At 54.5% G+C, this 113,777-nt stretch carries 104 protein-coding genes, 3 tRNA genes and 2 pseudogenes (1 of these 109 cut by a window edge); 56 read left to right on the top strand and 53 right to left on the bottom strand.

Annotation, left to right across the window (positions count from 1 at the left end; translation table 11 throughout):
* From topA to OSC10802_RS0137640, 5 genes are all read right to left on the bottom strand, one after another.
* Positions 1-2,124, bottom strand: the 5' portion of a protein-coding gene (topA, locus tag OSC10802_RS48440) for a type I DNA topoisomerase (protein WP_017721931.1). The gene continues 831 nt to the left of window position 1, outside the view; the window shows 2,124 of its 2,955 coding nt (coding positions 1-2,124); its start codon is at positions 2,122-2,124; its stop codon lies off the left edge, out of view.
* A 431-nt stretch (positions 2,125-2,555) separates the two neighbouring features.
* Positions 2,556-2,885 (bottom strand): hypothetical protein, encoded by a 330-nt coding sequence (locus OSC10802_RS52415; protein ID WP_232731916.1) that lies wholly within the window; start codon positions 2,883-2,885, stop codon positions 2,556-2,558.
* A gap of 100 nt (positions 2,886-2,985) precedes the next feature.
* Complete coding sequence (locus OSC10802_RS0137650) at positions 2,986-3,447, bottom strand: hypothetical protein (protein WP_017721930.1); 462 nt, start codon at positions 3,445-3,447, stop codon at positions 2,986-2,988.
* Entirely contained in the window at positions 3,444-3,632 is a 189-nt protein-coding gene (locus tag OSC10802_RS43635) for a hypothetical protein (protein WP_155969250.1), read from the bottom strand. Before OSC10802_RS43635 ends, OSC10802_RS0137650 begins: the two co-directional genes overlap by 4 nt.
* Positions 3,633-3,815: 183 nt before the next feature.
* Positions 3,816-4,271 carry a hypothetical protein gene (locus OSC10802_RS0137640; protein ID WP_017721928.1) on the bottom strand — a complete coding sequence of 152 codons (456 nt, stop codon included), beginning with the start codon at positions 4,269-4,271 and terminating at the stop codon, positions 3,816-3,818.
* Positions 4,272-4,458: 187 nt separating this feature from the next.
* On the opposite strand from OSC10802_RS0137640, the gene OSC10802_RS0137635 reads away from it, so the two are divergent.
* A complete protein-coding gene (locus tag OSC10802_RS0137635; RefSeq protein WP_155969248.1) occupies positions 4,459-4,800 on the top strand; it encodes a hypothetical protein in 342 nt (113 codons plus the stop codon).
* Between the two features lie 444 nt (positions 4,801-5,244).
* Here OSC10802_RS0137635 and OSC10802_RS45290 read toward each other — a convergent pair whose 3' ends face one another.
* A complete protein-coding gene (locus OSC10802_RS45290) occupies positions 5,245-6,015 on the bottom strand; it encodes a DUF6714 family protein (protein ID WP_071593427.1) in 771 nt (256 codons plus the stop codon).
* A gap of 218 nt (positions 6,016-6,233) precedes the next feature.
* Here OSC10802_RS45290 and OSC10802_RS0137620 point away from each other — a divergent pair, with 218 nt between their 5' ends.
* The 8 genes from OSC10802_RS0137620 to OSC10802_RS0137585 all read left to right on the top strand — a co-directional run bounded on the left by OSC10802_RS0137620 (position 6,234) and on the right by OSC10802_RS0137585 (position 14,408).
* Positions 6,234-8,777, top strand: coding sequence for a U32 family peptidase (locus OSC10802_RS0137620; protein ID WP_017721924.1), 2,544 nt, complete (start codon positions 6,234-6,236; stop codon positions 8,775-8,777).
* Between the two features lie 158 nt (positions 8,778-8,935).
* Positions 8,936-9,715, top strand: coding sequence for an HAD family hydrolase (locus OSC10802_RS0137615; protein WP_017721923.1), 780 nt, complete (start codon positions 8,936-8,938; stop codon positions 9,713-9,715).
* 70 nt (positions 9,716-9,785) lie between these two features.
* Positions 9,786-9,935 carry a hypothetical protein gene (locus OSC10802_RS52410; RefSeq protein ID WP_017721922.1) on the top strand — a complete coding sequence of 50 codons (150 nt, stop codon included), beginning with the start codon at positions 9,786-9,788 and terminating at the stop codon, positions 9,933-9,935.
* Between the two features lie 4 nt (positions 9,936-9,939).
* Positions 9,940-10,080: a hypothetical protein gene (locus OSC10802_RS52405; protein WP_155969246.1), complete on the top strand. Its 141-nt coding sequence runs from the start codon at positions 9,940-9,942 to the stop codon at positions 10,078-10,080.
* 84 nt (positions 10,081-10,164) lie between these two features.
* Positions 10,165-11,607 carry a cytochrome ubiquinol oxidase subunit I gene (locus OSC10802_RS0137600; RefSeq protein WP_026099158.1) on the top strand — a complete coding sequence of 481 codons (1,443 nt, stop codon included), beginning with the start codon at positions 10,165-10,167 and terminating at the stop codon, positions 11,605-11,607.
* A 7-nt stretch (positions 11,608-11,614) separates the two neighbouring features.
* Positions 11,615-12,628 carry a cytochrome d ubiquinol oxidase subunit II gene (locus OSC10802_RS0137595; RefSeq protein ID WP_017721920.1) on the top strand — a complete coding sequence of 338 codons (1,014 nt, stop codon included), beginning with the start codon at positions 11,615-11,617 and terminating at the stop codon, positions 12,626-12,628.
* 262 nt (positions 12,629-12,890) lie between these two features.
* Positions 12,891-13,664, top strand: coding sequence for a 1-(5-phosphoribosyl)-5-[(5-phosphoribosylamino)methylideneamino]imidazole-4-carboxamide isomerase (gene hisA, locus OSC10802_RS0137590; protein WP_017721919.1), 774 nt, complete (start codon positions 12,891-12,893; stop codon positions 13,662-13,664).
* Between the two features lie 36 nt (positions 13,665-13,700).
* A complete protein-coding gene (locus OSC10802_RS0137585) occupies positions 13,701-14,408 on the top strand; it encodes a M15 family metallopeptidase (protein WP_017721918.1) in 708 nt (235 codons plus the stop codon).
* A 256-nt stretch (positions 14,409-14,664) separates the two neighbouring features.
* On the opposite strand, the gene OSC10802_RS0137580 is transcribed toward OSC10802_RS0137585, so the two are convergent.
* Entirely contained in the window at positions 14,665-16,398 is a 1,734-nt protein-coding gene (locus tag OSC10802_RS0137580; RefSeq protein WP_017721917.1) for a hypothetical protein, read from the bottom strand.
* A gap of 33 nt (positions 16,399-16,431) precedes the next feature.
* On the opposite strand from OSC10802_RS0137580, the gene OSC10802_RS53795 reads away from it, so the two are divergent.
* Positions 16,432-16,647 (top strand): hypothetical protein, encoded by a 216-nt coding sequence (locus OSC10802_RS53795; RefSeq protein ID WP_198525385.1) that lies wholly within the window; start codon positions 16,432-16,434, stop codon positions 16,645-16,647.
* A gap of 139 nt (positions 16,648-16,786) precedes the next feature.
* On the opposite strand, the gene OSC10802_RS0137575 is transcribed toward OSC10802_RS53795, so the two are convergent.
* The 7 genes from OSC10802_RS0137575 to OSC10802_RS0137545 all read right to left on the bottom strand — a co-directional run bounded on the left by OSC10802_RS0137575 (position 16,787) and on the right by OSC10802_RS0137545 (position 25,796).
* A complete protein-coding gene (locus tag OSC10802_RS0137575) occupies positions 16,787-17,176 on the bottom strand; it encodes a response regulator transcription factor (RefSeq protein ID WP_017721916.1) in 390 nt (129 codons plus the stop codon).
* On the bottom strand, positions 17,173-18,372 hold the full coding sequence (locus tag OSC10802_RS0137570) for a GAF domain-containing protein (RefSeq protein WP_017721915.1): 1,200 nt from the start codon (positions 18,370-18,372) through the stop codon (positions 17,173-17,175). The genes OSC10802_RS0137575 and OSC10802_RS0137570 overlap by 4 nt, the downstream gene beginning before the upstream one ends.
* Before the next feature lie 217 nt (positions 18,373-18,589).
* Positions 18,590-20,257 (bottom strand): DUF6798 domain-containing protein, encoded by a 1,668-nt coding sequence (locus tag OSC10802_RS0137565; RefSeq protein ID WP_017721914.1) that lies wholly within the window; start codon positions 20,255-20,257, stop codon positions 18,590-18,592.
* Positions 20,258-20,431: 174 nt separating this feature from the next.
* Positions 20,432-21,370 (bottom strand): lysylphosphatidylglycerol synthase transmembrane domain-containing protein, encoded by a 939-nt coding sequence (locus OSC10802_RS0137560; RefSeq protein ID WP_017721913.1) that lies wholly within the window; start codon positions 21,368-21,370, stop codon positions 20,432-20,434.
* A gap of 429 nt (positions 21,371-21,799) precedes the next feature.
* On the bottom strand, positions 21,800-22,657 hold the full coding sequence (locus tag OSC10802_RS0137555; RefSeq protein WP_026099156.1) for a M48 family metallopeptidase: 858 nt from the start codon (positions 22,655-22,657) through the stop codon (positions 21,800-21,802).
* 459 nt (positions 22,658-23,116) lie between these two features.
* Complete coding sequence (locus OSC10802_RS0137550; protein ID WP_017721911.1) at positions 23,117-24,751, bottom strand: hypothetical protein; 1,635 nt, start codon at positions 24,749-24,751, stop codon at positions 23,117-23,119.
* A 97-nt stretch (positions 24,752-24,848) separates the two neighbouring features.
* Positions 24,849-25,796: a glycosyltransferase family 2 protein gene (locus OSC10802_RS0137545; RefSeq protein ID WP_026099155.1), complete on the bottom strand. Its 948-nt coding sequence runs from the start codon at positions 25,794-25,796 to the stop codon at positions 24,849-24,851.
* 284 nt (positions 25,797-26,080) lie between these two features.
* On the opposite strand from OSC10802_RS0137545, the gene OSC10802_RS0137540 reads away from it, so the two are divergent.
* Positions 26,081-26,668, top strand: a complete 588-nt coding sequence (locus tag OSC10802_RS0137540) for a hypothetical protein (RefSeq protein ID WP_017721909.1) — start codon at positions 26,081-26,083, stop codon at positions 26,666-26,668.
* Between the two features lie 135 nt (positions 26,669-26,803).
* On the opposite strand, the gene OSC10802_RS53790 is transcribed toward OSC10802_RS0137540, so the two are convergent.
* A complete protein-coding gene (locus OSC10802_RS53790) occupies positions 26,804-27,997 on the bottom strand; it encodes a hypothetical protein (RefSeq protein WP_198525384.1) in 1,194 nt (397 codons plus the stop codon).
* A 380-nt stretch (positions 27,998-28,377) separates the two neighbouring features.
* Positions 28,378-28,851, bottom strand: coding sequence for a TspO/MBR family protein (locus OSC10802_RS0137530; RefSeq protein ID WP_026099154.1), 474 nt, complete (start codon positions 28,849-28,851; stop codon positions 28,378-28,380).
* Between the two features lie 460 nt (positions 28,852-29,311).
* Here OSC10802_RS0137530 and OSC10802_RS0137525 point away from each other — a divergent pair, with 460 nt between their 5' ends.
* Positions 29,312-29,626, top strand: coding sequence for an FmdB family zinc ribbon protein (locus OSC10802_RS0137525; RefSeq protein WP_017721906.1), 315 nt, complete (start codon positions 29,312-29,314; stop codon positions 29,624-29,626).
* 365 nt (positions 29,627-29,991) lie between these two features.
* Here the strand turns inward: OSC10802_RS0137525 and OSC10802_RS0137520 are convergent, their stop codons facing one another.
* Positions 29,992-30,270 carry a hypothetical protein gene (locus OSC10802_RS0137520; protein ID WP_026099153.1) on the bottom strand — a complete coding sequence of 93 codons (279 nt, stop codon included), beginning with the start codon at positions 30,268-30,270 and terminating at the stop codon, positions 29,992-29,994.
* On the opposite strand from OSC10802_RS0137520, the gene OSC10802_RS0137515 reads away from it, so the two are divergent.
* Complete coding sequence (locus tag OSC10802_RS0137515) at positions 30,262-31,005, top strand: SIMPL domain-containing protein (RefSeq protein WP_026099152.1); 744 nt, start codon at positions 30,262-30,264, stop codon at positions 31,003-31,005. The genes OSC10802_RS0137520 and OSC10802_RS0137515 overlap by 9 nt on opposite strands.
* Before the next feature lie 354 nt (positions 31,006-31,359).
* The gene (locus OSC10802_RS0137510; protein WP_026099151.1) at positions 31,360-32,100 is read left to right on the top strand and encodes an SIMPL domain-containing protein; all 741 of its coding nucleotides are present in this window, start codon (positions 31,360-31,362) and stop codon (positions 32,098-32,100) included.
* Between the two features lie 360 nt (positions 32,101-32,460).
* Here the strand turns inward: OSC10802_RS0137510 and OSC10802_RS0137505 are convergent, their stop codons facing one another.
* From OSC10802_RS0137505 to OSC10802_RS0137445, 11 genes are all read right to left on the bottom strand, one after another.
* Positions 32,461-32,952: a YkvA family protein gene (locus OSC10802_RS0137505; RefSeq protein WP_232731915.1), complete on the bottom strand. Its 492-nt coding sequence runs from the start codon at positions 32,950-32,952 to the stop codon at positions 32,461-32,463.
* Between the two features lie 85 nt (positions 32,953-33,037).
* Positions 33,038-33,505: a DUF4278 domain-containing protein gene (locus tag OSC10802_RS55350; protein WP_017721900.1), complete on the bottom strand. Its 468-nt coding sequence runs from the start codon at positions 33,503-33,505 to the stop codon at positions 33,038-33,040.
* A gap of 428 nt (positions 33,506-33,933) precedes the next feature.
* Entirely contained in the window at positions 33,934-34,119 is a 186-nt protein-coding gene (locus OSC10802_RS52385; protein WP_017721898.1) for a hypothetical protein, read from the bottom strand.
* A gap of 1,037 nt (positions 34,120-35,156) precedes the next feature.
* Positions 35,157-36,401 (bottom strand): methionine adenosyltransferase, encoded by a 1,245-nt coding sequence (gene metK, locus OSC10802_RS0137485; RefSeq protein ID WP_017721896.1) that lies wholly within the window; start codon positions 36,399-36,401, stop codon positions 35,157-35,159.
* Positions 36,402-36,654: 253 nt separating this feature from the next.
* Complete coding sequence (locus OSC10802_RS0137480; RefSeq protein WP_026099149.1) at positions 36,655-37,404, bottom strand: HAD family hydrolase; 750 nt, start codon at positions 37,402-37,404, stop codon at positions 36,655-36,657.
* 110 nt (positions 37,405-37,514) lie between these two features.
* Positions 37,515-38,525, bottom strand: a complete 1,011-nt coding sequence (locus tag OSC10802_RS0137475; RefSeq protein WP_017721893.1) for a 30S ribosomal protein S1 — start codon at positions 38,523-38,525, stop codon at positions 37,515-37,517.
* 361 nt (positions 38,526-38,886) lie between these two features.
* Complete coding sequence (nrdR, locus tag OSC10802_RS0137465) at positions 38,887-39,462, bottom strand: transcriptional regulator NrdR (protein WP_017721891.1); 576 nt, start codon at positions 39,460-39,462, stop codon at positions 38,887-38,889.
* A gap of 130 nt (positions 39,463-39,592) precedes the next feature.
* On the bottom strand, positions 39,593-39,691 hold the full coding sequence (locus tag OSC10802_RS47200; RefSeq protein ID WP_026099147.1) for a photosystem II reaction center protein T: 99 nt from the start codon (positions 39,689-39,691) through the stop codon (positions 39,593-39,595).
* A 130-nt stretch (positions 39,692-39,821) separates the two neighbouring features.
* Positions 39,822-41,351: a photosystem II chlorophyll-binding protein CP47 gene (gene psbB, locus OSC10802_RS0137455; protein ID WP_026099146.1), complete on the bottom strand. Its 1,530-nt coding sequence runs from the start codon at positions 41,349-41,351 to the stop codon at positions 39,822-39,824.
* A gap of 255 nt (positions 41,352-41,606) precedes the next feature.
* Positions 41,607-41,960, bottom strand: a complete 354-nt coding sequence (locus OSC10802_RS0137450) for a hypothetical protein (RefSeq protein ID WP_017721888.1) — start codon at positions 41,958-41,960, stop codon at positions 41,607-41,609.
* Positions 41,961-42,253: 293 nt separating this feature from the next.
* The gene (locus tag OSC10802_RS0137445) at positions 42,254-42,460 is read right to left on the bottom strand and encodes a hypothetical protein (RefSeq protein WP_026099145.1); all 207 of its coding nucleotides are present in this window, start codon (positions 42,458-42,460) and stop codon (positions 42,254-42,256) included.
* Positions 42,461-42,516: 56 nt separating this feature from the next.
* Here OSC10802_RS0137445 and OSC10802_RS0137440 point away from each other — a divergent pair, with 56 nt between their 5' ends.
* The 7 genes from OSC10802_RS0137440 to OSC10802_RS0137415 all read left to right on the top strand — a co-directional run bounded on the left by OSC10802_RS0137440 (position 42,517) and on the right by OSC10802_RS0137415 (position 48,664).
* The gene (locus OSC10802_RS0137440) at positions 42,517-42,990 is read left to right on the top strand and encodes a hypothetical protein (protein ID WP_017721886.1); all 474 of its coding nucleotides are present in this window, start codon (positions 42,517-42,519) and stop codon (positions 42,988-42,990) included.
* Positions 42,944-43,306, top strand: a complete 363-nt coding sequence (locus OSC10802_RS0137435) for a hypothetical protein (protein WP_017721885.1) — start codon at positions 42,944-42,946, stop codon at positions 43,304-43,306. The genes OSC10802_RS0137440 and OSC10802_RS0137435 overlap by 47 nt, the downstream gene beginning before the upstream one ends.
* Positions 43,307-43,466: 160 nt before the next feature.
* A complete protein-coding gene (gene mnmG, locus OSC10802_RS0137430; protein WP_017721884.1) occupies positions 43,467-45,392 on the top strand; it encodes a tRNA uridine-5-carboxymethylaminomethyl(34) synthesis enzyme MnmG in 1,926 nt (641 codons plus the stop codon).
* Positions 45,393-45,589: 197 nt separating this feature from the next.
* Complete coding sequence (locus OSC10802_RS0137425; RefSeq protein ID WP_017721883.1) at positions 45,590-46,759, top strand: hypothetical protein; 1,170 nt, start codon at positions 45,590-45,592, stop codon at positions 46,757-46,759.
* A 212-nt stretch (positions 46,760-46,971) separates the two neighbouring features.
* The gene (locus tag OSC10802_RS0137420) at positions 46,972-47,550 is read left to right on the top strand and encodes a TIGR04376 family protein (protein ID WP_017721882.1); all 579 of its coding nucleotides are present in this window, start codon (positions 46,972-46,974) and stop codon (positions 47,548-47,550) included.
* Between the two features lie 482 nt (positions 47,551-48,032).
* Complete coding sequence (locus OSC10802_RS53785) at positions 48,033-48,179, top strand: YlcI/YnfO family protein (protein ID WP_017721881.1); 147 nt, start codon at positions 48,033-48,035, stop codon at positions 48,177-48,179.
* Between the two features lie 194 nt (positions 48,180-48,373).
* On the top strand, positions 48,374-48,664 hold the full coding sequence (locus OSC10802_RS0137415) for a hypothetical protein (protein WP_017721880.1): 291 nt from the start codon (positions 48,374-48,376) through the stop codon (positions 48,662-48,664).
* Positions 48,665-48,920: 256 nt separating this feature from the next.
* On the opposite strand, the gene OSC10802_RS0137410 is transcribed toward OSC10802_RS0137415, so the two are convergent.
* Entirely contained in the window at positions 48,921-49,862 is a 942-nt protein-coding gene (locus OSC10802_RS0137410) for a DMT family transporter (protein ID WP_017721879.1), read from the bottom strand.
* Positions 49,863-50,061: 199 nt separating this feature from the next.
* Entirely contained in the window at positions 50,062-52,092 is a 2,031-nt protein-coding gene (gene ligA / locus OSC10802_RS0137405) for an NAD-dependent DNA ligase LigA (protein WP_017721878.1), read from the bottom strand.
* Positions 52,093-52,637: 545 nt separating this feature from the next.
* On the opposite strand from ligA, the gene OSC10802_RS0137400 reads away from it, so the two are divergent.
* The 9 genes from OSC10802_RS0137400 (at position 52,638) to OSC10802_RS0137350 (ending at position 61,022) form a co-directional block, all read left to right on the top strand.
* On the top strand, positions 52,638-54,428 hold the full coding sequence (locus OSC10802_RS0137400; protein ID WP_017721877.1) for an alpha/beta hydrolase: 1,791 nt from the start codon (positions 52,638-52,640) through the stop codon (positions 54,426-54,428).
* A gap of 427 nt (positions 54,429-54,855) precedes the next feature.
* Positions 54,856-55,839 carry a tRNA pseudouridine(55) synthase TruB gene (gene truB / locus OSC10802_RS0137390; protein ID WP_017721875.1) on the top strand — a complete coding sequence of 328 codons (984 nt, stop codon included), beginning with the start codon at positions 54,856-54,858 and terminating at the stop codon, positions 55,837-55,839.
* Positions 55,840-55,848: 9 nt separating this feature from the next.
* Positions 55,849-56,295: a hypothetical protein gene (locus OSC10802_RS0137385; protein ID WP_017721874.1), complete on the top strand. Its 447-nt coding sequence runs from the start codon at positions 55,849-55,851 to the stop codon at positions 56,293-56,295.
* Between the two features lie 20 nt (positions 56,296-56,315).
* Complete coding sequence (locus OSC10802_RS0137380) at positions 56,316-58,250, top strand: S9 family peptidase (RefSeq protein ID WP_017721873.1); 1,935 nt, start codon at positions 56,316-56,318, stop codon at positions 58,248-58,250.
* A 359-nt stretch (positions 58,251-58,609) separates the two neighbouring features.
* The gene (locus tag OSC10802_RS0137370) at positions 58,610-58,873 is read left to right on the top strand and encodes a Nif11-like leader peptide family natural product precursor (RefSeq protein WP_044172806.1); all 264 of its coding nucleotides are present in this window, start codon (positions 58,610-58,612) and stop codon (positions 58,871-58,873) included.
* A gap of 27 nt (positions 58,874-58,900) precedes the next feature.
* Positions 58,901-59,755, top strand: coding sequence for a rhomboid family intramembrane serine protease (locus tag OSC10802_RS0137365; RefSeq protein ID WP_369797148.1), 855 nt, complete (start codon positions 58,901-58,903; stop codon positions 59,753-59,755).
* Between the two features lie 48 nt (positions 59,756-59,803).
* Positions 59,804-60,241, top strand: a complete 438-nt coding sequence (locus OSC10802_RS0137360; RefSeq protein ID WP_017721869.1) for a hypothetical protein — start codon at positions 59,804-59,806, stop codon at positions 60,239-60,241.
* Positions 60,242-60,332: 91 nt separating this feature from the next.
* Complete coding sequence (locus OSC10802_RS0137355; protein ID WP_017721868.1) at positions 60,333-60,527, top strand: hypothetical protein; 195 nt, start codon at positions 60,333-60,335, stop codon at positions 60,525-60,527.
* A gap of 246 nt (positions 60,528-60,773) precedes the next feature.
* Positions 60,774-61,022: a TIGR02450 family Trp-rich protein gene (locus OSC10802_RS0137350; protein WP_017721867.1), complete on the top strand. Its 249-nt coding sequence runs from the start codon at positions 60,774-60,776 to the stop codon at positions 61,020-61,022.
* 214 nt (positions 61,023-61,236) lie between these two features.
* Here OSC10802_RS0137350 and OSC10802_RS0137340 read toward each other — a convergent pair whose 3' ends face one another.
* The 5 genes and pseudogenes from OSC10802_RS0137340 to OSC10802_RS55340 form a co-directional block, all read right to left on the bottom strand.
* Positions 61,237-61,632: a toxin-antitoxin system TumE family protein gene (locus OSC10802_RS0137340; RefSeq protein WP_017721865.1), complete on the bottom strand. Its 396-nt coding sequence runs from the start codon at positions 61,630-61,632 to the stop codon at positions 61,237-61,239.
* Positions 61,632-61,949 (bottom strand): hypothetical protein, encoded by a 318-nt coding sequence (locus OSC10802_RS0137335; protein ID WP_017721864.1) that lies wholly within the window; start codon positions 61,947-61,949, stop codon positions 61,632-61,634. Before OSC10802_RS0137335 ends, OSC10802_RS0137340 begins: the two co-directional genes overlap by 1 nt.
* A 4-nt stretch (positions 61,950-61,953) precedes the next feature.
* A complete protein-coding gene (locus OSC10802_RS0137330) occupies positions 61,954-62,181 on the bottom strand; it encodes a hypothetical protein (protein ID WP_017721863.1) in 228 nt (75 codons plus the stop codon).
* Positions 62,182-62,255: 74 nt separating this feature from the next.
* Positions 62,256-65,063 (bottom strand): NACHT and WD repeat domain-containing protein, encoded by a 2,808-nt coding sequence (locus tag OSC10802_RS57125; RefSeq protein WP_445727667.1) that lies wholly within the window; start codon positions 65,061-65,063, stop codon positions 62,256-62,258.
* Positions 65,061-66,194 (bottom strand): annotated as a pseudogene (locus OSC10802_RS55340) (P-loop NTPase fold protein); the annotation flags it as partial. The pseudogene OSC10802_RS55340 and the gene OSC10802_RS57125, both read right to left, overlap by 3 nt.
* Before the next feature lie 453 nt (positions 66,195-66,647).
* On the opposite strand from OSC10802_RS55340, the gene acs reads away from it, so the two are divergent.
* The gene (gene acs / locus OSC10802_RS0137320; protein WP_017721861.1) at positions 66,648-68,615 is read left to right on the top strand and encodes an acetate--CoA ligase; all 1,968 of its coding nucleotides are present in this window, start codon (positions 66,648-66,650) and stop codon (positions 68,613-68,615) included.
* Between the two features lie 353 nt (positions 68,616-68,968).
* Positions 68,969-69,742 carry a tetratricopeptide repeat protein gene (locus tag OSC10802_RS43605; RefSeq protein WP_017721860.1) on the top strand — a complete coding sequence of 258 codons (774 nt, stop codon included), beginning with the start codon at positions 68,969-68,971 and terminating at the stop codon, positions 69,740-69,742.
* Between the two features lie 349 nt (positions 69,743-70,091).
* Here OSC10802_RS43605 and OSC10802_RS0137310 read toward each other — a convergent pair whose 3' ends face one another.
* A complete protein-coding gene (locus OSC10802_RS0137310; protein ID WP_017721859.1) occupies positions 70,092-70,334 on the bottom strand; it encodes a hypothetical protein in 243 nt (80 codons plus the stop codon).
* 25 nt (positions 70,335-70,359) lie between these two features.
* On the opposite strand from OSC10802_RS0137310, the gene OSC10802_RS52370 reads away from it, so the two are divergent.
* The 3 genes from OSC10802_RS52370 (at position 70,360) to OSC10802_RS0137295 (ending at position 72,181) form a co-directional block, all read left to right on the top strand.
* Positions 70,360-70,650, top strand: coding sequence for a hypothetical protein (locus OSC10802_RS52370; RefSeq protein ID WP_155969244.1), 291 nt, complete (start codon positions 70,360-70,362; stop codon positions 70,648-70,650).
* Between the two features lie 106 nt (positions 70,651-70,756).
* Positions 70,757-71,620: a DUF6671 family protein gene (locus OSC10802_RS0137300; protein ID WP_017721857.1), complete on the top strand. Its 864-nt coding sequence runs from the start codon at positions 70,757-70,759 to the stop codon at positions 71,618-71,620.
* 186 nt (positions 71,621-71,806) lie between these two features.
* On the top strand, positions 71,807-72,181 hold the full coding sequence (locus OSC10802_RS0137295; protein WP_017721856.1) for a 4a-hydroxytetrahydrobiopterin dehydratase: 375 nt from the start codon (positions 71,807-71,809) through the stop codon (positions 72,179-72,181).
* 105 nt (positions 72,182-72,286) lie between these two features.
* Here the strand turns inward: OSC10802_RS0137295 and OSC10802_RS0137290 are convergent, their stop codons facing one another.
* Positions 72,287-72,496, bottom strand: coding sequence for a hypothetical protein (locus OSC10802_RS0137290; protein WP_155969242.1), 210 nt, complete (start codon positions 72,494-72,496; stop codon positions 72,287-72,289).
* 1,304 nt (positions 72,497-73,800) lie between these two features.
* Between OSC10802_RS0137290 and OSC10802_RS0137275 the strand changes: the two genes are divergently transcribed.
* From OSC10802_RS0137275 to OSC10802_RS0137225, 11 genes are all read left to right on the top strand, one after another.
* Positions 73,801-75,402 carry a phosphoenolpyruvate carboxykinase gene (locus tag OSC10802_RS0137275; protein WP_017721852.1) on the top strand — a complete coding sequence of 534 codons (1,602 nt, stop codon included), beginning with the start codon at positions 73,801-73,803 and terminating at the stop codon, positions 75,400-75,402.
* 472 nt (positions 75,403-75,874) lie between these two features.
* Positions 75,875-76,963 (top strand): metallophosphoesterase, encoded by a 1,089-nt coding sequence (locus OSC10802_RS0137270; protein ID WP_026099139.1) that lies wholly within the window; start codon positions 75,875-75,877, stop codon positions 76,961-76,963.
* A 600-nt stretch (positions 76,964-77,563) separates the two neighbouring features.
* The gene (locus OSC10802_RS0137265; RefSeq protein ID WP_017721850.1) at positions 77,564-78,232 is read left to right on the top strand and encodes a class I SAM-dependent methyltransferase; all 669 of its coding nucleotides are present in this window, start codon (positions 77,564-77,566) and stop codon (positions 78,230-78,232) included.
* 10 nt (positions 78,233-78,242) lie between these two features.
* Positions 78,243-79,208 carry a glycosyltransferase family 2 protein gene (locus OSC10802_RS0137260; protein WP_017721849.1) on the top strand — a complete coding sequence of 322 codons (966 nt, stop codon included), beginning with the start codon at positions 78,243-78,245 and terminating at the stop codon, positions 79,206-79,208.
* Positions 79,208-81,751, top strand: coding sequence for a hypothetical protein (locus tag OSC10802_RS0137255; RefSeq protein WP_017721848.1), 2,544 nt, complete (start codon positions 79,208-79,210; stop codon positions 81,749-81,751). Before OSC10802_RS0137260 ends, OSC10802_RS0137255 begins: the two co-directional genes overlap by 1 nt.
* Positions 81,752-81,850: 99 nt before the next feature.
* A complete protein-coding gene (locus tag OSC10802_RS0137250; protein WP_017721847.1) occupies positions 81,851-83,350 on the top strand; it encodes a DUF2142 domain-containing protein in 1,500 nt (499 codons plus the stop codon).
* Between the two features lie 154 nt (positions 83,351-83,504).
* Positions 83,505-84,920, top strand: a complete 1,416-nt coding sequence (locus OSC10802_RS0137245) for a DUF2142 domain-containing protein (RefSeq protein ID WP_017721846.1) — start codon at positions 83,505-83,507, stop codon at positions 84,918-84,920.
* Positions 84,921-84,935: 15 nt separating this feature from the next.
* Entirely contained in the window at positions 84,936-85,577 is a 642-nt protein-coding gene (locus OSC10802_RS0137240) for a class I SAM-dependent methyltransferase (RefSeq protein WP_017721845.1), read from the top strand.
* 235 nt (positions 85,578-85,812) lie between these two features.
* Positions 85,813-88,662 carry a two-partner secretion domain-containing protein gene (locus OSC10802_RS0137235; protein ID WP_026099138.1) on the top strand — a complete coding sequence of 950 codons (2,850 nt, stop codon included), beginning with the start codon at positions 85,813-85,815 and terminating at the stop codon, positions 88,660-88,662.
* A gap of 350 nt (positions 88,663-89,012) precedes the next feature.
* Positions 89,013-89,201, top strand: a complete 189-nt coding sequence (locus OSC10802_RS0137230) for a hypothetical protein (RefSeq protein ID WP_017721843.1) — start codon at positions 89,013-89,015, stop codon at positions 89,199-89,201.
* Positions 89,202-89,281: 80 nt separating this feature from the next.
* Positions 89,282-89,494, top strand: a complete 213-nt coding sequence (locus OSC10802_RS0137225) for a hypothetical protein (RefSeq protein WP_017721842.1) — start codon at positions 89,282-89,284, stop codon at positions 89,492-89,494.
* Positions 89,495-89,562: 68 nt separating this feature from the next.
* On the opposite strand, the gene OSC10802_RS0137220 is transcribed toward OSC10802_RS0137225, so the two are convergent.
* Positions 89,563-90,435: a 3'(2'),5'-bisphosphate nucleotidase CysQ family protein gene (locus tag OSC10802_RS0137220; RefSeq protein ID WP_017721841.1), complete on the bottom strand. Its 873-nt coding sequence runs from the start codon at positions 90,433-90,435 to the stop codon at positions 89,563-89,565.
* A 1-nt stretch (position 90,436) separates the two neighbouring features.
* Positions 90,437-90,913, bottom strand: coding sequence for a hypothetical protein (locus OSC10802_RS0137215; RefSeq protein ID WP_017721840.1), 477 nt, complete (start codon positions 90,911-90,913; stop codon positions 90,437-90,439).
* Positions 90,914-90,925: 12 nt separating this feature from the next.
* Here OSC10802_RS0137215 and OSC10802_RS0137210 point away from each other — a divergent pair, with 12 nt between their 5' ends.
* Entirely contained in the window at positions 90,926-91,123 is a 198-nt protein-coding gene (locus tag OSC10802_RS0137210) for a hypothetical protein (RefSeq protein ID WP_017721839.1), read from the top strand.
* Between the two features lie 251 nt (positions 91,124-91,374).
* Here the strand turns inward: OSC10802_RS0137210 and OSC10802_RS0137205 are convergent, their stop codons facing one another.
* The 6 genes from OSC10802_RS0137205 to OSC10802_RS0137180 all read right to left on the bottom strand — a co-directional run bounded on the left by OSC10802_RS0137205 (position 91,375) and on the right by OSC10802_RS0137180 (position 97,113).
* Positions 91,375-91,800: a YidH family protein gene (locus OSC10802_RS0137205; RefSeq protein WP_044172800.1), complete on the bottom strand. Its 426-nt coding sequence runs from the start codon at positions 91,798-91,800 to the stop codon at positions 91,375-91,377.
* Positions 91,801-91,899: 99 nt separating this feature from the next.
* On the bottom strand, positions 91,900-93,084 hold the full coding sequence (locus tag OSC10802_RS0137200; protein ID WP_017721837.1) for a sulfate ABC transporter substrate-binding protein: 1,185 nt from the start codon (positions 93,082-93,084) through the stop codon (positions 91,900-91,902).
* A 94-nt stretch (positions 93,085-93,178) separates the two neighbouring features.
* Positions 93,179-93,988 (bottom strand): phosphate ABC transporter ATP-binding protein PstB, encoded by an 810-nt coding sequence (pstB, locus tag OSC10802_RS0137195; RefSeq protein WP_017721836.1) that lies wholly within the window; start codon positions 93,986-93,988, stop codon positions 93,179-93,181.
* Positions 93,989-94,094: 106 nt separating this feature from the next.
* Positions 94,095-94,997 carry a phosphate ABC transporter permease PstA gene (pstA, locus tag OSC10802_RS0137190; protein WP_017721835.1) on the bottom strand — a complete coding sequence of 301 codons (903 nt, stop codon included), beginning with the start codon at positions 94,995-94,997 and terminating at the stop codon, positions 94,095-94,097.
* Between the two features lie 105 nt (positions 94,998-95,102).
* Positions 95,103-96,059, bottom strand: coding sequence for a phosphate ABC transporter permease subunit PstC (pstC, locus tag OSC10802_RS0137185; RefSeq protein ID WP_026099136.1), 957 nt, complete (start codon positions 96,057-96,059; stop codon positions 95,103-95,105).
* Between the two features lie 67 nt (positions 96,060-96,126).
* Positions 96,127-97,113 (bottom strand): PstS family phosphate ABC transporter substrate-binding protein, encoded by a 987-nt coding sequence (locus OSC10802_RS0137180; RefSeq protein ID WP_017721833.1) that lies wholly within the window; start codon positions 97,111-97,113, stop codon positions 96,127-96,129.
* A 935-nt stretch (positions 97,114-98,048) separates the two neighbouring features.
* Here OSC10802_RS0137180 and OSC10802_RS57120 point away from each other — a divergent pair.
* Positions 98,049-100,339 (top strand): annotated as a pseudogene (locus tag OSC10802_RS57120) (nitric-oxide reductase large subunit).
* A 73-nt stretch (positions 100,340-100,412) separates the two neighbouring features.
* Here OSC10802_RS57120 and OSC10802_RS0137165 read toward each other — a convergent pair.
* Positions 100,413-101,270 (bottom strand): sugar kinase, encoded by an 858-nt coding sequence (locus OSC10802_RS0137165; protein ID WP_026099135.1) that lies wholly within the window; start codon positions 101,268-101,270, stop codon positions 100,413-100,415.
* 206 nt (positions 101,271-101,476) lie between these two features.
* Here OSC10802_RS0137165 and rsmI point away from each other — a divergent pair, with 206 nt between their 5' ends.
* From rsmI to OSC10802_RS43590, 4 genes are all read left to right on the top strand, one after another.
* Entirely contained in the window at positions 101,477-102,355 is an 879-nt protein-coding gene (rsmI, locus tag OSC10802_RS0137160) for a 16S rRNA (cytidine(1402)-2'-O)-methyltransferase (protein WP_017721830.1), read from the top strand.
* Between the two features lie 109 nt (positions 102,356-102,464).
* The gene (locus OSC10802_RS43595; protein WP_017721829.1) at positions 102,465-103,127 is read left to right on the top strand and encodes a hypothetical protein; all 663 of its coding nucleotides are present in this window, start codon (positions 102,465-102,467) and stop codon (positions 103,125-103,127) included.
* A gap of 362 nt (positions 103,128-103,489) precedes the next feature.
* A complete protein-coding gene (locus OSC10802_RS0137150; RefSeq protein ID WP_017721828.1) occupies positions 103,490-104,929 on the top strand; it encodes a phosphoglucomutase/phosphomannomutase family protein in 1,440 nt (479 codons plus the stop codon).
* Between the two features lie 88 nt (positions 104,930-105,017).
* Positions 105,018-105,326, top strand: coding sequence for a LapA family protein (locus tag OSC10802_RS43590; RefSeq protein ID WP_017721827.1), 309 nt, complete (start codon positions 105,018-105,020; stop codon positions 105,324-105,326).
* Positions 105,327-105,331: 5 nt separating this feature from the next.
* Here the strand turns inward: OSC10802_RS43590 and OSC10802_RS0137140 are convergent, their stop codons facing one another.
* The 3 genes from OSC10802_RS0137140 to OSC10802_RS0137130 form a co-directional block, all read right to left on the bottom strand.
* The gene (locus OSC10802_RS0137140; protein WP_017721826.1) at positions 105,332-106,300 is read right to left on the bottom strand and encodes a helix-turn-helix domain-containing protein; all 969 of its coding nucleotides are present in this window, start codon (positions 106,298-106,300) and stop codon (positions 105,332-105,334) included.
* Between the two features lie 112 nt (positions 106,301-106,412).
* Positions 106,413-107,432, bottom strand: a complete 1,020-nt coding sequence (locus tag OSC10802_RS0137135) for a hypothetical protein (RefSeq protein WP_017721825.1) — start codon at positions 107,430-107,432, stop codon at positions 106,413-106,415.
* A gap of 150 nt (positions 107,433-107,582) precedes the next feature.
* Entirely contained in the window at positions 107,583-108,254 is a 672-nt protein-coding gene (locus OSC10802_RS0137130; protein WP_017721824.1) for an Npun_F0813 family protein, read from the bottom strand.
* Between the two features lie 144 nt (positions 108,255-108,398).
* Here OSC10802_RS0137130 and OSC10802_RS52365 point away from each other — a divergent pair, with 144 nt between their 5' ends.
* Entirely contained in the window at positions 108,399-108,557 is a 159-nt protein-coding gene (locus tag OSC10802_RS52365; RefSeq protein WP_155969240.1) for a hypothetical protein, read from the top strand.
* A 128-nt stretch (positions 108,558-108,685) separates the two neighbouring features.
* Here OSC10802_RS52365 and OSC10802_RS52360 read toward each other — a convergent pair whose 3' ends face one another.
* Positions 108,686-108,853, bottom strand: coding sequence for a hypothetical protein (locus OSC10802_RS52360; RefSeq protein WP_017721822.1), 168 nt, complete (start codon positions 108,851-108,853; stop codon positions 108,686-108,688).
* A 456-nt stretch (positions 108,854-109,309) separates the two neighbouring features.
* Here OSC10802_RS52360 and OSC10802_RS0137115 point away from each other — a divergent pair.
* Positions 109,310-109,383: transfer RNA gene (locus OSC10802_RS0137115), tRNA-Arg, on the top strand.
* Positions 109,384-109,871: 488 nt separating this feature from the next.
* Here the strand turns inward: OSC10802_RS0137115 and OSC10802_RS0137105 are convergent.
* From OSC10802_RS0137105 to OSC10802_RS0137095, 3 genes are all read right to left on the bottom strand, one after another.
* A complete protein-coding gene (locus tag OSC10802_RS0137105; RefSeq protein ID WP_017721821.1) occupies positions 109,872-110,075 on the bottom strand; it encodes a hypothetical protein in 204 nt (67 codons plus the stop codon).
* A gap of 132 nt (positions 110,076-110,207) precedes the next feature.
* Positions 110,208-110,279, bottom strand: a tRNA-Thr gene (locus tag OSC10802_RS0137100).
* Between the two features lie 73 nt (positions 110,280-110,352).
* A tRNA-Tyr gene (locus OSC10802_RS0137095) sits at positions 110,353-110,434 on the bottom strand.
* Between the two features lie 1,027 nt (positions 110,435-111,461).
* On the opposite strand from OSC10802_RS0137095, the gene map reads away from it, so the two are divergent.
* Together map and OSC10802_RS53780 are read left to right on the top strand one after the other, a co-directional pair.
* A complete protein-coding gene (gene map / locus OSC10802_RS0137085; RefSeq protein WP_017721819.1) occupies positions 111,462-112,292 on the top strand; it encodes a type I methionyl aminopeptidase in 831 nt (276 codons plus the stop codon).
* A gap of 993 nt (positions 112,293-113,285) precedes the next feature.
* On the top strand, positions 113,286-113,561 hold the full coding sequence (locus OSC10802_RS53780; RefSeq protein WP_017721818.1) for a hypothetical protein: 276 nt from the start codon (positions 113,286-113,288) through the stop codon (positions 113,559-113,561).
* Positions 113,562-113,777 lie beyond the last annotated feature (216 nt).

Genomic DNA, 113,777 nt, shown 5'->3' with positions numbered 1-113,777 from the left:
CCCATTTTGCATTTTATCACAGCTGAGGAAGTGGTCGGCTTTCATTTTCTCTGACTTGGAGAAAACCTTTGTCATCGCATGTCCGCAGTGGGGACATTGGACTCCTGACGGCGCTGCCGGTGGGGTGCCATTTCCCTGACTGGAAGAGGAACTCGCCGGCTTCTTCTTTTTTGTCTTCGCAGCGGTTCCATCGCTTTTACTCCGAGAGGAACTCGCCGGCTTTCTCTTTTTGGTTTTGGTAGCGTTTCCGCTGTCTTCACTGGCAAAAGGATTCACCGGCTTTTCCTTTTTCATTTGCTCCAATCTCGCACTGTCATCGATCGCAAAGGAATTCACCGGCTTGCTCTTTTTCTTTTCCGCAAAGCTGGCAGTCTCTTGCGTCGCAAAGGAACTCACCGGCACGCCTTTTCTGATTTCTGCAACGGCGCGGGCGATTGCCGGTGAGAAATACTCCCGGTTCCAGCCGGTTAAATAGCGCTCCCAGTCCAGCTTGCCGGCGGCTATGGCATCCAATTGCTGCTCCATTTGTGCGGTAAAATCCGCTTGGATCAAGTCTGGAAGCACGCGCTCTAAAACAGCATCCAGCTCCATGCCGAGTGGAGTTGGCTGCAATATGCTTTTCGACAGTTGCACATATTCCCGCTCTTTAAGCGTCTTGATTGTGGGAGAATAAGTGCTGGGCCGGCCTATGCCTTTGCGCTCCATCAGCTGCACGAGTTTTGGCTCGGTATAGCGCGGCGGCGGCTGGGTTTGTTTCTTGTCAGCACCGGCTTTCTTGAGTTTCAGCGTCTGCCCCTGCCGCACGGTGGGGAGTTGGGAATCCCCGCTGATATTATTCCAATAAATAGTATAGCCTGTAAACAGGAGAACTTGCCCTCTGGCTTCCCAAAAAACTGAGCCGGACTGGGTGATAATGCGGGTTTTCCCCAGCTGAGCGGGACAGCACTGAGAGGCGACGGCTCTCCGCCAAATCAAGTCATAGAGTTTGGCTTCGTCAGATGTTAATTGCAGGGATAATTTCTGGGGAGTTTGGAAGACATCGGTGGGGCGAATTGCCTCGTGGGCTTCCTGTGCGCTGTGACTGGAGCGATGTCTTGTTTGGGTGTTGGGAAGATTGCTGGGGTCGTGCTGTTGCAGGTATTTGCGGACAGCGGCGCAAAATTGCTCGGAAAGCGCGACAGAATCGGTGCGCATGTAGGTAATGTGCCCCGCCTCATAAAGAGATTGGGCGACTTTCATGGTGGTTTCTGGCGAGAAGCGCAATTTGGCACCGGCAGCTTGCTGGAGGGTTGAGGTGATGAAGGGTGCCGGTGGGGGTGAGCTGGCGGTTTTGCTTTCGAGTTTGACGACTTGGTGGGGGTGAGTGCGGGCGATTTCCACCAGCCGGTCGGCTTCTGCTTGGCTTAAAACGCGCTCGGATTCTGGTTTGAAGGTTTCGGCAGATTCAGCAGCGTCATCGTGAGAGCCGGTGGGATTTTCTGTTTCGCTCAAACTCCCCCGGTAGAGTGCGCGAAAGCCTTCTGCGTAGTCAACCCAAACGCTCCAGTAATCTTGGGGTTTAAAGGATTGAATTTCTCTCTCGCGCAGGCAAATCAGGTGCAGGGTGGCGCTCTGGACTCGCCCCATTGATTTCGCACCGTTTTTTAGCGCCCAAACCACATGTTTGCTGCCTTTGTAGCCGACAAGTTTGTCGAGGCAATCGCGAGCGCGACCGGCTGCGATTAAGTTGGCGTCGAGGGTTCTGGGATTGGCGATTGCGGCGGTAACAGCCGGTTTGGTAATTTCAGTATAGGTGACGCGCTTGGGTTGCTGCAGGCGCAATTCTTGGGCGAGGTGCCAGCCTATTGTCTCGCCCTCGCGGTCGGGGTCGGTGGCGATGTAGACTTCTGTGGCTTGCTTTACGGCTTGGCGCAGTTCTGCGAGTACCTTCCTGCCGCGATCGCCTCTGGGTTCGTACCGGCAGTGAACGCGATCGCCTTCCAGGTCGAAGCCGAGAGCGTCCTGGCCATCATTTGCTAGCTCGCGGATGTGACCGATGCTGGCTTTGACTGTCCAGCCGGTGCCCAGGATTTGGCTGAGCTTTTTGATTTTGCCGGGGGATTCGATAAGGAGTAGATTGCCCATGATGCCTCCTGCTTTATTTTGAGTTTAGCAACAGGAGTGATATCATGTCCCATAGCATGGGTTGTTATCTTTGTAGGGGCGGGTTCACCCGAAATATTTGCGACACAACGAAAGGGTGAAATAAACCCGCCCCCCTCCTATACAATAACCATGCAACCGGACTTGATATAAGTGGGGGAAGGCGCAAACGAGAAGCCCCCAAGCTCAACACCAGGGGGCTGTCTCATTTGAGCCAAGCCGATTAAGCTGGGCCGATTGCCAATCTGTACTTTAATCATAGCGCCAAAGGTTCGTAGTTGGGCTTTAGCCCAAAAGTTCGTAGTTGGGCTTTAGCCCAAAAGTTCGTAGTTGGGCTTTAGCCCAAAAGTTCGTAGTTGGGCTTTAGCCCAAGGTTCGTAGTTGGGCTTTAGCCCAAGGTTCGTAGTTGGGCTTTAGCCCAAGGTTCGTAGTTGGGCTTGCCTCCCTGGCAATCGACAGTGGACAGCAAGGCAATTGATGTTGCCACCGGCACGAATAAACATACCTGAAATTTGCCTTACGCTTCTATCGCGGGCCACAATAACAAGGGGCCAAGTGCCGGTGGTGGGTGTGCGCAGGCGAGACGCCTGCCGCACTTCGCTGACGTAGGACAGGCGTCTCGCCTGTCCCAAAAATGGGCAGGGGTACAAGAGGATGCCGGTGCTACAACCTGACGTAGGACAGGCGTCTCGCCTGTCCCAAAAATGGGTAGGGGGTGTGCGCAGGCGAGACGCCTGCCGCACTTCGCTGACGAGAAAACCGATTTCTTTGAAAAACCGGCTCGCATCTCACAACTCAAATAGAAACGCGCTTATCGGGAAGCGAGCGCTCTCTTACCGCAACTCAATAGGTCGCAATCTGACAGCTTTGGGGCCGAGTGCTTTGGACAATACTGTCCCGGCGATAAGGCAATCTTTGGGTTGGCATTACATCCATCTCAACTCTCAAAGATGACATCTGGGGATATTTATCGAAAATCAATTGCACGAGCTTTTTATTAACAACCTCCCAGTATTCGTTGACTTTGGGATAGTTGACAAGAAACGTGTCAATATCTTGCCGAACCGGCACAAAATCCGGGTAATCTTCTTGGGCGAGCGCTTCTGGCGCTATGCGGTAGGCTACTTTAATGTTGAGGACAGAGCCTCCCTGAATTTTGGTGCCATAGGTGGGCATTTCAAAGGCCACTATTTCTTCCTGCTGTTCGCAGGTTGGCGCAGTTTGAGCGAGCGTTGGCCCGCTCAATCCGCACAGAAAAATAATCAAGATAGCACAGAACGTCAAAATTTTGCGGGTCAGGGTCATACTTTTTGAGTTGAAGCAAATAATCCCATACTATAATAGCTCAAACAAAGTTCCCCAGCGACAGAGGCTGAAGATGGTATCCTCCGGTTGGTCAGCTTGGCTCTTCCCAGTGCTGGGGGTGCCGGTGCGGCAATCTCGCGGCTGCCGGTGCGGGACAGCCCCTGCAGGCGGTGCCGGAGTGGCATTGACAACCTGGCCAGAGTTTATCAAGCAATGAGTCAATATGATAGAGCGTTTCTCATATTAGTGAGGTACTGAGAAACCCGGTTTCTTAAAGAAACCGGGTTTCTCAGGCGTAGTTCATCCAACTGAGAACCGCTCTACAGCTGAATTGCTATATCGGGAAGCGCTCGCTCTTTTACAGCGACTCAATAGGAAGACATTCGACAGCTTTGGGGCCGAGTGGTTTGGACAATACTGGAACGGCGAAAAGGCCATTTGGGAGTTGGCATTACATCCATTTCAATTCGCAAAGATGACATCTGGGGATATTTCTCCAAAAGAAATTGGACGAGCTTCCGGTTCACAATTTCCCAGTAGTCCTTTTCAGCGGGGTAATTAACAAGAAAATTATCAATATCTTTCCTAATCGGCACGAAATCGGGGTAAGCTTGCTTAGCGATCGCTTCATTCGTTAAGCGGTAGGCCACTTTAATGTTGAGGATAGCTCCTCCCTGAAGGGCAGTTGCATAGGTAGAGAGGTCAAATGTAAATATTTCTTCCTGCTGTTCGCAGTTTGGAGCGGTTTGCGCCAGCGCCGGCAAGGTCAATCCACTGACAGAAAGAATGAAAATACTGGAAATCGTCAACAATTTGCGTGTCATACTTTTTGAATTGCAGCAAATAATCCCGTACTAGAAAAAGTCAAACAGGGTTCCCCAGCCACCGAGGTTGAAGATGGTATTCGCACCGTTTTTGGATGTTTCCGGTTTGGACTTATTGCCCGCAGGAGCCAAGGGGCCTGCCCCTACAGACAGCGAGACAGGGCGATCGTGAAATCCGCACCGGCTTTTGGGCGTGTTTGGACTGCGGCGAGCTTTTGTCCGAGCTATCTCTGGAACCACCGGCACGCGGGCGACCGGCACTTTCGCCTCCCCCCGCAGCGCCGAAGTGCCGGTTGCTCAACCGCGCTATAGGCGCTTGTGCTCCAGCACTCAAAAGTTTCCAGACTCCTGTCAAGGAAACTTGGCAATCCAACTCAACCATGAGGAGTATTATAGGGCAACCGAACTCCTGCAGCGCCGGTGCGCTGCGGGCTACACGCCGCCACATATTCCCAACTGCCAGCAGCTTCTCAACAGATGGCCATTGACTGTGGCCTGCAGGCGGTGCCGGACTGGCAGGCTGTTTTGATTCCTGAAACCCGGTGCTGGAGGTGCCAGTGGGGCGCACTTGCTTGCGCCACGACGGGCGGAGCACCGGCACCCGACCACCGGCACCCGACCACCGGCACCCTCCGGATGACCGGCACCCCCTCACATAAACACATAAAATAGAGTTACAGTCCGTTTGGAACTCGTTAATATGTTCTGGCTCTTCCTAATTTTCTTCGCCCTCCTCGCGATTTCAGCAACTCCGCTGCTGGGATTGTTTGAAGTTCGGTGGTCTTTGGAGATTTTAGTCGCTTTGTTTGTCGCCTTTTTTATTGCGGGCTGGGCGCTCTTCATTTTCTATCCGCAATTTTCCTGAACGAAAGTTATGGCGAGATAGTCGTTTGATAGAATAAAAATGGAACTGCTCCCCGCAATAGCGAAGTTCTCTTGTGTGTCAGCGGGTAGCTGTTTCGCACCGGCATATCTAAGGCGGCGATGGCTCACCCGTTTCCCACCGGCTCCAATATTGATTCAAAGCCCTCCTAGCGGCACCGGCATCTACCCAATCACCGCCATAAGTAGCCATAAATCTCAGGAAGTCACAGACAGCTTTTGACTGCTGCGCACTCAGCAAGCTAAAGCGCTCGTAAGGGTTACTGTCAGGATATTTATAAATCTGTAAAGCATAAATTGTAGCATGTAGAGACATCGATTGAGTCGCCCTATAATTCTTGAGCGACCAAATCATGTAAGCGGGGATATAATATCGGAACCCTTTGGCGTCAAAAAAGCTCAAAACATCAGAAAAATACTCAATCCACTCGTCTGGGACATCCTGCCACCGGCAGTCTGTATCCTTCTTGCGGGCGTCGGCGCGTCCTTCATCGCCTTCATAATCGTCAATAGCTCGGGCTTCGTGAAGGGAAACCCCATCCTCGCGAGTTACTCCCTCAAATGCTTTGGCAATTTGCTCGATAAGAAGCAAACTGGCGGCATCAGCTTTAGCGTCTAGCGGCTGCCAATCAGGCTCTCGCCGGTCGGCACTTGTGGGAGAGCGAACATAACTGAGCCATTCCCGCTCGCAAGCCCCGAAAGCAAGAAAATTTTGCTGAGCCAAACGCAGGGAAATCCCATTAGAACCTCGCTCACTATCTGTTGCCGCATCTTCCCAGCAGCAAATCGGGCAAATCAAGTATGTCCCTGGCGGCTTTTCCGTAAGAGTCAGATAACCGCAACACCGGCATGGATAGAGCATGTCTCTCACGAGCTTTTAAAATATGATATAATGGGTTTACCCCGGCACTGAGTGCGGCTGCGGAGTGAGCGCAGGCGAGACGCCTGTTGCACTCCCACACGCCAGACGTTGGAATTGCGTCCCGCCTGTCCAAAAAATGGCGTAGGACAGGCGTCCCGCCTGTCCCAAAACATGGCTATCATATATACCAAACCTCCCCATTCTCGCCCCCAAACCAGATGAGCGCCGCGCCCACACAACACCCCCAAAACACCCCACCGGCATTCCCGCGCCCCGAACTGCTCGCCCCAGCCGGCAGTATGGACTGCGCCAAAGCCGCCGTGGAAAATGGAGCCGATGCCATCTACTTCGGTTTAGATCGGTTTAACGCCCGAATGCGGGCGCAAAACTTCACGGAAGCAGATTTGCCCCAATTGATGGAATTCCTCCACCGGCGCGGCGTCAAAGGCTACATCACCCTCAACACCCTAATCTTCCCAAAAGAACTCCCAGAAGCCGAACAGTATCTGCGCACAATTATCGCCGCCGGCACAGATGCGGCTATCGTCCAGGATGTCGGAATCTGCCGGCTTATACGCCACCTCTCCCCCGATTTTCCCATTCACGCTTCCACCCAAATGACTGTCACCAGCGCCACAGGGGTGGAATTTGCCAAATCCCTCGGCTGCGAACTGGTTGTCCTCGCCCGCGAGTGCTCCCTCAAAGAAATCAGCAAAATCCAGCAGCAAATTGCGCAGCAAAAATCCGAAATCCCGCTAGAAGTATTTGTGCACGGTGCCCTGTGCGTCGCTTATTCCGGTCAGTGCTTAACCAGCGAAGCCCTCGGAGGGCGATCCGCCAACCGGGGCGAGTGCGCCCAAGCTTGCCGCATGCCTTACGATCTGATTTCTGACGGCGAATTAGTCAATCTCGGCGAACGCAAATACCTCCTCAGCCCCCAAGATTTGTCCGGGCTAGAAGTTCTCCCAGAATTAGTCAAAGCAGGGGTGAGTTCACTCAAAATCGAAGGACGCCTGAAAACCCCAGAATACGTTGCCAACGTCACCCGCGTCTACCGGCAAGCGCTCGATCGGGTGATGGCAGAATTAGAAAAACGTCCCATACCCGGATCGGAAAAAGGCGAGTCAGAACGCTACAATCTGGAAATGGCATTCTCTCGCGGTTTGCACACCGGCTGGTTTGGGGGAATTAACAATCAGCAACTGGTGCACGCCCGCTTCGGCAAAAAGCGCGGCGTTTATCTCGGCGAAGTCACCCGCATCCGCAACGAACAAATAGCAGTGCACCTGCAAGCGCCGGTCAAACCCGGAGATGGCGTAGTCTTTGACAGCGGACACCCCGAAATGCCCGAAGAAGGCGGTCGCGTGTATGCAGTGGAAATGCGGGGTAAAGAAGCGCTGCTCAGTTTCGGGCGGCGCGATTTGAACCTGAAAAAAGTGCGCGTCGGAGATAAACTCTGGAAAACCAGCGATCCGGAACTCGACCGGCAACTGCGCCAGACTTTTACGGGCGATAATCCGCAATTTCAGCGCCCGATTCATCTGGAAATACATGGAGAAGCCGGTCAGCCTCTGACAGCAATTGCTCGCGACGAACTCGGTCATATTGTTCAGGTGGAGTCGGCAATATCGCTGGTGGGAGCGCACACAAAACCCCTGACAGCAGAGCGCTTGCAAGAACAGTTTTGCCGGTTGGGAAACACTCCTTTCTGTTTGCAGTCGCTCACTAATAATATCAGCGGTGACGCCATGCTGCCGGTGAGCGAATTAAACCGGCTGCGGCGCGAAATAGTAGCGCAGTTAGAACAATTGCGATCGCAGCCCCCGCGCTGGCAGTTGCGCCCAGACGCCCGCCTTGCGGATCTGCTTCCCGCGCCAGAACCAGTTACCCCAAATTCCCCCAACCTACCCAATTTAATTGTGCTGGTGCGCAATCTCAAACAGCTGCAAGCAGCCCTTTCTGCGGGAATCGAAACCCTCTACTGCGAATTAGAAGATCCCCGTGCCTACCGGCAAGCGGTGCAGCTCGTGCGCGAAAACAGGGAAAACAAAATCGCCCCCAATCAAACTATCTGGGTAGCGCCGCCCCGGATTGCCAAACCTGGAGAAAACTATATCTTGCAGCAAGTTCGCGCCAGCAACGCCGATGGCTATTTGTTGCGCAACTATGACCACCTGGAATACTTTGCAAAAGACCGATGCGTCGGAGATTTCTCCCTCAACGCTGCCAATCCGCTAACAGCAGACTACTTCAAAAATCGCTTCAATTTAGAGCGGCTGACCGCTTCTTACGACTTGAACATTAACCAACTCCAAGACTTAATTGCCGGTTGCCCGCCCCACTGGTTCGAGATCACAGTACACCAGCACATGCCGATGTTCCACATGGAACACTGCGTTTTTTGCGCCTTTCTATCCGCAGGAACAGATTACACCAACTGCGGGCGTCCCTGCGAGAAACATGAAGTGAAATTGCGCGACAGAGTGGGCGCAGAACACATTCTGCAAGCCGATGCCGGCTGCCGGAACACCGTATTTAACGGCACCGCCCAAACCGGAGCCGAATTTGTCGAGCGCCTGCTACAATTAGGCGTGCGCAACTTTCGCATAGAATTTCTCAACGAAACACCCGAACAAGTCACACAAACCATTCACCGCTACCGGCAACTCCTGCAAGGCCAAATTACCGGCACTCAACTTTGGAAAGAATTAAAACTCCTGCCAAAACTCGGCGTCACACGCGGTTCCCTAGCCACTTCCTGAGCGTCTTCTCTCGTTCCCAGGCTCTGCCTGGGAACGAGGGATAACGAGGGATAGAGATGTAAGCGTGCAAATTCAATGCGCCCTATCTTATCCCAAACACTTGCCACGATCGCCCCAACATTATAAACTGTAAAGCGCTGCGAGTGACACAGGAACCAATGACTGAACTGCGGGCTTTAATTTTTGACGTTGATGGAACCCTAGCCGATACGGAACGCGATGGGCACCGAATAGCATTTAATCGCGCCTTTGCGGAAGCGGGACTGGATTGGAATTGGTCAGTTTCCCTGTATGGCGAACTGCTGGAAGTCGCCGGGGGGAAAGAGCGCATCCGCTTTTACCTGAACAAATACAGCCCGGATTTTCAGCCGCCGGCAGACTGGGACACGTTTCTTGCCGGTATGCACGCCCTGAAAACCAAACATTACCGGGAATTGCTCGCCACCGGCGCGATTCCCTTGCGCCCAGGAGTGAGGCGATTGCTAGAAGAAGCGCGAAAAGAAGGCGTGCGCTTGGCGATTGCAACCACGAGCGCTTTGCCAAATGTCACGGCGCTGTTAAAAGAAAGTCTCGATCCGGAGTGGTTTGAGCTGATTGCTGCCGGTGACATTGTGCCGGCGAAAAAGCCTGCGCCCGATATCTATAACTACGTGCTGGATGGGATGGGGTTAGCCGCTGAGGAGTGCCTGGTTTTTGAGGACTCGCCCCAAGGTCTGCAAGCTGCATCGAAAGCCGGTTTAAAAACGGTTATTACGGTGAATGGCTACACGGAAAAAGAAGATTTTGCCGGGGCGAATTTGGTTGTCAGTCACTTGGGAGAGCCCGATCAATCTTTTAGTGTTATCGCTGGGGATGCCGGCAGTGCGTCGTATGTGGATATGGCGCTGGCGCGCCGCACCCACTCGCTGCCGGTGCGCGAGAGGGCGCTGATCGAATAGCGTGTGGATATAGCTAGGGTCCAGAAACCCGGTTTCTTTAAGAATACGGGTTTCTCAGTACCTCACTAATATGAGGGACGCTATAAGTGCGGTGGGTGACGCGAAGCGCGTCACCGGCACTACCAAGCTTTTAAAGCGTTACAGGGGGTTTCTCTTGCAGTCTGTCAAGTGGGAGCGGATTGCTGAGTGTTATGCCAATGGGCAGGAGCAGCTCAAATAGCTCAATGCCGGTAGGATTTAGCACCTTCTTGGAAGAGCGGGATTTCCGTCTGGGTGGCAGCAGTTTTAGCAGCGGTAACAGGACGCCAAAGCGAAGAGAAATAGGGGGCGTTACCCTGCGGGGGCGCACCTTAAGCTTGATTTAATCTTTGACAAACTGTCGTTTTCCGCAGAGAGTGTGATAGACTAGCTTACGGACGCACCTCCGAACGCAATGAGGAAATGCAATCATGGACGTATTGTCAAATACTGTAGCGCTATCGCGCATGCAATTTGCGCTGACAGCCATATTTCACATGCTGTGGCCAGTTTTGACCACCGGCATGGCAATTTATCTCGTCATCCTCGAAGGGGTGTGGCTGAAAACGCGGAATACTGACTACTACTACCACGCACGCTTTTGGTCAAAGCTGTATATACTCAACTTCGGGATTGGGGTAGCCACCGGCATCCCAATGGAATTTCAGTTCGGGACAAACTGGGCACCGTTTTCCGAGGCAGCAGGCAATTTTTTTGGCAGCGTCATCGGGTTTGAAGCCTCGTGGGCGTTCATGCTGGAGGCGGCTTTTTTGGGGATTATGGTGTTCGGCTGGGAGCGAGTCAACCCCACCATTCACTATCTCTCCACCATTCTGGTTGCCTTCGGAGCCAACCTGTCAACGTTCTGGATTTTAACGGCAAACTCCTGGATGCAAACGCCTGCCGGTGTGAGGCTAGTTGATGGCAAATTTCTGGTAACAGACTACTTTCAGGCGATTTTTAATCCCTTCATGGCGAAAAGTGTACTCCACATGTTCTTTGCCACGTTGGAGACTTCCCTGTTTGTGATTGGCGGGATTAGCGCCTGGTACATCCTCAAAAATCGCCATCCAGCTTTCTTCTCCAAGTCTTTGAAAATTGCCTTGGCGGCGGCGATCGTCATTGCCCCGCTGCAGATTTACATTGGGCACTTGAGCGGCGAGCAAGTGCACCGCTACCAGCCCACTAAGCTGGCGGCAATGGAAGCTCAGTGGGAAACCGTGCCGGCGGGCCAATCTGCGGACTGGAGCGTGCTGGCGTTGCCGAATGAAACCGCCGAAAAAAATGACTGGGAAATTAAAATTCCCAACGCACTGGGGTACATTCTGGAATTCAAAAAAGAACTTTCCGAGCCGGTGCGGGGGTTGAAGGAATGGCAGCCGCAAGACCGGCCACACCTGCTAGGCTTGATCTACTACGCCTTTCGCATTATGATCGCCATCGGATTCTTCTTCGCAGGGCTGATGCTGTGGAGCGCAATTCAGTGGGTGAGCGGCAAGCTGCAGGAAGGAAACATCGCCCAGCAGCGCTGGCTGATGCGGGCGTGGATCTTGGCAGCTCCTTTGGGATATATTGCAGTAGAATCGGGCTGGATTGTGCGCTGTGTCGGACGGCAGCCCTGGACGGTGTACGGACAGGTACGCACAGCTGATGCTGCCTCTCACCTGCCTGCCGGTGAGGTGCTAGCATCCTTAATTGGCTTTGCATCAATTTACAGCCTTTTGTTTATTGCTGCTCTGTACTTTGGCAGCCGCATTATCCGCAAAGGGCCAAACCTAGAGCTGCCCATACCGGGCGTTGAAACCAGACCGGCACTGGACACCACCCCTGGAAAATTTGCTCCCGATGAGCGCCCCGCAGAAGCCCAGCAGTAGGAGGTCTATGGAAACGCTAAAATATTTTCTGCCGCAAGTCTGGTTTGGGATTTTAGCCCTTTTTCTCTTCCTCTACGTCATGCTGGATGGGTTTGACCTGGGGGTGGGCATCCTGTCTCTCACCTCTTCTACAGAGGAGCGCCGCAGCATTTTGATGACCAGCTTGAGCAATATTTGGGATGCCAATGAAACCTGGCTGGTTCTGATGGGCGGCGGTCTGTTTGGGGCATTTCCCCTGGCTTACGGCACGATTCTCAACGCCCTCTACATCCCGATTATCTTGATGGTGTTTGGGTTCATCTTTCGAGGCGTAGCGTTTGAGTTTCGCGAGCTATCCAATCGCAAACTTTTTTGGAATATAGCCTTTGGCGCGGGGAGTTTCACCGCAGCGCTGTCTCAGGGGTTCGCCCTCGGCGCTGTGTTCGCCGGCATAAAAGTTGATGCGACGGGTCACTTTATTGGAACAATGTGGGACTGGCTCAACTGGAAATCCCTGCTGGTGGCTTTAACCCTGATCCAGGGCTACGTTCTGATCGGCTCCACCTATCTGATTTGGAAAACTTCCGGGGAATTGCAGGCAACTCACTATAAAACTGCCAAAATAGCGGCTTGGACAACGCTGGCGGGAGCGATTTTGATTACAGTGACGACGCCGCTGTTTTACGCGCAAGCCAGGGAGCGTTTGTTTCAGCAACCGCAAATCTATATATTTGCTGCGATTCCCTTACTGGGAATCCTGCTGATATGGCAGCTCCTGAGAAGCCTCAACCGCCAAGCAGAGCGCGCTCCTTTCGTCTGGACAATCCTGCTGTTCTTGCTGACGTTTATCGGCCTGGCATTAGTGATTTTCCCTTATATCATCCCGACTCAAATCACTATCTACCAAGCCGCCGCCGATCCCAGTGCGCTGGTGTTCATGCTCATCTTTATTGGCGCTCTCATCCCGGTGATGCTGTTTTACAACCTCTACCAATACGCCGTTTTCCGGGGCAAAGTCACCGGCGGTCACTATGAGGGCTAAGCTGAGAAACCGGGTTTCTGATTAAATGTTTCGGGTAGGGGACAGCCTCTGTCGCAGAAACCCGGTTTCTGGTAAGAAACCGGGTTTCTGATTAAATGTTTCGGGTAGGGGGCAACCTCTGTCGCAGAAAGCCGGTTTCTGGTGGGGCTGAGAAACCGGCTTTCTATTAACGCCAAGGTGCTCCTGATGATATGGTAAGGATTGCCGGCTTTTTGGGCTGCGGCTCGCCGGCATATCGCTATCAGACAGGGGAGAATTGCCAGTGGATGTTATTCCAGCTATAGATCTATTAGAAGGCCGTTGCGTGCGGCTCTATCAGGGAGACTACGCGCAAGCGCAAACTTTTAGTGAAGATCCGGTTGCAGTGGCCAGGGAGTGGGTGTCTCAGGGCGCGACGCGGCTGCATTTGGTGGATCTCGACGGTGCTAAAGCCGGCTTTCCCGTGAACCGGCAAGCGATTGAGGCGATCGTGCGGGCGGTGCCGGTGCCGGTGCAGGTTGGCGGCGGGTTGCGCGACTGCGCCTCGGTTGCCGAAATCTTGACAGTAGGCGTCAAACATGCTATAATAGGCACCTCCGCTGTGGAGAAGCCGGATTTGGTGGCGCAGCTGTGCCAGGAGTTTCCGGGGCAGATCGTTGTGGGCATTGACGCCCGCAATGGCAAGGTGGCGACGCGCGGGTGGCTGCAAACTTCTGAGGTGCTGGCGACTGACTTGGCCAAGCAGATGGCTGAGTTAGGGGCGGCGGCGATTGTCTATACGGACATCCACCGGGACGGGACGCTTACTGGGCCAAATTTGCCGGCGCTGCGAGAGATTGCCGGTGCGGTTGGCATCCCCATCATTGCCTCTGGCGGCGTGTCCTCGATTACTGACTTGCTGAGTCTGCTGGCGCTGGAGCCCCTGGGAGTGCGCGGCGTGATTGTCGGTCGCGCTCTGTACACCGGCGATATCTCTCTCAAGGAAGCCATCTCGGCAGTGGGGCAAGGCCGGCTCCAAGATGTGCCGCTTGATTTTGGGAATTCAGCATTTGCTTGAAGAAAGAAGGAGAGAAATTCATTTTGGGCAAGTGACATGAAACCCTATCAGCAAGTGCCGATTCAGGACTGCTTGGAGCCGCTGGTGGCTATTGAGCCCGAGCGGTTTGCCCTCGTCGAGCCTCACCCTTACCAGCAGCTGGGTGCGCCATATGGCGGGAAGTCACCGTTCTATGTTCGCGCCGGCGTGCGGTTGGCGCTCGCTGACGCCCAAACCGAGCTGCAGCGCCGGCATCCGGGGTGGCGCATCCAGATTTTTGACGCTTATCGCCCAGTGGCAGTGCAGCAATTCATGGTAGACTTTACTTTTAATCAGCTCGTGGAAGAGCGAGGGTTGACCGGCACAGATTTAACCGCCAGTCAAAGGGAAGCGATATTAGAAAAAGTCTATCAATTTTGGGCGAAACCCAGTCTCGATCCAGCCACGCCTCCCCCTCACAGTACCGGCGCAGCTGTGGATGTTACTTTGGTGAGTGAAATTGGCGAGCCGGTGGATATGGGATCTCCGATTGATGAAGTCTCGCCGCGCTCCTATCCCTATCATTTTTCCGGCAGTGCCGGTGCGAAAGAGCGGGAATATCATCAGAACCGGCAGCTGTTGGGAGATATCATGGTGCGAGCCGGTTTTCAGCGCCACCCCCACGAGTGGTGGCACTTCTGTCTGGGCGACCAGATGTGGGCTTGGCTGAGGAATAAAAGCAATTCTGGCACTGAAATAATCGCACGTTACGGTCGCATTGAATAGCTATTATTGGGGTGAACCCCACCCCCCAACCCCCTCCCCGCACGCGGGGAGGGGGAGAAAGAGGTGGGCGTTTTGATGAGGGAATTTGGTGAAATATAGCGGGTTTCAGTTAGATGAAGCACAACCCGGTTTCTTAAAAAAACCGGGTTTCTCAGTACCTCACGCATAAGAAAACCGCTATAATTTTTCTTACTCCCCCTCTCCCCTTGTGGGGGGTTGGGGGGTGAGGGTGCTTTCAAAAACTAGCTTCTGGGATTTATTTTTTTCCGGCTTTCAGAATGCAGTCTGCCGGCAATACACTAAAGCCCTCTCTGTCGAAAACGGAACAGCGCCCCACCAAACCGGCTAAGGCCGGCATCTTGCCGCGCTTTAACCTTTCGGCGGCTTGTTTTGCCGGCTCAAACTGCCAGCGCCAGTGATTTTTAATCAGGTACTCGGGCGTGAAGGATGAGGGTTCCAGCAGCCAGAAATCGATGCCGTATTTTTGAATCAGCTGCTTTGCCGGTGCCAAATCCTGACTGTACTGCGCCTCAATCAGCTCAACTGTCCGCTCGCGAAACCGGCGGTAGTAACCCACATGGTAGGGAATGGCATATTCCCTCCCCACCAAAATCGAGCGCTGGGAAAAGGTTGGCAGGTTATTCGCCTCTTCCGCCAAAGATGCGATCAGCGTGTCTTTCGGCTGCTGGGCAAAAAAGTAGTATAGTTGTTGCGCTCCACCCACTTGGTAGGACGTTTTAGGGAAGTTTTTTACAAAGGCGGGATAGAGAAACAGCGTGGTAAAAGTCAAAAGGAAACAGGAAAAAGCGATGATTTTTGCCCGCTTGCTGCTGTCTTTTGTCTGATTTTCCGCCCACTGGAAGACGGCATCCAGCAGCACCGTTAGGGCGATTCCCCCTGCTAGGGCTAGCACAATCCGAAAGCTGTGCCCCGTGTACCGGCTGGGAAGGTGAAGTTTGAACAAGACGGCGTGGGCGGCAAAAAACATGGCGACAGAGACGAGCGCGATTTGTGGCAAGACTCTAACGCCGGAAGTCACTTGTTTTGCTAAGGGAAAGAGGGCGGGATATCGCAGCAGCACCGGCAGCAAAAGCCCAAACCAAACCAGAGCCGTCTGTCGCGATGGCAGGATGGCGCTTCCCCTGCCATCAATCCAAAAGACGACAGGGTTTTTGGAGAAAAAACTGCTGCGCCCTCCGGGCAAGAATTCTGGCATTTTTCTCGCTTCGGCGGCGGTGATTGTTGGGCCAAATTCACTGGTTTTCAGGGCGAAGGGCAGCAGCACCAAAATCGCCACGGCGATCAGTGCGGCGCAGAACCAGTAATCCCGCCGGTTTTGGGTGAGTTGCAAGCGCCCGCCCTCCCAGCGCACCAGCTGCAGGACGATCGCGCCGGCGGCGATGAAAACGTACTGCGGATAAAATAGCCCTATGAGGGCGATGCTGATGCCGGTGCCGGGGAGAGATCGCCGCAGCAAGTAGTGCAAAAATGCTAGAAATATGGGAAATGCAAAGGCTCTCGGGGTTGCGGAAACTAAGTCGTCTTTCATCCACATGCTCTGATTGAGCAGCAGTGAAGCGATGAAACCGGCAGCCGGCACCGGCAGCAGTTGCGTGCAGACGCTAAAACAGTAGCCGGTGGCGATCAGCCCCAGCACTGCTGGCAGCAGTTTGCTCGCCAGCAGCGGGTTAATCCCCACCGCCGCCAGCACCCGGTACAGCGCCGTGTATCCTGCCGGTGCCACCGATTGAAAGTAATTCGCAATCAAATCATTCGGAAATAACTGGGGGTCTAAAAACCGCTGCATCCAAAAAACGTGCTGCCGCACGTCGTCCTGCACCACATACTTACTGCTGAAAGCTTCTTGCAAAGCCAGCAGGCCGTAAAAGGCTGCAAAGGTGAGGCTCAAACTCAACCAGAATATGGTGTTGGATTTGGGTGTTTTGGCTGCCGGTGCTGTTATAAATTTGTGCAGTCGCGCAATCAGCATGGTTGCATAATCCCTTTACAGGTTAAACAGGCGTTGAGGCGTAGGACAGGCGTTCCCTCCGCCCCCAAAAACCGCCGGTCCCAAACGCCGACAGTCAAGATTTTACAATTCCTCAATTCAGTAAACTTTGCGGTCAAGATCGAAGAAGCGAAAGAAGAGGCCAAGTACAAGTGCGAGAGCGATTGTAACCGGGAGCATTCCATTTTTGTAATCCCCCTCACCCCCAACCCCTCTCCCACTTTGGGGTGAGGGGAGAATTCTTGATTCTTTCCCCCCTCTCCCGACCTGGGAGAGGGGGGTTAGGGGGGTGAGGGTAACAGTCTTTGCAAAAACGGGATGCTCCCCCTTTGTTTTTTATGCACACCCCAGCTGTTTTAGAGAGCCCTCCTCAATTTTGGGTTTGAGAATCTCGGTAAGCGGAATCGAGCGCGGCAAATAAATCCGGAAAATCGTAGGGCTTCTTTAAGAAATAGCGAAGTCCCAGAGAGTCAGCGAGTTCCTGGCCATCACTGTACGCCGTAACGAACACAACCGGCACGCCGATTCCCTGTTCGCGGAGGCGCTGGCAAACCTCTGCCCCCGTCAGTTCTGGCATGCGATTATCTAAAACCAAGACGTGCGGTTTGTCCACTAGCACTTTTTCTAGGGCTTCCCTGCCATTACGGGCTTGCGCAACCTGCCACCCCTCCATGTCCAGCAGAAAAGCCAGCATCGCTCGACCGTCATCGTCATCGTCCGCAATCAGCACCTTGCCTTTTACTGGGTTGTTCAGGTTCATAGCTTCTGCCTCTCGATCGGAAATGCGAGAATAAATGGGGACGGCTCTGATTTTACACTGCGGGGTGCTGGAATCGGACTTAAGCGCGCTTGCCCTTCCGATAAAAGAGGCACCATAAGGACTTCCACCCGCACTGCACCCCCAGAGCCGGCAATCTCAAAAGCTCGCACAAAATAGTGAAAAAGCCCGCGTGAAAGACTTCTTGGATCGGCTCGCACTTTGACTGGCTCCTGAATTTCTATTATAACTTCAATCTTGCGGATTGCCGCTTCTGTAGAGAGGAGATCGACTAGCTCGCGTACAGTGTCTGTCAGCGACACGGGTTGGATTGCCCCAATCTCTAAGGATGCCAAATCGCGCCAGAGGGCAGCGCGCCGGCGAAACAGCTGAATCGATTCGTCCGCTTGTCGGAGCAATTGGAGAGCGTAGTCCAAGCGGTTAGTTGCGGCCAAACGAGAGACTGCCTCCAGTCGCAAGCGCCCCGCATTTTGGGCTTGGATAATATCTTGCCGCAGTTCTTCTAATGCCTTATAGTCATCAGGCGCGGCGGTGAGTACGCTGCGCATATCTTCTTCGAGCCGGCCTTGCAGCAATTCGGCTTCAATTCCGTGCGACGCGCACAGCAAAATTTCTTTCAGCCGCTGTCCCACCTCCTGCCGGCGCACGGAGATACTCAGCGCTCCTACAATCTCCTGTTTGTCATTGCGCAGGGGAATTCCTTGGCAGCTAAATGGATGAAAGCCCTCAATGAAATGCTCGGGGCCGATGATTTCAACATAACCCGCTTCCGCTAAGGGCGTTCCCAGACCATTTGCACCGGCGACTCCTTCTGTGAGTAAAGAACCGGGTCCGGGAACACTTTCTGGGCCGCGCACGCTCCGCTCATCACCCACCACATCGAGGACGATAGCGTTCGGTTCGCTCAGCATTACAGCGTGACGGTCAGCCCCCGCCGCCTGCGACAGCAGTCTGATATAGGGGCGAGCCGCACTAATCAGAAAATGCTGTCGCTCTAGCAACCTCTCGGTTTCCAAGTTTGACAGTTTCTCGGCTTGCAGAGCGCGGGCGTTAGCCCCCTGCTCGTGCGACCTTTCCCAGGCGCGGCACACGACTTGGCGCAGTATGCCGGCAGAAATTGCGCCTGTGGATAGATATCTTCGTCCGGCTTCTAATGCATCCTCTGTTAAAGTTGACATTTTGATAAAAGTAGGTGATTTCTCACATTCCCCCTGCCGCTATCTTAACACTAGCTATACTCCGAAACACCGAATACTTATACCCTATCCTGCTGGCATGGTGGGCCGGAGGTAGCCGGTGCATTTATAGGATTTGCCAGCTTCAGGTTTTCTGTCGCAGGGACGCAGGGATGGGGCCGCAGCCAGGATGGCCACGGAGAAATCCTGCAGGCGGAGTTTAGGGCAGCCGGTAAACCAAGAATTGCGGGCTTTCATAGACAATGTTAAAATTCAAGCTTTTGGGTTTGCTGACCACTAAATAGCTGGCGCGATACTCGCTGGCCAACCGGTTAAAGTCGGCTTGGGTCAAAGCATCGAAACCCGCCCTATATTTATAGCCATACTTAGATTTGGAATATCCCAACTCCTTCATTCTCTTCCACCATTCAGCCCCCAATTCATCGTTATAAAATGCCAGAGTTCCATCTTTCCAGTCTCCCACAGTGCTCCGCTCTGAAAAAATCCTGAATCCTTTCATATAGGGAGGAGTGATAAACAAATCTGCCGGGTCAGTATGGGTTTTCGCCCACACCTGAAGCTGCTGCCACTCATTGAGTTTTTTGGGGGGGAAATCAATGCGATTGGTGCCCGCATTCGCACCAATAATGCAGAGGCATACGATGGATAAGAATATCCAGGAAACTTTTAACTCTCTCCGCCAAGCCCCCCTCTCACAGGTAAATCTCGCTGTCCAGGCTAAACTGAATATGAAAATCGCCACTGACAAGCTGTTTATATTAGCGCCCCAAAAAAACAGGGCAGTGGCCAGAGCAGCTGCGAGAAATTTTGCTGGCTTTTCAGGCGCTAATATTAAAGACATTATGCAATTGCTCGCGTAAAATATAGAGAAGATAATAAAAAAATTAGCGCTTCTCAAGAATTGAAACATCAGGACCGGCTTGAGAGGTGCGATCTCAGAGAAGATTGTTCCTGTCACACATAACGCCAGAATTGCCCAACAAAATGCCATCAGTTTTTTGTGATATCTTGGTTCGGGCTTGTACTTGATTGAGCAGAACACCAGCGCGATATAGAGAAGTATTGGCTCCCACCCCTTTATTTTCCATGTGGAGGGGAAGAGATGGTGGCCATTTCGGATTTTCATAATCATTAACCATTCTGACCAATTGGTGGTCGTATAAAATATAGACGAGCCGCCGCCTAATATTTTCCAGAGTAAAAGTGGCGAGGCGCAGATGAGAAAGGCTATCAGAGATTTGCCCACCTGCTTTATTGAAACATCGCCTCGATTAAAAGCAAAATAAAACAAAAACATGGCCATGACATGGGAAGCTGACAGGGCGTGGATATCAAAAGCCAAACCAGTGATTGCAAACGACCATACATAGCGCTCTTTGAGAAATAGATAGATGGCCCCTAGCAACCCGGGCATCACTAGGTTGTTGTAGTAGAAAAGCTCGTAATAGGTTGACTCGCCGGCTATTGATATTTTATAGATCAGCAATAAAATAACAGACAAATAGGCAACGGCTCTGGATTTAAAGATGAGTTTACCTAAGCCAAACACCGCAAAATAATAGAAAAAAGCGGCGATTATATAACACCCGAAGAAGAGAGCTTCAATATTTATACGCTTGACTAAAGGTGCTGAGAGGGCGTAAAATAGAGTGTTATTAAAGGGAAAGCTAAACATTAAATCATTGGCATTGGGGAACAGGGATGGGTTAGCTGCCTTGAGCAGAAAAGGGACATGCACGTCGTGATTGACATTCGCAAACTGGTAGCCGTTAATTAAAATTGCCAAAATTGTGAAGATTGCCAGGGCCACACTGTCGATGGCCATTTGCCTTGGGTTTAAATGTTTACTGGGTCGATCCACTTGCATTTCTAGATTCCTCATTAGATTTTTTTTGAACTGACATCTGGCAGCATTATCTCTCCCCGCAAGAGAGAGTGACGCCCCTTCAACCGGGCGGCACCGGCACAGCCGGTGCAACGAGATACCAGGCTAGTATATCACCCACTTGTAGCGTTGCGCAGCAACGCTACTATGAAGCAGTTAGGTTTTTTGAACCGCTGCCAGATACTGTCCCAGAAAAGGCAAACCGGCAATCGCGGGAATCAGGTAGCGGGAAGTGCACAGCAACCCCAGCGCCGCGCCGGTGCTGGCATCGAAATACGGCTGGTAAAATAATATCAGGGCGGCGTCACGGGTGCCAACACCGGCAAACGTCAAGGGCAGCAACCCGGCGAGAATCGCTAGGGGAGACAGCGCCAAATTCGCCAGAAACGGCGTCCAAGCGTTGAGGGCGAGGATAAAAAACCAAATTTGCAGCAGGTGCCCAAACCAGATAAATACTGAAGTGCCGGCAATTTTTGCCAAGTGGGCTCTGTCTCGCCAAAAATACTCGTGCGTTGCATACCACGAAAAGCGCAATTTGTCAAGCTTGACTCGGAATTTTTTGGGTGCCAACCGGCTGCCGGTGGCAAAAAACAGCTCGGCGAACCGGCGCGAACTCAGCAGCAGCAAGCCGGCAGCCAGCCCAAACGCCACAGTGCCGGTCATTATCCAGAACAGCCAGTCTTTTTGGGGGTGCAGGATTAATCCAAAGGCGCACCACAGCAGCAGCGACAGCATGTCGCACGCTTTTTCAAACACCACCAGCGACAGCGACAGCGCCCCGCTCAACTGCCCCCGCTCGCGCATAAAATAGGCTTTGGCGATATCTCCCATTTTCGAGGGCAGCACCATATTGAGGGTGCTGGCGGCTAAAATTAGGCGATTGGCTTCGCCGAAACCCAAGCCGGTGCCTGCCGGTGCCAGCTGTTGCAAGCGCCACGAGGTGAGCGCCGTCAGCGGAACCACCATCCCCAGGCTGACAGCCATCCAAAGCCGGTGGCAATTTTGCAAGACTTGGATGAGGGCGGGAAAGTCAATTTTCCCGTAGATAACTGCCAGAATGAGCGAGCTAACCGCGAGGGAGATAAGTCGTTTCATCAAGTAGCGAGCGTTGAGCGTGAAGCGATCGTACCATATCGGGTCCGGTAGCGAGGGAAAGGTTTGTAGTTGGGCTTTAGCCCAACCGGCTCCCCCGCAGAAGTAGGGTGGGTTCCCTCTTAGGGAACCCACCTGCAAGTATTGCGCATTTTCAAGTCAGATCCTGGGAACGCTGCTGTGGGGGATATGACTTGAAAAGGTTTGTAGTTGGGCTTTAGCCCAACCGTTGCCCTGCAGTGAGGCAAGGTTTCACTGGTGACGGTGCGCGCAGTTCCGAAGCGACTGCCTCCTTTCGACCAAATGCAGCATTATAGCAGCAGTCATATTGGGCGCGGACATCAGTGGCCTAGGGATAAAAGGCGTAGGTACGGCGTAGCGCTTACGCGCCGCTGCGCTAACGCCGGGCCTCTCGATCTAATGCCTAATAGCTTACCTGCCGGCGAGCCTGGGCAGCACATTCTTAGAGAACTTATCGCGTCCGGATTCCAGATTCGCCGGCACACCGTTTGGGTAAGTCTGGGCAATCAGTTCCCGCAAACGCTGGCTGCGATTGCCCGGGTTCGGGTGAGTGCTCAAAAACTCCGGCTGTGCGCTCCCACTTCTTGCGGACTCCAGTATCTCCATCACCTCAACCATCGCCCTGGGATCGTAACCGGCTTCGCTCATAAACCGCACCCCCAACTGGTCGCTTTCCAGCTCGTCGCCACGCCCGTAGCGCAGCTTCGCCAATTGGTTCACCACCTGCGCCACCGCCGCCGCCTGTCTGCCGCGCCCCTGCTCGTCACTCGCCGCAACCCCAACCGCAGTCACCAGCGTTGAGCCCAATTGCTGCTTCGCCAAGTGCTCCGCCGCGTGCCGGCCAATCACATGACCGACTTCGTGCGCCAGCACCCCCGCCAGTTGCGCTTCCGACTGCAAGCGCTTCATTAAACCTGCAGTAATGAAAACCTGTCCCCCCGGCAGCGCAAAGGCATTAACGGTTTGAGAATCCCGCAGCAAGTGGAAGTCGAAGGGATACCCCGCCCTTGCTGCCGACGACTGCCGCACCACCCGCTGCCCCACCTGTTCGATATACTCCTGCAGGGCGCTGTCGGGATAGAGCCCGCCATACTCAGCAGCCATTTCCTGACGCGCCTGCAGCCCGAGAGCCACCTCCTGGCGCGGCGAAAGTTGCACATGTTGCTTTTCCCCAGTCACGGGGTTTTTCACAGTGGTGCTCAAGTAGCTGATGAACCCAAAAAATGCTACTAAAAGCCCCAGCCCCATACGAAACAGCGATCTGTTCACCGGCTTTCTCCTTATTTTCCTATATCCACCGGCCCCCCACAGTGGAAACCCCTACGCGGCAGGTCTAGGCCGGCGTGCGATATCTCAGCAATTCCTTCTGCCAGCAAGCTACCATGCGGCTCGCTTCCCAAACATCTGTCTGAAGGACTAAAAGCCGGTGCGCTCCCTCTCAGCGCGGCCAAAAAGCTACAGCGGTTTTCTATTCAATAAAGTACAAATATCTGCAGCGCCCCACAGGCTCCGGGGGCCGGCACAACCCGCAGAGCAGGCGTCCCCCCTGCCTCCCAGCGCAGAGCAGGGGAAAATCGCGACTGATGCCATGCCAATTTGTGGGAATCAGCAGCTCTTACTCTAGCCGTTATAAATGCTTTGTGAAACCCTCTCTATTTTCTTTCCTTGGCGCTCCTTCACGGGGGCGGTTAATAAAAAAAAATCCGCAGGGACAAGCGATCTAACACCTCACAGCCACCGCTCCACTTTCAGCGGCTCACCGGCACCCAGCTGCCGGACTTCAGCGGTCAGGTCTAGCCAGGGCTGCAACTGACCGGCTTGAAACGTGCGGCTCATCACCACATAAATCGAAGTTTGGTCGCCGCCAATACTGGCAGCGGCGACATCAGTCCAAGATTCAGCCTGCAATTCATCTGTGACGTGCCACCGGCCCTTTTCCCACTCCAGCTTGCGCGTGAAGTGAAACGGGGCGTCATTCTTGCCGACAATCAGCATTTTTTGCAGAAGTTTGCGGATAAAATTGGGGAAAAAACGCCCAAATGTCAGCATGGCTGCCCGCAGTATAATTAATTTGAAAGGAGTCATCTGCTGCTGTTTCGACCAGCCCATCTGGCCGGTGATAATAATATCGTTTTCTCCCAGCTGGACTTGACAGGAGCCAATCAAGTGGCCAACGGCATTTTTCACGGTTTTGCCCTGGCGCACCAGCAGGGAGAACTGGGTGTCGGACGCCACCAGCTGCCGGTCGCGAAACAGTTTGAAAACGCCGCCTTTGTTAGCGGCTAGGTAAAGTTCCGCTGTGCCGGCTCCTCCAGTTCCCGCTGCCGGCTGTTTCCCTGCGGAAAAGCGGCGGTCGATGAGGATTTGGGCTTCTGGGAGCCAAATGCGACCCGCCGGACGGGGGGCAGGTGCCAGCCTTTCTGGGACAAAATCCCGCCAAGCCAGTAAATAATTCCAAGTGTGGTGTCCGATAATATGGTCATCGGAATGGCAAGCGCCTTTGCCACTCGCCAGCCCACTCAAAAACAGGTCGTTAATGCGCAAAGCTTGGGGGAGCCAGCGACCGGCTAATTCAAACCCGTGGGGGAAGAAGTTATAGGTGTTGCGGCTGGCGTATTCGCCGCCGTAGGAGCCATCCGGGTGCGCGAAATGGCCGGCGAACTCAATGGCTTTGGTGAGGGCTCTTTTTAAGCGAACATCTGGCTTGAGCTGGTCAATTCTCGCCAGACAGGAAATCGTCAGCGTGTGGTAGCCCGGATCGCAGCCCTCGTATTCCTGAAACCAGCCTTCCGAACTTTGCCACTCCAGGACTCGCTCCAGGCGCATGGCCTTGGCTCGCTTCCACTTCGAGGTTTTGAGCAGCGCCGAGAGCAATTCCAGACACAGGGCGATCAGGGCTTGGTGGTTGGCCAGCTGGCCGCTCTCGTGGTGATTGGCCAGCCAGTCCGCCCGCTTTTCAAAGAACCTCAGCATTTCCAGGCTGTCCAGCTCGAGGAGCTGGTAACTTTCGATACAGGCGAGCAAGGAAAAAGCCGCTGCCCCACCGGCACGCTCGTAGGGGAAATAGTCGTCGCAGGAGCCGTCTGGATGGGCGCTGCGGGCGGCGTACAGGATGCCGGCTCCCACCCACTGCTTGATGGCGGGCTGCCGGTAGAAGGGGTTGTCTGGCAGGTCCGTGTCGTAAGCCAGGGCCAGTGGCCAGACGAATTCCTGGGACATGCCGCTGGGAAAGTCAATGATTTTGTAATGCCAGAAATTGCGGTCGAAACAGCCGTAAGTAGGGCTGTGCGGGTTGCGGTCGCACAGGGTCAGGAGTTTGGGAATTTGTGCCAGCGCTACTTGCGCAAATAAGTCTCTACTCATTTTTTATTAAAGGAAAAAGCCCGAAGCAAAAATCTGGTCTGCGAACGCCTTCTGTCGCGTCTCCACTCCCCATTCCGCTCTCTCTCTTCATGTTAATTCAGTCCTTGTGGCAGTCTTGCCGGCGCAGGCGCAGCTGGATTTCTTCGATTAGCTTGCGGTTGGCTGCTAGCAAATCCGCCAGCAGACCCAAAACCCACAGCTGAAAGCCGATCAGCATCAAAATCGCGGCGAGAATTAAGCTGGGAATGCGGGTGCGTTCAGTGCCGGCAAAAAAATACACCAGCCAGCGGACGCCCAGGGTAAAGCCGGCACTAAACGGCACGCTCCCCAAGAACAGGAAAAAGCGGAGCGGCTTGTAAACCATGAAAATCCGCAGGATGGTGAACAGGGAGCGGACAACGTAAGAGGGGATACTTTTGACCAGGCGGGAGGAGCGCAGTTGCGGATTGGTGCGCACCGGCACCCAGGCGATTGCCATCCCCTTCTGGCCGGCTTGAATAATCGTTTCTAAGGTATAAGTGTATTCGTTAAACACATTCAGCCGCATAGCTGCTGCGCGGCTGAACGCGCGAAAGCCGCTGGGGGCGTCCGGGATGTCGGTATTGCTGGCGAGGCGCACGGCCCAACTGCCCAGTTTTTGCAGAAACTTTTTCACCGGAGAAAAGTGTTCAATTTCTGAAATAGGGCGGGCTCCCACGACAATTTCCGCTTGACCCGATAGAATTGGCGCAATCAGTTTGGGAATGTCGCCGGCACTGTACTGGTTGTCGGCGTCGGTGTTGACGATGATATCGGCACCGGCTTTGAGAGAGGCTTCTAGCCCAGCCATAAAGGCTTTGGCGAGTCCTTGGTTCGTGGGGAAACGAACGATGTGCTCGACCCCGAAATCCTTGGCCACCTCTACGGTGCGGTCGCGGCTGCCGTCATCAATCACCAGCCACTCAATGATATCAACTCCGGGCAGGTGTCGCGGCAGGGCGGCCAGCGTTACCCCCAGGGTGCTTTCCTCGCTGTAACAAGGAATTTGGATAATCAGCTTTGTCATGGGTACAGGGTATGGGCGGTCACGTTCGTTGCGGGGCGTGCCGGTGAATTCCCGCACCAGCCGCACGGGAGCTATTTTAATACATTTTTTAGTTTCTGATAAAAGCGGACTTTATTTAATCAGTTAACCCGGGAGCGAACCCGGAGCTTATAAGATATTGAGGCCAGTCTCCTGACCGGGAGACGGAAGTCCTGAAACGGGTATACAGGTGAGCCTTTGATAGATGTTTCCGCCGGGGGATATCTAGCAGGCGACATCTGGATTAGTTTCCAGGATTACCCGATATGAAAACTCCTAAATTTTTCAGCCATACCGCCCCTGAACCGAGGGCGAGTTTCGCCAATTACAGCCGGCTGGCTGCGAGTCTGGCTCTTCTCGCCTGTCTGGGTTTTAGCTCTGCCGCTCTGGCGGAAAATGCCCCTGGAAAGACCGCAAAGAAAAGCGGCCCTAACCGGCAGCCGTATATCGCCATCGGTCACTCCTCGGCATTTTTGAACAACCCGATAAACAGCAGTGGCGACAGCGATAACATTGCTGTGGTGTTGCGGGGCAAAATTCCCATAGGCAGCACATTTTCAGTGCGACCGATAGCGCTGATTGGGGAATACACCCAGATGCTAGTTCCGACAGCGACCTATGACTTTAAGGTGAAGTCAAATATTGATGGCTATGTGGGAGCCGGTTACAGCATCAACAGCAGCAGTGCCAACAACACGATTGGCAACACCTCAAGCCCGATAATTATAGCAGGGGCGGAAGGGTATGTGGGCGATTACAGCATGTTCCTTGTGGACTTGATGTGGGCCCCCAAAGGATATGAAAGTGAGGCGGGGGCGGTGTCGGTGCAAACCGCTATTGGCATTAGGTTTTAATCCGATGCTTCCAGCTTAATCTCTAATGCTGCGCCGCAGCCAAAAACCCGGTTTCTTTAAGAAACCGGGTTTTTTATTTGCCCTTTGAAACCCGGGTTTCTTTAAGAAACCGGGTTTCTTGTTTCTAACCGGCGCTTAGGGAAGGCCAGCGCGCTCGGCAACCAGCTGGGAAATCAGCCCGACGGCATCGGCAGCGCCATTTCGGTAGGCGGGACGGAGCCGGTCGCTGGTGGTCACACTGAGGAGGTGGCCAACCGCCTTGAGCGCCGCTCCCACACTCTCAACCCGTAACACCTGCCCGGGATACCGGCGGTACGCCCGGTCAGCCCGCAGCGCCTGCCGGTCGTACCGGCGCTCAAAAGCAAACGCCACCAAGGGCACACCGGCAGCGGCGCACTCGTAAAAGGTGTTGTAACCGGCACCCCCAACAACGACATCAGCTGCCGGCAAGCACTCTATGGCGGGCCAGTGAAAGGCCCACAATTCAGGCGGGCAGTTTTTCGGACGCTCAGGAGCCAAGCAGCGCACCGTGACGCCGGTGAATTTCTCCGCCAGAGCCCGCGTCAAGTGGCCGTACAAGCGCAGCTCTTGAGGGCGACCGGCAGCGCAGACCGCCACCACAGGCTCGGTGAGGGCGGGGTTTAAACCCAGGAGGGTGCGGGCGCGGGCGACATCGGGCAGTTCGCCGGCGCTGCGAATCAGCCACGGTGCCGTGTGCTCAACCCCGGGCAAGTGCGACAGCGGCAGCCCCTCGCCCTCTCCCGGAACAATCACCAGCTGGTAATTTTCCGCCACAAAGCGCGGCCAGTCAAGCGCCCGCACGCTGTCGGGATTAATGTCGCGGTGCACCAAAATCCGGGGTGCTGCCAGCCCTGGCAAGATATCTGCCAGCTCGCCCCCCAGTCCTTTGGGAAAAGTATCCACAATCGCGCACTCGTACTCCTCGGCAGCAAGCACCTGGCGCACCTGTTTTCTGGTGGCGCGGTCGGAGGCGTCAGGTGAGATGATATGCAGGTAACAGCCCTCAACTATCGGCAGCAGTTCCCCAGTGAAATCAGAAGGGTTTTCCATCGGGGGTGAGGGGTGAGGGAATTGTTTGCTGCCGGTTCTCCGGCGCGCCTCGTAGCGCAGCAAGTGAGCGGCATAGGGACTGTTGCAAAGTACGAACACCGGCCTTTCTCGAGCTGCAATCCGACCCAGGGCCAAAGCGCGGGTGAGATGCCCCCAGCCACCTCCTATGGCGTATATCAGCCACGGCTCGGTGAGCGGCAGAGGTGTTTCAGCCACCAGTGAGGGTGGCGTCTCTAGGCTCGGATTGTCCTGAATCATAATTTTAATCAGCAATCTCCTTAGGAGAGGAAGCGTGCGCCTTACAATTTTGACGGAGTGCTGGCGCGGCGATGTTCAACTCTAGATCGCCTTGGGGCATAGATTGCTAGCTGCCGGCCACCGAGTAAAGCAGGCCACTTTTGCCCTCTTTGAGGAGTTCGTCCGCCGGGAGCATCCCGGTTGTGCAAAGAAGCCCATATTAATGCGATAATGATTTTAGCAGGAGGTAGGAGGAGAAGATTTTTGGCCAGCGAATCTTTGGAAACGGGATTGAAACCTTCTATTTTCCTCAGTTCACTCCCTGTTCAAAACCCCTTTTAGGAAAAATTAACCCCCCGATCGCTCTCCCCCTCACGCAATTGATTGAATTCAGCCTCGCTCTACCGGTCTGCCGGATTGAGGCGAATCATCTCCCAAGTGGTGTAGGTGCCAATTGGGCTCCAAATCAGATAGGGGAGCAGCAACAAAGCTGCCGGTAGGGAAACCTGCCAGACGGCCAGGGCCAGCAGCAGGCCCAAAAGGGTGCCGGTCGCCCCGATAATCGTGCCGGCTTTAAGGCTGCGCAGTTTGCACATCACCGGCGTGTAGGCGATGATGGCGATTTCCACCAGCAGGTACAGCCCCATCAGCCACCAGGTTCTCTGGCTTCCCGGATCTGTTTCCCAGACGATGACCGCCCCCCAAGCCCCGCAAATGAAGATAAAAGTCCAGATAAATGGGATAGCTGGCTCAAAAGTCAGCCAGCTGGGCCGGAGCAGGCGTCTGAACCACCTGATGTCATCAGGCGCTGTCAAGCCACTGGCTAGCGCTACCAAGAATGTCACCGCCCCGACCGCCATCCAGGATGGAATCATTTTCCCCCACTCCGTGCTGCGCCTAATTTAATATGATTGTCTCAGGTTAGGGGGTCAGGAGTCATCCCCCAAAGTATGTAGTTGGGCTGAAGCCCAAAAGTTCCTAGTTGGGCTTTAGCCCAAAGGTTGCGCAGTATGGGCTTTAGCCCAAAGAAAGTAGTTGGGCTTTAGCCCAAAGAAAGTAGTTGGGCTTTAGCCCAAAGGTTGCGCAGTATGGGCTTTAGCCCAAAGAAAGTAGTTGGGCTGTAGCCCAACCAGGTGCGCGGAATGAACTCTCAAACTTCACCCCGGGACGCCTCACTCACAAGAGTCTGCCGCACTTGTGGCGACCCCCTCTAGCCTGCGGCTGACTGCATCCATCAGTGTCAGGGCGATTTGCTTGACCGGCACGCTCCTAGCTATACTGTGCTATAATTGTTTACCATCAATTAGCGAATTGGTTTTGATACAGGTTCTCCCCATGCCTATTTACGATTATTTCTGTCCTAGCAATAACCAGAAGGTCGAAGTTTGGCACAGTCTGAACCAGGAAGTCAAGACCTGGGGTGATGTGTGCAAATTAGCAAAACTCGATCCAGGCAACACTCCGGAAGACGCCACCGTGCGCCGGCTGATCAGCGCCCCCAGGCTGCTGACGCCCACCTCAGACAGCGAATACAAGAGTGCCGGTTTCAGCAAGCTTGTCAAGCGGGATGAGGGCGTCTATGAAAACGTCACCGCTAAGGAAGGAGAAAGCCGCATCGTTAACCGTTACGGACAAGCTATCGAAACCTGAAACATTCCAGCAGTCAGTGACAGCAGGCGGGTGCGTTACGCATGCGCAGTTCGTGGATCGTCGCCGCAAAAAAATACCCGCAACCAATTTTTTGGTGAGTGCGCCTAGAACTGACTCTGGCTTGGCACGACACTCCTCTCGAATCCCATCTCCGACGGCTGTTGACACGCTGGTTTTAGTGCGGTATAATATTCTAACTCAAGTTGCTACCTACAAGTGAGTCAGGAGCGCTCCCCCCTAGCCGGGGCGGGCTTTTGTCCCACCGGCACTACAAAAGGGGGGGGGAAGAATCTCAAAGCGCCCCCTTTTTTAAGGGGGGTTGGGAGGATATGGAGGCTTAGACTTATAAGTAGTAACTTGGGTTATTATATCATTTTTTGGGGAATCAGCAGCCGCATCTCCGGTATCTTTGCCCTTTTGGAACGCACCTGCTGGCACCCCCTCACTTTCCACTGGTAATTTTTGCTCAAGAGCGAGAGTGCCGGCGGGTTTAGAGAGAGCCTCCCACCCCCAGAGACATTGCTTGTCAGCCCCCTGTTCAGTTTCCAAAACTGTAACCGCTCGCACTGAAAGCCGGTGCCGGTGGCAGACTGGAAATACAAAAACCCCCCTCTGTCTCGCTCGGAGTAGTTATTATGACTCAATCCCTCTCGATTGGCTGTATGTCCCAGACCTGGAATCGCTTGAAAATCCTGCCTTTAGTCCTGAGTCTGATCGGTTTAACAGCGTGTCAGTCCGTTCCCGCTCCAGAAAAATTACCTCGAACCCTCACTGTCACTGGGCGGGGCGTGGAAAGAATTCCCGCGACGAAAGCCCGAGTCAGCTTGGGGGTGGAAGTCGGGGGGAAAATCGCCGCACAGGTGCAGCAGCAGGTGGCGAAGCGCTCGGATGCGGTGGTGAAACTGCTGCAATCCCGCAATGTGGAAAAGCTCCAAACCACCGGCATCAGTCTCAACCCCACCTACAGTTACCAAAACAGCGAGCAGCGCCTGACGGGATATACCGGCACTAACACCGTCAGCTTTGAAATTGCCACGGAGAAATCTGGGCCGCTGCTGGATGATGCGATTAAAGCCGGTGCGACTCGCATTGACGGGATTAGCTTTGTCGCCAGTGACAGTGAGATCGCAAAAGCTCGCGAGCAAGCCATCAGCAAAGCCGCCGACGATGCCAAAAAGCAAGCCACCGCCCTTCTGAATTCGCTGAATTTAACCGAGCGGGAAATTGTCAGCCTTCAGATTGACGGAGCCCGCCCGCCAGAGCCCGTTTTCGCCGCCCGGTCGGAAGCGTTTCAGTCGGGTAAAATTGCCGCCAATACGCCGGTCGTCGGTGGCGAGCAGCCGGTAGAAGCCAGCGTCACCCTGCAAATTCGCTACTGATCTCAAGTTGGGATCGGAACGGGCATGGGGCATGGGGCATGGGGCATCGGGTATGGGGCATGGGGCATGGGGCATTGGGCATCGCTCTAAAATTGCCCTTCTGAGCAGTATCCCACAGAACTGGGGTGCTTCCACAGGGAGAGCCTTACTGCTGTCAGTGACAAAGGTTACTCACGAACCGATCCCTACCTTACAGTAGGGATGCCGGCGGAAATTATATTAGCTTTGGTTCCCCCGCCCCAGCGGGTTCAATCCAGAACTCTGCAGTTTTCTTCGGATATCTGCAAACCCCCCCGTATTTTCTTTGATAACAGATAAAATATTCAATCCAAACCCTTGGGGAGGAAAACTGTGTTGAATCGAACTGTCGCGTCCCGATATCGGGGCAATTTCTGGAGTCACTTGACAGCAATCTCTTTAGTGCTTGTTCCGCTCAGCCTGACTGGATGGGAGCCGGTTTTGGCGCAAGAGCAACAGAGCAGAATTATCACAGTAACCGGTCAGGGTTCGGTAGCCGTTCCCACCACTCTGACTCAGGTGGTTCTGGGCGTAGAAATCACGGGTCAAACCGCTCAGCAGGTGCAGCAGGAGGTGGCGCGGCGCTCGGATGCAGTGGTGGCGCTGCTGCGCTCTCGAAATGTGGAAAAACTGCAAACTGCCGGCATTAGCCTCAATCCGACTTATCGCGATGAAAATGGCAGACAGCGCCTTACGGGATTTGTTGGCACTAATACCGTCAGCTTTCGCATTGCTACGGAGAAATCTGGGACGCTGCTGGATGATGCGATTAAAGCTGGCGCGACTCGCATTGACGGTATTAGCTTTGTCGCCAGTGACGCCGCGCTGCGAGAGGCTCGCCAGCAAGCGCTGCGGGAAGCGACTGACGACGCCCAAAAACAAGCGGATGCTGTTTTAGGCGTTCTCAATTTCTCCCGCCGGGAGATTGTCAATATTCAGGTTAACGCCGGCAGTCCCGTTCCGCAACCCTTCTTGGTCAAAACCGGCATCCTTCAATCTGACATAGCGGCAAGCACGCCGGCGATCGGGGGTGAGCAGGAAGTGCAAGCCTCGGTTACTATGCAAATTCGCTACTAATAAGTAAAAAGAAAACGGGTTTCTTGTACTGAGTGAAGACACCCGGTTTCTTGAAGAAACCGAGTTTCTGGCCCCGTTCAGGGTTAACAATTACTTTATAAATCAGCTTTCAGCCGGCATTCTAGCAGTAGTCATATTGGTTAGGACAATAGGAGCTTCGGGAGCAGGGGAGCAAGGGAGGCCGGAATGTACGTTTCCTAAATGCCTACTGCTATATAGACGTAGGGGGGCGTCCCGCCCCCCCTCTCGATCTAATGTCCTAATCTAAGTGGCTACTGCTATACCCGCGTTCCCAGACTCTGCTTGGGAGCGCCGCTCGGTCGGCTCTGCCTGCTTTTGACCGCAAGCAGATTGTTTTATTCAGCGTTTCAGGATGCGTCCCAGCCACAAAACGCCCAAAATCCCCAAAAGCACCCAAATAGCTACTATTACACCGGCAGCCACCCAGTTCGCCGGTTTTCCCTCACTTGTGGCGGCTTCCGCTTTCTCCCGACACTCTGCTAAAACTTCCGGGGGAATCATTTTCAGTACCAGCCAAATTCCCACCGGCACGATCAGCAGGTCATCCAGATATCCAATCACGGGGATCATATCGGGAATCAGGTCGGTGGGACTGAAAGCGTAAGCCACAGCCCCAGCGGCGAGCAGCCTTGCGTACCAAGGCACTTTGGGGTGTTTGCTTGCCAGATAAATCGCGGAAGTTTCTTTTTTTAGTTTCCTGGCGAATTGTTGGAGTGACTGCATGGCGGGTGCCGGCATATTTTTCTGATGCCATCCTATCAGCAATCGCCCAAGGCGGATGAGTCTTGAGGAGCCGGTGAGCACAAAAAAGCCACCACCTGTGAGCCTCACAGCGCTCTCCTGATGAAATGCGCTGATTGAACTGTCACGCTCAGGGGCTGAACCTGACCCGCCGGAGAAGTCAACCCTGTGAGAATCAGCCGTTTTGGACTGAGGTTTCTTCAACCGGAGGTTGGACAGGCTGCTGACCAGCAACGGTAGCGCCGCGATATTTCAGCCCGAGAGCCGGTTGAGCCGCAACAGCATTTTTCACCGGGTGAGCTCTCCAAACCTGACCCCGGTATTTTCCTGTTACTTCACCCTCAAACACTTCAGCGGCGGGAGGGGCGGGTTCGTAGTTGACTCCGCGATAGCTGAGTTTTATCGTCTGGTCTTCCTCCTCAGGCTGGACGGTCTGCTGGCGTGGCTGCGAGAGTCGCTGATTGCTGACCAAGAGAAGCGCCAGCAGCAAGAGCTGGAATGGCCACGGCGCTATAACCAAACTTAACACTAAGCTGACAATTAAAATTGCGACGGCCAGATAAGCAATTTCGTCAGCAGATTTTTTCAAAATATAGGCCACTGTCAGGGCAATTGCCAGTGGGATCGTGAAGCTCCAGGACATACCTATCTCCTCGGTGCTGCAAATACAACCGTAAGTATAAGTATATGCTCTCGCGCAGCTAAAAAAGGGGTGCGCTCAAAATTTCCCCCGAAAGGGTGGAACTCCCCTCTCCAGTATGGGTTCCCGCTGAAAGGGGGACACTTGGGAAGAAAGCTGCAGGAAATTGTGTAACAGATGTTACTAAAGGATGGGGAGAGTGGGAGAAACTCTCATTTTTGTTCCTGAGAGCCAGAAAGGCCATCCGCCACTGTCTGGGCTGCGCCACTTGACCCGCGCTCTTAGTTCTAACAGCCAGTCAGAAGATATAGCGGCTCTCAGTTGGATGAACGTGTTTGCCCAGAACCCCGGTTTCTTTAAGAACCCGGGTTTCTCAGTACCTCACAAAGGATGAGCAACGCTATAGGGTGCGTTGCCAGGCACCCCACTACTTATTGCTCTAAATATTTTTTTTCGCAGTAGTGCCACACCCACCAAGCCAAAACGCACCCACAAATGGGGAATAAAATCAGTAAGATAACCATTTTGGCAACAAACAACTGTCTCAGAAGTGGCGAGGAAAGCACCCGATCGAGCGAAAAACCATTGTCTGTAAGAGTGGTTATAGCAGCAGTCATATTGGTTAGAACAATAGAAGCTTCGGGAGCAGGGGAGCAAGGGAGGTCGGAATGTAGGTTTCCTAAATGCTTACTGCTATATAGACGTAGGTACGGCGTCCCGCCCCCCCTGAAGGTCTAATGTTCTAACCTAAATGCATACTGCTATAAGACGGCATAACAGAGGCCGGTTGGAATTCCCCACAGTAAAATTCCATAGCCTAAAACGTAGCGGAATTTCTCCAACCTTCTGATTTTTTCTCATTTTTGTCTCTGCTTCGGATTCATAACAGCGATTCCTTTAGGACGAGACTCTCATTGATTAAGACAAGTTGAAGGCAGAGGCGGTCCCACCGGCAACTGAACAACCGGGCGCACTTTTTTGGAGTCAGGACTTGCCAGATCAATAGTTTAACTGCGTGGGTGAAAGAGCAGCAGCCCCGCCTGCCGCCCTCACAAGCGCCACTGCCGCTCTGCTGTCGAGCGCGCGCTAAGACATAGTGCATCTAATTAGCATTAGTTCTATTAATTTTTTGATCCTATAATTTTGTTGTAAAAGCCCTCTGGAGGCTCTGCCCCTCCCCAAAAAAGCAAGTTAAAAGCATAACAGCTTATCAGCCGGCGAGTAGAAATTATGGTTATAGCAGTAGCCACTTAGATTAGGACATTCGACCTTCAGGCTCGGCGGACGCCGTACCTACGTCTATATAGCAGTAGGCATTTTGGGAACGTACATTCCGGCGTCCCTTGCTCCCCTGCTCCAGAAGCTCTTATTGTCCGAACCAATATGACTCCTGCTATAATAGTCTCAGACCGGCGTCACGCAGCAGTCGGGGTGACAGAAATCGCCGGCTGGTGAAGTTTTGTTACCGGCACGCCACGCGAATTAATGTTAGTAGTATTGTCGCGCCAGTGTCAAAGGCCGGCAGCAGCCTGCATACTGTCGTTTCCAGGCGCTCACGAGAGAGATGGAGGCAGAGCCTGTGATCATGTCGTTCCCAGCTTGAGCTGGGAACGAGAAAAGGAGAAATAAGGAGCCCCGGAACGAGAGAGGATTGCTAGCCGGCGGTGGCGGAAAGCTGTTGAGTCAGGGCGTCGTGTAGCCGCTGCGCTTTGTCAGTTTGCTCCCAGGGCAGATCCAGATCGGTGCGCCCCATGTGGCCATAAGCGGCAACGTCTTGGTAGAAGCGACCGCCGCGCTCTGCCGGCAGCCCGCGCAAGTTAAACGCCTGGATAATGCCAGCCGGACGAAGTTCAAAATGCTCTTTGACCGCTTCCAGCAGCCGGTCTTCGTCCACCTTGCCGGTGCCGAAGGTTTCAATCATCACGCTCACCGGCTTGGCCACGCCAATGGCGTAACTCAGCTGCACTTCGCACTTGTCCGCCAGCCCTGCCGCGACAATGTTTTTGGCGACATACCGGCAGGCGTAAGCAGCGCTGCGGTCTACCTTGGTGGGGTCTTTGCCGGAAAAGGCACCGCCGCCGTGGCGGGAATAGCCGCCGTAGGTGTCTACAATAATTTTGCGCCCGGTGAGGCCAGAATCGCCTTGGGGACCGCCGATGACAAATTTGCCGGTGGGGTTGACAAGGAAGCGAGTTTGTGCGTCTGGCTTGACGGCGATGTCTGCAAACACCGGCTGCACGACAGCGGTCCAGAGGTCTTCCTTAATCTTGGCGGCGACGGCGGCCTCATCGGAAATCTCGCCAATGGTGGCGGTGTGCTGGGTGGAAATCAGGATGGTGTCGATGCCGACCGGACGCCCATCTTCGTAGGCGACGGTGACTTGGGTTTTGCCATCCGGGCGCAGGTAAGGCAGTTCGCCAGTTTTGCGCACTGCAGCGAGCCGGCGAGCGATGCGGTGGGCGAGGCTGATGGGCAGGGGCATCAGTTCCGGGGTTTCGTTGCAGGCGAAGCCGAACATCAGCCCTTGGTCGCCGGCACCCACTGCATCGAGGGGGTCGGCGCTGGTGTCCCGACCGACGCCTTGGGCGATGTCAGGGGACTGTTCGTCGAGGGCTACCAGAACGGCGCAACTGCTGGCAGAGAAGCCGTTTTCGGCGTTGGTGTAGCCAATTTCGGCAATTTTTGTGCGGGCGAGATGGACGTAATTGACTTGTGCTTTGGTTGTGATTTCGCCGGTGAGCAGCACTAAGCCGGTGTTGACAACGACTTCTGCGGCGATGCGGCTGGTGGGATCTTGGCTCAGGAGGGCATCGACGATGGTGTCGGAAATTTGGTCGCAGATTTTATCGGGGTGTCCTTCGGTGACGGACTCGGAGGTAAAGAGGTAGCGACGAGTCAAGGATTATTCCTCCTTTAATAGTGGCTGGACGGACAAGGTGTTATAGCTCAGTTCACCCGCTGTTACCTTTCAGATACCGGGTTTGTTGCGCTGGGGAAGCTTTGAACCTGGGTTTGGCCAAAAAAAGAAACCCGGTCTCTCACCCCACTCAGTTCATCTATAATAACTGGCGGCGATAACAGCATTTACAATTTCTAGGAGAAGCTGAATGTTCCCGGTCGGTGAGCGCTAATTTGAAATGGCAAATTGCGCTTTAGCTGGGGGTCGTTTGCCGGATTTGGATTTCATCTAATTGGGAGATGGTCACGTCAGCGGCTTGCAGGTGAGCGGCAAGGCTCGCGCCCCAGCAGATGCCGATACAGCCGGCGGCACCGGCATTTCTGGCCATCTCGATATCTGCGGGGGAATCGCCAACCATCAGGGTTGCCTGAGGTTCGACGCCGAGAGCTTGGCAAGTGCTGAAAAACAGGGATGGGTCTGGCTTGCTGGGCCCTTCATCGACCCCGGCACGCACCTGAATGTAGGCGTCGAGCTGGTAGTGCTTGACAAAACTTTGCACCCTGGCTGTCGTGTCAGCGGAGAGAATGGCCAGTTTCAGGCCGGCGTTGGAGAGAAATTGTATCACCTCGAGACTGCCGGCAAACAGGGGGGAGGGGGTGGCGCTTTTCAAATATTGATCGGCTTCTGAAAAGGCGCGGCGGGCAATCGCCAAGGATTCTAGCCAGCCGCGACCGGTTTCGGCAATATAAGCCGCTGCGGCAATTTCATTTTCCCGCCGGCTGCCGGCGGCCATCAAGCCGGTGGGGTCTAGGGTGCCCCCATTAATGCCAAAGGCCATTAGCAGGGGATCTGCAATTCCGGGAATCTGGGCGTCGATCAGGCGAGCTCGCTTCTGCCCCAGGTTTCTCAGATATTCAGAGGTATTTTCCAGGGTGCCGTCTTTGTCAAATATCACGGATTGGATATTCTCGAATGTGACATCCCGACACTGAATGGTCGCCAAGGGGTTCCACTCCCAAAAGTACAGCAATTCCTACAAAAAAAAGAGGGGATTTCCCTCTTTGTGCCACCGGCAATACGGTTTGCCGGCTGCACTGTTTTTCCGAGCTTGGCTTAAGCGTCTTCAGCGCTGACGATTTCTTCGTCTGGCACCTCTAGAGCGGGCTCAGCGGCTGCCGGCTGTGCGGCTTGCTGTGCGGCTTGCTTCTGTTGCTGTTGGGCTTGCTGTTTGGCCCGCATCTGCTCGCGGTACTTGGCAGCCATTTCCTCAGCCTTCTCGTAAACCTTGTCAGGATTTTTCACCATGTCACCCGCTTCGGGCTCCAGTTGCTTGGTGGAGAGGGAGATGCGCCCGCGCTCCGCATCCAGGTCAATGATCATCACTTTCACTTCATCATTGACATTGAAGACGCTGTGGGGCGTGTCGATGTGGTCGTGAGAAATTTCCGAGATGTGCAGCAACCCGCTGACGCCGCCGATATCGATAAATGCGCCGTAGGGCTTGATGCCGCGAACATTCCCGATCACGACTTCGCCCACTTCGAGCCGGTTCATCTTGCGCTCCACCAGCGCCCGCCGGTGGGACAGGACCAGCCGGTTGCGCTCTTCGTCCACCTCAAGGAATTTTAGGGGCAGTTCTTCGCCCACCAAGTCTTCCTTGGGTTTGCGGGTGCTGATGTGCGATCCGGGAATAAAGCCGCGCAACCCTTCAATCCGGACCAGCGCCCCACCCCGGTTGGTGGCGAAGACGATCGAGCGCACGGTGGCGTCTTCTGCCTGCAACTGGCGCACCCGCTCCCACGCCCGCATGTACTCAATGCGCCGGATCGACAGGGTGAGCTGGCCATCTTCGTTCTCATCCGTGAGGATAAAGAACTCACGGGTTTCGTTGGACTGCAGGACCTCTTCAGGAGAGTCAACGCGGTTGATTGACATTTCCTGGATGGGGAGGTACGCAGCTGTTTTAGCACCTATGTCAATCAGAGCCCCCCTCGGTTCGAGACTGAATACCGTGCCGGCTACCACATCGCCGGGACTGAAGTGATAGTCATACTTGTCGAGCAGGGCGGCAAAATCTTGGTGGGTAAAACCGACTTCTTTAGTGAGCGTTTTCTGATTGACCATGCGATTCGTTTCCTGGGACTTAATCTCCGTAGTTACCGTTCCTCCTGTGGATGTAGGTGCACTTTTGGTGCAGTTTACATCTACACGGCTGCAAAGTCTTCTTTGGACAGGTCCACTCGGGACGTTTGCAGCATAGATATGTTATTATAGCTTGGCTATATGCTTCTGAACATACCTGCGGAGCTGCCAGCTAAAAAATTCCAGCTTGCCTGCGGGCAGAAAAAAGCCCCTGCCAACCCGCTCCAATAGGGATTTCTGCCGGCACTTTCCTTTGGGGGCTGCTTGCCGGCTCTGATGGGGAGATATATTTTCCAGCGGTGGGACGGGCAGCCGGGGGCGCTGGCGGTGCGGCTTTCAGCGGTCAGGGTGCGGGGGCGGCATTAGCTGCGAGTTCTGGGGAGATCGCACCCTCCGCCGGCAGTAATACCTGCTCTGTAGGCGGCTGGAGGTCTATTTTTTCTTCAATTTCAGCGCTAGCCGCATCCGGGCGGCTTTGCAGGTGGTTTAAGGTCTCCACGAAATCGCGGATGCCTCGGAATTGGCGGTAGACGGAAGCAAACCGGATATAGGCCACTTCACTGAGCGATTGCAGGTGGCCCAGCACCAGTTCCCCAATCTCGCTGCTGGTGACTTCTCGGGCGGAAAGCTGCTGCAATTGGGCTTCGATCTCATCGACAATCGCCTCCATCCGCTGCGAGGGGATGCCGGTTTTTTCGCAAGCTCGCACGATCCCGCGCAATAATTTCGATCGGTCAAACGACTCCCGTCTGCCATCCCGCTTGCTGACGGTAATGGGGACAAACTCGATTCGTTCGTAAGTGGTGAAGCGACGCTTGCAGTTCAAGCACTCCCGGCGTCGCCGCACACTCTGACCGGCAGTGGGAGATCGGGATTCTAGAACCCGACTATCTGTGTGTTGGCAGAAGGGACACCGCATGGTAACCGTCTCTGGCAGTGTGGGGGAATTCAATGACAAAAACCCGAGCCCGCTGAGTGCCGGCTGTGTGGGTAATTCCCCACAGCGGCTTGTAGCGGCTCAGGCGCGATCAGCCCGGATCGGGGGTTCGCTATTTTTTGAGAATCCGGGGGGGTTCGCGAAACGCGATCGCAAAGAAGAGTGTGGCCAGCGCCAAGAACAGCACCAAAATGTAAACAACGCTTTCCATATCAGATTTCCTGTTGGTGTCGTTAACTACCAGTTTACACTGGCTAGGCTAGGAACGATCCAGTGACTGGGGTTTGTCATTGCTGCCAAAGCCGTCGCCGGATCGCTCTCAATCCAAAAGCGGCAGGGTTTTACGCTTCCACTTTGCGGGTGGTCTTGTCGCCCACTTTCTGGAAGGCACCCCATTCCACCTGTTCGATGTCTAGGTCTGGGTCAACACCGGCAAACACGTCGCGGAAGAGGGTGCGAGTGCCGTGCCAGATGTGACCGAAGAAGAAGAGCAGGGCGAAACAGGCGTGTCCGTAGGTGAACCAGCCGCGAGGGCTTGTGCGGAACACCCCGTCAGAGTTTAAGGTTTCCCGGTCAAAGTCAAAGACTTCACCGAGTTGGGCTTTGCGAGCGTACTTCTTGACTGTGGCGGGATCGTCAAAGGTTTGACCGTTGAGTTCGCCACCGTAGAAGCTGACCTTAACACCGGCTTGCTCGAAGCTGTACTTGGATTCAGCCCGACGGAAGGGAATGTCGGCGCGAACGACGCCATCTTTGTCCGTCAGGACGACGGGGAAGGTTTCAAAGAAATTGGGCAGACGGCGAACCGTCAGCTCCCGACCTTCATCATCGGTGAACACGGCGTGGCCCAACCAACCTTTAGCTAGGCCATCTCCATTGTTCATTGGCCCTACGCGGAACAGGCCGCCTTTGGCGGGGCTGTTGCCCACATAGTCATAGAAAGCCAGTTTCTCAGGAATAGCTGAGTAGGCTTCTGCAAAACTGCTGCCTTCGGCAACGGAAGTTTGCACGCGCCGCTCAATTTCCTGCTGGAAGTAACCGCTGTCCCACTGATAGCGGGTGGGGCCAAACAGTTCGATGGGGGTGGCGGCGCTGCCGTACCACATCGTCCCCGCCACCACGAAGGCGGCGAAAAATACAGCGGCGATACTGCTGGAGAGCACGGTTTCGATGTTCCCCATCCGCAGGGCTTTGTAGAGCCGCTCGGGGGGACGGACGCTCAGGTGGAACAGGCCAGCGATAATCCCGACAATGCCGGCGGCAATGTGGTGAGCCACGATGCCCCCCGGATTGAAGGGGTTAAAGCCTTCTGGCCCCCACGCTGGCGCTACCGGCTGGATGCTGCCGGTTATTCCGTAGGGGTCGGACACCCACATGCCCGGGCCAAACAGGCCGGTGAGGTGGAAAGCACCGAAACCAAAGCAAAGCAGACCGGATAAGAACAGGTGAATGCCAAACATTTTTGGCAGGTCGAGGGCGGGTTCGCCGGTGCGCGGATCGCGGAACAGTTCCAGATCCCAGTAAACCCAGTGCCAGCAGGCGGCCAGGAACAGCAGCCCTGCCAGCACGATGTGAGCGGCAGCGACGCCTTCAAAGCTCCAGAAGCCCGGATCGACGGCGGTTTCACCGGTGACGCTCCAGCCGCGCCACGAGCCGGTCACACCCAGACGGGCCATAAACGGCATGACGAACATGCCCTGACGCCACATGGGGTTCAGGACTGGATCGGTGGGGTCGTAAATGGCCAGTTCGTACAGAGCCATAGAACCAGCCCAGCCGGCCACCAGGGCAGTGTGCATTAAGTGTACTGCGATCAGGCGGCCCGGGTCATTCAGGACGACTGTGTGTACTCGATACCAGGGTAGTCCCATTTATCTGCGGTTCCTCCTCCGGGAGAGATGTCTACTTGAACGCTATTTTTTGGTCGGGTGCTTAACTGCTAGAGTTTTAAGCTGCTTGTTGCCGGCCAGTCCAGAAGCTGACTTGCAGCAGTAGTGCTGGCAGGAAAGACGGTGCGCTCTCAAATATGAGTAGTATTTAAAGAAGTGTAACCACTCGCGCACCCGAATGCAAGCAGTTGGCTGAGTTTTTGCCGGCAGCGCTTTGGCCGGGGCGGGCTGGCCCGTTTAGCTCCCTTCGGACGAGCCTGCCGGTTCGCTCCCGACACCTGGGGCTTGGCACAGGACCCCGGCGCTACAGAGTCGCTCCACCACCATGTCGCCGCTGATCAGGCGTTTGAGCACCACTTGACCGATGGGTTTAGCGCCCCCACCCGCTCCCGAAACCTCGACCGGCTTAACTTCCACCATCAAAACCGCATCTTCGACCCGATAGAGCCACATTGTTTCGTTTGGCTCCACCAGACAGAGAGTCGTTCGCTCAATCTCAGGTTTGCGCCTCCAGGCCATTTCGTTCCAAATGCCCTCGGCTCCCCAGACGCGACCGATTGTCCATCCGTCAGATAAGAAAAAATATTTCACGAACGTTTCTAAGCTCGCTCTTGTTGGAACTTTTGCAGACAATCCGCTCCTGTGGCCCGCGCTCTGGGCGGGCAAGGGACAAAAATTGCCGGCGGATGTTTTCTATTAAACAGTAGAGGCTCAACCTGACGCTGGCAACTCCATACAGGTCCCGCCCTGGCTCAACCGGCACGTCCGCCGCGATGGCCGCACTGCCGGTGCGATTGGCCCAGCACGAGGGGTGCTGGCCCGCTGGAATTTCAGTGGGAGGGGATCTTGCCGGTCAGTGGTGGGACGTGCTGGCAACCGCGATCTCACTTGCGCACTTTCGCCGACCGCCGGCACTTTTCCAGACCGTTGCTGTATAATCGCACATTAAAGCACTGCAGGTGCCTGGAAGCTGTTTTGGCCTTCCCCGACTCTCCCACCACCGGCGCTTCGGGCACCGGCACGAATTCACCCCTTGGCCAGATGAACCCAGCTCGCCGGTGGCTATCCCACAGGCGGGGACTGCATTTCATCCCAGAGACGCGATTAATCGCCTGCCCACAACAGAAGACCCAAGCTGTGACGAGATATGAAAAAAAAGGAACCCCGTCAGAAGCTATACGAACTGAAGGCAAAAACTTACGAGTGCTGGCTGTCACTGCTGGAAGTGAATCAAGCCTTTCATCTCTCGTGCGAAAAACCTTCAGAGGATCAGGTCTTCAAAAAAGAAATGCGTTTCTATGGCGACCTCCGCCGCAAGGATACCTGGGAAAAAGCCTATGCGGCTGCGATGGCGCGGTTTCTCTGGAGTGTCAACGATGACAACAAGTTTTTGATTGAGTTTTACTTAATTCAGCAATCCAAAGAAGAAGGATGGCGATATTTACTGCCCCGGGTTGTTGAAGAGTACATGATGCTTCCTGGCGGTGCCGAGTCCCTCGCTCAAGGGCTGAGTGAGTTCGGTTACTACGGGTGTGAGTATAAAACCCAAGCAAGTGATGTTGAGGAGTTCGCCAATGTCTACTTTGGAACCGCAAGAAAACTTTCGCTTACAGCGAGTTAACACCCGGAAGGCTTTTGCCGATGATTTGGTGCAAAAAGGTGCGAATGGATACGGCATCGCCATGTCTACCAATGCCATGTACCAGGAGCTTTACAGTAAAAATGCCGATGGGTTATACGCCGAGTATGGCGCTGTGAAAGGCAACCGTGACACTTTGCCTCGGGAGGTGCAAGAAGATATTATGGTGGCGGAGATTGTGGCGCGCCGTCATGTGAACAAGCACAGCGTCGCAGCGCAACAGCAGCGTAAGATTAACCTGGAACTGCGGGATGTGGTGAAGAAAGCAACTAAGCAGGCAAAAGATATACTCTACTAAAATAGTATATAATAGAGAAGATATTTTTAAGAGAAATTTTCCGCAGGGGCGAGGGAGCTACCGGCAGCTCGAAGGTGGGGAAGCCGGCTCCTGAGGGGAATCGCAGGCATAATGGTAAACAGAGCATCTTTTCTAGAGTTTGTCCCGCTGAGCTTGAACCATGATCCCTCACACCCCAGTAGACTTCCAAGACGCCTTTGATGTTATTGTAGTCGGTGCCGGCCACGCCGGTTGCGAAGCCGCCCTCGCTACCGCACGCCTCGGCTGCCGCACTCTGCTGCTGACACTGAATCTGGATAAAATTGCTTGGCAGCCCTGCAACCCCGCTGTCGGGGGACCGGCTAAATCCCAGCTCACCCACGAGGTGGACGCCCTGGGGGGCGAAATCGGTAAAATGGCTGACCGCACTTACCTGCAAAAGCGCATCCTCAACGCCTCGCGGGGACCGGCAGTCTGGGCGTTGCGCGCCCAAACTGACAAGCGCGAATACGCCGCAGTGATGAAGCGAATTGTCGAAAATCAAGACAATTTAACTGTCCGCGAAAGTATGGTCACCGATTTGGTGCTGGGGCGCAATGATGAAATCACCGGCGTCCAAACTTACTTCGGCGTCGCCTTCGCTTGCAAGGCAGTTATCCTCACCACCGGCACCTTTTTGGGCGGTATAATATGGGTGGGCGACAAGTCGATGCCGGCAGGTCGCGCCGGCGAGTTTGCCGCTGTCGGGCTGACCGAAACTCTCAACCGGCTCGGCTTTGAAACTGGCCGGTTGAAAACAGGAACTCCGGCGCGAGTTGATAAGCGCTCGGTGGATTTCAGCCAAATGGAACCCCAGCCCGGCGATTCAGAAGTGCGCTGGTTCAGCTTCGACCCAGAAGTCTGGGCGGAGCGCGAGCAGATGAACTGCCACCTCACCCGCACGACTGCCGAAACTCACCGGCTGATTCGGGAAAACCTGCACCTGTCTCCCGTTTATGGCGGCTGGGTGGATGCCAAAGGACCCCGCTACTGCCCTAGCATTGAAGATAAAATTGTGCGCTTTGCCGATAAGGAAAGCCACCAGATTTTTATTGAGCCGGAAGGGCGAGATATTCCAGAACTCTATATCCAGGGGTTCTCCACCGGCTTGCCAGAAAAGCTGCAATTGCAGATGCTGCGCACCCTACCCGGTTTAGAAAATTGCGTGATGCTGCGACCGGCTTATGCGGTAGAATATGACTACCTGCCGGCAACCCAGTGCTACCCGACCCTGATGGCAAAAAAGATTGAGGGGCTGTTCTGCGCCGGCCAAATTAACGGCACCACCGGCTATGAAGAAGCCGCCGCGCAGGGGATGGTTGCCGGCATCAACGCCGCTCGTTTTGTCCGGGGGCAAGAAATGATTGTCTTCCCCCGCGAACAGAGTTACACCGGCACACTGATTGACGATCTGTGCACCAAAGACTTGCGGGAACCTTACCGGATGCTCACCAGCCGGTCGGAGTACCGGCTGCTGCTGCGCTCAGACAATGCGGACGAGCGCCTGACGCCTCTCGGTCGGGAAATCGGCTTAATTGATGACCGCCGGTGGGATTTATTTACCCGCAAATATGCTAATATTACAGCAGAGAAGGAACGGCTGCAATCAGCGCGGGTGAAAGAACACGACGAGTTGGGCAAAACTATCGCAGCGGATACCGGACAGGCGATTAAAGGCTCCATTACCCTGGCGGACTTGCTGCGGCGCACGGGATTCCACTACGCGGATCTCGACCGCTACGGATTGGGCAATCCTGAGTTAAGCCTAGCTGAGAAACAAGGGGCGGAGATTGATATTAAATACGCCGGCTATATCCAGCGCCAGCAAAACCAAATTGAGCAGATCGCCCGCCAGGAACACCGGCCCCTGCCGGCTGACTTGGACTATGCTGCAATTGAGACGCTCTCCAAGGAGTCGCGGGAAAAACTGGCTAAGGTCAGGCCCTTGACAATTGGGCAAGCTTGCCGTATAGGAGGCGTGAGTCCGGCAGACATCAACGCCCTGCTGGTGTATCTGGAGCTGCGCTCGCACAAGAAAGCTGCCGGTGAGTCTCTGGTTTCGGCTTAAAGGCGGAACCCTCTTGGCGTTCCCTCACGGGGGCGGTTATGTTCTTCCCTTCCGGGCGCTCCGCCGGGGAGCGAGGAATTTCCAGGGCGGGAAGTCATTCTCGCGGGTAATTGGTAAATTTGAACTGTCCCCTGTAGAGTCGTGAGTCCAAAGAGTGTCGGTTAGGGGCGTTGAGGAGAAGTTGGAGGGAGAAGCCTATGTCTGAAAATGTCCGCACCAAAGAGCTAGAAGAGTTTATGGCTGCTGTGCCGGTTTCGGTTGAAGCCAGCGCCGAACGGCTGATGGACGATCTGTTCCAAGAGATGGACCGGGTTCTGGAAGGGAGCGCAGCGCTGCCCAAACAGAGGGGGAAGTCGGATTATATTTCTTTGCAGCAGATTGAGGTGCCGCCTATTATTCTGTCGGCGGGGGTGAGGGAGGAACGCCAGTCTGAGGCGGATGAGAAAACCGTTGAGGCAAAAGTCGTTACCGCCGGCAGCAAGAAGGAGGAAGGCCAATTCGACAAGTTGCTGCTGGCAGCGGCGTGCGCCTCCCTGGTTGCTACTTTAGGCTTGTGGCTGGAAAGCCGGGGCGAGTGGCAGAAGCTGCTGGCGGGGATGCGCCAGCCGGCACCGGCACCGGCGGCGCAGCAAATCCCGCCGCCGCCCGATCCGAAAGTGGAGGCGGACCGGCAGTTTTCTGAGTACATGCTGCGCAGTGTCGATGCCATCGAGCAAACCGCTCTGGAGAAAAAAGCTGAGAGCGAGCAGGAAGCTGCAGCGCCGCCGCCTGATTCGATGAGTCTTGCTGACGCCGGCAATCTGGCTGTGGCGCTAAACCGCCTGGCGTCAGCCCTGGAAAGAGCCTCTCTCGGAGGGGCAGGTGGGTTGGGCGGCCAGCCAGCGGCCCGACCGGGCGGAAGTTTCCCCTCCGCACTGCCGCTGACTGTGCCGAGATTTCCATCGATAGAGCCAGCTGCTTCCTCAGGGTTCCCGACTGTGAGGCCATCGGCAACGGTTAAGCCATCCCCAGCGGCGGCCTCTTCAACGCCTAAGCCATCCCCCACCGCTAGGCCATCCGCAGGGGCGGCGGCATCCGGTCAGCCGCAACCGCAGCGGTTGGAGCCGGTGGAAAGGCCAACCCTGATGGCCGTGCCGTCTCTCGCTCCGCAGAGTCCTGCAGCGGCGGTGACTTACAAGCTGACGGGGGTTCTGGATATCGGGGAGCGCTCTGGGGCTCTGTTTGAAATCGCCGGTGTGGCGCAGCGGATTAATATTGGCGAGAGCATTGGCTCTAGTGGCTGGACGCTGGTATCGGTGAAAAACCAGGAAGCTACTATCCGCCGCAATGGTGAGGTTCGCTCTATTAAAGTCGGAGGGAGGTTATAAGATAGGAAATAGGGTTAGCAGGCTGGCAAGGAAGGAAAGTTGAGAGGTGGTTTTTAGCTCTCCCGCTTTCTATAGCGTTTTTCATATTAGTGAGATACTGAGAAACCCGGTTTCTTAAAGAAACCGGGTTTCTGGGCCAGAGTTCATCCAAGTGAGAAACGCTATAATTTTCCAACCGGCTAATCTGTCAACCTGCGAAAGGAGTGCCGGCGATGGGCTTATTTGAAGATTTCAACCGCTTTTTGGAAACCCGACTGGAAGAATTTCTCCACAGCAATCCCCATCTGGAGTTGCAGGCTCTTGAGGAGCAGCTGAAACAGCAAGAAGAGGATACCCTGCGGCTGCTGGCAGATTTGCAGCGGCAAGAAAAGGGGCTGAAAGACCAGATTCTTTCTACGGCTCAGGAGATACAGCGCTGGCATTTGCGCGTTGAGAAGGCGAAAGCGGCTGGCAGGGAGGATTTGGCTCGCGCCGCACAAGAGCGAGAGGCGGCGCTGCTGCGTCAGGGCAATCAGTTCTGGGGGCAAATGCAGGGGGTTAAGGCTCGCTTTGAGAAAACGAAGGAGCTGTACAAGCAGATTCAGTCGCGCCGCAAAGAAGTGCGGGCGAAAGCTGCTGAGGTGGCGGCGGCAAAAGCGAGCGCTAAGAAGCCTGAGAGCTCCTGGGAAACTGCCGGTTGGAATAAAAGTTATTCCGGGAATATTGGCGGTGCGGATTCGCTAGATGAAACGTTTAAACGCTGGGAAGCTGATGAGGAGCTCGAACAGCTGAAGCGCAAAATGGGCCGGTAGCCGGCCACAGCTATTTTGGCCGGTCAGGGGCGATTCGTCGCGGGTTGGGAGGGGCTGCCGGAAAGCCGGCTGTTTTTATCAATTAGTTTTAATCACTCATTAAAAAACTTCTGATCCGCCGGCACCTTGAAAGGGGGCAGTCACGATGAACTGCTCACACCGCCACCAATGAAAACTTGCTCCACTGCGGGAGATTCGGTAGGGCTAAAGCCCAACTACAAACCTTTTCAAGTCAGAGCCTCCTGAACGGCGTTCCGGAGCAGAGCCCCGAAGGGGAAGCTTCGGCGCATACAATATCGATGCAAACGGATTATATCTCAGTAGCAGTCTGCCGCCCGAGGCCGGTGGGGCGGCAGGTTTCCTGCCGGCAGCTCACCTGTATGGGGGATGGCGATATCCAGTGCTATCTTAGCACAATATTAGTACAGTAACTAGACTGAGTTGCTACGAAGTAAGTACAATTTTAGCAGGCGAGAACGACTATGCCCAGAACAAAACCCCCATCAGATAAGGTGCTAACCATTCGACTGCCTTCCAACGAGCTGGAGCATTTGGAAGCCTACTGCACGAACAAAGGTAGAACCAAAACCGATGTGCTCAGGGAAATGATTCGCAAGTTGCGAGGTTGAAGGTACTCGGTTTCAGGGGTTAGGGGTTAGGGGTTAGCGGTTAGGTTTTAGGGGTTAGGGGCTAGGGGTTAGGTTTTAGGAGAGAAGTAGAGAATTAGCCCCATGCCCCATGCCCAATGCGCCATGCCCCAGACCTCATGCCCCATACCCGAAATCAGAGATATTATCGGTATTCACTCTAACCTGATATAATTATGTCATTTCACGAACAAAATCTCGATGCGTTCATCGAACTGTTAAAGTATCAGCGCTCGCTGTTTTCTGCTGAGGACCGAGCGAACCTGAAGCAGCTGATCGCCAAGCTTCCAAATGATGTGGAGCGCATCTCTGAGGCAGTTGCGGGCTGGTATGAACAGCGCCCCAAGGTTCTTGACGCTCAGCTGGATGCTATCAATTCGCAAGTCGCCAGTCGCAGTGTGGCAAAAGGGGAAGGGGAGGAGGAGAAACCTTACAGGGAACAGCTGCTAGACGCGATTGGGAGATAATTTTTTTTACCTCTTTTTTATCGTTGGGAGCGCGAAAAACGCGCTGGGGCGCAGGTGAGATGCCGGTGCTGCGCCGTTTCGTTTGGGAGGGGGTGCCGGCTTTTTTTCGAGGCGAGTGATAGCGTACCCTTGTAGGGGCGGGTTCTGCCAAGATATTTCTAGCACAGAGCAGAATATAAATAAACCCGCCCCCGCCTCCGCCGCACAACAGCGGTGCTACCCGACATGATATTAGGGGGTGAGGGTATTCTTCACATCACCGGCTTTTTCCCACCGCAATCATCACCGAACCGGCAACAACCAAAACCGCTCCCATCACGCCCAAAACCGTAATCTGTTCCGGCGGAATCAAAGCCGGCGCTAGCAGCGACACCGCCCCAATCGAGATCAGCGTCACAATCGGAGTCACAGCAATCACCGCACTCACCCGCGACGCTTCCCAGTGTTCCAAAGATTCAGCAAAAGAGCCATAAGCCATTGCCGTATTGAATGCGCAAAAAATCAACATCCCCACATGTAAAGACGAGAAATTTTGCGCGTCAACCAGCCCTACTATCCGCTGCGGTGTGGCAAAAGGGCTGAACAGCAGCGCACTGCCGCCATAGAGTACCAGCATGATATTTGAGCTCGGCAATTGCTGCAGCAACTGCTTCTGCGCGAGAGCGTAGACAGCCCACGCCGCAGCCCCCAGCACCACCCAAGCGCTGCCGAGAAGATAGGTGCTTTGCGCGCTGATTAAGGTGCGCAATTGCTCGTGGAAAAACAGCGCGAACCCACAAGTCAGCACTCCCAGCCCCACCCACTGGCGCAGCGCGTACCTCTCCTTGAAAATCGCCAGCCCTCCCAAACCCATTAAAACTGGAGCCAGCTGGATGAGGACTTGTGCGTTAGCCGGTGAGGTTTGCGCCAAACCTAGCATGAAAAGCGCATAATTCATCGCTAGAAATACGGTAGCGATTGCCAGCAATCCCAGAGTGGCTGGGCGGAATTTGTGGGGTGCCGGCAATTGCCGCCGCGCCGCCAAATAAACCGCAAGCACCCCGAAAGATACCAAAAACCGAAACCAAATGATTGTGTAAACATCGAGCGCTTGCAGCGTCACCTTCAGGGCAATCGGCAAAACGCCCCACATACATATAGTAAACAGCGACAGCGCTAGCCCCAAGCGCCACCTGCCCGAAGTTTGATGAAGTGTCATTTCCCCTAACTCTCTATTATTGCTGTCACCGGCTAATTTACCCTCGTTTTTCCCTCGTTCCCAGGCGGAGCCTGGGAACGCGGTTCTGGAGGCTCTGCCTCCTTTTTACCACAAGCAGATTCAAGGGAGCATGTCAGTCAGGTGGGTGACGCGAAGCGCGTCACCCCCCTACGAAATAGGCGTCTTGGCGGTTCAACTATTAACCTTCCAACATCTTCAACAAATCCGCTTCCCCCAAAAGGGTGATTCCCAACTCCTCAGCCTTTTTCAACTTAGAACCGGCATCCTCCCCAACAAGCAAATAATCCGTCTTAGAACTCACCGAACCCGTCACCTTCCCGCCGGCACCCTCAATCAGAGCTTTCGCCTCATCTCGCTTCATCGTGGGAAGCGTGCCGGTAATCACAAAAGTCTTGCCGGCAAATAACAACTTCTTCTCTTTTCCGCGCGGCTCCTCAACTGTAGCTGCTAACTGCAAACCGGCAGCCCGCAATCGCTCAATCAGCATTTGATTTGCCGGCACCCGGAACCACTGCCAAACAGATAAGGAAATCTCCTCCCCAATTCCGTAAACCGCCGAGATATCCGGCGGCGACGCTTCAGAAAGAAGCTCAACCGTAGAGAACCGCTCGCTCAATATTTTAGCATTCACACTGCCAACATGGCGAATGCCCAAACCGTAAAGCACCCGCGCCCAAGGTTGCTTTTTCGACTCCCCGATTGCCGCCACTAACTTCTCAGCAGATTTCTTGCCCATGCGCTCTAAAGACGCCACACCGGCAGCCGTTAAATCGTACAAATCCGCAACCGAATTCACGAGGTGCCGGTCAACCATTTGCTGCACCAACTTTTCCCCCATGCCGTTAATATCCAGCGCGTCGCGACTCGCCCAGTGAATAAGCGAACCGCGCAGGATAGCGGGGCAAGAAGCATTGACGCATGCCGTGCGAGCCTCACCCGCCTCTCGCACCACCGGCTCCCCGCATTCCGGGCAGTGTGCCGGCATTTGAAAGCGCTGCGCATTTGCGGGGCGGAGTTCAGGCAAAACCCGCACAACTTCTGGTATAATCTCTCCCGCTTTTCGCACAATAACCGTATCCCCAATATGCAAATCTAATTCAGCAATTCTATCGCTGTTGTGCAGCGTCGCCCGCGATACTGTTGTGAGTGCCAGCTGCACCGGCAAAAGTTCCGCCACCGGCGTCAGCGTGCCGGTGCGCCCCACCTGCACAGTCACCGCCTCAACCCGAGTCGGCGCTTCCTCAGCCGGGTATTTCAGCGCCACCGCCCAGCGGGGGAATTTCTGAGTGAAACCCAGCCTTTCCTGCAGCGCCAGCGAGTTAATTTTCACCACCACCCCATCCGTCATGTAGGGCAACTTCAGCCGCTCAGTATTCCACAAGTCGTAATACTCCCCAACCTCCTCCAGCGAGCGGCACAATTTGCGGTTTGGGTTCACCCGGAAACCCATTTCTTGCAGCATTTCCAGGGATTCCCCCTGGGTGCGGGCGACATCGGTGTCATCTCTGCCGGGAATGTGCAGCGTGTAGGCAAAGAAATCCAGCCGGCGCTTCGCCACAATCCGGGAATCCAGCTGTCGCAAAGTGCCGGCAGCGGCGTTGCGGGGGTTAGCAAATAGCGCCTCCCCTTCACGCGATCGTTCCTGATTGATTTGCTCAAACACCGCCAGCGACAGAAACGCCTCCCCGCGCACTTCCACAGAGGGTGGCGGATTTTCCAAATTCAGCCGCAGCGGAATCGAGCGAATCGTCTTCACATTCTGCGTAATTTCTTCACCGGCAATCCCGTCACCCCGCGTCGCGCCCCTCACCAGGATACCATTTTCGTAAGTCAGCGCCAAAGCGGAACCGTCAATTTTCAATTCGCAGACATATGCCACCGGCTCGCTGGGAGCCATTCGCAGCCACCGCTCCTGCCAAGTAGCGAATTCCTCTATATTAAAAGCATTTTCCAGACTGTAGAGCGGGATATTGTGCCGCACCGAGACAAACTGACTAACCGGCTTTTCTCCAACGCGCTGAGTCGGGCTGTCTGGCGATATAAGTTCCGGATACTTGGTTTCCAACTCTTGCAGTTCCCGATAGAGACGATCGTACACCTCATCAGATATAACCGGCGCATCCAGAACATAGTAGGCGTAGCTGGCTTTTCGCACTTGCTCGCGCAGTTGCTGAACTCTTTGGTGAATTTCAGACATTGGCTGTTGCATAGCTTGACTCCGATGATATAATTGTATAGGTTAGCCCAAAAGTTCGCAATTTGGCTTCAGCCAAAAGTTCGCAGTTGGGCTTCAGCCCAAATTAGCCCAAAAGTTCGCAGTTGGGCTTCAGCCCAAATTAGCCCAAAAGTTCGCAGTTGGGCTTCAGCCCAAATTAGCCCAAAAGTTCGCAGTTGGGCTTCAGCCCAAATTAGCCCAAAAGTTCGCAGTTGGGCTTCAGCCCAAATTAGCCCAAAAGTTCGCAGTTGGGCTTCAGCCCAAAAGTGCCCTACCGGCAGGTGCGGGATGCGCTATAGCGAAAAAATGCGCGTTATATCGCCTCTCTACAGATCGAGTTCTGAGGTCCATCATTCGAGCTGAGAACTCCATCGTTCGAGCTGAGAACTCCATCATTCGAGATCAGAACTCCATCATTCGAGTTCCGAGGTCCATCGTCCTTTTTAATAAGTAGGGAGTTTTCCCCCCACACCCACCGGCACTTTTACAGCACCGGCTCACTCAAAATAGTAAAAAGAAATGTCACAGAGGCTTTAGGGATGCACAACTTATTTCCAGCGGTTTCTAAAAATAGCACAAGCCAAAGCCGGCGTCAAGTCAATTCCCGCACCGGCAAACCCCTCAGGCAACCCCCTCTCACTCCCCCTCCCCGCCGGTGGGGAGGGGGTTGGGGTGCCGGGTTTTTCATCCCCGCACTGTGCAACGCCCTAATGCTGCTCCCGGCAGTGCTGAGCGCCACAAAAGCCGTAGGCGCGGAGCGGATTTACGCTTCCTATTCAGTGCTGGAGCGCTCGATTTCCGTTTCCGCCCTAGAAGCTTACGCCAAAGAAGGCAAAATCGATGAAGACTTAGCCGCGTATCTCCAGTATTTTCCCCGCGAACAGCAACAGCAGCTGCGCCAAGCGCTGCTCGCCCGCGCCGATCTCAGCCCTATAACCATTTCGCAATTTCTCTACACCCCCCAAGGAGAAATCGCTCTCAAACGTCTCGGACAAGTCATTCAAACCGGCACCCGACAGCCAGGAAAGCTGGCGATTCGAGCCGCCCTAATATTAGCCGCCGCCGATCCAGAAGGCTTAACCCCGATCAACGTGCTGCGAAAATTTCCCACCGACGGCATTCGCATCGATTTAGCGCGCGCCCTCGATCTTTTTCAAGATTTGCAGCAAGTCGTCAATCAAAGCAATCGCGCCACCGCCTTCGTCGAGCGCCTCTCACAAGCGCAGGTGCACTCTCAGCCTGGAATTCGGAAGTTCTCGCAATCCGATTTATCTCAGCTAGGTCCATTGAGATGGCAAACCCTATCGATTAATGTTACTATTTCTAATAGCAGACTTCCAACAGCACCCGTGGGGCCGCGAGTTTTTCCGGCAGATATTTACCTGCCCCAGTTGCAGGGAGAAACCCAACCGGCACCAGTCATTGTCATCTCCCACGGGTTGGGTTCCGACCGCAAAACCTTTCAGTACCTAGCGGAACACCTGGCATCGTATGGCTTTGCCGTCGCAGTTCCCCAGCATCCAGGTAGCGACGCCCGCCAATTTCTGGCGCTCGTTAATGGCACCGCTTCTGAAGTTGCAGAACCGGCAGAATTCATCGCTCGCCCCCTGGATGTCAAGTATTTGCTCGACGCACTGGCGGAGCTGGAAAAAACTGACCCCGCACTGCGAGGGCGGCTGAACCTGGAACAGGTGGGAGTGGTTGGGCAGTCGTTCGGCGGCTACACCTCTCTGGCGCTTGCCGGTGCCCCCATTGACTTCCAGCAGCTGCAAGCCGACTGTCAGAATCTCGACACCACCTGGAATATCTCCCTGCTGCTGCAGTGTCGCGCCCTGGAACTGCCCCGGCTCGATTACCAGTTGGGCGATCCCCGAATCAAAGCCGCACTCGCCATTAACCCAGTGGACAGCAGCATTCTCGGGCCAAAAAGCTTGAGCCAAATTAAAGTGCCGGTGATGCTAGTCGCCAGTGGGGCAGATACCGCCGCGCCGGCTCTCCCAGAACAGATTCGCCCCTTCACCTGGCTGAGAACACCCAACAAATATTTAGTCTTGATCGGCAATGGCACCCACTTTTCCACCCTCGTCGAATCAGAGAGTGACCCCGTAAAAATTCCTGCCGAAGTGATTGGCCCAAGCCCAGCCCTGGCTTATCGCTACGCCAGCGCTTTGAGTCTGGCATTCTTTCAAACCTACATCGCCAATCAGCCCCAATACCGCCTTTACCTCCAGCCATCCTACATCTCAACCCTCTCGCGAAACCCGCTCCCCCTGAGTCTCATCGAGTCTCTCAGCGAATCAGACTTGCAACAAGCGCTTAAAGACAATTAGAAATTCTGGCTCAAGGCGACCGCAAGCGGGCGAACCCAACGGCATTCGCGTCTTAGCCGCCGGCACCGTCAGGGGTGACAGCCCGCAAAAGCTCCCGCCGCCAGCCCCCCCATATATAGCAGTGCGCAGTCAGTTTAGGACACGCTTGATACGAATTCTAGGCGTAGGGCAGGCGTCTCGCCTGCCCTCAATATCTCGCTTGACAGGCGAGACGCCTGTCCTACGTCCTAACCTAAGTGCCTACTGCTATATTCTCGCTCCCAGGCTCCCGCCTGGGAAGGCACAGGAGGCTCCGCCTCTTATTCTGCTTCGGAGCTGCCGCAACCGTCGCCGCTGCCGCCAAAGGAAAGCAGACAAAAAACGACTGTGGCTCCTCTGGCGAAGAGTTCTGTAAAATAGCACAGGCTTCCCATAGGATCACTGTGCTGTGCAAGGTTTCCTCAACTTAAACAAACCCGCTGGCATCACCTCCCACGACTGCGTGGCGCGGGTGCGCCGCCTTTTGCGCACCAAGCGCGTCGGACACGGAGGCACCCTCGACCCAGCTGCCACCGGCGTCCTCCCCATCGCCCTCGGCTGTGCAACCCGACTCCTGCAGTACCTGCAGCAAGACAAAGCTTACCGGGCAACGATTCGATTCGGAGTCACCACCACCACCGACGATCTGGAAGGGGAAACCCTCACTGCCGCACCGGCACCCCACTTGACTCCCGACACCGTCAGAGCCGCCCTCGGGCAGTTTCTCGGCGCAATCGAACAGGTGCCCCCCGCCTACAGCGCCATTCAAGTCGGCGGGAAACGCCTCTACGACTTGGCGCGCGCCGGCATTCCCGTTGAAGTGCCAGCGCGACAGGTGGAAGTGCACAATATAGAAATATTGGACTGGCGACCGGCAGACTTTCCAGAAATCGATCTGGAAATCGCCTGCGGTCCGGGCACCTACATCCGCGCCATCGCCCGGGATTTGGGCGCTGCCCTGCACACCGGCGGCACTCTCGCCCGCCTGACGCGCACCTTTAGCAGCGGTTTTAGCTTAGAGGACAGCTTGACATTTGACGCATTATCTGCACAGCTAGAAAAAGGAAAATTTGAGCCGGTGCCACCGGCAGCGGCGCTGGCGCATTTACCCGCAGTTAGCCTCCTGGAACCTACCGCTCGCCGGTGGTGCCAAGGTCAGAAGATTTTCGATTTTACATTTTCAATGTCAGCTGCGAAGCGAGATATGATTCCACAATCAGCCAACAGCTCGGAATCCAACCCGCTGCCCAATCCAAAATCCCAAATCCAAAATCCCAAATTTCCCGTGCGGGTTGACCGCGAAGATGGCCTGTTTTTGGGCGTCGGGGAGTTGGCCGGCTCAGAAACCGAGCCGGTGCTCGTTCCCCTGGTCGTATTCGCTCCTGTCGGGTAAAGAAAATATATGAGAAACCTGATCCTCGCGATTGTTCTTTGGCTGATTGCCGCCGTTGTTTATGCCGGCAATTATTATCTCGGCGATTTTTTAAAGGGCACCCCGGTGGGCCGCTACGGAGCGGAAATTTCAAGCCTCGCTCTCATGGTGCCGACTCTCTTAATCATCGCCTGGTTCTATGCTAGGCAAACTCGCGGAGATGGCTGGGGGACTTCGGCAATCGGAGCGGGAATCTTGTGGGTCGGGCTGTCAGTAATAGTGAAGTTAATTGTGAGCCGGTATGCGGTCTGCGCCCCGCCGACAGATATCAGTCTGGCTGAGTATATAAAAGTGGGAGAAAAAATGCGCGATTGCATAATGTCTGACTATAACGTCATGGAAGGGAAAATGTGGCCGGTGGTGCTGGGAGTAGCCTTGGTCGCACCGCTTTTAATGGGAATTAAAGACAATCGCTAAAGCGTGAAATTGGAGCAAAAATGACTGGAGAGCAAGTAGCACCCTACGGTTCCTGGAAATCGCCCATCACTTCGGACTTGCTGGTGTCGGAGACGGTGGGGATAGGTCAAATTGCCCTCGATGGCGAGCATGTCTACTGGAGCGAGATGCGACCGAAAGAAGGCGGGCGCAATGTTATTGTGCGACAGACGCCAGATGGCAAAATAAGTGACGTAACACCGGTTCCGTTCAACGCTCGCAACCGCGCTCACGAGTACGGTGGCGGTGCGTTTTTTGTTGCGGAGAGCAACGTTTATTTTTCCAGTTTTGCGGACGGGCGGCTGTACCGGCAACCCCCCGGGGGGGAACCGCAACCCCTGACACCGGCAGGAAAAGACTGGCGCTATGCAGACGGCATCGCGGACACAGCGCGGGGACGCCTGATCTGCGTGCGGGAAGACCACACCGGCAGCAGTCACGAGCCGGTGAACACTCTTGTGAGCGCCGATTTGCGCGGGAGTGAAGGGGTGCGGGTGCTGGTTGCCGGTGAGGATTTTTACTCGTCGCCGCGCCTGAGTCCCGATGGGTCAAAGCTGGCGTGGCTGAGCTGGAATCACCCCAATTTGCCTTGGGATGGCACAGAATTGTGGGTGGCGGAAATTAAGGCAGATGGGTGTTTGGGTGACAGCCATTTGGCTGCCGGCGGTGTCAGTGAGTCGATCTTTCAGCCAGAATGGTCGCCAGACGGAGTGCTGCATTTTGTCTCGGACCGCAGTGGGTGGTGGAATCTTTACCGCTGGGGTGCCGGTGAGGCAGAAAACCTCTGCGAAATGGAGGCGGAGTTCGGACTCCCCCAGTGGGTGTTTGGCATGCGCACCTACGCTTTCGCCTCAGAAACTCGCATCATCTGCACCTACAGCCAGCACGGCACCTGGCATCTGGCAAGTCTCGACACGGCGGCGAAACAGCTCGAAAAAATTGAGACGCCTTATACGGATATTTCTGATTTGCAAGCCTCAGGCGGACGGGTGGCGTTTCAAGCCGGCTCGCCAAAGGAAGCGACAGCAATTGTGCTGCTGGATTTGACCGAAGGCAACATACAAGTTTTGCGCCGGTCGAGTCAGGTGGCGATTGATGCCGGCTATCTGTCAGCGCCGCAAGCGATTGAGTTCCCCACGGAAAATGGGCAGGCGGCGCACGCCTTTTTTTACCCGCCGCAAAATCGCGACTTCACCGCACCGGTAGGTGAAAAGCCTCCCCTGCTGGTGAAAAGTCACGGCGGTCCGACAGCGGCGGCGAGCAGCAGTCTGAGTTTGAAGATTCAATACTGGACTTCTAGAGGGTTTGCGGTGCTCGACGTGAACTATGGCGGCAGCACCGGCTATGGGCGCGCCTACCGGCAGCGGCTGGATGGCCAGTGGGGTGTTATTGATGTGGCGGACTGCGCCAGTGGGGCGCGCTATCTGGCGGAGCGCGGTTTGGCCGATGGCAGCCGGTTGGCGATCTCCGGCGGGAGTGCCGGCGGCTACACGACGCTGTGCGCCCTGACGTTCGGAAACCTGTTTAAAGCCGGTGCCAGTTACTACGGAGTCAGCGATTTAGAAGCGCTGGCAAAAGACACCCACAAGTTTGAGGCTCGCTACCTCGACCGGCTGATTGGCCCATTACCCCAGGGGAAAGACCTTTACCGGCAGCGATCTCCGATCCACTTCACGGACCGGCTTTCCTGTCCGCTGATTTTCTTCCAGGGGCTGGAGGATAAGGTCGTTCCGCCCTCTCAGGCGGAAATGATGGTGGCGGCGCTGCGGGCCAAGGGGCTGCCGGTGGCTTATGTGGCCTTCGAGGGCGAGGGGCACGGCTTCCGCAAAGCTGAGAATATTAAGCGGGCTCTCGATGGGGAGTTCTATTTCTACTCGCGGGTGTTTGGGTTTGAGCCGGCTGAAACCATCGAGCCGGTGGCGATAGAGAATCTTTAGCCTGTCAGGTGCGCTCAGCTAAGGGCGGAACGCACCCTTGCCGGAAACCTTTAGGAAACCTTTAGGAAACCTAAATATTTTTCCGGCAAAATGGCAGCACGCTTGCCTGTTATTGAGCTAGAATTAGAGTCCAGAACCCCACTGAAGCGGGTGATATCTGTGCGAAAAGCGGGGTGGCTGGTTTTTAATAAAGTGCCTGTCTCGTGCGGCGGCATATTGAGCGAAGCCAAGAGTCCTCCAAAAGGGAAAGCCGGTTTGAAATCTATCTGGGGGAGATGCCACTTGTGAGCCAGGTCAATTAGATAGAAACCAGCTGAGTGGGGATAGCAAAGATACGATTTCCACAGGAGAGGCTGAAAATGTCTAGAGAAAGTGTGACTCAATTTTTAGCAGATGTCGCTCGCGATCCGAATATTCGAGAAAAATTTCAGGCAGCAGCTAACTCGCGGGACTTCATTGCCATCGCCCAAGAACTCGGTTATGGCTTTACAGAGGACGAGATGGAGGAAGTTGTCAAAGAATACAGTCAGGGAGTGACGGTCAGGAGGAAGACCGGCGTCTGGAAATGGCTGCGGACTGTCCACTGGAGAAAGCCGCGATTTATAGAAAGTCCGGCCCACTGATTGCAATCTAGAACTTGTCGGTTTTGTTTGCTTGCAAGTATGGGGTGCGCGATTCCGCACTCCTATTTCTTTTGTGGGGGGGTGCCGGTGAGACATGCGGTGGGGCATGGGGCATCCGGCACCATCGCACCGGGCATCATCTCACCGGCAATTTCCTTTGCTCCCCCGCTCCCTTCGCTCCCGAAGCTCTCTTCCGGGGAAGATCGCCCAGTGGGGGAATCCGGGCGGCTGCTGTTGCTACGCTGGAAAGATATAGGACAAGCGCGTCAAACACCGGCTACCCCGGAGGCAAGAGAGATGAGCAGCTCGGACACAAAAGCAATTGCCGGCGAGTTAAAAACCCAGGCGGTGATTTTGGGTGGGTTTGTGGCCACCATGTGGGTTCTGGAGATTGTGGACTGGTTCTTCCTGGGAGGGGCGCTGAACTGGTACGGGATAGTCCCCCGCCGGCTGATCGGGCTCAGGGGCATCCTGTTCGCGCCTTTCCTGCACGGCAGCTGGAATCACCTCATGGCCAATACCATCCCCTTCCTCACCCTGGGCTGGCTAACCATGCTGCGAGAAACCAGGGACTTCTTCACCGTCAGCATTGTGGGAGCGATCGTCAGTGGGTTCGGCGTGTGGCTGTTGGGAGCCCCCGGACTTCACATTGGCGCAAGTGGCGTCATATTCGCCTATCTGGGCTTTTTGCTGCTGCGCGGCTACTTCGAGCGCAACCTGCCGTCGATCTTGCTGTCGGCGATCGTCGGTTTCTTTTACGGGAGTCTGCTGTGGGGCGTTTTGCCCCAGCACACCGGCATTTCTTGGCAGGGACACTTGTTTGGATTTATCGGCGGTGCCCTGGCGGCTCGCCTGCAGGCGCGGCAGCCCCACCGGCTGTAGGTTGCCCCCCTCCCCCCCCCTCCCTGCAGGAGCCGCATTTTGATTAAGATGGATGCAGATAGAATCGGCTCCCAACCCGACCTAGAGAGGATTGACCGTGTTATGCGTCCTATAGATCCAGACGATTTTGACGATTTTGACGAGTTTGAGGAGTATGAAAAGCCTGAAAAAGAGGAAGACATGGCTCCTCACGACATTCAGACTGCCGGTGGCCGGCTGCGCAAATTTCACAAACAATTCGACAGCAGCATCCGCGCTATGTTGCGAGACTGCATGTTTCGAGAGCTAGAGGAGGACGGCAAACTGATATTGCAGATCCTTTGCCCGAATGAGGCGGTGTACAAACGGCTGTCTCGCAAGCACCAAAAAATCCGCACCTCGGTGAAGTGGATCTGGCTGGAAAAGATGGACGAAGTTGCCCTGTGCGTAGAGACAAAAGACGGCTTGCAATGCCATAATTATGATGCAAAACACCCGTACTGGTAACAGGGTGAGTTGCGTTTTGCCTTATCTCAAATGAGGTAGGGCAGCACCGAGCGCGTCGCTGATGTTAGAATGGCTACTAAAGGGAGGATTTATGACCGGCGACAAACCTGTGTTTCAGATTAAGGAATCGCTGTATAAGAAGTTGGTAGATTGGCAGCAGGAAATGGAGGAGCGAGACAAGTTGGAAAGGTGTGCCGGCGCACCCATTCAAGAGTCTGCCGGGGGTGGCAGCTCAACCGGCAGCGATTCCTCCCCACATGCCGGCACGAAGGAAAGCGGGGAATAACCCTGCCTTAAAGTTATATATAGCAGCAGTCATATTGGTTAGGACATCAGTGACCTAGGGAAAAAGGCGTAGGGCAGGCGTCTCGCCGGGCCTCTTGATCTAATCTCCTAACCTAAGTGCATACTGCTATAAAATCTGGCTGTGCCGCTTGTGCCGGCGGCGCAACCCCTCGCGCTAGGGGGGTGCCGCCGGCAATCTTATGAGAAGTAAGGGAATGAAAGGAATATTAGACGGGGGGGGAAGACAGTGACTAAAAAGCAGAAATTTCCTTACCTGCTGGGGTCAAAGTGGACAGCGCAGCAGGAAACGTGGGGCTGGCGGCATTTTCAGGTAGTGAACCGCAAAAATGAAGGGAAGTGGGTGTTTGCGGAAATGGTGGCATCCTGCGATCCGAATGTGCGGTTTTGGATTAATGCTAAAATATTAAAAGACCGGTCGCAGTGGCAAGCCGGCTGGCAGTCTTTACAGGAAATGGCGGAAATCCAGCAAGAGTAGGGTGGGTACGCCCCAAAAGTTTGTAGTAGGGCTTTAGCCCCTTCAAAAAGTTTGTAGTAGGGCTTTAGCCCCTTCCGAAAGTTTGTAGTAGGGCTTTAGCCCCTTCCGAAAGTTTGTAGTAGGGCTTTAGCCCCTTCCCATCAATCACATATTGCAGATTCATTGGCTGGTCAGCCAAATACACCGGCATTGAGGTGCGGCAAAGGATCAGGGTTTATTCCACGTTACTGAGTTCTTGTTCAAGCAGGTCGATTAATTCTATAATAGTGCGGGATTGACTGGGTTCAACGTTAGACTCTTCTGCGATATGGACATGGTGGGGGAAGTTGGGTAAGTCGGGAAAGTGTTCTACATTATCCCAACGCTTTCTTAACGTTTGTTTGGTTGCGTCCATCCATTGATATCGATATCCCAGGGTGACGCAACGCCCTTCTTCGATGGCAAAAGACTCAGCAATTTCAAGAAAGTCTCCATTCCTGAGAGTCAGCCGCGCCCGAAAGTATCCCCGGTGGAGTAAAGTGCGCTCATCTACAATCTCAAATGAGATAAGGGCTGAACTGGCGTTCAGTTTGGCTTTAACTGCGGTCATGTACTGCTGAAGAAGTTCCATTAGGTAGATTTCGCCTCAAAAGATTCTGACAGGTTTTGGGCAGACTTCCACATTTCATAGAACACATTCCACTCAAAAAAATCCATTGCATCTCCTAACTCCCCCGCCCGAAACCGCTGATAGAACTCCTCTGACGACATCTGATACTGTGCTTCAAAGGTTTGCAGGCGCTTTTCTAAAGCCAAGACTTCTTGTTGAAGTGATGGGGAGAGAGTAGCCGGTGCTGGCGGGGCGATTTTGGTGTCTAGGAGTTGACGTTCCTCTTGGGAGAGTGATAGAATAATTTGGGCGAGAGATTCAACAAGTCTTTGATTCATGCTTTTAACCCTCCTTTATAGGTAATGGTAGCACAGGAACAGTGTTAGTAGGGTGGGTGACGCGCTTCGCGTCACCCACCTGAGAGCGCCTGTTCAAAGCAGAAGCCGGCACCGCAAGACAAATTGCCGGCACCCCAAACAATTTCACCGGCACCGCAAACCATTTCACCGGCACGCCAAACCATTTCACCGGCATCTCAAACCATTTCAGCGGCACCGCAAACCATTTCATCGTGCAATCCCTGTCTTAACCTCACCCTGCCTTGCAAACTCCTCGCCCTGTTTAACCAAAGCTAGAGCGGCTTTCTAGAAGAGGGACGGGTTTTGACATGCCGTGAGTTCTTCCAGCTTGTCGGGATGGGTGGAAAGGTAATCTTTCAGCCAATCGCACCCGAGCGCCAGCAGACTATCCAAATCCAAATTCCACAGAATCAGCGTACCGTCATCACTGACAGAAACCACCGTTTTGCCGTCGGGGCTGAATACGGCGCTCCTGACTTTACCGCTGTGCCCTTTGAGGGTTTTCAGCGCTTTGCCCTGAATGTCCCACAGCCTGACTGTACCGTCAGCACCGGCAGAAACCACCGTTTTGCCGTCGGGGCTTATGGCGGCGCTCCAGACTGGACCGCTGTGCCCCTCCAAGGTGTTGCGCTCTCTCACCCCGTAAACCGCCTGGTGCAGCGCAAGCACAACTTGATTGCGAGTGCCGGCGTCTATCTCCCAGACAGTTCGCTTCAGCTGCCCACCGGCTTTTAAACTTTCTATCAGGGCGTCCAATTTGTAATTCGAGGCGAAAAGAGCTTCTGAAGAAGCACTCAAAGCCTTTAACTGCGCCTCTGCCAACTGCCGTTCCAAATCAGCTTCCGCTCTAATGCGCTGTTCTTTCTCCCTTTCCAGTTCTGCCAGCAATTCCGCGCCGCGCTGCTGGCGGATGAAAGACACGAGATAGTCGTGAATCAGCTGGTAGCGGTCGGTGGGGGCTTGCGGCAGCAAAAACACCAATCCCGATTTTACCAGAATCTCCAGCACTAACTCTAATTTGTCCGCTTCTGCTGCCAAATCCTTCGCCAAGTCGGCGCGAGTTTTCAGCGGTCGGGTGTTATTCTCATCCGTTAACAAGTATAGCACTAATTGAGCGGCGCGTTGATTTTCCTCACCGCAATCTCGCACCACTTCCTGTAAAAATCGCCCCACTAGCTTATCGTTCGGGCCTTTTTGCCGGTACTGTTCCAGGGTTTGGATTTTCTCCGCTTGCAGCTGCGCCCCCACTACCTGCAACTCTATGGGGCGCACCTCGCCCAGTTCGCCGGCTAAGTCTCGCACGAGTTCGTCAATTAGGGCGGCTTCTAAGTGAAAGGAATTTTGGGTTAAACTTTGAATAACGGCTTTTGCAGCTGCGGGAGATAAATCTGCCAGAGGGTAGCGCATCTCTCTGGCGAGCAGGCTGTTTTTGGCAATCTCAATCGGCGTGAAGCGCTCGGCTTCTAATAAATAGTGCAGGTAATCTTCCCGCAGCGACAGGATGACTTTCAGGTAGGGAATCCAGTCCGCACATTCCCGCAAAAACTCCCAAAACTCTCGCCGCTTATCGGGGGTGGAGCCATTAAAGAAGAACTCCTCAAACTGGTCAAATATCAGCACCGTCAGCCGGTGGCGCTCCCCACTGTTCCGCAACTGTTGCAGAAGAGCCTCAACAGAAGTCAGGGGTGCCGGTAGAGACGCGAAATTTCGCGTCTCTACATTTTGCACCGCCTCTGCCAAAGCTTTCCCCAATTCCCCAACCCAGTCTGTGTAAACTCGCACAACCGCCGGCAGGGTATTTCGAGCCTCAATTGTGCCGATTTGATACAGTGCCGGCACGAATCCCGCCGCTACCAGGGAACTTTTGCCCACACCAGACGGCCCGTGAATTACAATGATTTTGCAGTCATCGCGGCTAATTCGCTCGATTAAGTCCCTGACATCTTTTTCCCGCCCCGACGCCACAATTTCTGGGGCAATGGTTGCGATCTGAGCGTCTGCCGCACCGGCTTGTGATAGAATAGATTGAGTCGCTTGTCGCTGCGCCCGCAGCCGGCTGGCACCGATAAACGCTCGCAGCCCATACAGGTGCTCAATTTGCAGCTTTTCTTGCTTGAGATTGAAGGCGTCTAGATACCGGCGCTCCTGAAAGTAAAGCGACCGCAACGCCTCTAATATGCGAATGTAAAGCGGGGGATTGCGATCGTGCGGGCATTCGCTTTTGGCAGTTTCCAGGTTTTCCAGTGCCACCGGCACTTCATGGAGATTCTGTTGCGCCAGCGCTAGCAACAGCCGGCACCAATTCTGGATTATACCGGGGGAATTGAATATACCGGGTGAATGTAATATACCAGGCGAATGGAATTCGCGGCTATACAAACGAAGTCCGCCTTCGCGGACTTCATGCGCAGCAATCTTTTGCAGCGCCGTTTCGGCATATTGCTTAGCTTTCCCCCACAGGAATTTGGCCAGAGCTGCCTCAGCGAGAAAGCCCCAAGCCTTCGCCTCTCTGAGGGAATCCGGACAGGTGGCGTGCTGCGCAAGAGCGGAATTCGCCATTGATTCCAGCTCGTCCCACTCTTTCAATTCTAGCAAAAATTCTGCCAATTTGTCAATAAATTTTACCGCCAAATCGGGGCGATTCGCCTGTAGCAAAACATCGGCGCACTGCCAGTAGTAATCCTTTGCAATTTGCAGGCTTCCTGTTTTTTCCTCAGCTGTGCCGGCGCTGGCGTCTCGCCGCCACCACAAGGCGAGATGGAACAGCAAACACGCTTGCCGCTGTGCATTATGGCTTTGCTGCCAAAACGCCAGACTTTCCTCGAAAAGCTGTCGCGCTGGCTCCATCTGGTTATTGACAAAAGCCTCGCGCCCCAAAATAAATTGCCGGCTCGCTTCCAGTGCCGGTGGCAACTTCCCGCGACTTTCCAGCGCTTTCAGGGCAGAGTCCAGTTCCAAGCGCTTGCCGGCATCACCGGCATCTTCCGCAACCCTCTCCCCACCGGCATCCAAAATTCCTTCAAACAGAATGTCCGCTTCTTGCTGGACAAACTCCGCTAACTCCTCAGTGGGGAGCGAAAATGCAATCGGCACCAGACTGTCGCGATATTCCCGAATCACACTGTCCAGACAGTCCCGCGACAGGGGCGGGTCTTCTAATCGCAAACAGCTGTACAGCAGTCCCAGCAAATTCCGCACGTGACCGCCACTGATGCAGCAGAGCCGGTCGAGGGTTTCAGGAGTGTCAAACACTTGTGAAATCAATTCCAGCCGCTCTTGCGGGGCAACCTCTGGAAAAGCCCTAGCGAGCACCATCTGTCGCAGCAGCGCCATGCCGTCCTCAAACAAACTTCCATCTCGCAACCGCACCGGCACCATCGGCAAAACCGAAGGAGCCACCCCGCCACCCAAGCGATTCTTCAGCGTCTCACTGTCATTCGAGAAAATCAGCGCCAGCGGGATAGTATAAACAACGTGACAGTTTAGCTGGCGCAGCTGCTCGCCCCGATCAATAAATAAATACTCTGGCAGAGAGCGCTGTGTGGTTTTGGCGCGAGCGTCCACCCGATCCAAATTATCCACAATCGCCACAAGACCTCTTTTGCCCTTGGCTTTCAGCTCCTGCGTTGCGCGTTCCAGAACTTCTTTATTAATCGCCTCCAAGATATTATTCGTGCGCGGTTCCAGGTACTGCCTCAATTGGCTGCGAAGATTCGGGCTGTCTTTAGTCTTCGCCGTAATCTTGCCAATATTGAGCGGAAGCGACCACTCGCCCTCATACGACAGATCGATCGGCGTTTGCAAAAAATCCCCCATCTCATCAAACAGCTTCTGGAAATACCCCGGCTTTATCTTAATGCCAACCGCTTCCAGACTTTCAGCGATTTGGCGGGTAATCGCCAGCAAGATATCCGTCACGTCCACATCAGCCATATCCAGGTCTTTAGTGGACTCAAAATAGACCACATGAAAGCCCTGCTGCTTTAAGTCCGATTCCAGCCGGCGCAACTCCGTGGACTTCCCGCAACCGATATGGCCGGTAAACAGCTGGCAAGTGGGCTTGTCTGGCGAGAGGCGGGCAATCGTTCGCGCCAGCGCCTCAATCACCTTGCCACCCCGCACCGAGGCAAAATCGATATAATACTGCCGGTCTTCTGGCTTTTCTATTACCAGAGTTTTGCTCGGATCGCAACTGTCAAAAAATCGCTGTATATCTAATCCCATCACCCTATCTAATCCCATTTCCCTGAAAATCTTGCACTTGGAAAAAATAGCCGTTAGTGGCTGAGAGGAAGCGATTCATTGAACCGCCAAGACGCAGAGGACGCCAAGGTTGGATAAGATGTACAGACGCGATATGTCGCCTCTCTACTGTTGCCGGTTGGCCCTCACTGCCTGTTTCCCGCGAAAGGATAACTGATTCTAATCGGCTTCTTGCTCCTTTGGCAATCCCTCCTCTCTTCCTTGGCGTCCTTGGCGTCTTGGCGGCTCACAATCCCTCCTCTCTTCCTTGGGCACCGTACAGGGGGCGGCTCACAATCCCTCCTCTCTTCCTTGGGCACCGTACAGGGGGCGGGTCAAACCCCCCACCCCCCATCTTAAAAAAAATTCAAGATTCTTTCCCCCCATCTGCCTCAAAAATAGAGTAAAAGAGTAATCCCAGTTACAGAAACACCGATGTCCGAAGCCACCATCGAATCCATCCTGCACGAAGAGCGGCTGTTGCAGCCCCCAGCGGAATTCTCCCAGAACGCCCACATCAAAAGCCTGGAAGACTACAGACAGCTGTACGAACGCGCCAAAGCGGACCCCCAGAAATTCTGGGCGGAGCTCGCCGAACAAGAACTGCACTGGTTCCAGAAGTGGGACACCGTGCTCGACTGGCAGCCCCCCAATGCCAAGTGGTTCGTCGGCGGTAAAACCAACATTTCCTACAACTGTCTCGACCGGCACCTCACCACCTGGCGCAAAAACAAAGCCGCCCTGATTTGGGAGGGCGAACCGGGCGACTCCCGCACCCTCACCTACGCCCAGCTGCACCGGGAAGTCTGCCAGTTTGCCAACGTCCTCAAACAGCTGGGCGTGCAAAAAGGCGATCGCGTCGGCATCTACATGCCGATGATTCCGGAAGCGGCGATTGCCATGCTCGCCTGCGCCCGCATCGGAGCCCCGCACAGCGTTGTTTTCGGCGGATTTAGCGCCGAAGCCCTGCGAGATCGCCTGATCGACGGGCAAGCCAAACTTGTGGTCACTGCTGACGGGGGCTGGCGCAAAGATGCGGTCGTCCCCCTGAAAGAGCAAGTGGACAAAGCCCTGGCGGAAGGTGTGCCCACTGTCAAAGATGTCCTGGTGGTCCAGCGCACCGGCCAGCAAATCCACATGACAGCGGGGCGCGATCACTGGTGGCACGACTTGCAAAAAGGCGTCTCCGCCAACTGCCCTGCGGAACCGATGGACAGCGAAGACCTGCTGTTCATCCTCTACACCAGCGGCAGCACCGGCAAGCCCAAAGGCGTAGTCCACACGACTGCCGGTTACAACCTCTACACCCACATGACGACGAAGTGGATCTTCGACCTGCAAGATACCGACGTCTACTGGTGCACCGCTGACGTGGGCTGGATTACCGGCCACAGCTACATCGTTTACGGACCCCTCTCCAACGGTGCCACCACCGTCATGTACGAAGGTGCCCCCCGTTCCTCCAACCCAGGCTGTTTCTGGGACGCGATCGAAAAATACGGCGTCACCATCTTCTACACGGCACCCACCGCCATCCGCACCTTCATCAAGATGGGCGAGCACCACCCCAAATCCCGCAACCTCTCCTCCCTGCGACTGCTGGGAACCGTGGGCGAACCTATTAACCCGGAAACCTGGATGTGGTACTATCGCGTCATTGGCGGTCAGCGCTGCCCAATTGTCGATACCTGGTGGCAAACAGAAACCGGCGGGATTATGATTACCCCCCTCCCCGGTGCCATCCCCACCAAACCCGGTTCCGCCACCCTGCCTTTCCCCGGAATTCTCGTCGATGTCGTGGATTTGGACGGCAATACGGTGGGGGCTAACCAAGGCGGCTATCTGGCCATTGAACACCCCTGGCCCGGCATGATGCGGACGGTCTACGGCGACCCAGAACGCTTCCGCCGCACCTACTGGGAGCACATCCCCCCCAAAGACGGGCAGCATTTCTACTTTGCCGGCGATGGGGCGCGGAAAGATGCGGACGGCTATTTCTGGGTGATGGGGCGCGTCGATGACGTGATTAATGTCGCCGGGCACCGGCTGGGCACGATGGAAATCGAGTCGGCGCTGGTGTCGCACCCAGCGGTGGCTGAGGCGGCGGTTGTCGGTAAGCCGGATGCCCTCAAAGGGGAAGAAATTGTCGCTTTCGTAACCTTGGAAAACACCCACAGCCCCAGCGAGGCGCTGGTAAAAGAGCTCAAGCAGCATGTGGTCAGCGAAATTGGCGCGATTGCCCGTCCGGGCGAAATCCGCTTTACTGACGGTTTGCCCAAGACTCGCTCGGGGAAAATTATGCGCCGGCTGCTGCGCTCGCTGGCTGCCGGTCAGGAAGTTGCCGGTGACACTTCCACCCTCGAAGATCGCACCGTCCTCGACAAGCTGCGCTCAGGAGCCTAATTTTCCAGCTAGGGGCGGGCGCTTTCCCCCGCCCCTGCTGGGGATGAGGGCGCTGCCGGCTATTTGCGCCTGTCCGGAATTGGGAACCTGAGGGCGCGCTTGTGATGTCTGCGTTCCCAACAATATGTATTGCACAGTGGGGCGCTTTCAGCCCAGAGCCCCACGCCCCATACCCCATACCCCACGCCCCAATCCAAAATCCACGCATCCAAAATCCACGCATCCAAAATCCTGCAGTCGGGAGGGAAAACGGGTAGTTGTAGAGTATTGTTAATGTTTTAGCAGCTCTTGCCGGTTGCCCAAAGCTTTCCGCTCGCTCCTCTTGACAAAACAGACATCTGGTGTAAACGCTCATGCAGGTGAAAAACCACAATTCGCTCTCCCCAGTTCAGCCTCTCAAGTGGCTCGCTGTCAGGGTTATCGCTGGTGCGGGCGCGTGTCCGTTCCTGCTCTCTCAACCTTCTTTCGCTCAGCCGGCTGAGCTTCTCCTCTCACAGAGCAATAATCCAAATCCTGCTGCCGGTGAAATCGTCTTTTACGAAATGAAAAAAGACGATTTGTACATCTGCAAAAAGAAACCAAAAAAGGATGAATCAGACGAGGAAGAGAAGAAGGAATGCACTCAAATCGGCCAAGGCTACGCCTCAGTATTGAGCAAGGCGACTGAGCTGTATATCGAAGGCTCCCAAAGCAATGGGCGGGCTCTGTTGGAAAGTGCGGAGTCTCTCTTGAGGCAAGGGCTTCAGCGATACCCAAATGATGCGATCACTCACTATAAGTTGGGCAATGCTCTTTACGCTCAAGGAAAGCTAGACGAAGCAGTTGCGGAGTTCCGGCAAGCCATTAATATCAATTCCAAGTACGCCCTAGCTCACAATGCCTTGGGTCTGGCTCTGGCAAAGCAAGGGCAGATGGAGGAGGCGGTCGCCCAGCTCCGGCAAGCTATTGAAATTAATTCCAAATACGCAGAGGCTCGCAGAAACTTGGGGCTGGCCCTGCTGGATCGAGGACAGCAAGAGGAGGGGATAGACAACCTTAAAAAAGCCGTGGAATTATTCAAAGCAGAGGGCAAAACTCCTGAAGCTAGCCGCATAGAGCAATTTTTACAGCAGAGGGGCTTGCAGTGAGCGCTGCGGATTCTAGCACTAGCCACATGGGGAACGGACATCAGTGCCCTAGGGATAAAAGGCGTAGGACAGGCGTCTCGCCTGTCCTACTGTCCTAGCCTAAGTGAATACTGCGATAATATCCTCTCCGGGGTTATTGCCCGTGACTCCTTTCTCCCCCGCTCCCCCTCTCTCCCGCTCCCCCAAAGGGGGATGCTCCCCTCACCCATCCCGCACCGGCCATTATCCAGATTATTAAAACGGATTTTAAAGCATTCTCTCGTCTGGCAGCCCTCTCCCACCGGCAGGAGCAGAAGGTGCCGCTGGCATTGCAGTAGCGTGCGGACGGGTTGCGGGGGTTGCTGAAATCTCAGCTATCTTTCTGCCCCATCTGGAAGGTTACGCCCAGGGCCGCTCCCGCTCCCGCCACCAAGCCAACGCTCATCCCCTCAAGCGTCTTGAGCAGCGGATCTTGGGTGAGGCACTCGCTCGCCGGCGTCGCAGCCGTCAGGCAGTGATTTAGTTCAGCTCGGCTGGCCGTTCCGCCAAGAGCGACTCCCACAGCACTGCACGCCAAAATAAAAATAAATAGCCGCTGGGTCTTTCTGTCCATAGGTAGATGTCAAATCAATAAGATCATGCCAACATTGTCCTTATTCGAGCCGGCGTTGGCAGCCGTATTTTTACTGAAATTCCCAGCGAGAGGCCGCAGCTCAGGGGAGTTTTCGTCTCGCCGCCGGCGCAATTGGTGCGGCACCCATTGCGCCGGCGGCAAGCGGTCAGGCGTCTGGCTAGCATATTCTAATCGCTGTCCATTCTACACTCAGGCTATCTGCTGCGCAAATTTAACGGCTGACCTCTCCGATGGCTTCGTTTTGCGCACAGCAGGCGAGCGGGGGAACTCGGTCGCAGCGGTGCGATTACTTTAGAAACCCGGTTTCTTAAAGTAACCGGGTTTCTGGCCTCTCACAGGTCTCACAAATCATTTATAACCGCTATATTAAGGAATATTCCCGCGAGCCGTTTTCCGCACCGATGAACCAACAGCCTTTGTTTGCCAATCGCACCGGCGTCCTCGCCACGATGCACCAAAAAGAGCGGGTTATCGCTCCCCTCCTGAAACAGGAACTCGGCGTAAACGTCACAGTGCCGGCCAATTTTAACACCGACGCCTTCGGCACCTTCACCAGAGAAGTGCGGCGCACCGGCACCCAAATCGAAGCCGCCCGGTTGAAAGCCGAAAAAGCAATAGCCCTCACCGGCGAAACCCTCGGCTTTGCCAGCGAGGGGAGCTTTGGCCCTCACCCGGCTGTCCCCTATCTCCCCTGCAATCGAGAAATAGTCATCTTATTAGATAAAACCAGCGACCTAGAAATCACCGGCCACCACTTCTCTACCGATACTAACTACAGCCACCAGCAGGTATCCAGTGTTGAAGAAGCCTGGAAGTTTGCCAAGAGTGCCGGTTTTCCCTCACACGCAATGGCTGTCATCGCCGGCAGCCCCGCAGAAGGCAAAGGCGAGATAATCAAAGGCATTACCGCCGAGAAACAGCTCTTTGATGCCGTAGAATTCGCCCTCAAGAAGTCCCCGGATGGCAGAGCCCATATCGAGACAGATATGCGGGCGATGTATAACCCCACTCGGATGCTCAACATCGAAAAAGCCACCCTAGACTTGCTCCAGAAAATTAACAGCCTCTGCCCCAAGTGCTCTTGTCCCGGATTTGAAGTCACCGAAAGGAAACCGGGCTTGCCCTGCGCCCTTTGCGGTTTTCCCACTCACCTGACCCGCTCCGCGATTTATCATTGCAAAAAATGCGGCTTCCGTCAAGAAGAATTGTTCCCTGACCGGCGGGAAACTGCCGACCCGGCGCAATGCCAGTATTGCAATCCCTGAATCTATAGCGGTTTTCAGTTGGGTGAAATACGCCCCAGAAAGCCGGTTTCTTAAAAAAACAGGCTTTCTCAGTACCTCTACGGGGCTCTCACCGGCAGAAATCTTCCCTGAGGGGGATGTCGTGTACAAACCACAACCTTTAGAAATAGAACAGCTTAATCTCTGCGAGCGAAGGAGAAGGCAACTATGGCAACAGTGGCAACTCTCGCACAAGAAAAGTGTACAGCCTGCCACAAGAACGCGCCAAGGGCAACCGAGGAAGAGATTGCTCAACTCAAACCTCAGATTCCCGACTGGAAAATAGTAGAGCGAGATGGAGTGCCGCGCCTGGAGCGCACCTATAAATTTTCAGATTTCAAAACGGCGCTAGCCTTCACAAACCGCATCGGCGAGCTGGCGGAGGCAGAAGGGCATCACCCCGCTTTACTCACTGAGTGGGGAAAAGTAACGGCGATCTGGTGGACTCACGCCATTCGCGGGCTGCACCGCAACGATTTTATCATGGCGGCGAATACCGATGAGATTGCCAGCCACTTCCCACAAAAAAACCGAGCGGGTTGATTTTTTGCAGCCGGCGGGTGCCGCCAGAAAACGCCGGTTGAACCCGCGCCGGCACCCCCAATCCCCCAATCCCCCAATCCCCCAATCCCCCAATCCCGGCCCCCACTATGGCTTATATCTCCTAACCACAAATGAGCTATCATTATCGTGCGAAATCATCAATTCTTGAGCCTTATTCACTGCAGCTTTTAGCTCCCCATAGGGCCCCGCCCAGAAATACTCCTTAACTAACTGGTCTTCTCCTGCCAGAGAGCCGTACACGACATAATAAACGGCATAAAGCTCTTTCTCGCTGCCGTCTCTTCTTGCTAGCACAGTCCTTACCCTCCTGATTGGGAACTCTCCGGGACAATAGGGGATTCCTCCCCCCGGACGCTCAAAGGAGCCGAATACAATTTTAACCGGCAGGCGGCTCGGCATAAGTAAAGTTGCCGGTGGGGCCGGCGCTCAACTGCAACCGGTGGGGCTAAAGCCCAACTACAAACGGTGGGGCTCAAAACAGGTGTCGTGGGGGGAGCGGTGCCGGTGACGCACACCTAATATATAGTTGTTTGCTGCGGGTGCGGTCCGGTGGCCCCGCCGGCGGCGTGCCGGTTTTTTCTTGACAGATGTCTCTGTTTGTGGTACTGCAGCCTGACCGGCAGCCGGCAGTCCGAGCTGTGGGGGGCGGGCTGTGGCGAGGGGGAGAAAGGGAGTGCCTTGCCGAACGCGGGCGCTCTCGCGCTCGGATGCGGGGGCGGGGGAGAACCTTTCCTCCTTGTTCTTTCTTCCTTGCTGTTTGTTTCTTCTTGCTTCGAGGGGGGGAGTGCGCCAGCAGCAGTCAGAGCAAAAAAACGTTCCACAGTATCATACATCTGTTGGCTGAACACTCACAACAGAAATAAATGGCAGCGGGCGATGGTCGTTAGCACAAACGTTCGCAGGCTCGGGGAAGAACAGTCAGGTCTTGACGCCGCCCTAGCATTTATCTGGCTTTTTTTAGTGGCAAATAACCTTAAATTTTTCTAAAATTATTGAAGCGCCAGGGACAAGCTAAACACCCCTCCTCGCTATTTACAACCGGCACGCAATTAGACAATATTGAGGTTGTTAAAGTTTCAGCCGGCGAGACTGGGGCGGGCGCTTCTGGGGAAAAACTGTATTAAAAGTCTACTTAAGTTCGGCAAGTATGCGCAACCGGCACGGATCGGGAGCCGGCTGAGGGTGCTAGCGCTCGATCCGGCGAGGCTTGGGCGGGCGCAACGGGGAAAAACTGTATCATAGATAACAGTGTGCTTGCGTTCGGCAAGTACCTGCAACCGGCACAGAAATAGACAATATTGAGGTTGTTAAAGTTTGAGCCGGCTTTCAGCGGGCGGTTCAGAAAAAAGGTGCGCAAGATCAAACATTCTACTGGATACCATAAAGTGAGAGGCGCTCAGCCGCCGAAAGAAAAAATAAAATTTAGTGCGGGGATGTTTCAAAGGGCAAACGAGAGAGCAATTCTAAATAAAAGCCAAAGAAAAAGGCACTTTCGTAAAACCGAGCGCACAATAAATCTAGTAGCGCGGGCAACAAAAAAAGCGTTACCTACGGTTTCACCAAAAAGAGTGCTGCAATAGCAGCCCAAGGAGTTAGTTATGACACAGAGCAACTACGGTCTGGACCGGCACGGGATTGTACATACTGGCAATCTCTACTGGAATCTATCCACTCCAGCTCTTTACGAAGAAGCCGCCCGACGCCGCGAGGGGTTTATTTCCCACCTGGGGCCATTGGTGGTGCGCACGGGCCAGTACACGGGGCGCTCACCCAATGACAAATTTATCGTCCGCGAGCCAGAGAGCGAAGGAGAAATCTGGTGGGGCAAAGTCAACCAGTCGTTCGAGGCTCAGCGCTTCGAGAGTCTGTACGCCCGGATGCTGGCTTACCTGCAAGGACGGGATCTCTTTATTCAGGACTGCTATGCCGGCGCGGACCCCAACTACCGGATTTCGGTGCGCGTGATCACGGAGAGCGCATGGCACAACCTGTTCGCGCACAACATGTTCATCCAGCCGCCCCATGAAGACCTAGCCGGCTTCGTTCCCGACTTCACCATTATTAACGTGCCCAACTTCCACGCCGTGCCAGAATTGGACAGCACCCGTTCGGAAGCTTGCGTGATCGTCAATTTTGCCCGCCGGCTGATTTTGATTGGCGGTACGAGCTATGCCGGTGAAATCAAGAAATCGGTGTTCACCATCCTCAACTATCTGCTGCCGCACAAACACGTGCTCTCCATGCACTGCTCGGCCAATATCGGCCCGGATGGGGACACGGCAATCTTCTTCGGGCTCTCGGGCACCGGCAAAACCACCCTGTCAGCGGACCCGCACCGCACCCTGATTGGTGATGACGAGCACGGCTGGAGTGACGAGGGGATTTTCAACTTCGAGGGCGGCTGCTACGCCAAAGTGATTCGCCTGTCAGCGACAGCGGAGCCGGAAATTTACGCCACCACTCGCCGTTTCGGCACGGTGCTGGAAAACGTGGCGATTGACCCGCTGACGCGACGCCTGAATTTGGACGACGAGAGCCTGACGGAAAACACTCGCGCCGCTTATCCCCTGTCTCACATTCCCAACGCCAGCCACACCGGCGTCGGCAACCATCCCAAGAACGTCATCTTCCTGACGGCAGATGCCTTTGGCGTCATGCCGCCGATCGCTCTGCTCAATAAAGAGCAGGCCATGTACCACTTCCTGAGCGGCTATACCGCCAAGGTGGCCGGCACAGAGCGGGGAATGGGCAGCGAGCCACAAGCCACCTTCAGCGCCTGCTTCGGCGCACCGTTCATGGCCCTCCACCCCAGCGTCTACGCCGGCTTGCTCGGAGAGCGGGTTGCCAACCAAAACGCCAAAGTCTGGCTGGTGAACACCGGCTGGACGGGCGGCCCTTACGGAGTGGGCCACCGGATGTCCATCCAGTACACCCGCACTCTTCTGAATGCGGTGCTTAATGGCGCTCTCGATGGCGTGTCCATGAGTCAAGATCCGATCTTCGGCTTCATGGTGCCAGACAGCTGCCCCGACGTGCCCAGCGAGGTGCTCAAGCCCCGCCTGACTTGGAGCGATCCGGCGGCTTACGACGCCCAAGCCAAGAAACTGGCCGAGATGTTTATCAGCAACTTCCAGCAGTTCACCGATGCTGTTGACGCTTCCGTGATGGCCGGCGGCCCTCGGATTGCAGTGCCCGCTTGAGGGACTGTTAGATAGACTCCGGTTAGACAGTTTTTAACAGCTGGAGCTGTATGTTGCGGTTTTGGGAGAATTGAAATTCTCTCAGAACCCTTATTTTTTAGTGGGCGACCGGCATGGGACAGGCAAGATGCCTGTCCTACGCCTTCTCTCCCGCAGGGACAGATATCGCAGCAGGCAGTCAGTTTAGGACATTAGAGCTTGAGGTTGAAGGGAACGTCTGCCCTACCCCTGTCCTATGAATATAAGGCGTAGGACAGGCGTCCCGCCTGTCCTTTTTGTCCTAATCTCAGTAAATACTGCTATATAAATCTTCCTCGTTCCCCCCGGGCACGCAGGCTTCCCGCAGGGTGCCTGGAATGCGCTGTCCGGGGGCTCAATCCATGCATCCATGCATCCGGACATCCAAAATCCAAAATTCAAAATTGGGATAGAGTGGGTGGATTGCCAGACTTTTTGAGCGGTATTTCCTAATATGTTTATAGACAAGTCAACTCTCCAAACTCTTCTCTACAACCTGATTATGATAGCGCTCGATCTGGCGGCGCTTTCGATTGTGCGCCGGCACAAACCAGGAAGGGTTGCGCGAGCCATCCTCTTTCCCCTAGCCTTGGCTGGGATTGTCGCCGCTGTGGCTCTGAAGATAGGTCTGTTCAGTCTTTTCGGCTTCCTCCGGCTGTTAAGCTATGGGGTATTCTTGCACGGCTTTATTGTCCTCACCGGCATTGCCCTTATCTGGCGGCGGGAGTTTAGAGGGGTGGCGATTGCTTGCGCTGTAGCCGCTTTCCTCCTGGGGGCGATTGCAATCGACGCCTTTTTCATCGAACCCTACTGGCTGGAAGTGTCTCGCATTCAGCTGAAATCGCCCAAACTGGAACACCCTTTAAAAATCGCTGTCATCGCTGATTTCCAGACAGACGTTTGGGGCGAGTACCAGCGGGACTCCCTGCGCAAAGCCGTCGCGGAAAAGGCAGACATAATGCTTCTCGCCGGCGATTATTTGCAGCTGGCTAACAGTCAGCTGCGGGAAGTTTTGCGCCAACAGTTCAATGCTTTCCTCAAAGAAATTAATTTCAGTGCGCCGCTGGGCGTGTACGCGGTTGGCGGAGATGTTGAGAAGCACATCGAACCCCAAAACTGGCCGCAGAATTTTGCGGGGCTGCCGGTGACGGTATTTCCGGAAACCACAACCGTAAAGCTGCCCGAACTGTGCGTCACGGGGCTCACCCTGGGCGCTTCCAGAAATCGTGAGTTGCGGGTTGCGGAATGCGCTGGATTTCACATTGCTCTCGGGCACGCGCCAGACTTCGCGCTGAGCGATATCCGCGCTGATTTGCTCGTTGCCGGTCACACCCACGGGGGACAGGTGCGGCTTCCTTTTATTGGGCCTATTATTACTTTTTCCAAAGTGCCCCGCCAGTGGGCTGCCGGTGTGACGGAATTCCCCGGAAACCGCACCCTGGTGGTGTCGCGCGGTATCGGGATGGAGCGGGGTTATGCGCCCAGGCTGAGATTTTTGTGCCGTCCGGAACTCGTTTTTATCGAAATGCTGCCGGTAGAGTGATAAACTGCCTTAATAGTTGTTTAAAGGTAGAATCCCCCATTAATTCGCCAACAGTCTCATTCCATTCCCCCAGAGCCGTAGGGGCGGCCCCCCGTGGCATTGGTGTCAACTTAAGCCCCCGGCGATTGAAAGAAGCTGTTGGCGAATCCGTGAGGGGTTAGACCTCTGGCTGGTTGGCCAGGTTCCTGGCGATTGGAAATCGCGGCTACACAGACGAAGCCCGCCTTCGCGGGCTAAGAATGGAGCGAGACTCTCAAAATTGGCGGATTTTTTTTCTTTGGAAAGACAAGGGAAGGGAAGACAAGGGTTCCCAGAAAGCTCCCCTCCCCGTTAACGGGGAGGGGTTGGGGGTGGGGTCAGACCCCCTATCAAGCACGCCAACAGTCTCTTGAAACTCACTGCGACAAACGAAGTCCGCGAAGGCGGACTTAAGAGAACAGCTATAATTTTAAAACCCGCGCAGGCGGGTTTTGTCTGTATAGCTGCGGTTTCAACCGCCCAGAGACTACGGGACACAGCTTAAGTTGACACCAGTGCCCCCCGTGGCCGCCCTCACCCCAACGATCGCCATAGCTCGCCAGAGCACCACCGGAAGCGTTTATGTTTATTGAGATAGAGCCAGACTTCCTCCAGGAAATTGCCACCGACTCCGATAGGGTTCCCACCCTGTACTATTCTAAATACTGGTCGGTGCGGCAAGTCTTCTGGATGCGATTGAAGCTGATTCACTTTCACCTGCAGCGCCTGCCGGTTCAGAAAGAGTCCTGCCTGGATTTCGGCGGCGGGGGGGGCGTATTCCTCCCGACGCTCAGCCGGCAGTTCAAAACCGTCTTCTTCCTCGATTTGGAAGACACAGAGGCTCGGAAGGTTATTGAGAAGTATCAGCTGACCAATGTTAATATTATACAGCAAGATATTGCGAATGTCAAGCTGCCGGCAGAGTTTTTTGATGCGATAATCGCCGCCGATGTGCTGGAACACTTTCAGGATCTTTCGGTGCCGGTGAGTGCGCTGCGCAACTGGCTGAAGCCGGATGGCGTTCTGCTGACTTCTTTACCCACAGAGAACTTTATCTACACCGGCTTGCGGAAAGTCTTTGGGATAACCAAGCCACCGGACCACTACCACACCGGCTCTCAAGTCGAATCTTATATCAAGTCTTGCGGGTTCAAGCAAATCCGCCGCACGTTTGTGCCGCTGTTTTGGAATATCTTTCCCCTGTTTCTGGTGAGCGTTTGGAAACGTGACAAAAACAGGACTCCCGCGTAGAGGTGCAGGCATGCAGGCAAAAATTGCTGTGGTGATTCCTTGTTTTAGGGTTAGGAAAGAGATTTTGGACGTGCTGGCACAGATTCCGCCGGCAGTGGGGAAGATTTATGTGATTGATGATGCTTGTCCGGAGGGTGCTGGCGGTTACGTCGAGAGCAACTGTAAAGATCCGCGAGTTAAAGTTATTTTTCACCGCACTAACCAGGGTGTGGGGGGTGCTGTGATTTCTGGATACAGGGAGGCGCTGGCGGATGGGGCGACAATTATTGTTAAAATTGATGGGGACGGACAAATGGAGCCGGCGCTGATTCCCCGGTTTGTCAAACCGATTGCCGGCGGGATAGCGGATTATGTCAAAGGAAATCGCTTTTTCGACCCCGATTTATTGGTGTCCATGCCTAAGTTGCGGCTGGTGGGCAATGCCGGCCTGTCTTTTGTCAGTAAAATGGCCAGCGGTTACTGGGACATTATGGACCCAACCAATGGCTACACCGCCATTCACGCCGGTGTCTTGAAAAGGCTGCCGTTGCATAAAATTGATAAGCGATATTTCTTTGAAAGTGATATGCTATTCCGGTTGAGCACCGTTCGCGCTGTGGTGTGCGACTTGCCAATGGCAGCCAAGTATGGTAGTGAAGCCAGCAATCTCAAAATCGGCAGAGTTCTCCTCGCCTTTCCGGGGAAATACCTGAACCGCTTTTGCAAGCGGATCTTTTACAATTACTTCTTGCGGGACTTTAACATCGGCTCGGTTGAGCTGATTGCCGGCGTCACCCTGATTGCGGCGGGATCGGCGTTTGGGGTGTATAATTGGTATTTGAGCATCAGCCGGGGGATACCGGCTACCAGCGGCACAGTGATGCTGGCGTCTCTGCCGGTTATTCTGGGGTTTCAGTCGCTTCTCGCCGCCATCAACTATGATGTGACAAATGTCCCCCGAACTCCGGCTCACAAAATCTTGGAAAACTGGGACTGATGAAACAATCGGATAGCTTTGAGTTATTGAAAAAATGGAGCCTCTCTCTGGCGTGGCTGATTGCCGCCGGCTATTGCTTCATTGCATTTCTGCCGTTTCCTAGGGGGATATCCACAGGGCTAGATCCGTCGTGGAAATATGCGATTAGCCGGCTGGCGGCGGACAGGGCTATCTTTGGGCAAGACATTATATTTACTTATGGCTCTTTGGGATATCTGATTCGGGGAGCGGCGCTCGATGAGAATTTCTTCCCAATCGTCGCTTTTCGGGTTGCTGTCCACACCGTATTATTTGGGCTGGCTCTGTGGGAGATAGGCAGGAGCGAGACAGTTTTGCAAAAAGCCTCACTGGCGCTTAGCGTGCTGTTTCCCTATCTGATATCGGATGAGTACGAGGCTTGCCAGACAGAGTACCAGATCCTGTTTATCTTTATAATATTGCTGTCTTCTGACAGGATTTTGCGCTCGGGCTCAATCAGGTGGTGGGCGGCGGGACTTGGGGCGCTCGCCGGCTTTTTAGCCCACACCAAAGTTTCCCTTGGGCCATTCACCGCTGTCTCATTGCTGCTATTTCTATCCGCCTATATCTATACCTGTTTTAAATCCAGGTCAGATTTAAGGGTTAGCTGTTTCGCCCTCGCAGACGCAGCGCTCGCCGGTGGGACAACTGCCTTTATCTTTTTAGGGCCGAATTATTGGCTAAGTCTGGGGAAGACAGTCGCTTGTCTCGTATTCGCTGCGGCGGTTGGCGGGGTGATTTGGAAAGCCGGTGGGAAATTCCTCAGGGGCGATCTAAATTCAAGCGCTGCCGGCTGGCTGGGATTCTATCTAGTTTACGGGATTTGCCTCGCCGGCGCAACCGTCTTTTCTTCTCCCTCCCTGCTGTCTTATCTGAGAGGCTATCTGGAAATTACCTCTGGTTACTCCAGCGCCATGAGTATTGTTGGCTCCCCCTTGGAGCTAGGACTCGCCCTCTCGGAAATTGCGCTGATCGCAGCACTCCTATTTATAATAGCGCGACAGGGGAATCCCAGCTTTGCAGCAGCGATAGCCCTAATTTTGCTCCTGGATTTCAAGCATGGATTTGTCCGCCAAGGGGGGCACGTCCTGAGATTTTTCTTTTGCGTTCCGCTGATTGTTTCCCTGTGTGCGCTTAAAATTCGCAAAGAATGGGTGCAAAGGTTATCCTATGTGATTCACATCTACGCCCTCGTCTTAGCGGCGGCGCACTATCACTACTACTCCCAGATCATTCCAGAACTGCTCACCGGCAATATGTCCAGACCTCTGGCACCCGCCGCCGTGGCGCAAAAGGCATTTTTTCTCTGGGATTTGAGGGAACTTCAGGCTGCGTTGAATGCCAAAAGTCAAGCGAATCTTCAGAAAGTCAAGCTCCCTGAGAGAGTTGTGGGGGTGTTACAGAATAAGACAGTGGATATCATTCCTTGGGAGATATCCTTGGTGCCGGCAAACCGCTTGAACTGGCAGCCCCGACCGATATTTCAGTCCCAAGCGGCGTACACAACGTTCCTGGATGAAGCCAACCGGCAAAGTTTAGCCAGCCAGCCGCCAGACTATATATTATACAACTTTTTGGCAGTGGATGGCAGGCATCCGTTTTTTGACGAACCCTCCACCTTTTTCCAGGTTTTCTGCAACTACCGGCTGTCTCCAGAGAGTCCCGATTTCATCAGCATGCCGGCGGTTTCCAACCTGATGGTTTTGGAAAAGCGACAGTCTGGCATCTGTGCGCCAGGAGTTGCCGGCAGGACCTTTTCTATGAAGTGGAATCAATCGAAATCCCTAGAAGCAGGTGACGGATTCATCATTCGCGTCGGCATCAAGTTCCAGTATACCCTGTTCGGCAAAATCTACAAAACATTGTTCCGAGTTCCGCCGGTGATGCTGCGAGTCACTTATCTGGGCGGATTGCGGCGGGATTACCGAATTCTTCCTGGAAACTCGGAAAATGGGGTGACAGTCAGCCACTTACCTGCGAGTGATAGCGAGGCGCAGTCTTTCTTCCGGGGGGAATTAGCCGGTCGAGTCAAATCCTTCAGCTTTGCCATCAGCAACCCCCTGCTATTCCAACCCGACATAGCAGTAAACCTGACTTCCCACAACCTCCTCGATCCGTCGGTGAGGGAACTCCCCTGGATTGACGTATCCCAGTTAAAAGGGATAGAATTCCGTGGCAAGACTGAGGGCTACATGGGGCATCTAGACTCACAAGCTGAACAGAAGTTTTTCAGACAGGGAGATGCGATCTCCGCTTACGGATGGGCAGCTGTGAAATCTGGCAAAAAAGTCTGGGTTATTATAACATCAAACGGTAAACCTCTGGCAATCACCCAAACCGGCACCCCCAGACCCGATGTTGCCAAAGCCCTCAATAACCGCGCCCACATAAACGCCGGCTGGTCGGTTAATTTTAGCAGCGATGCCCTCGAAAAAGGCCGGCACGACATCAAAGCTTGGATTTATGAGCCCACCGGCAACTTCGCCGCCCCCCTCGCCGGCACCTGCCGCGTTGAGGTGCGCTAACACCTGGTATAATCCAGCAATATTCTTGGCGCTCTACCCTGCGGGAAGCCGAGAAAGCGCGTCTATGGCGTCTTGGCGGTAAAAACCCCCTAATATAACATGGAACAACCTAAAATTCTCAGCTCACCGGCAACAGCTTTTCTCGCGATAGGCTTATGTTTTGGCCTAATATTTTTGTTCCTCACCCCCCCATTCCAAGTCCCCGACGAACAGGCGCACTTTTACCGAGCGTACCAGATATCAGAAGGGCACATAGTCGCGCAGAAACGTGCCGGTGAGTGTGCCGGTTACACCAACAACTTCACTTCAGAGATGTGTGTCGGCGGACTCCTGCCAACAAGCCTTTTGACGACAGTCAGGAGCAACAAACCCATCCGCTTTCACCCGCAAAACAAGCAAAACCCGCAAGATATTTTTAACTTGCTCAAATTGCCCCTAGAACCCCAGGATAGAACGTTCCTCAAATTTCCTGGTTCTGCCTTATACTCTCATGTGCCTTACTTGCCCCAAGCTTTGGCAATCGCCGTGGGAAGGCTAGCTCACGCTTCTCCCCTCGCGCTCATGTACGCCGGCAGATTGTTTAACTTAATGGCTTGGCTGGGTTTGGAATATCTAGCTATCAGAATTGCACCTGCCGGCAAATGGCTGCTATTCCTAATCTGCCTCACGCCCATGTCCCTATTTCAAGCCGCCTCTCTCTCGGCGGATGCCGTGACAAATGGGCTAGCACATCTGCTGATTGCGGTGTTTCTCAAATCCGCCATTGAGGAAGATAAACCTGTCGAGCGATGGGATGTGGCGCTGATCTTTAGCTTGTCCCTGCTGCTGGCGCTGTCAAAACAGCTTTACCTGCCCTTTGTGGGGATGTTCTTGTGGGTGCCGGTGAAAAAGTTTGGCAATCTAAAAACCTACCTCCTCACGCTCTCCACTTTGCTGCTAATCTGCCTGACTGGTGCCCTGTCATGGTCTTATGCTGTCAGACACTTATACGCCTTTAATCCAGCCGGCAGTCAAATCAGCTTCATTCTCAGCCAACCGCTAAACTTCGCCTCCATATTGCTCAACACCCTCGCAGTGCGCGGGTACGATTACCTGCAAGAATTCATCGGAAAGCTAGGGTGGCTGGATACGCCGTTACCCGCCTTTCACATTTGGTCTTATATGGCTGTGCTGGTAATCGTAGCTTTAGCCGGCTCGAATAGTAATGTCGCGCTCACTGATAGGGCTAAAGCCCAACTACAAACGGGGGCTAAAACCCAACTACAAACGGGGGCTAAAACCCAACTGCAAACAGTGGGGCTAAAGCCCAACTACAAACAGATCACCGGCATCCAGAAAGCTGTGGCTTTCAGCATTTTTGCCTTAAACTCCCTGTTAATGTTCATTTTAATGTACCTGTCTTGGAACCCGGTAGGCGCACTGGTTATCGAAGGCATTCAAGGGCGATATTTCCTCCCGCTTGCGCCCCTGTTCTTCTTGGTGCTCTCCAACCCAAAGGTGCGCCTCAACATGAAAACCCTCACTCCAGTTATCCCTTTTTACACTCTCTTTTCCGCCACCCTCACCATTGCTGTGCTCTTCCAGCGCTATTATGGGTAAGAAAAATGCACAGGCGAGACGCCTGTGCTACGTCCCCCCGCAGAAGCCGGTCGCACTCCCAATAGAGACGTAGGACAGGCGTCCCGCCTGTCCACCCCCGCCTGTCCACCCCCGCCTGTCCCCCCCGCCTGTCCACCCAGCGCCCCAGACGAGAATGAACAATAAATTTGCCTTTTTCTGGAAATCCCCTGAAACTTCCCTCGCTGTCATAGCCGTAATTTTTGGCGCGCTATTCTTACTGATCGCTCCCCCTTTCCAAGCGGAGGCGGAGTTCCAGCACTTCTATCGCGCTTTCCAGATATCTGAAGGGGGTTTCTTAGCCGAAAAGAAGGTAGTGGACTGCTACGGACACCAATTTAACCCCTATCTCCCCTCAACAACTTGTGTCGGCGGAATGCTCCCGCAAAGCATCCTCACCACCGCCCGCAAACTCAAGAGCAATGACATCCGCTATCACCCCGAAAGAAAGCAAAAATTCCAAGATATTCTCGCCGTACTGAACTTGCCCCTCTCAAGCGACCGGCGCGTCTTTATCCGCTTTCCCAACGCCGCCATCTATTCCCCCATCTCTTACTTTCCCCAAGCTCTGGGAATCGCCACCGGCAGACTTTTTGGCTTTTCTCCCGTCCTCCTCATTTATATAGGCCGGCTGTTCAACCTGCTGTTCTGGACGATGCTCGTCTGTCTCGCTGTCAAAATTGCCCCCCTTTACAAATGGCTGCTCTTCCTGCTCGCCTTATCTCCCATGTCCCTTTTCCAGGCGGCATCCCTTTCCGCCGATGCCATAACCAATGGTCTTTCCTTCTTGCTGGTTGCCCTTTGCTTGCGAGCCGCACTTCGAGAAAACCAGCCGGTGACAAAAACTGATATAATAGCAATCTCCTTCCTATCTCTCCTGCTCTCCCTGTCAAAAGCCGGCTATTTCCCCCTGCTGTTTGTCTTTTTCTTAATCCCCCTCAAGAAGTTTGCCGGCAAAACCAAATATTTCCTCAGCTTTCTCTCTATCTTGCTGCTGAGTTTTGCCGGCACAGCCGCCTGGTCTTTCCTGAGCCGGCACATCTACGTCCCCCTGCGAACAGACGCCCCCAACCGGCTCGCTTATCTCTTAGAACAGCCCGCCAACTTCTTAACAGCCCTTTTCAACACCTTTGCCCTCTATGGCTTTGACTATATCGAGCAATTTATCGGCAAACTGGGATGGATCGACACAAAATTGCCCGTCTGGCACGTCGTGTCTTATGCTATAATCTTAGTAGCCGTTGCCCTATCCAGCCATCAAAACGATGTCGCCATTTCCCGCCGGCAAAAGGCCATCAGCGCTACAATCCTCCTGACAAACAGCTTTCTCATCTTCACCCTCTTCTATATCACCTGGACTCCCGCTGGCGCAGATGCCATCCAAGGCATCCAAGGGCGGTATTTTATCCCCCTCGCCCCCCTGTTCTTCTTGCTCCTCTACAATCAAACCTTCCATTTTACCATAAAAAACCCCCAATTAGCTGCCACCTGCTATTCCCTGTTTTCCAGCACCCTCACAGCTGCTGTACTATGGAAGAGATATTATTTTTAGCATTTCTTCACACTCATGCGGCTTGAACCCATCCAGCGCACCAAATTAGACGACACAGACGATGCCCTGTTCTATTCCTTCCCCCGCTTTGTCACCCATGTGGACGAGGGATTCATCGACCGGCTCACCAACCTGTACCGCGAGCGCCTCAAACCGAACACCCGCATCTTCGACATGATGAGCAGCTGGGTGTCTCACCTCCCAGAAGAGATAGAATTTGCCCACGTCGAAGGGCACGGCATGAATGCAGAAGAACTCGCCAAAAATCGCCGGCTGAACCATTATTTCCTCCAGAACCTCAACCAAAACCCCAAATTGCCCCTCCCCGACGGAGATTTTGACGCCGTGCTCAATTGCGTCTCCATCCAGTACCTGCAATACCCCGATGCCATCTTTCACGAAATGCACCGCATCCTCAAACCCGGCGGAGTGGCAATTGTCAGCTTTTCCAACCGGATGTTCTACCAGAAAGCTATCCAGGCGTGGCGCGAAAGTTCCGAAACTAGCCGAGTCAAACTCGTCAAAAGCTACTTCCAGTCCGTGCCCGGATTTAGCCCGCCAGAAGTGATTGCCCACCACTCCGCCGCACCCAGTTTCTTGCAGTGGCTGGGTGCCACCGGCGACCCCTTCTACGCCGTAATTGCCAGCCGGCTTTAATCATTTTGAATTTTGTATTTTTTCCTCGCTCCCAGCCTCAGGCTGGGAACGCCACTCAGGAGGCTCTGCCTCCTTTCAGAACGAGGGAAACAAAAAGAAAAAAATGCCAAAATGGCAACAGAGTCCTGTCGAAATGGAGTTTAATTAACTTACAGGGGAATCAATGTCGCTGCCTCTTTAACCCCACCGGCTGCTGCTGACAGCCAAACCCAAATTCGAGTCATCCAAGACACTAATGCCATCTATCAAAAGGAAGAAATTGGGGAATAAAACCATCCTACTTGCCGGAAGTCTCGCCCTCTGCGCTGTGGCAAACACCGGCTCGCTGCGGGCGCAAATCGTCCCGGATAGCAGCCTGCCGGTCAACTCCAGCGTCACAGCATCTGGCAGCACCAAGGTGATTTCCGGCGGCACCGCTGCCGGTGCCAATCTCTTCCACAGCTTCAGCCAGTTTTCTCTCCCCACCGGCACAACCGCCCACTTCAACAGCGCCCCCCATATCCAGAACATTATCACCCGCATCACCGGCACGTCAATTTCCAATATTGACGGACAGCTGAAAGCTAACGGCACCGCCAATCTATTCCTGCTCAACCCCAACGGAATAATTTTTGGCCCCTCTGCTAGCCTCAACATCGGTGGCTCGTTTCTAGCAACCACAGCCAGTGCGGTAAAATTTGCCGGTGGGGGCACCTACAGCGCCACACCGGCACAGGACAAACCCCTGCTAGAAATTAGCGTCCCCATCGGCTTGCAATTTGCAGGGAATCAGGGTATAATTATTGTGCGGGGAGCCGGCAATAATATCAGCTTCGACCCCCAAACTTACACAACAATTCGGGAGAGCAGGCCCGCCGGTCTGGCGGTGAGTGCCGGTCAAACCTTAGCCCTTCTCGGCGGAGAAATCGCCCTCTATGGCGGGAACCTCACCGCCCCCGGCGGACAGATCGCTCTCGCCAGCGCTGCCGGTGCCGGTGATGTCAGCCTCAACCCAGCAGAAAAGGGCTGGAATTTAGGATATTCTGGCGTCAGTAATTTTCAAGATATCCGCCTGGAAAATGCCGCTTCCCTCGATGCCAGCGGCGAGGGTGGCGGCAATATCGAAGTGCGGGGATCTCGCGTCAGCCTTGCCGGTGGCAGTGCGATTTTAGCGCTCACCCTGGGGTCGGAACCGGGGGGAACTGTGGCGGTTAGCGCGCCCGAATCGGTAGAGCTGGCGGGAACCAGCCCCGGCAGCCTGTTTGCCAGCGGTTTGTATGCAGAAACCCAAGGAGCCGGCGCTGCCGGAAACATAGCGATTGACACCGGCAGGTTGCGGGTGCGGGGTGGGGGACAGGTCAGCGCGGGCTCCTTTAGCAGCGCTCCGGCGGGGAACATTACCGTAAAAGCGTCACAAGCGGTGGAACTCACCGGCACCAGCGCCGGTGAGGAATTGCTCAGTGGCTTGTTTTCTGAGACACACGGAGCCGGTGCTGGCGGAAAAATAGAGATTGCCACGGGACAGCTGCGGGTTCGAGATGGCGCAGTGGTCAGCCTGGTGTCGTTTAGCGGCAGTCAGGGGGGATCTGTGGCGGTGAGCGCAAGATCGGTGGAGCTGACCGGCACTGGTGCCGGTGGGCGACCGAGCGGTTTGTTTGCCACCAATGAAGGCACTGGAGCCGCCGGGAACGTGACAGTTGCCGCACAGGAGTTGCGGGTTGAGGGTGGGGCGCAGGTGGCAGCGGTGACTTACGGTGCCGGTCAGGGGGGGGATTTGACCGTCACCGCCGAAGAGGTGGAAGTGCTCGGCACCACCGCCGGTGGCCTGCCGAGCAGTTTGACCTCTGCGACTTATGGAGGGACCGGAGCCGCCGGGAACGTCACCATTGCCGCACAGACGTTGCGGGTTTGGGATGGGGCGCAGGTCTCAACAGCAACTTACGGTCAGGGGAGGGGGGGGGATCTGACAGTCCGAGCCTCCCGGACTGCGGAACTGTCGGGCACCACCCCTGATGGCCAATATCCCAGCGGCTTGTTCGCTCAGACCCTAGGTGCCGGAAACGCTGGCAATTTGAAGCTCTCTACCGGCTCCCTGAGTGTTCGCAATGGGGCCCAAATCGGCGCAGGCGCAGGCACAGGCAGCAGCGGTCAGGGGGGAGCGCTCGACGTCAGCGCCACAGACTCGGTGGAACTGGCGGGAAAATCCCCGGCGGGTAACTTTTCCAGCGGTTTATTTGCCCGCAGTCGCGGGGCGGGGAATGCTGGGAAACTGACACTCACCACCGGCACTCTCACACTCCGGGATGGGGCGCTCGTCACCGTGGGAGCTACAGCAGGTTCAGCAAATGCCGGCGACCTGGAAGTGCGAGCGAACTCCATCCTTTTGGACAGCAACAGCTCCATCACTGCGGCTACAGCCTCCGGTGAGGGCGGGAATATCACATTGCTCTTGCAGGACTCCTTGCAGTTGCGCCGCAACAGCTCGGTCACCGCCACCGCCGGCACCCTTGGCGGTTGGGGCAATGGCGGCAACATCACCGTCAGCACAGGCGTTTTAGCCGCCTTGGAAAATAGCGACATCACCGCCAACGCCTACCGGGGCAACGGCGGGAATATTAAAATCACCACCTCTGGCATCTTTCTCTCCCCCGACAGTCACATCTCCGCCAGCTCTCAATACGGGCTCAGTGGCGTGGTGGAAATCACCACCCCGGATGCTGACCCCAGCCAGGGGTTGCTGGCAGAGCCGGTGGCTCCCCTCGATGCCTCCCGGCTCATAGCCCAGAGCTGTCCAGCCGACACCGGCAGCACATTTACCGTCACCGGACGTGGCGGCTTGCCGGTCTCCCCCAACGAGGCGCTCAGCGACAGCCCCGTCTGGGAAGATTGGCGCACCGCAGCCCTAACGGAGCGGCCCACTGGAGATCGGACATCCCAAATCCCCGAATCCCCCAATCCCGGCCCCAATCCCGGCCCCACTCCCCTTGTGGAAGCGACCAGCTGGGTGAGTGGCCCTAATGGCCAGGTGATTCTCACCGCCAGCGCCCTCACCGCCACCCCTCACTCTCCGTGGCTGACTTCCCCCTCCTGTCAGGCGTCTCCCTGAAGCGCCACCCACCGCGCCCTCAAGGCCGCCCGCTCAGCTGCCTGTGATGTGAAGTTTTGTAACTTTTTTCGCTCCCGCTTAGATTTTCGCCCGATATCTCAGTAGAAACACAGAAGGAGACAGAGCCAGGTGCTCCTCGGAAAGCCGGTGGAACTCAAACTCGCACGTCTGATAGCAATTTTTGATTTTTGATGCGTGGATTTTGGATTTTGGATTGAAATCGGGAAATGTAAATTAAATGATAAATAAGCAAGACTTTGTGTCTGTCTGTGCTATGCTGGTTAAAGCATACATGCTTTTTTCGAGCGTCACAATCAACTCATATTCTTCACTAGAAGAAAAGAACCCTTATGATCCGGGAAACTGAATTGTGGTGCGAGGAACTGTCTGACGGAGAGGCTGCGGCTGTGGCCGGTGGGGGGGCAGAGACTTTGCAGCTCCTGGCCAACTACCAGCTCCCAGCCGGCATAGACACTGTGATTTATGGCCTTGGGCCCACTGCGCCCCCGCTGCCGCCGGTGCCACCCTGCATCCCATAAACCATCTCGGTTTGACCGGCAGCCAGAACGTGAGAGCAGGCAAATCCAGTCATATCTTTCACTCGAAGAAAAGAACCTTTATGAGCCAGGAAACTGAACTGTGGTCAGAGGAACTGTCTGACGCCGAGGCTGCGGCTGTGGTCGGTGGGGGGGCAGGCGTTAGGGTGCTGGCAGCCGAGCCCGCAGAACCTGTCCCGTCGGGCTCTGGACCGATAATAATTGTCCTGCTACCGGTGCCAAGCTGCCTGGAAAAGGAACCGGAACTCGTCGCCAGTTCCTTTATCCAAGGCTGAGGTGCCTTTCAGCCGCTCGCGAGCGGGAAAAAGCAACGAGAGCCGGCACCCCTTGCCTTCGGATCTCCCTACCCGTCCGCCTGCGCCAGAATTGCGGTGACTTGGGCGCAGAGTTCCTCGTGACTGTTCCCGTTGCTAGCCACCAAACACCCCCACTGGCTCACATCCCCCTGGTTGTATCTCAAAAGTGTGCCGTCGGGGCGGGTGAGCCGCCCACCGGCTTCTGTGAGAATCAGCTCTGGCGCGGCTAAGTCCCAGTCTTTGGGCGCGGACTTGCCAGAAAGCGAGATGTAGCCATCCGCCCGGTGTTCCGCTATCGCGGCAAATTTGCAGCCAATACTGCCGAAATACTGCTGGTTTTGGCAGGGGAGCCGGTGCAGCAGCTCGTTGAGCCGCTCGCCACGAGCGGTGCGCCGAGCCACTAGGCACAAATCCTCAAGGCGGGAGCGATCGGAAACCCGCAGCTGAGTGCGCTTGCCGTCGCGAGTGTCGGCAAAGGCACCGGCACCCAGCTGGGCCCAGTAGAGCTTCCCCGCTTCCGGCAAAACCACCACCGCCACTGCCGGTCGCCCCTCGCGCACCAGGGCGATGTGAATGGCGTATTCGCTGGTGCGGTTAATAAAGTCGCGAGTGCCGTCGATCGGGTCAATAATCCAAACCCAAGGTTTGTCTATAGGGGTGTGAGCCCCGTGTTCTGGGGATCTGTACGTCTCCTCGCTCAGAAAGCCAAAGTCGCTAGAGCCCACAGCAACGCGCAACTGCTGCAGGATGTAGTCATTGGCGGCCAGATCCGCCGCCGTCACCGGCCCTTCTTTTTTGTGTTTAATCACCAGATCGGCGCGTTGAGAGTAATGCGCCAGGATATCCGCCGCACCCCAGCCAATCGAACGCGCCAGGGTGGCAATCTCCTCTAGCTTCAGCTGAGACTGACAGTGAGTCACGCTAGAACTCCTCGGCGGTGAGAGCCGGTGGCTGGAAAGAAGCGGCCCAGTACCGCCGGCAGCTCCACAGCAAGGCCATGCCAACGGCGATATAAATCAGGCCCCGCACCTCAAAGCTAACACCGGCAGCCCGCAGGACGATCCCAAAAGTCATCATCGCCACAATCAGGGCTATCGTTTTAGCCCCGAACATTTGGAACACACTCTTGAACGGGTTGGGCTCCTGTAGGGTGCCGGCACGCTCAATCACCCGACCGGCAGTGCCGTCGAGAATCAATTTTCCCTTCACCAAGCCGGCACTCAGCGCCAGCGCCCCTCCCGTCAGGTGTGGCGCGTCCAAAAATCCCAGATAGGGGAAATGAAACCAGAACACTAGTCCCATCACAAATAGGCCGGCTCCTACCAGCGTCCAGATAATGGCCGCGATCCACAGATGTTGCGTGCGGGTCAAACCGCTAGTCGTGCGAGTGCTGTCCATGCTCAGAATTTTATGATTCGCAGGCTTTTCAGAGCCAATCTTACCATTTTGAAAGTGGTTTTGGCAGTGCTGCTGTTGGCCGTCAGTAAGGTGGTGGCCCCACCTTACTGGGCCGCTCCCGTTGCTGAAAAAAGCCCTGAATATTCGATTGTGACTCAACAGCTTAACCAACTGTTAGCGGCTAAGAGCGACCTGGGAGCTGCCGGTTAAACGGCTGCGGAAATTATGCCAAAAATTGATTAATCCACAAGTTTACAGCCCCCTGTTTGATTAGATTCGATCGTCTCCTGTTTTAGATCGTTTCTCATCCTTTGTACTGAGAAACCCGGTTTCTTTAAGAAACCGGGTTTCTGGCACGTCATCCAACTGAGAGCCGCTATATATCCCCCACCCTGAAAGGTGGGGCTAAGCGAAAAAAGCCAGCATTCGTAGAGACGCGATCTGTCGCGTCTCTCCTGGAATTATTCAGGGATAACAGGACTCATTGCGCTCAGGGGGGTGGCGAAAATAAAATAAATCACGCCGGCACCCAGGAGGAGAACGGCGAGACTGAACAGAGTCACCCAACGATCTCCTGGTTCATAAGTATCCTCTTCAATATCGCGACGGACAAAAAAGTAGTGGCCGGTTGAGAGCAAAACTGTAACCAGACCAACTAACGAGAAAAGTAACCCCAACTTCCAGCTATTGCCTGGATAGGGACTTAAGGGAGGGTGGAAAGCGCGAAGGCGCACAATGACGACCCCAAAACCCATCAGAGCGATAGCAGACCGCATCCATGCCAGGTAGGTGCGCTCATTTGCCAAGTGATCCCGCACCCGCGATGGATTCACTTGCTTTGGCTTCTGGGCCGCATTTTTGGATTTAAACATTAAATGAATCGGCATACACCCTTAATCCTCATTTCAGATAGACATATAAAGCTTATAGCGGTTTTCTGCCAGAAACCCGGTTTCTTTAAGAAACCGGGTTTCTCAGTAGTGCGGTCAGGCTGAATCCGCTTGAGACTTGTTTGCCCTTTGAATTTGGTCAAAAATTGCCCCTTCCTTAAAAAACTTGTCTTGGATGGTATCCCACCCCCCCAAATCTTGAACGGTAAAAAGGGTTTGGATTGGGGGATAGCTATCAGACACTTCTGCAACCACGTTAGGGTTAACCGGACGGTATCCTAACTTACCAAATTCTCGCTGAGCCTCAGGCGTATAAAGAAAATCGACAAATGCTTCCGCCACTTCTCTGGTGCCGCGCTGGTCAGCGTTTTTGTCCACTACGGCGATAGGATTGTCAATAGAAAGGTTAACCTGGGGGATGAAATAAGACAATTTCTCTCCCTTTGAGATCGCCAAAATTACCTCATCTTCGTAGTTCAGTAAAACATCTCCCTGATTTTGCTTGAAAAATAGATCGCTAGCCTCCCGCGCACTGGCGGGGAGCACGGGGGCGTTTTTGTAGACTCGGGTGACAAACTCCAGCGCACGAGCTTCGTCGCCTCCTGTTTGGGTTACATATCCCCACAAAGCCAAAAAGTTCCACCTCGCACCGCCAGAGGTTTTGGGATCGGGCGTAATCACCCTCACGTCATCTCTGGCCAAATCTTCCCAAGTGCTGATGCCTTTGGGATTGTCAGCGCGGGTAACGAGAGCCACTGTAGAGCGGGTGACAATGCCACCTCTAGGATATTTTTTTTCCCAACCCGGTTTAATCAAACCGGCTCCCACAATTTTAGCAGTATCGAGGGCGAGCGACAGGTGCACCACATCGGCGGGTTGCGAACCATCAATGACGGAACACGCTTGCGAAGCTGACGCACCGTAGCTCTGTTTGAAAGTGACATTTTGGCTGTGTTCTTGCTGCCACTTTTGTACAAATTTGGGGATAATTTGCTCGTAAGCTGCTTGAGTAACCGAGTAGGAAACGAGCGATAGCGTTACGTCTGGCTTTGGTGCGGAGTTGGAATTGCTCCCACAGGAGGTGAGAGCCACACTCAAACTGAGTCCGAGCGCAAACAGGAACGCAAAGCCCCACAAAGAATGCCGGTTCGACCGGCTGACTGTTAGCCGCCGGCACCGCTGTCCAATAGCCTGCCAAGCGGTAACAAGAAAAGCCTGAACCGGCGGGAGCGAGTCAAACCCCCGGTTGCCAATATGTTGCCACTCACTCATCCAAATCATTCTATTTTAGTGCGAATTGGTTGATTGGCGGTCAGCTACTTATAAATTAAGCCAGACCGCCCTAAGATGCCTTTTACAAGTTGACAAGCCGGAATCAAATAAACTTGCCGGTGATATAAGCCTCAGCTTCTTTAGTTTGAGGCGAGTGGAAAATTTCCTCGGTACGGCTGAACTCGACTAATTTCCCCCGGCGCTTGCCTTCGGCATCGATTTCTGTGCTGAAAAATGCAGTCCAGTCTGATATGCGGGACGCTTGATACATGTTGTGCGTCACCATAATGATAGTGTAGCGTTCCTTAAGCTGAACGCAAAGTTCTTCAATTTGCTGGGTAGAAATGGGATCGAGCGCCGAACAGGGTTCGTCCATTAACAGGACATCGGGTTTCATCGCCAGCGCCCGCGCAATGCAAAGCCGCTGCTGCTGACCTCCAGATAAAGCAGTTCCATTTGCTCTCAGCTTGTCCTTCACTTCATCCCAAAGCGCAGCGAGACGGAGCGACTGCTCCACCAGTTCGTCCATATTTCCCTTATAGCCGTTGACACGCGGGCCAAAGGCAATATTTTCGTAGATTGATTTCGAGAAAGGGTTCGGTCTTTGGAAGACCATCCCAACTTTGCGCCGCAACTTCACCGGATTAATCTTGCCGTCATAAATGTTTTTACCCTGGTAACTGATCCGCCCTTCAACTCGCGCTCCAGTTATGAAATCGTTCATCCGGTTGAAGCAGCGCAGCAGGGTACTTTTGCCACAGCCTGAAGGGCCAATGAAAGATACAATCTGCCGGTCGGGAATGTCTATATTGACTTCCTGAAGGGCCATAAAGTTACCGTAGTAAACCTTGATCCCTTTCACGGAAAAAACCGCGCTATCTTGCTGGTCTTGGGCTGGCTTATAAGAGTTCATTGTGGCCTCTGGAGTTACGCTTTGAAAGTGGTTGCGAACGGGAAGAAAAGTAAAAAAACATCTGGACGCTGTTTCCCCTGCGTTATTCCCAGCCTCCTAAAGTGGTTCATTTTAAACTTGAGAAGTGCTGGCGAATGTATATAGCCACGCCATTGAGAAGCAAAATCACACCCAACAAAAGAATGATGGTTGCTGCCGCTTCATTAACAAAACCTGGCTCTGCGCGAGTGATATAGCTGTAAATTAGCACCGGCAAAGCCATAAAGCGCTGAAATAGACCGGGATTGAAGGTGAGGAAGCTCACCGCTCCAATCACAAGCAAAGACGCTGCATCGCCAATGGCGCGGGAAACGGAAATAATCACGCCGGTTAAAATACCCGGAATCGCATAAGGTAAGACGTGATGCCATATCGTCTGCCACTTGGTTGCCCCTACGGCATAGGAAGCTCGCCGCAAAGAATCGGGAACCGCTCTAATCGCCTCTCTGGATGTTACAATAATTACTGGTAACGACAGCAAGGACAGTGTGAGCGCCCCGGAAATCAAAGTTGGGCCAAACCCCAAAAGATAGTTGAAAACACCTAAGCCCAGCAGTCCGTAGACAATGGAAGGGACTCCAGCTAGATTGCTAATATTAATCTCAATAATCTGAGCCCACCAATTTTTTGGGGCGTACTCCTCCAGATACAGAGCGGCTCCCACACCGACCGGCACGGCCAAGATCATCACTAATAGACCGAGCAACAAACTGCCAGAAATAGCTGGCAGTATGCCGCCTCGCTCGGCAAACCGAGAGGGGTTTTGGGTGATAAACCCTGGCAGCAGCAGTCTCTGCCAACCATCTTTGAAAATCGCCCATACTAGGATGGCAAGCACCGCTAAACCAACACCCAAGCCCATCAGGAAGAGAAGCTCAAAGACTTTGCCGGCGATCTCTCTTTTCTGTATATTCTCTTCAAACTCCTCAGACTCGTCTTGCAAATCGTTTGCTAACTTAGAATTGGCCATCTCTCTCCTGCCACGTTTTGATAGATAGTATTTTCCCTAGCCTAAAAAGGCTTCCCTGCAGCGTTTCTCAATCCAAAATCCAACATCCAACATCCAAAATATCTCTCACTCGTACTTTTCGTTGGAACGACTGGCCAGCCAATAGCTGGCGATGTTTAAAGTCAGAGTCATCAAAAACAGCACAGCTCCCACAGCATATAAGGTCCTGTAATTAAGGCCATCACGGGGACTGTCTCCGCCGGCTATCTCGGCCATATAAGATGTCATCGTTGACACTGACTCCAAGGCGTTAACAGTCAGTTTAGGCTCTTGTCCCGCAGCAATCAAAACGGTCATGGTTTCGCCAACGGCTCTAGATATGCCCAGAATAATCGAAGCCAAAATCCCAGACAGAGCAGCCGGTAGGACAACTTTGAATATAGTTTCCAGTTTAGTGACTCCGATGGCATAAGCGCCTTCCCGCAAAGAGCGAGGGACAGATTGGATCGCGTCTAGACTAATGGAGCCCACTGTAGGAGTAATCATTACACCCATCATCAACCCAGCACTCAAGGCGTTAAAAGTTTCCAGCGGAAGAAACTGCCGCAGAACTGGCGTTACAAACAGCAGGGCGAAGTAACCGTACACCACAGTTGGCACTCCTGCAAGCAGTTCTACCGCCGGACGTAAAATAGCGGCCAGCTTCGGTGAAGCGTATTCGCTCAAGTAGATAGCTGCAGATAAACCCAAAGGAATGGCTACGCTCAGGGCAATCACTGTAGTCAGCACAGTCCCGCTGATTAAAGGCCCAATGCCAAAATGTTTATTGGCAAATAAAGGCGTCCACTTGGAATCTAGAAAAAAGTCAGCTAGCGAAACCTTTTGAAAAAATTCAAAACTCACCTGGAAGATAGTAAAAATAATGGCAAAAGTAGTCAGGACGGAAACTGACCCGCAACAGAATAAGATAAATTCGATAATCTTCTCGCCGATATCTTCAAACATCCTTTTTTCAAGCGAGCGCTCGCTCCCTCGATTGACTCGATTGAATTCATCATCCCCAGAAGAATTTGTGTTTGGCATAACAGGTAGACCTTGATAGATGGCGGGGTTATGAAGTTAGCCAGAGATCCCCCTCAAGTTAAGGAGTTTAAAGAAGGTTCGCAAGAGGTTCGCCCGGTTTGGCGTCTTTGAATTTAGTGCCGGTTTCGCCAGAGGCGAGTTTTTGCTTGATTTTGGGGTAAACTTTATCGGGCAGTGCGACATACCCTACTTGATCGACCCATTTCCAAGAATTCTCTATGTAGAAATCAACAAACTCTCTCACCGAGGGTTTGCTATCTAGAGCTTTCTTGCTGACATACAGGAAGAGGGGACGAGACAAGGGGGCGTACACATTTTTGACAACTTTGTCCAAAGGGACTGGCTTCTCACACTTTCCTGATGGACTTTCCACGGCAGCCAGGTTCAGCTTCTCTCGGTTTTGCAGGTAGTACGATATCCCAACGTACCCCAGAGCATTCACGTCGCCGGCTACCCCTTGAACTATGATATTTTGATTGTAACTCGGAGTGTAGTCTGTGCGACTATTTCTGCTTGTGCCAGTGACAGCTTGCGTGAAATAATCAAATGTCCCCGTATAAGAGGAAGGGGCGTAGAGCTTTATACTCATGTCGGGAAAACTTGGATTAACTTGATTCCAGTGGGTTACTTTCCCATCGGCTTTAGCGTTCCAAATCGTGTTGAGCTCTCCGAGCGTCAAACATTTTACAAAATCATTCTTGGGATTGACAATAACGGCAATCCCATCTAGAGCAATAGGCAGCTCTACAAAATCAATGCCCTTTTTTTTACAAGCTTCTATTTCTTCCTCCTTTATGGGACGCGAAGCGCCAGCAATGTCAATGAGTCCGTTACAAAATTTACTCATGCCGCCGCCTGTACCGCTAGCCGCCACACTCACCTGAGCGTCCGGTTTGACCTTTTGAAATTCTTCAGCAATGGCTTGATGGAGAGGATAGCCTACAGATCCCCCATCAATACTTACCTGATTCTGGGCCTCCTCTGCCGGCGTGCAAGCATTTATCCCGCACGTCAGAACCACCAGCAATTTTACGAAAGCTCGACCCTTCAACATAGACCCCAAACCCGCATTGCGACTTTAAAATAAGCCGTTCTTTACAGGGAACGATCTGGCCACCGAAAACCTGCGTTAGAGGTGGCCCGGCCATTCACCGCTCAGAACGCCCACTGCCTCAGCATTCAAAAGACCGTAATCTCGGTCGATGTACCGTATTATAGCCCCAGAGAGTTACCCCGTCAAGCCCCTTCCTCCCTGTAAAAAGCTATAGCAGCAGTCATATTGGTTAAAACAATAGAAGCTTCGGGAGCGGGGGGCTTACTGCCATATAGACGTAGGGCAGGCGGGACGCCTGCCCTGAAGATCTAATGTTTTAACCTAAGTGCATCCTGCTATATCTTGGTGAAAAAAGTTAGGGTTCGCCGATCCCACAGGGGTTTCAAAAATCGGGCTTGACCCGGGGAGCGCCCCCTGAGCCCACGCCAAGGCACCCCACCGGCACCATCAAGACCCTGCCTTCTGGCATCCGTCGCAAATAAGGGTAGCCTCGCGGCTCCTGTCAATACGCAAATTTACTCATTTTGCTGGAGCGAGAAGGGGAGCCTATCTGTGGCCCGGCGGACAGCGCACCGGCAGCCTCTGAGATCCCGGTTTGCAGTAGGGCTCTAGCCCAACCGGCGGGCCTCGGTCTGGCCCATTATTTTCACCGCTGGCGGTGTGCGCAGTTCCGAAGCGACTGCCTACTTTCCCCTCCTTTCCCTTCGCTCCCAAATACAGCCTGGGAACAAAAAACTCTCGGCTGCTGCCTGCTTCCGACACAGCAACCCCTGCCTTTTACTGCCGCGAATAAAAGCCTGAAGAAAAGCTAAAGAATCCGCAGCAAAGCAGCCGGCAAGCGCCTGCCACTGGGTAGCAAGTGTTACATTTTTAGGGAGCCGCACTCAGCACGCACCGAAAAAATCGGTTCCCAATCCTCAACGCAGTTTCCAGTTATGGCAAATACCACCTTAGATATAGGTAATTCTGCGAAACTTTCCGGAAGGCGAAACCTCAGCCTGCCCGTATGGCTAGTGCTAATTTGCATCATCGCCTTTACTGTTTTGCTAGCAGCAGGAGCGGCAATTTGGAAAAACGCTCCTCCCGTTCCAGAAATTGTGCGCTCCCCACAGCAAGAAACTGTCCTGACGCAAGCCGAAATCCAAGCCGGACAAGAAACCTATCTCTCGCGAGGCGGACAGCACATCGGCAGCGTCTGGGGGCACGGCAGCTACCTGGCTCCCGACTGGACCGCTGATGTGCTCCACAAATGGGGATTAGCGACAGCGGGAGTATTATACAGCAAAAAACCTGAATTTTCGCAAGAAGATTTAGAAGCTTTGCCGGCTCCAGAAAAAGCCAGCCTGCAAGCCAGAGTCAGCGAAGACTTCAAAACCAACCGGTACAGCCCGCAAACCAAATAACTCATCCTGACCGACGCCCAAACCGAGGGGTTGAAGCAAGTTTTCAAAGACTACCACAAACTGCTGTCTCAAGGATCTATTATACACTCAATTCCTTCGGGTTGGTTCAAAGATGACACCCAAATCCACAACGTCACCGGCTTCTTTGCCTGGACAGCTTGGGCGGCCTCAGCAACCCGACCGAACGCACCATTTTCCTACACCGCAAATTGGCCCCACGATCGCCTAATTGGCAACACCCCACCGGGGCAATTTCTCATCTGGTCAATCGTGTCAGTCATCGTGCTAATTGCCGCCACTGGCATCTTTGTATTTGTTTACCTCGCGCAAGAAGAACCCGATGAAATCCAGCCGGTGCCGGCTCGCCCCGCCGTGCGGATTCCCACACCCAGCCAAAAAGTATCCTCCCTATTTTTTGGCGTAGCGATGACACTGTTCCTCATCCAAATTGTGATGGGAATGGTTACAGCGCACTACGCCGTAGAGGGGGCAGCATTTTACGGCATCCCCATCAATCAGTACATGCCCTACGCCGCCACGCGCACCTGGCACCTGCAGCTGGCAGTATTTTGGATTGCCACCTGCTGGCTAGCAGCCGGTCTGTACTTCGCCCCGCGTTTTGGCGGGTGCGAACCCAAAGGGCAAGCCCTTGGAACAGCTATTCTCCTGATAGCCTTAACCGCTGTCATCCTCGGCGCAATGGCCGGTTCCTGGGCAGCAGTGCAAGGATTTCTCGGCGATAAAAGCTTCCTTTGGGGGCACCAAGGCTATGAGTATATCGAATTAGGGCGAGTTTGGCAAATCCTGCTGATAGGCGGCATGGTTTTCTGGCTTTGGCTGATGTACCGCGCCTTCAAACCGGCACTGCAAAAAGAACAGGACCCCACCGGCTTGAGCCACTTTTTCCTCTACAGCGCCATTCCCATTCCCCTGTTCTATTCAGCGGGACTGATGTACACCAACCGCACCCCCCTGAGTGTGGCAGAATATTGGCGCTGGTGGGTCGTGCACCTGTGGTTGGAAGGCTTCTTCGAGGTGTTCGCCACCGTCGTTATTGCCTACTTGTGCGGAGAGCTCGGTTTCCTCAAGAAATCCTCAGCCCTCCGCGCTACGTACCTGACTACAATTCTGTACTTAACCAGCGGTGTCGTTGGCACCTTGCACCACTTGTATTTTCCGGCACTCCGTCATTCATTGCCGCGATGGGATCTGTATTCTCAGCCCTGGAAGTCGTTCCCCTCTCCCTGATAGGATTCGAGGTTTTGAAGACTCTCAAACTTTCGCGGGAAGCTGAAGTATTTTACAGGTGGCCACTGCGGTTTTTTATCGCCACCTGTTTCTGGAATTTAGTGGGAGCCGGTGTGTTTGGGTTCTTAATCAACCCGCCAATAGTGCTATACTACTCCCAAGGGTTGAATACCACCCCCATTCACGCTCACGCCGCCCTATTTGGGGTCTATGGCTGTCTGGCACTGGCGCTAATGCTGTTTGCCTTTCGGGAATTTGTCCCAGAAGATGCCTGGGATGAAAAAATGCTCAGCTTTTCCTTCTGGAGTGTTAATATTGGCTTAGTCCTGATGATGGTTTTCGGGCTAATTCCCAACGGCTTCTACCAGCTGGTGCAGTCCATAGATCGCGGCACTTGGTACGCCCGCAGCGCTGAGGTGATTGCCTCTCCCTGGATGCTGTGGACCGTGGCGCATTCCCGGCGACGTCATCTTTGCCATCGGTGCCCTCACAATGTTTGTGTTTACTGTCAGGGCGATTTTCGCTATCTTTCGCTTTCCCGTCCAGCCGGTTCGTTCCGAATTAACCCCCGCTAAACGCTAATTTCGCATTTCAGATGCCAGAAACCCGGTTTCTTCAAGAAACCGGGTTTCTCACTCAGATATGATATCACTCCATCCACCGGCGCGTCCCAAAATACTCACAGGATCGAGAGGCAACCTGAGCCGCTGACGCCAGAGCTTGCGTAAAGTTATCTCGCAAGATATAATGGCAGAATGCCCCGTGGAAGACATCACCGGCACCCAGTGTGTCAACAGCTTTGATTTGCGGCACCGGCACCTCCCCAGCACCGCCGGCACTCAGGTATTGAATCGGGTTTTCTCCGTTGGTAATCGCAATGTGGGGGATGCCGGCGGCGCGGAGATACGCAAAAACATCCGCTTGCCGGTGACAGCCCGGTGGGTAGAAATTCGCAGAACAAATGGCATAATCGACAAAAGGCAATATCTCCTCAAACCCGGGCTTCCAGCTGCCGCCATCGATAACAGCCGGGATATTCTTTGATTTAGCCTCCCGCGCAATCGCTTGACCGGCTGCCATTTGGTGCCCGTCTATTAGCACAATATCGATCTTTTGTAAAGAGTCAGGAGGGAGATTTTCGGCGGGAATTTGGGACTGGGTAGCGTTGATGGAGACAACCGCCCGCTCGCCGGTGGATTGAGTGACAATAATAGAAGAAACTGGCGGCGGTTGGGAGCGAGTGGGGTCTAAATCGGAAATGGCCACGCCATGAGTTTCCAAATCGGCGCGAATGAGTTGGGCAATTGGGTGGGAGCCCAAAGCTGCGAGCAGCAGGGCTCGATTGCCCAGATAGCTGAAGGTAACAGACGCATTGGCAGCGGGGCCGCCGGCAGCTATAGTAGAGTCAGAGGCAACAATTTTCTGGTTGTTACTGGGGGTGCCGGCAGCAAGGTAGACCAAATCTAAGGTCGCCATGCCGGCAAAAAGTCCGCTATACGAATGCATGGATTTTGGATTTTGGATTGGGGATTGAAAAAGACGGCCTGAAAGCCTTTTCCGCCATACAAAAAATCTTCTCTATCTCAACTTGGTATAATATAGCGTGTCTAAATCCTCCGTGTAAATTTCAGACCCCCGGGGTCTGGGCATCCAGCGGTTGCAGAAATCATTTAAAAATGCTATAGATTGTAAGCAATGGCATTAAATTCAAAATGCAGATTCAGCCAAAACCAGGAACACTTTACGTGGTGGGTACGCCCATAGGCAACCTGGAAGATATCACCTTCCGGGCGGTGCGGATTTTGCAGGCGGTGGACTTGATTGCCGCTGAGGACACCCGCCACACCGGCAAGCTGCTGCACCACTTCCAGATTCAGACGCCCCAGATTAGCTGTCACGAACACAACCAGCAGCAGCGCATTCCTGAATTGCTGGACCGGCTGCTTCAGGGAAAGGCCATCGCCCTGGTCACCGATGCCGGCATGCCGGGAATTTCCGATCCCGGATACGAATTGGTGAGCGCTTGCGCTTCGGCGGGGGTGCCGGTGGTGCCGGTTCCTGGCCCAACTGCAGCCATTGCCGCCCTGAGCGCGTCTGGACTGCCAACAGACCGGTTTGCCTTTGAGGGCTTTTTGCCGGCAAAAGGGCAAGACCGGCACCGGCGTCTGGAAGCCTTGCAAACGGAATCCCGCACGGTAATTTTATATGAAGCGCCCCACCGGCTGCGGCAAACCCTGCAAGATTTGGGCAGTGTTTTGGGTGCCGGCAGGCAGATAGTTCTGGCAAGGGAGTTAACAAAATTCCACGAGGAGTTTTGGCGGGGGACAATTGCCGGCTGCCAGGCGCACTATACCACACGCGAACCCCAAGGGGAATTTACCCTGCTGCTTGCCGGTGCCCCGGTGTCAGCGCCGGTGCTGTCAGAAGAAGCGATTAAAGCGGAGTTACAGAACTTATTGAGGCAAGGAATGTCGCGAAGCGAAGCGGCGCGGCAATTATCCGAGCAAACCTCTCTCAAGCGCCGGCAGATTTATCAGCTAGCGCTGACGGTTGAAGAGGGCGCGCCAGCTGACCCGGACAAGCCGGTGTGAAAAACATTATAATAAAAGCGTAGAAATAGAAACCGGGTTTCTCAAAGAAACCCGGTTTCTCGCCCCACCCTGAGGAATTCAATATCCTCACAACTTTTCCGAAGCCAATATGAACGTTCAATTTTTACTCACCGGCCTTTTGATAGCGCTTCTTGGCTGCAGCGCCGCCCCAGTTGCTGAAACCTCTCCCCCACCCCAACCTCCTGCCCCCTCCCAAAGCCCCACAAGAGCGCCGGTGCCGGTTGCCGCTGCAGTCCCGCCCGCCACTGCAACTCAGACTATCTCAGAGGCGGGAATCGGGCTAGCCAAGTTGGGGATGACGGTAGGAGAGCTAAAAAAGCAGCTGGGAGCGAATTATAAATTTGAAGTTAAATCGCCGTTCATGGTGGATTTTGACGCCCTCGCCGTCAGCAAAGCCGGCAAGGTGCAATTCTACATTCTCTACCCAGCAGGAACAGCCCCAGCTGACTCCCAGCGCATCCAAGCGCTAGTGACTGACAGTCCCGCTTTTCGCACAGCGGAGGGGGTCGGTGCGGAAACCTCGATTAAAGAGGCTGAGGCAGTTTACGGAAAAGCGACTTTGAGTTACAATACAGCCAATGAGTCTAGGGAATATGTGAATTTTGCAAAGAAACCGTCTCGTAAAATTGCTTTCCGCGCCGGGGTAAAGGGGCGAGGATTTGCCGGCATTTATCCAGCCCAAAAGGCGGAATACAATCAAACAACAAAATATCAGGATGGAGCTTTTATTAAATCTGTGGAGGTGCGCTAAAAGCAGGGCACCCGGCAATATAGCAGTTCCAAATAATTTGTGATTTCCCTCTCTCTTCTCTTCTCTTCTCTTCTCTTCTCTTCTCTTCTCTTCTCTTGGCGTCTTGGCGTCTTGGCGGTAAAAAAAATAAATCTCACACCTCCAGAACGAATATGAGAAAGCAGGCGATTTGAACCGCTGTTGCGGCAAACAGCCGGTCGCGCAAATATACCTAATAGCTGGCCCGGTGTGGGTTTGGCTGGATCGCCCTGTCTCCCCCTCTGCCAAAGCCCGCCTCTTGAGAACGAACTTCTCCTGAGGATGAGGTGCGAAGTGCGTGCTGTCCTGTACTATTAATAATTGATGAAGAGGGAGTGGCTCAGATGAGTGCAGTCAGCAATACAGGAAAGATTCAGTTCGGAACCGATGGGTGGCGAGGTCTGATTGCCAAGGACTTTACCTTCGCCAACGTGTGCAAGGTAACCCGCGCCATCGCCAGCTACTTAGAAACCGCATACAGCAAAGACCGGCCCGTTTTGGTGAGCTACGACACCCGCTTCTTAGCTGACCAGTTCGCCCAAACAGCAGCAGAGATTCTAGCAGATTTGGGGTGGAATGTCAAGATCGCCGACAGGGACTGCCCGACGCCGGTGATTGCCTACAACGCCAAGTACCTCAACTCTGCCGGTGCGCTGATGTTCACCGCCAGTCACAACCCCGCGCCCTACTGCGGCATCAAGTACATCCCGGACTATGCCGGTCCAGCCACCAAAGAAATCACCGATGCGATTGTGGCCAACCTAGAGGGGTCATCTGACGCCCCGCCGGCGGGCAAAAATGGCAGCCGGATCTCCAGCTTTGACCCGAAGCCAGATTATTTGAATTTTCTCTACACTTTGATAGATGTGGGGCGGATTCGCAGCGCCAAGCTAAAGGTGAAGTACGACGCCCTCTACTCCACCTCGCGCGGCTACCTGGACACGGTGTTGCAGGAGTGCGGCTGCGAAACAGAGGCGTTCCACACCTGGCGGGATGTCCTGTTTGGCGGCGGCATGCCAGAACCCAAGGGCGAGCAGCTAGAGGAGCTGATCGCAGCCGTGAGGAAAGATGGCGCTGATTTGGGTCTGGCCACAGATGGCGACAGCGACCGTTTCGGCGTAGTGGACGAACAGGGCAGCGTCCTGACGCCCAACACCATACTGCTGCTGCTGGCGCGGCACCTGGTAAAGAATAAAGGCAAGACCGGCGCAATTGTCCGGACTGTGGCCACCACTCACCTGCTGGACAGCCTGGCGGCGAAATACGGTTTGGAGCTTTATGAGACTGCGGTGGGGTTTAAATACGTCGGCGAAAAAATGCGGGAGACTCAGGTGCTGATTGGCGGCGAAGAGTCGGGCGGCCTGAGCGTAATTGGCCACATTCCGGAGAAAGATGGCATTTTAGCCGACATGCTGGTGGCGGAGGCGATAGCTTATGAAGGCAAGCCCCTGTCTCAGCTGGTGGAAGAAGCCATCGCCGAGGCCGGTGGCCCCCTGTACAACCAGCGCCTTGACCTGCACCTGAATGACGCCCACAAGGCTGCGGTGCTAAAATCGTATACTGACAGTCCGCCGGCAGAGGTCGTGGGAGTGAGGGTGAGAGAGATCGGTCGCAAAGATGGAATCAAGCTCTACCTGGAAGACGGCGGCTGGATACTCCTGCGCCCCTCCGGGACTGAACCGCTGATGCGCGTCTATTTGGAGACGAACTCTCCAGAAAAACTGGCCCAAATTGCTGAGCACATGCAGCAAGCCATCGACCGGCTCGCCCCGGTGCCGGTATAGGCAAACAAGAGTGATGAGTGATGAGTGGATAAGTCCCGGAATGTGGGGTCTGCCTTCATCACTCAACAGTTAAAATTCATATATTTGTATGAATAATTGGCTTCCCTTTTTTACCTCTTTGGCGGTTGCCGGCCCGGCGGTGGCGCTGGCGGTACTGTCCGCGCAAAATGTGACGCGGGTGTCGCTGCAGTTTCTCGGGTTCCAATCCATTCAGCTGCCGGTCGGCATCGTGCTGGCCATTAGCGTCGGGATTGGGCTGGTGGGGGCCGGGATCGCCCGGGGGCTTTGGCGTCGCCAAACGCCAAAAAAGAGGCGGGCGCAACCGCAAAGCCCTGTGTGGGACAGCCCAGCAGCCGGTGAGGGGGCCAAAGTGGCCGCTGACCGGCAGCATTGGTGAGGTGGCTAGAGGGAGTACACCTGGCCATCAATCAGCAAGCGGGTGATGCCCTTCGCTTGCAGGTAAGTGCTGACTTTTTGCAGGATTTTGCCATCGGGAACTTTGATCACGCGCTGGCTGCGATTGGAAAACCGGCGGGCGACGCGGTGGTTGTCAAACACCGGCAGAGTTTTCTGCTGCACCTCGCCCGCAGGAATTTGCCCGAGCTCGCCAAACTCTTTGAGCGGTCGAGTGATCAGTTCCGCTAAGCGGTCAACCACTAGATAGCAGGTTTTGGGAAGAGAGGCTTCAGACAGCGGTAACACTTTAACAGTGCCGGTCGGGCGCGCTCGCCTGCTGGGCTCGACTCGATCCGGATCGAAGTCTAAATCTTCTAGATCGTCCTCATCCTCATCCTCATCAACATCCTCATCAACATCCTCATCAACATCCTCATCCTCATCCTCGTCCTCATCCTCGTCCTCATCCTCATTCTCATCCTCATCGAGATCCGAGAAGTCCTCTTCTTGAGAGAGGAGTTCTTCTCCCAGCATTTCTTTGAGGGCGCTCGCTTCGGCAGCGGTTGTGTTCGCCAGGGGGCCGGCACCGAAGGGCTCGCCCGTGTCAAGCCGGTCTAGCAGGTCGAGCTGAATAGCGGCGGGGAAAGCCGGTTCGGGTTGGGCGCTGGCCCCCTGGCTCGTGCGGCTGCGGCGGGGTTTCGCTGCCGGAGCGGGTTCGAGCACTTCCGGCTCTGGCAGCACCGGCGCTGGCGCAGGGGCTTTTTCCCCGGCGATCGAGCCGGGGAAGCTCGCGGAACGCTTTTGCCCAACGAGGACTTTGTATTCCTCCTCAGACAAGTGGCTCTTGAGGATGCGGCTAATCGTCGAGTTACTCACGCCGTAGCGATTGGCCAAAGTCAGGGTGGTTTCTCCTGACTGCCGGTACAGGTCGATAATCTCGTTTATGTCAGAATCGGAGAGTTTTCTGGGAGTCATGGGGCCTCCGCACCCATTAGTTGGGCAACAGTTGACTGGAAAGCGGGCGAAAAGCCGGTGGGCAAAAGGGGAGTGGGAATTTAAATTTTAACAGCTAAAATCTCAAATCCCCTTAACCGCGTTTGCGTGCGGGCCGGCGAGAGCGGGTGGATATGTCATATTCCAACACCGCACCGATCCCAAACAAAACGCCACAGAAGACAAAAAATACTTCCAGCAAGCCGCCGCTTTGGTATTCTCCGGACATGCGGCTGTCGGCGTATTTAAACCACATGTCCGCAATGTACAGGGAAAAAGTGGCGGCAGCAATCATCCGCCAAGACTGGGAGAAGCGCCCTCCCCAGAAGGCGAGCAGCAGGGCGGTGGCAATAATCAGCAGGAAGACATCGCCAATGATGTAAAACAAATTCACATAATAGGCCACCGGCTCCAGCGTCTTGTCGAGAGCCTGCACCCAACCAGGCGCTGGGGGATATTCATTTTCTCCCTCAGCCTCCTCCTCAGCGGGTTTCTCGCCCGGCTTGACTGCGGGGGCTTTGGCCGCTCCCCCTGCCGGGGATGCCGCTGTGGCTGTCGCTGCCCCTCGCTCAGGAGCAGCTGTGGCCGCCGGCGCTGCCGGAGGGGTCGCCACCCAGACAGCCAGAGCAATCCCAGCTGCCGCCATCGCCACCAGCACCCCCCACTGCCAGTTTTCTAGATTCAGCCGCCTGCTACTCACCGCCAGAATCATGCCCCAGCTGAGCGCCACATAGGAGATCATATAAAACAGATCGGCCAGGGAAACATCGGGATCGAGCCCCCACACCAGTTCCCAACAGCCAAACAGCAAATTCCCGATAAAGTAGGAACTCATTCCCAGACCTATTCCCAGCCAGACATTCCGTCCGCTGACAATCAGAGGGCTTTTCCAATTTCTCAAACACAGGACAGCGGCACCGAGGAATGCTGAACACTCAAAAATGTAGGTGCCTATCACGTACCACGCTGGCTTCTCTCCGCCCTTAGCGTCCGGGACACTAAACAGCAAAAAAAACAGCAGCGCCAAAACGGCCCAAACAATGCTGCTAATGACGATTGTCTGAGGTGACAGTAACGATTGCAGAGTCGATGACTTTTCTGATGTGCTGCTCATAGGGATTCTCTCAGGCATAACTAGCAATTCCGCAGGCCGAAATAGGAGAAAAGCCCTTTTACCGGCTTAAAATTTCACCCTTTCCCGCACGGCGGTGTAATCCAGCGTCGCATATTCTTCAGTCGGGCGGCGCGCACTGTAAAGAATTCTTTAAGATGCCGCCCACAGCTGGCCGAGGCGAGACTGATTCATCCAGCTGATAAACTGCTTGCGCTCCCCATCTGGCATGTCTTGCAAGGCATCAATCACTCGGTCGGTAAAGTTGGCGTTGCCGAAATACTCTTTGCCCAAGCGATGGAGTTCTTGCAACAGGGTATTGAGATGGTGATCCTGCCAGGGGGGCACGGCGGTACTCTCGAGCGGGTCTTTGGTCAGCAGCTGGCTGACCGCATCGCGGGCGTCTGTCTGGGGGAAGTTCCACTGCCGAAACACCTCGCCAATCTGCTTTTGGAAGGAGCTGGCTTGCCTGGGCCCAAGCAGGTCTTCTATCTCAAAGTAAACCGCCTGCAGCAGCAGGAGGCAGGCTTGAGTGAAAAACGGAGCCGCTGCCACACCGCTTCCTTGGGCCTCCTCACTCAGCTGCTCTATGCGGATTTTGCCCCAGACGCTGTAGCGATCAGGCTCCTCCAGCAGCACGCAAGCCTTCCCACGGTTGTCGGTCAGGTCTCGCCAAAAAGCTTTGGCCTCTTCAGCTTGCTTGGCGTTGAAGACGCTAATTAAGCGAAAGGTCTGTCCCTGATAGTTAAGAATCGGAACCTGCTGGCCCGTTTTGGGGTGCTGCACGCTGGAAATCTCAACATCCTGCCGTTTCAGAATAAACATGACAATGCCACTTGAGTCCTCTGTGAGCCTAGGGGAGCTGTGGGGGTAGATGGTGATCGCAACAGCGACGGTCGATTATGCAGAATGCCTCAGTAGGGAGCTAGCCGAGTCGCGTTGGCGCTGATTAACACCCTATCTTAATCTGTGCTTCCTCGAAAAATCCCACTCATCACCCCCGGCAAGCGCCTCGGGCTGGCCAGGAAAGGAAAGCTCGGCGGGGTAGAAGCCTCTTTCCTGAAGTTGCAGCGCTCGGTTTTTCGCGATCGCACGCCCGGAACCGAGCAACAGCCCGCACACATCTGAGTCACTCAACCGCGCCCGAGCCGAACAGCCGCCCAGTGGGAAGCGCTCCCGGGCTGTCACCCTTGGGTTTTCAGTCTCGGAAACATCCAGATTCTTCTGAAAGCTCAGCACCTTTTTGGCTGCTGCGCCTAGAAAAGTTCAGCCGTCTTCTGTGCTCCTGCTGTCACAACCAGACCGGCAACGCCAGTCTCCCGCTCAGTCTCCAGGCTTCCCAGCAGCTCGCCACACTCCTGCGCCCCCCTGCGGTTGCGCTCGGGAGCCCTGAGGTAGCTTACTGTCTGGTTTTTGCTGTACATTTATCATCAAACGGCTCGCCGCTGCGGTTTCGCTCACCGCGGTCTGTGAGATCGGGTCAGTGTCCCCACAGCGACTGTGCCGCTACATCTTTTTCATACCACACGCTCCGCGATTCCCGCCGGCTGGCCATCCTTTCGGACTCTTTTCCTCAAAGGAGAGGAACGCCAGCCCCGACTGGCATCCGGGCTGTTGGCCTGGAGCCTAACCGGGCGTAGAGCGAGTGCCTGCCTTCAGTCGCTATTATGGAATTGCCACTGAATGGCGAGCGGGAATCCCCACCAGGTGCTTTAAAAACCCCTGTCGGCCTATCCCACGCCGCGCCACCGCCGGCTAAAAAAAAACTGCCGGCTGGCCACAGGATGTAGTCGGACGTGACTGCAAACGTTATATTATTAATTTATATGCTCCCGCCCCTCAGCGGATTGCCCTGCGCGTATTAAAATTGATTTAAACTTGCCCCAGTAGCTCAGAGGATTAGAGCATCTGCCTTCTAAGCAGAGAGCCGTAGGTTCGAGTCCTACCTGGGGTGTGGCCCAAAACCCTCTCAACCCTAACCTTCCCTCTGGCGCTTAGCACAGTGAGCCCTCTTCTGTCAAGGGATATCCTCCCGTTTTTGCCAATTCCCACGAACCGCAGGGGGCCCTCCCTCCCAGACGAGAACGGCTGAAACACCCTGCCGGCTGCAGTGGGGCAATCCCTGTCAGGGCACCAGCTGGCCCGAAACGAGCTGGCCCTTTCACCAACCCCCGTGCCAGCTTCTTCGCGCCCCCATCGCTTTCTCTGACAGAAATTTCCCACCGCACTCGACTGGGAGGCAAGGGCTGTGCTGCTGAGACACAAAAGCTGCGCCGGCGCAGCTTTTGCCAGATTCTTCCGTTTGTTTGCTGGTTTGTTTGTTCCAGTCCCCCAAACGGGATTCATTCTCTCGCCCCGCACAGCAGGCATTCTGCCCCTGACTCCTGTTGCGAATTTTTATCCCCCACCGCCAAACCCATCCAGCTCTGTACGCTTATATCTTTACCGCAGCAGAGCTTCTTGCGCCTCTACCTGAGGGCGGATATTTGCCCAACCGGCAGCCCGCCCGATGCCTCTCACCTGTCCCCCAACTCCTCTCTCGCGCCGGCAATCACCCCACGGACCTCCGCCTGCGCCCACTTGAATGTCACGGATCTCACCGGCACCCCCTGCCGTCAAGCAGGCAGCCGGCGGTTCCCCACCCACTGCTCAATCCCAGGAAAACTTATCCCTCTCCCTGCCCCCAAGCGTGCGCGAGTTATGCCGGCTATTCTACTTATAGAGATAGTCTAGACTCTCTCTGACGAGCCTACTCTCCCTTTATTTAACTTTCTTAAAAGCCCGTGACGAGGATTGAACTCGTGACCTCACCCTTACCAAGGGTGTGCTCTACCACTGAGCTACACGGGCGCGGTCAAGTTATTGTTTTCGACTTCAAATTCTCTATCTAAAATCTAAAACCTAAACTCGAACGTTTTTGAGGTGGGCCGGGCTAGATTCGAACTAGCGTAGGCGTAGCCAGCGGATTTACAGTCCGCCCCCATTAACCACTCGGGCACCGACCCATTCACCTCACAGTTATTAATCCTAACACACCCCATCTCAGATTTCAACCTTTTTTCAAAGATTTTTTTGAAATTTGAGCTGGGCTGCTTCCCACCGGCTCGCTCCCACTTTGATGCCCTCTCAGCTGGCCTTCCTCAAGCCCCGCCGCCGGGCGCACACCGCCCTCAACATCTATCCCAAGCGCCATTCCACCTGTCGGAGCCGGTTTTGCCGGCCCTTCTGGCTAGAGCAGTCCGCCCGGAAGGAATCACTCCGATTGGAGATTTCCAACTGCGATCCACAACTATCCATAGTATACCTTTTTGCGCCCCTGTAAAATATAATTTTTTTATAGGATTTGGCATTTAGATTAGCATTCCCTATATAACAGAAGGCCACATACCCCGCCGGCAGGCCGCACTCGCAGCCGGTGGACGAGAGGACGGTTGAGAGAGTCCTTGAGGCGAGGGCGTGGCTCGTGTTTCAGCTTTCCCACCCAGCTACCACTGGCTGTGTGTTCGGTTTACCGCATCAGGAATTACGGGAAACCGAAGCAAGAGTGAAGTTTCCGGTTCTCACACAACAGTCCCCCCCCGAAATGCCTGCAGAAGGGGGATTTCAGCTTTCCCACCCAGCGACCACTGCCTGTAGGTTCGGTTTACCGCATCAGGAATTACGGGAAACCGAAGCAAGAGTGCAGAGCTTACAGGGATGGGATCGGTAACAGCAGTTGCACGACACAGAGACAAAACCTGCCCCTGCAAGAGTGCCCCCACACCCTGGATCGAAGATTCCCAGCATGCCGGTGCGGCAGTTCGTAGCCTGCAAACTGACCTGCCGGTGGACGCAGGAAGGAAGTGACAGGGATCTGTTAACTTAGTTAAAGAAGACTAACTCCACGTTCCCCGCACGGGTGAATCGCTTTGCGAGCCTGCCGGCACAGCTTCCCAACGGATTCTGGCCCGTAGCAGCGGCTAAACCCTTTAAACTCGGGCAAGATATTTCTGAGTCCGGTTGTTGTACCACCCATAGCCTCCCATCCATAACATGAACATTCTTGGCAATCTCCTTCCGCAAGCCTCTCAGCCCCCCCGCGCCAAACAGCAGCAGCGTCGCGGCATCGAACTTAAATCGAAGCGCGAAATCGAAATCATGCGGCAGGCGGCTTTGATAGTGGCAACGGTACTCAAAGAAATTTCCGAGATGGTGCAGCCCGGGATGACGACCGCTGACTTGGACGCTTACGCTGAGAAGCGCATTCGCGAAATGGGCGCAACTCCCAGCTTTAAAGGCTATCACGGATTTCCCGCCTCGATTTGCTCCAGCATTAATAATGAAGTGGTGCACGGCATTCCCAGCCCCAAAAAGGCGATCAAGGCCGGCGATGTCGTGAAAGTGGACACCGGCGCTTACTACCAGGGCTTTCACGGCGACTCCTGCATCACGATCGCCGTCGGTGAAGTGACGCCAGAGGCGGCCAAGTTAATTCGCGTCGCAGAAGAAGCCCTCTATAAGGGAATTGAACAAGTCAAAGCCGGCAACTACCTGCTCGATCTTGCCGGCGCGATTCAAGATCACGTCGTTGCCAGTGGCTTTAGCATCGTGGAAGACTTCACCGGCCACGGTGTTGGGCGCAACCTCCACGAAGAACCCTCCGTGTTCAATTTCCGCACCCACGAAATGCCGAATGTCAAACTCCGCGCCGGCATGACCCTGGCCATTGAGCCGATTTTGAATGCCGGTTCCAAGCACACCCGCATCTTGCCAGACAAGTGGACGGCTGTGACTGTAGATAACGCTCTGTCCGCTCAGTTTGAGCATACCGTCCTCGTCACAGAAACCGGTTACGAGATTTTGACCGACCGGTCTAAAGTTTAGTCCTTAATTTCAACCCGACAATTCTAGGGGCGCGGCATTGCTGCCCCCCTATTGTTTATATGGCGGGCTTTTACCATGTTTGTAGTTGGGCTTCAGCCCAAAGTTTGTAGTTGGGCTTCAGCCCAAAGGTTCGCAGTTGGGCTTCAGCCCAAAGGTTCGTAGTTGGGCTTCAGCCCAAAGGTTCGTAGTTGGGCTTCAGCCCAAAGGTTCGTAGTTGGGCTTCAGCCCAAAGGTTCGTAGTTGGGCTTCAGCCCAAAGGTTCGTAGTTGGGCTTTAGCCCAAAGGTTCGTAGTTGGGCTTTAGCCCAAAGGTTTGTAGTTGGGCTTCAGCCCAAAGGTTCGTAGTTGGGCTTCAGCCCAAAGTTTGTAGTTGGGCTTCAGCCCAATCGGCGAATTTTGCGCATAATTTTCATTTTTTACGATATGCGCATATCCGAATTTACATCCTGGATAAGCGCATCGTTCGGCTCTTACTCCTTCCTACAATAAGCAGATTAAAAGCGTAACCTCTCAAGAGGTAGGGAGGGTTCCCTATAGGGAGGGCTTGCCGGTTAGAAGAGAGTGCCGGCAAGCGAGAGAACGCACCTTACTGCGGCTGATTTGCCTCCTGCGTGGCGTCGCCCTGGGGGTATAATCAGAGATATAGCAGTATGCACTTAGGTTAAAACATTAGACCTTCAAGCCCGGCGTTAGCGCAGCGGCGCGTTAGCGCTACGCCTCCCCTACGTCTATATCCCAGTAGTAATATGGGTTAGGACAATAGGAGCCGGAGTGCGGGGGTGCAAAAGAGGCCGAAATGTACTAACCTAAGTGCCTACTGCTATATAGCGTTTCTCAGATTAATGTGCTACAGAGAAACCGCTCCTAACGGAGCCGCTACGCTAACGGTAGGGGAGGGCAAGGTGCAACCGGCACTACGCTCATCGGGTTTATAGACCATAGTACATCAAACTGAGAACCGCTATAAGTTGCAGGCAATACCCCTTTTCAGCGAATGAACCGACTTTTCTTTGGTGACAACCTGGAAGTTCTGCGCAACAGCATTGCTGATAAAAGCGCCGATCTTATATACCTTGACCCACCCTTCAATTCCAACGCTTACTACAACGTCATCTTTGGGAAAAGCAAAACAGCCGGTTTGCCACAAGCACAGATAACAGCCTTTGAGGACACTTGGCACTGGAATAGCGAGTCAAGCCGTGCCCTCAATGAATTGTTCGACAGGTGCGGTAAATTAGCCGAAATTTTGGATTTGCTGGTTCGCAATTAGGGGCAAAATGACCTGTCAGCCTACCTGGTAATGATTGCCATCCGTCTAGTAGAGTTGCACCGCGTCTTAAAGCCCACCGGCAGCCTGTAGCTGCACTGATATCCAACGTCCAGCCACTACCTCAAGCTGATTCTAGACTTCATTTTTGCACCCCAGAACTATCGCAGCGAAATTACCTGGAAACGCTCCAGCGCCCACAGCGACACCAAAGATGGT

Origin of the sequence: Kamptonema formosum PCC 10802 (genome assembly GCF_000332335.1) — a bacterium.
In the GTDB taxonomy this organism is placed as follows: domain Bacteria; phylum Cyanobacteriota; class Cyanobacteriia; order Cyanobacteriales; family Oscillatoriaceae; genus Oscillatoria.
Note: the sequence above shows the minus strand (reverse complement) of the source record. Positions and strands in the feature narration are given on the sequence as shown.

Excerpts from the sequence above, each read along its gene's own strand:
- OSC10802_RS0137640 (WP_017721928.1), bottom strand. The coding sequence starts at position 4,271 with ATGACACGCAAATTGTTGACGATTTCCAGTATTTTCATTCTTTCTGTC.
- OSC10802_RS0137575 (WP_017721916.1), bottom strand. The coding sequence starts at position 17,176 with ATGAACCTGAACAACCCAGTAAAAGGCAAGGTGCTGATTGCGGACGAT.
- OSC10802_RS0137445 (WP_026099145.1), bottom strand. The coding sequence starts at position 42,460 with ATGAAATGCAGTCCCCGCCTGTGGGATAGCCACCGGCGAGCTGGGTTC.
- psbB (WP_026099146.1), bottom strand. The coding sequence starts at position 41,351 with ATGGGACTACCCTGGTATCGAGTACACACAGTCGTCCTGAATGACCCG.
- OSC10802_RS0137360 (WP_017721869.1), top strand. The coding sequence starts at position 59,804 with ATGGATGCAGATAGAATCGGCTCCCAACCCGACCTAGAGAGGATTGAC.
- OSC10802_RS47200 (WP_026099147.1), bottom strand. The coding sequence starts at position 39,691 with ATGGAAAGCGTTGTTTACATTTTGGTGCTGTTCTTGGCGCTGGCCACA.
- OSC10802_RS0137615 (WP_017721923.1), top strand. The coding sequence starts at position 8,936 with ATGACTGAACTGCGGGCTTTAATTTTTGACGTTGATGGAACCCTAGCC.
- OSC10802_RS0137245 (WP_017721846.1), top strand. The coding sequence starts at position 83,505 with ATGAACAATAAATTTGCCTTTTTCTGGAAATCCCCTGAAACTTCCCTC.
- OSC10802_RS43635 (WP_155969250.1), bottom strand. The coding sequence starts at position 3,632 with ATGCCACTCCGGCACCGCCTGCAGGGGCTGTCCCGCACCGGCAGCCGC.
- OSC10802_RS0137310 (WP_017721859.1), bottom strand. The coding sequence starts at position 70,334 with ATGGACAGAAAGACCCAGCGGCTATTTATTTTTATTTTGGCGTGCAGT.
- OSC10802_RS0137475 (WP_017721893.1), bottom strand. The coding sequence starts at position 38,525 with ATGGTCAATCAGAAAACGCTCACTAAAGAAGTCGGTTTTACCCACCAA.
- pstA (WP_017721835.1), bottom strand. The coding sequence starts at position 94,997 with ATGGCCAATTCTAAGTTAGCAAACGATTTGCAAGACGAGTCTGAGGAG.
- OSC10802_RS0137370 (WP_044172806.1), top strand. The coding sequence starts at position 58,610 with ATGTCTAGAGAAAGTGTGACTCAATTTTTAGCAGATGTCGCTCGCGAT.
- OSC10802_RS0137210 (WP_017721839.1), top strand. The coding sequence starts at position 90,926 with ATGATTCGCAGGCTTTTCAGAGCCAATCTTACCATTTTGAAAGTGGTT.
- OSC10802_RS0137380 (WP_017721873.1), top strand. The coding sequence starts at position 56,316 with ATGACTGGAGAGCAAGTAGCACCCTACGGTTCCTGGAAATCGCCCATC.
- OSC10802_RS0137270 (WP_026099139.1), top strand. The coding sequence starts at position 75,875 with ATGTTTATAGACAAGTCAACTCTCCAAACTCTTCTCTACAACCTGATT.
- OSC10802_RS0137225 (WP_017721842.1), top strand. The coding sequence starts at position 89,282 with ATGAGCCAGGAAACTGAACTGTGGTCAGAGGAACTGTCTGACGCCGAG.
- OSC10802_RS0137260 (WP_017721849.1), top strand. The coding sequence starts at position 78,243 with ATGCAGGCAAAAATTGCTGTGGTGATTCCTTGTTTTAGGGTTAGGAAA.
- OSC10802_RS52405 (WP_155969246.1), top strand. The coding sequence starts at position 9,940 with ATGCCGGTAGGATTTAGCACCTTCTTGGAAGAGCGGGATTTCCGTCTG.
- OSC10802_RS0137560 (WP_017721913.1), bottom strand. The coding sequence starts at position 21,370 with ATGAAACGACTTATCTCCCTCGCGGTTAGCTCGCTCATTCTGGCAGTT.
- OSC10802_RS0137400 (WP_017721877.1), top strand. The coding sequence starts at position 52,638 with ATGCACAACTTATTTCCAGCGGTTTCTAAAAATAGCACAAGCCAAAGC.
- OSC10802_RS53785 (WP_017721881.1), top strand. The coding sequence starts at position 48,033 with ATGCCCAGAACAAAACCCCCATCAGATAAGGTGCTAACCATTCGACTG.
- nrdR (WP_017721891.1), bottom strand. The coding sequence starts at position 39,462 with ATGCGGTGTCCCTTCTGCCAACACACAGATAGTCGGGTTCTAGAATCC.
- OSC10802_RS0137130 (WP_017721824.1), bottom strand. The coding sequence starts at position 108,254 with ATGTTTATTCTGAAACGGCAGGATGTTGAGATTTCCAGCGTGCAGCAC.
- OSC10802_RS0137140 (WP_017721826.1), bottom strand. The coding sequence starts at position 106,300 with ATGACTCCCAGAAAACTCTCCGATTCTGACATAAACGAGATTATCGAC.
- OSC10802_RS52385 (WP_017721898.1), bottom strand. The coding sequence starts at position 34,119 with ATGACTGCTGCTATAACCACTCTTACAGACAATGGTTTTTCGCTCGAT.
- OSC10802_RS0137250 (WP_017721847.1), top strand. The coding sequence starts at position 81,851 with ATGGAACAACCTAAAATTCTCAGCTCACCGGCAACAGCTTTTCTCGCG.
- OSC10802_RS0137165 (WP_026099135.1), bottom strand. The coding sequence starts at position 101,270 with ATGCATTCGTATAGCGGACTTTTTGCCGGCATGGCGACCTTAGATTTG.
- OSC10802_RS0137205 (WP_044172800.1), bottom strand. The coding sequence starts at position 91,800 with ATGCCGATTCATTTAATGTTTAAATCCAAAAATGCGGCCCAGAAGCCA.
- OSC10802_RS0137240 (WP_017721845.1), top strand. The coding sequence starts at position 84,936 with ATGCGGCTTGAACCCATCCAGCGCACCAAATTAGACGACACAGACGAT.
- OSC10802_RS0137410 (WP_017721879.1), bottom strand. The coding sequence starts at position 49,862 with ATGACACTTCATCAAACTTCGGGCAGGTGGCGCTTGGGGCTAGCGCTG.
- OSC10802_RS0137545 (WP_026099155.1), bottom strand. The coding sequence starts at position 25,796 with ATGACAAAGCTGATTATCCAAATTCCTTGTTACAGCGAGGAAAGCACC.
- OSC10802_RS0137595 (WP_017721920.1), top strand. The coding sequence starts at position 11,615 with ATGGAAACGCTAAAATATTTTCTGCCGCAAGTCTGGTTTGGGATTTTA.
- OSC10802_RS0137335 (WP_017721864.1), bottom strand. The coding sequence starts at position 61,949 with ATGAATCAAAGACTTGTTGAATCTCTCGCCCAAATTATTCTATCACTC.
- rsmI (WP_017721830.1), top strand. The coding sequence starts at position 101,477 with ATGCAGATTCAGCCAAAACCAGGAACACTTTACGTGGTGGGTACGCCC.
- OSC10802_RS0137215 (WP_017721840.1), bottom strand. The coding sequence starts at position 90,913 with ATGGACAGCACTCGCACGACTAGCGGTTTGACCCGCACGCAACATCTG.
- OSC10802_RS0137355 (WP_017721868.1), top strand. The coding sequence starts at position 60,333 with ATGACCGGCGACAAACCTGTGTTTCAGATTAAGGAATCGCTGTATAAG.
- mnmG (WP_017721884.1), top strand. The coding sequence starts at position 43,467 with ATGATCCCTCACACCCCAGTAGACTTCCAAGACGCCTTTGATGTTATT.
- OSC10802_RS52410 (WP_017721922.1), top strand. The coding sequence starts at position 9,786 with ATGAGGGACGCTATAAGTGCGGTGGGTGACGCGAAGCGCGTCACCGGC.
- OSC10802_RS43595 (WP_017721829.1), top strand. The coding sequence starts at position 102,465 with ATGAACGTTCAATTTTTACTCACCGGCCTTTTGATAGCGCTTCTTGGC.
- OSC10802_RS0137420 (WP_017721882.1), top strand. The coding sequence starts at position 46,972 with ATGGGCTTATTTGAAGATTTCAACCGCTTTTTGGAAACCCGACTGGAA.
- OSC10802_RS0137255 (WP_017721848.1), top strand. The coding sequence starts at position 79,208 with ATGAAACAATCGGATAGCTTTGAGTTATTGAAAAAATGGAGCCTCTCT.
- OSC10802_RS45290 (WP_071593427.1), bottom strand. The coding sequence starts at position 6,015 with ATGCTCTATCCATGCCGGTGTTGCGGTTATCTGACTCTTACGGAAAAG.
- OSC10802_RS0137530 (WP_026099154.1), bottom strand. The coding sequence starts at position 28,851 with ATGATTCCATCCTGGATGGCGGTCGGGGCGGTGACATTCTTGGTAGCG.
- OSC10802_RS0137540 (WP_017721909.1), top strand. The coding sequence starts at position 26,081 with ATGAAAACTCCTAAATTTTTCAGCCATACCGCCCCTGAACCGAGGGCG.
- map (WP_017721819.1), top strand. The coding sequence starts at position 111,462 with ATGAACATTCTTGGCAATCTCCTTCCGCAAGCCTCTCAGCCCCCCCGC.
- OSC10802_RS0137300 (WP_017721857.1), top strand. The coding sequence starts at position 70,757 with ATGAACCAACAGCCTTTGTTTGCCAATCGCACCGGCGTCCTCGCCACG.
- OSC10802_RS0137385 (WP_017721874.1), top strand. The coding sequence starts at position 55,849 with ATGAGAAACCTGATCCTCGCGATTGTTCTTTGGCTGATTGCCGCCGTT.
- OSC10802_RS0137620 (WP_017721924.1), top strand. The coding sequence starts at position 6,234 with ATGAGCGCCGCGCCCACACAACACCCCCAAAACACCCCACCGGCATTC.
- OSC10802_RS0137525 (WP_017721906.1), top strand. The coding sequence starts at position 29,312 with ATGCCTATTTACGATTATTTCTGTCCTAGCAATAACCAGAAGGTCGAA.
- pstC (WP_026099136.1), bottom strand. The coding sequence starts at position 96,059 with ATGCCAAACACAAATTCTTCTGGGGATGATGAATTCAATCGAGTCAAT.
- OSC10802_RS52370 (WP_155969244.1), top strand. The coding sequence starts at position 70,360 with ATGCCAACATTGTCCTTATTCGAGCCGGCGTTGGCAGCCGTATTTTTA.
- OSC10802_RS53780 (WP_017721818.1), top strand. The coding sequence starts at position 113,286 with ATGAACCGACTTTTCTTTGGTGACAACCTGGAAGTTCTGCGCAACAGC.
- OSC10802_RS0137295 (WP_017721856.1), top strand. The coding sequence starts at position 71,807 with ATGGCAACAGTGGCAACTCTCGCACAAGAAAAGTGTACAGCCTGCCAC.
- OSC10802_RS0137135 (WP_017721825.1), bottom strand. The coding sequence starts at position 107,432 with ATGAGCAGCACATCAGAAAAGTCATCGACTCTGCAATCGTTACTGTCA.
- OSC10802_RS0137550 (WP_017721911.1), bottom strand. The coding sequence starts at position 24,751 with ATGAGTAGAGACTTATTTGCGCAAGTAGCGCTGGCACAAATTCCCAAA.
- OSC10802_RS0137415 (WP_017721880.1), top strand. The coding sequence starts at position 48,374 with ATGTCATTTCACGAACAAAATCTCGATGCGTTCATCGAACTGTTAAAG.
- OSC10802_RS0137150 (WP_017721828.1), top strand. The coding sequence starts at position 103,490 with ATGAGTGCAGTCAGCAATACAGGAAAGATTCAGTTCGGAACCGATGGG.
- OSC10802_RS0137330 (WP_017721863.1), bottom strand. The coding sequence starts at position 62,181 with ATGAAATGGTTTGCGGTGCCGCTGAAATGGTTTGAGATGCCGGTGAAA.
- OSC10802_RS0137565 (WP_017721914.1), bottom strand. The coding sequence starts at position 20,257 with ATGCAAGTGGATCGACCCAGTAAACATTTAAACCCAAGGCAAATGGCC.
- OSC10802_RS52360 (WP_017721822.1), bottom strand. The coding sequence starts at position 108,853 with ATGTACAGCAAAAACCAGACAGTAAGCTACCTCAGGGCTCCCGAGCGC.
- OSC10802_RS53790 (WP_198525384.1), bottom strand. The coding sequence starts at position 27,997 with ATGATTCAGGACAATCCGAGCCTAGAGACGCCACCCTCACTGGTGGCT.
- acs (WP_017721861.1), top strand. The coding sequence starts at position 66,648 with ATGTCCGAAGCCACCATCGAATCCATCCTGCACGAAGAGCGGCTGTTG.
- OSC10802_RS0137265 (WP_017721850.1), top strand. The coding sequence starts at position 77,564 with ATGTTTATTGAGATAGAGCCAGACTTCCTCCAGGAAATTGCCACCGAC.
- OSC10802_RS0137600 (WP_026099158.1), top strand. The coding sequence starts at position 10,165 with ATGGACGTATTGTCAAATACTGTAGCGCTATCGCGCATGCAATTTGCG.
- OSC10802_RS43605 (WP_017721860.1), top strand. The coding sequence starts at position 68,969 with ATGCAGGTGAAAAACCACAATTCGCTCTCCCCAGTTCAGCCTCTCAAG.
- OSC10802_RS0137200 (WP_017721837.1), bottom strand. The coding sequence starts at position 93,084 with ATGATTTGGATGAGTGAGTGGCAACATATTGGCAACCGGGGGTTTGAC.
- ligA (WP_017721878.1), bottom strand. The coding sequence starts at position 52,092 with ATGCAACAGCCAATGTCTGAAATTCACCAAAGAGTTCAGCAACTGCGC.
- pstB (WP_017721836.1), bottom strand. The coding sequence starts at position 93,988 with ATGAACTCTTATAAGCCAGCCCAAGACCAGCAAGATAGCGCGGTTTTT.
- OSC10802_RS0137570 (WP_017721915.1), bottom strand. The coding sequence starts at position 18,372 with ATGTCAACTTTAACAGAGGATGCATTAGAAGCCGGACGAAGATATCTA.
- OSC10802_RS0137425 (WP_017721883.1), top strand. The coding sequence starts at position 45,590 with ATGTCTGAAAATGTCCGCACCAAAGAGCTAGAAGAGTTTATGGCTGCT.
- OSC10802_RS0137650 (WP_017721930.1), bottom strand. The coding sequence starts at position 3,447 with ATGACCCTGACCCGCAAAATTTTGACGTTCTGTGCTATCTTGATTATT.
- OSC10802_RS0137230 (WP_017721843.1), top strand. The coding sequence starts at position 89,013 with ATGATCCGGGAAACTGAATTGTGGTGCGAGGAACTGTCTGACGGAGAG.
- OSC10802_RS0137275 (WP_017721852.1), top strand. The coding sequence starts at position 73,801 with ATGACACAGAGCAACTACGGTCTGGACCGGCACGGGATTGTACATACT.
- OSC10802_RS0137180 (WP_017721833.1), bottom strand. The coding sequence starts at position 97,113 with ATGTTGAAGGGTCGAGCTTTCGTAAAATTGCTGGTGGTTCTGACGTGC.
- OSC10802_RS43590 (WP_017721827.1), top strand. The coding sequence starts at position 105,018 with ATGAATAATTGGCTTCCCTTTTTTACCTCTTTGGCGGTTGCCGGCCCG.
- OSC10802_RS0137235 (WP_026099138.1), top strand. The coding sequence starts at position 85,813 with ATGCCATCTATCAAAAGGAAGAAATTGGGGAATAAAACCATCCTACTT.
- OSC10802_RS55350 (WP_017721900.1), bottom strand. The coding sequence starts at position 33,505 with ATGTCCTGGAGCTTCACGATCCCACTGGCAATTGCCCTGACAGTGGCC.
- OSC10802_RS0137580 (WP_017721917.1), bottom strand. The coding sequence starts at position 16,398 with ATGCTGATTGCGCGACTGCACAAATTTATAACAGCACCGGCAGCCAAA.
- OSC10802_RS0137440 (WP_017721886.1), top strand. The coding sequence starts at position 42,517 with ATGAAAAAAAAGGAACCCCGTCAGAAGCTATACGAACTGAAGGCAAAA.
- OSC10802_RS0137340 (WP_017721865.1), bottom strand. The coding sequence starts at position 61,632 with ATGGAACTTCTTCAGCAGTACATGACCGCAGTTAAAGCCAAACTGAAC.
- OSC10802_RS0137585 (WP_017721918.1), top strand. The coding sequence starts at position 13,701 with ATGAAACCCTATCAGCAAGTGCCGATTCAGGACTGCTTGGAGCCGCTG.
- OSC10802_RS0137435 (WP_017721885.1), top strand. The coding sequence starts at position 42,944 with ATGTCTACTTTGGAACCGCAAGAAAACTTTCGCTTACAGCGAGTTAAC.
- OSC10802_RS0137515 (WP_026099152.1), top strand. The coding sequence starts at position 30,262 with ATGACTCAATCCCTCTCGATTGGCTGTATGTCCCAGACCTGGAATCGC.